At 64.4% G+C, this 115,343-nt stretch carries 100 protein-coding genes and 1 riboswitch (1 of these 101 running past the window's edge); of the genes, 53 read left to right on the top strand and 47 right to left on the bottom strand.

The genetic code is table 11. The features are described from left to right. From VGN72_15665 to VGN72_15675, 3 genes are all read left to right on the top strand, one after another. Positions 1-137, top strand: a 137-nt coding sequence (locus VGN72_15665) for an IS481 family transposase (GenBank protein HEV7300803.1), incomplete at its 5' end; no start/stop codon positions are given. A 286-nt stretch (positions 138-423) separates the two neighbouring features. After that, complete coding sequence (locus tag VGN72_15670; protein HEV7300804.1) at positions 424-1,038, top strand: hypothetical protein; 615 nt, start codon at positions 424-426, stop codon at positions 1,036-1,038. A gap of 79 nt (positions 1,039-1,117) precedes the next feature. Continuing rightward, complete coding sequence (locus VGN72_15675; GenBank protein ID HEV7300805.1) at positions 1,118-1,471, top strand: DUF971 domain-containing protein; 354 nt, start codon at positions 1,118-1,120, stop codon at positions 1,469-1,471. Between the two features lie 171 nt (positions 1,472-1,642). On the opposite strand, the gene radA is transcribed toward VGN72_15675, so the two are convergent. Together radA and VGN72_15685 are read right to left on the bottom strand one after the other, a co-directional pair. Next, positions 1,643-3,133 carry a DNA repair protein RadA gene (gene radA, locus VGN72_15680; protein ID HEV7300806.1) on the bottom strand — a complete coding sequence of 497 codons (1,491 nt, stop codon included), beginning with the start codon at positions 3,131-3,133 and terminating at the stop codon, positions 1,643-1,645. A gap of 162 nt (positions 3,134-3,295) precedes the next feature. Further along, positions 3,296-3,589 carry a hypothetical protein gene (locus VGN72_15685; GenBank protein HEV7300807.1) on the bottom strand — a complete coding sequence of 98 codons (294 nt, stop codon included), beginning with the start codon at positions 3,587-3,589 and terminating at the stop codon, positions 3,296-3,298. 962 nt (positions 3,590-4,551) lie between these two features. On the opposite strand from VGN72_15685, the gene VGN72_15690 reads away from it, so the two are divergent. After that, entirely contained in the window at positions 4,552-5,250 is a 699-nt protein-coding gene (locus VGN72_15690; protein ID HEV7300808.1) for a hypothetical protein, read from the top strand. Between the two features lie 471 nt (positions 5,251-5,721). Then, positions 5,722-6,510 carry an ABC transporter permease gene (locus VGN72_15695; protein ID HEV7300809.1) on the top strand — a complete coding sequence of 263 codons (789 nt, stop codon included), beginning with the start codon at positions 5,722-5,724 and terminating at the stop codon, positions 6,508-6,510. A gap of 134 nt (positions 6,511-6,644) precedes the next feature. Here the strand turns inward: VGN72_15695 and VGN72_15700 are convergent, their stop codons facing one another. Both VGN72_15700 and VGN72_15705 read right to left on the bottom strand, forming a co-directional pair. After that, positions 6,645-7,721, bottom strand: a complete 1,077-nt coding sequence (locus VGN72_15700) for a polysaccharide pyruvyl transferase family protein (protein ID HEV7300810.1) — start codon at positions 7,719-7,721, stop codon at positions 6,645-6,647. 6 nt (positions 7,722-7,727) lie between these two features. Beyond that, positions 7,728-9,056 (bottom strand): ABC transporter ATP-binding protein, encoded by a 1,329-nt coding sequence (locus VGN72_15705; protein HEV7300811.1) that lies wholly within the window; start codon positions 9,054-9,056, stop codon positions 7,728-7,730. 204 nt (positions 9,057-9,260) lie between these two features. Here VGN72_15705 and VGN72_15710 point away from each other — a divergent pair, with 204 nt between their 5' ends. The 9 genes from VGN72_15710 (at position 9,261) to VGN72_15750 (ending at position 20,314) form a co-directional block, all read left to right on the top strand. Then, positions 9,261-12,686, top strand: a complete 3,426-nt coding sequence (locus VGN72_15710) for a glycosyltransferase family 9 protein (protein HEV7300812.1) — start codon at positions 9,261-9,263, stop codon at positions 12,684-12,686. Positions 12,687-12,862: 176 nt separating this feature from the next. Then, positions 12,863-13,729, top strand: a complete 867-nt coding sequence (locus VGN72_15715; GenBank protein ID HEV7300813.1) for a glycosyltransferase family 2 protein — start codon at positions 12,863-12,865, stop codon at positions 13,727-13,729. A 781-nt stretch (positions 13,730-14,510) separates the two neighbouring features. Beyond that, on the top strand, positions 14,511-15,326 hold the full coding sequence (locus tag VGN72_15720; GenBank protein HEV7300814.1) for a glycosyltransferase family 2 protein: 816 nt from the start codon (positions 14,511-14,513) through the stop codon (positions 15,324-15,326). Next, a complete protein-coding gene (locus VGN72_15725; GenBank protein HEV7300815.1) occupies positions 15,247-15,657 on the top strand; it encodes a DUF2304 domain-containing protein in 411 nt (136 codons plus the stop codon). The genes VGN72_15720 and VGN72_15725 overlap by 80 nt, the downstream gene beginning before the upstream one ends. Before the next feature lie 325 nt (positions 15,658-15,982). Further along, entirely contained in the window at positions 15,983-16,729 is a 747-nt protein-coding gene (locus tag VGN72_15730; GenBank protein ID HEV7300816.1) for an ABC transporter ATP-binding protein, read from the top strand. 49 nt (positions 16,730-16,778) lie between these two features. After that, positions 16,779-18,335 (top strand): FtsX-like permease family protein, encoded by a 1,557-nt coding sequence (locus tag VGN72_15735; protein ID HEV7300817.1) that lies wholly within the window; start codon positions 16,779-16,781, stop codon positions 18,333-18,335. 156 nt (positions 18,336-18,491) lie between these two features. Further along, complete coding sequence (locus VGN72_15740; protein ID HEV7300818.1) at positions 18,492-19,247, top strand: DUF3299 domain-containing protein; 756 nt, start codon at positions 18,492-18,494, stop codon at positions 19,245-19,247. Positions 19,248-19,515: 268 nt separating this feature from the next. Further along, positions 19,516-20,043 (top strand): hypothetical protein, encoded by a 528-nt coding sequence (locus VGN72_15745; GenBank protein ID HEV7300819.1) that lies wholly within the window; start codon positions 19,516-19,518, stop codon positions 20,041-20,043. Between the two features lie 79 nt (positions 20,044-20,122). Then, complete coding sequence (locus VGN72_15750) at positions 20,123-20,314, top strand: hypothetical protein (protein ID HEV7300820.1); 192 nt, start codon at positions 20,123-20,125, stop codon at positions 20,312-20,314. Positions 20,315-20,358: 44 nt separating this feature from the next. Here the strand turns inward: VGN72_15750 and VGN72_15755 are convergent, their stop codons facing one another. From VGN72_15755 to VGN72_15770, 4 genes are all read right to left on the bottom strand, one after another. Next, the gene (locus VGN72_15755; GenBank protein ID HEV7300821.1) at positions 20,359-20,808 is read right to left on the bottom strand and encodes a Fur family transcriptional regulator; all 450 of its coding nucleotides are present in this window, start codon (positions 20,806-20,808) and stop codon (positions 20,359-20,361) included. A gap of 916 nt (positions 20,809-21,724) precedes the next feature. Next, positions 21,725-22,795, bottom strand: a complete 1,071-nt coding sequence (locus VGN72_15760) for a Gfo/Idh/MocA family oxidoreductase (GenBank protein ID HEV7300822.1) — start codon at positions 22,793-22,795, stop codon at positions 21,725-21,727. Between the two features lie 97 nt (positions 22,796-22,892). Then, positions 22,893-24,104 (bottom strand): tyrosine--tRNA ligase, encoded by a 1,212-nt coding sequence (gene tyrS / locus VGN72_15765; protein ID HEV7300823.1) that lies wholly within the window; start codon positions 24,102-24,104, stop codon positions 22,893-22,895. 119 nt (positions 24,105-24,223) lie between these two features. Next, a complete protein-coding gene (locus VGN72_15770; GenBank protein ID HEV7300824.1) occupies positions 24,224-25,237 on the bottom strand; it encodes a CPBP family intramembrane glutamic endopeptidase in 1,014 nt (337 codons plus the stop codon). A gap of 62 nt (positions 25,238-25,299) precedes the next feature. Here VGN72_15770 and trpC point away from each other — a divergent pair, with 62 nt between their 5' ends. Further along, a complete protein-coding gene (trpC, locus tag VGN72_15775) occupies positions 25,300-26,127 on the top strand; it encodes an indole-3-glycerol phosphate synthase TrpC (protein ID HEV7300825.1) in 828 nt (275 codons plus the stop codon). A gap of 364 nt (positions 26,128-26,491) precedes the next feature. Here trpC and VGN72_15780 read toward each other — a convergent pair whose 3' ends face one another. The 3 genes from VGN72_15780 to VGN72_15790 form a co-directional block, all read right to left on the bottom strand. Continuing rightward, on the bottom strand, positions 26,492-27,349 hold the full coding sequence (locus VGN72_15780; GenBank protein HEV7300826.1) for an all3515 family Zur-repressed PEP-CTERM protein: 858 nt from the start codon (positions 27,347-27,349) through the stop codon (positions 26,492-26,494). Between the two features lie 197 nt (positions 27,350-27,546). Then, complete coding sequence (locus VGN72_15785) at positions 27,547-28,230, bottom strand: PEP-CTERM sorting domain-containing protein (GenBank protein ID HEV7300827.1); 684 nt, start codon at positions 28,228-28,230, stop codon at positions 27,547-27,549. Between the two features lie 103 nt (positions 28,231-28,333). Beyond that, entirely contained in the window at positions 28,334-29,119 is a 786-nt protein-coding gene (locus VGN72_15790) for a prepilin-type N-terminal cleavage/methylation domain-containing protein (protein ID HEV7300828.1), read from the bottom strand. A 407-nt stretch (positions 29,120-29,526) separates the two neighbouring features. Here VGN72_15790 and VGN72_15795 point away from each other — a divergent pair, with 407 nt between their 5' ends. The 13 genes from VGN72_15795 to VGN72_15855 all read left to right on the top strand — a co-directional run bounded on the left by VGN72_15795 (position 29,527) and on the right by VGN72_15855 (position 41,638). Further along, positions 29,527-29,979, top strand: coding sequence for a hypothetical protein (locus VGN72_15795; protein ID HEV7300829.1), 453 nt, complete (start codon positions 29,527-29,529; stop codon positions 29,977-29,979). Positions 29,980-30,147: 168 nt separating this feature from the next. Then, complete coding sequence (locus tag VGN72_15800) at positions 30,148-30,816, top strand: hypothetical protein (GenBank protein HEV7300830.1); 669 nt, start codon at positions 30,148-30,150, stop codon at positions 30,814-30,816. A 128-nt stretch (positions 30,817-30,944) separates the two neighbouring features. Continuing rightward, entirely contained in the window at positions 30,945-31,571 is a 627-nt protein-coding gene (locus VGN72_15805; protein ID HEV7300831.1) for a GNAT family N-acetyltransferase, read from the top strand. Then, a complete protein-coding gene (locus tag VGN72_15810) occupies positions 31,471-31,902 on the top strand; it encodes a hypothetical protein (protein HEV7300832.1) in 432 nt (143 codons plus the stop codon). The genes VGN72_15805 and VGN72_15810 overlap by 101 nt, the downstream gene beginning before the upstream one ends. A gap of 275 nt (positions 31,903-32,177) precedes the next feature. Continuing rightward, positions 32,178-33,782 (top strand): hypothetical protein, encoded by a 1,605-nt coding sequence (locus VGN72_15815; GenBank protein HEV7300833.1) that lies wholly within the window; start codon positions 32,178-32,180, stop codon positions 33,780-33,782. 672 nt (positions 33,783-34,454) lie between these two features. Continuing rightward, positions 34,455-34,754 carry a hypothetical protein gene (locus VGN72_15820; protein ID HEV7300834.1) on the top strand — a complete coding sequence of 100 codons (300 nt, stop codon included), beginning with the start codon at positions 34,455-34,457 and terminating at the stop codon, positions 34,752-34,754. An 85-nt stretch (positions 34,755-34,839) separates the two neighbouring features. Beyond that, complete coding sequence (locus tag VGN72_15825; protein HEV7300835.1) at positions 34,840-35,874, top strand: sulfate ABC transporter substrate-binding protein; 1,035 nt, start codon at positions 34,840-34,842, stop codon at positions 35,872-35,874. Positions 35,875-35,992: 118 nt separating this feature from the next. Then, positions 35,993-37,075, top strand: coding sequence for a sulfate ABC transporter substrate-binding protein (locus tag VGN72_15830; protein HEV7300836.1), 1,083 nt, complete (start codon positions 35,993-35,995; stop codon positions 37,073-37,075). Between the two features lie 179 nt (positions 37,076-37,254). Continuing rightward, positions 37,255-38,139, top strand: a complete 885-nt coding sequence (locus VGN72_15835; protein ID HEV7300837.1) for a sulfate ABC transporter permease subunit CysT — start codon at positions 37,255-37,257, stop codon at positions 38,137-38,139. A 149-nt stretch (positions 38,140-38,288) separates the two neighbouring features. Further along, positions 38,289-39,302 carry an ABC transporter permease subunit gene (locus VGN72_15840; protein HEV7300838.1) on the top strand — a complete coding sequence of 338 codons (1,014 nt, stop codon included), beginning with the start codon at positions 38,289-38,291 and terminating at the stop codon, positions 39,300-39,302. Positions 39,303-39,412: 110 nt separating this feature from the next. After that, the gene (locus VGN72_15845; protein HEV7300839.1) at positions 39,413-40,483 is read left to right on the top strand and encodes a sulfate ABC transporter ATP-binding protein; all 1,071 of its coding nucleotides are present in this window, start codon (positions 39,413-39,415) and stop codon (positions 40,481-40,483) included. A 137-nt stretch (positions 40,484-40,620) separates the two neighbouring features. After that, a complete protein-coding gene (locus VGN72_15850) occupies positions 40,621-40,761 on the top strand; it encodes a hypothetical protein (GenBank protein HEV7300840.1) in 141 nt (46 codons plus the stop codon). A gap of 280 nt (positions 40,762-41,041) precedes the next feature. Then, a complete protein-coding gene (locus VGN72_15855) occupies positions 41,042-41,638 on the top strand; it encodes a class I SAM-dependent methyltransferase (protein HEV7300841.1) in 597 nt (198 codons plus the stop codon). Positions 41,639-41,679: 41 nt separating this feature from the next. On the opposite strand, the gene VGN72_15860 is transcribed toward VGN72_15855, so the two are convergent. The 5 genes from VGN72_15860 to VGN72_15880 form a co-directional block, all read right to left on the bottom strand. Further along, positions 41,680-43,008, bottom strand: coding sequence for a M48 family metalloprotease (locus VGN72_15860; GenBank protein HEV7300842.1), 1,329 nt, complete (start codon positions 43,006-43,008; stop codon positions 41,680-41,682). A gap of 258 nt (positions 43,009-43,266) precedes the next feature. Further along, a complete protein-coding gene (locus tag VGN72_15865) occupies positions 43,267-44,085 on the bottom strand; it encodes a hypothetical protein (protein HEV7300843.1) in 819 nt (272 codons plus the stop codon). Between the two features lie 528 nt (positions 44,086-44,613). Next, complete coding sequence (locus VGN72_15870; protein HEV7300844.1) at positions 44,614-45,255, bottom strand: hypothetical protein; 642 nt, start codon at positions 45,253-45,255, stop codon at positions 44,614-44,616. Positions 45,256-45,324: 69 nt separating this feature from the next. Continuing rightward, complete coding sequence (locus VGN72_15875) at positions 45,325-46,062, bottom strand: hypothetical protein (protein ID HEV7300845.1); 738 nt, start codon at positions 46,060-46,062, stop codon at positions 45,325-45,327. A 35-nt stretch (positions 46,063-46,097) separates the two neighbouring features. Continuing rightward, the gene (locus VGN72_15880; protein HEV7300846.1) at positions 46,098-46,583 is read right to left on the bottom strand and encodes a DUF2752 domain-containing protein; all 486 of its coding nucleotides are present in this window, start codon (positions 46,581-46,583) and stop codon (positions 46,098-46,100) included. Positions 46,584-47,275: 692 nt separating this feature from the next. On the opposite strand from VGN72_15880, the gene VGN72_15885 reads away from it, so the two are divergent. Then, complete coding sequence (locus VGN72_15885) at positions 47,276-48,781, top strand: glycosyltransferase (protein ID HEV7300847.1); 1,506 nt, start codon at positions 47,276-47,278, stop codon at positions 48,779-48,781. A 249-nt stretch (positions 48,782-49,030) separates the two neighbouring features. Here the strand turns inward: VGN72_15885 and VGN72_15890 are convergent, their stop codons facing one another. Further along, complete coding sequence (locus VGN72_15890; GenBank protein HEV7300848.1) at positions 49,031-49,510, bottom strand: TspO/MBR family protein; 480 nt, start codon at positions 49,508-49,510, stop codon at positions 49,031-49,033. A gap of 112 nt (positions 49,511-49,622) precedes the next feature. On the opposite strand from VGN72_15890, the gene VGN72_15895 reads away from it, so the two are divergent. From VGN72_15895 to VGN72_15910, 4 genes are all read left to right on the top strand, one after another. Beyond that, on the top strand, positions 49,623-50,462 hold the full coding sequence (locus VGN72_15895) for a glycoside hydrolase family 43 protein (GenBank protein HEV7300849.1): 840 nt from the start codon (positions 49,623-49,625) through the stop codon (positions 50,460-50,462). 286 nt (positions 50,463-50,748) lie between these two features. Then, positions 50,749-51,984: a DUF748 domain-containing protein gene (locus VGN72_15900; GenBank protein ID HEV7300850.1), complete on the top strand. Its 1,236-nt coding sequence runs from the start codon at positions 50,749-50,751 to the stop codon at positions 51,982-51,984. 6 nt (positions 51,985-51,990) lie between these two features. Continuing rightward, a complete protein-coding gene (locus VGN72_15905) occupies positions 51,991-52,611 on the top strand; it encodes a group 1 truncated hemoglobin (GenBank protein HEV7300851.1) in 621 nt (206 codons plus the stop codon). 297 nt (positions 52,612-52,908) lie between these two features. Then, complete coding sequence (locus VGN72_15910) at positions 52,909-54,144, top strand: hypothetical protein (protein ID HEV7300852.1); 1,236 nt, start codon at positions 52,909-52,911, stop codon at positions 54,142-54,144. Positions 54,145-54,343: 199 nt separating this feature from the next. Here the strand turns inward: VGN72_15910 and VGN72_15915 are convergent, their stop codons facing one another. Together VGN72_15915 and VGN72_15920 are read right to left on the bottom strand one after the other, a co-directional pair. Beyond that, on the bottom strand, positions 54,344-54,499 hold the full coding sequence (locus tag VGN72_15915) for a hypothetical protein (protein HEV7300853.1): 156 nt from the start codon (positions 54,497-54,499) through the stop codon (positions 54,344-54,346). A 65-nt stretch (positions 54,500-54,564) separates the two neighbouring features. Further along, positions 54,565-54,798, bottom strand: coding sequence for a hypothetical protein (locus VGN72_15920; GenBank protein ID HEV7300854.1), 234 nt, complete (start codon positions 54,796-54,798; stop codon positions 54,565-54,567). 492 nt (positions 54,799-55,290) lie between these two features. Between VGN72_15920 and VGN72_15925 the strand changes: the two genes are divergently transcribed. Together VGN72_15925 and VGN72_15930 are read left to right on the top strand one after the other, a co-directional pair. Beyond that, entirely contained in the window at positions 55,291-57,273 is a 1,983-nt protein-coding gene (locus VGN72_15925; GenBank protein ID HEV7300855.1) for a malectin domain-containing carbohydrate-binding protein, read from the top strand. A 345-nt stretch (positions 57,274-57,618) separates the two neighbouring features. Then, complete coding sequence (locus VGN72_15930; GenBank protein HEV7300856.1) at positions 57,619-58,974, top strand: UDP-glucose/GDP-mannose dehydrogenase family protein; 1,356 nt, start codon at positions 57,619-57,621, stop codon at positions 58,972-58,974. 215 nt (positions 58,975-59,189) lie between these two features. Here VGN72_15930 and VGN72_15935 read toward each other — a convergent pair whose 3' ends face one another. Then, positions 59,190-59,723, bottom strand: a complete 534-nt coding sequence (locus tag VGN72_15935) for a hypothetical protein (GenBank protein ID HEV7300857.1) — start codon at positions 59,721-59,723, stop codon at positions 59,190-59,192. A gap of 299 nt (positions 59,724-60,022) precedes the next feature. On the opposite strand from VGN72_15935, the gene VGN72_15940 reads away from it, so the two are divergent. After that, positions 60,023-60,187, top strand: coding sequence for a hypothetical protein (locus VGN72_15940; protein ID HEV7300858.1), 165 nt, complete (start codon positions 60,023-60,025; stop codon positions 60,185-60,187). 66 nt (positions 60,188-60,253) lie between these two features. Further along, the gene (locus tag VGN72_15945; protein ID HEV7300859.1) at positions 60,254-60,673 is read left to right on the top strand and encodes a hypothetical protein; all 420 of its coding nucleotides are present in this window, start codon (positions 60,254-60,256) and stop codon (positions 60,671-60,673) included. Between the two features lie 266 nt (positions 60,674-60,939). Here the strand turns inward: VGN72_15945 and lpdA are convergent, their stop codons facing one another. Next, positions 60,940-62,340 carry a dihydrolipoyl dehydrogenase gene (gene lpdA / locus VGN72_15950; protein ID HEV7300860.1) on the bottom strand — a complete coding sequence of 467 codons (1,401 nt, stop codon included), beginning with the start codon at positions 62,338-62,340 and terminating at the stop codon, positions 60,940-60,942. Positions 62,341-62,577: 237 nt separating this feature from the next. Then, positions 62,578-62,753, top strand: a riboswitch (cyclic di-AMP (ydaO/yuaA leader). 170 nt (positions 62,754-62,923) lie between these two features. Between lpdA and VGN72_15955 the strand changes: the two genes are divergently transcribed. Continuing rightward, positions 62,924-64,924 carry an amino acid permease gene (locus VGN72_15955; GenBank protein HEV7300861.1) on the top strand — a complete coding sequence of 667 codons (2,001 nt, stop codon included), beginning with the start codon at positions 62,924-62,926 and terminating at the stop codon, positions 64,922-64,924. Between the two features lie 325 nt (positions 64,925-65,249). Here the strand turns inward: VGN72_15955 and ruvB are convergent, their stop codons facing one another. Next, on the bottom strand, positions 65,250-66,296 hold the full coding sequence (ruvB, locus tag VGN72_15960; GenBank protein ID HEV7300862.1) for a Holliday junction branch migration DNA helicase RuvB: 1,047 nt from the start codon (positions 66,294-66,296) through the stop codon (positions 65,250-65,252). 760 nt (positions 66,297-67,056) lie between these two features. Then, complete coding sequence (gene moaA / locus VGN72_15965; GenBank protein ID HEV7300863.1) at positions 67,057-68,094, bottom strand: GTP 3',8-cyclase MoaA; 1,038 nt, start codon at positions 68,092-68,094, stop codon at positions 67,057-67,059. A 459-nt stretch (positions 68,095-68,553) separates the two neighbouring features. Between moaA and VGN72_15970 the strand changes: the two genes are divergently transcribed. Both VGN72_15970 and VGN72_15975 read left to right on the top strand, forming a co-directional pair. Continuing rightward, positions 68,554-70,452, top strand: a complete 1,899-nt coding sequence (locus VGN72_15970) for a hypothetical protein (protein HEV7300864.1) — start codon at positions 68,554-68,556, stop codon at positions 70,450-70,452. A 284-nt stretch (positions 70,453-70,736) separates the two neighbouring features. After that, positions 70,737-71,252, top strand: coding sequence for a crossover junction endodeoxyribonuclease RuvC (locus VGN72_15975; protein ID HEV7300865.1), 516 nt, complete (start codon positions 70,737-70,739; stop codon positions 71,250-71,252). 227 nt (positions 71,253-71,479) lie between these two features. On the opposite strand, the gene VGN72_15980 is transcribed toward VGN72_15975, so the two are convergent. Further along, a complete protein-coding gene (locus VGN72_15980; protein ID HEV7300866.1) occupies positions 71,480-72,352 on the bottom strand; it encodes an AraC family transcriptional regulator in 873 nt (290 codons plus the stop codon). A gap of 139 nt (positions 72,353-72,491) precedes the next feature. Here VGN72_15980 and VGN72_15985 point away from each other — a divergent pair, with 139 nt between their 5' ends. After that, on the top strand, positions 72,492-74,525 hold the full coding sequence (locus VGN72_15985; protein HEV7300867.1) for an aldo/keto reductase: 2,034 nt from the start codon (positions 72,492-72,494) through the stop codon (positions 74,523-74,525). A gap of 686 nt (positions 74,526-75,211) precedes the next feature. On the opposite strand, the gene VGN72_15990 is transcribed toward VGN72_15985, so the two are convergent. From VGN72_15990 to VGN72_16040, 11 genes are all read right to left on the bottom strand, one after another. Then, positions 75,212-75,805, bottom strand: a complete 594-nt coding sequence (locus VGN72_15990; protein HEV7300868.1) for a hypothetical protein — start codon at positions 75,803-75,805, stop codon at positions 75,212-75,214. A 178-nt stretch (positions 75,806-75,983) separates the two neighbouring features. Next, positions 75,984-76,811 (bottom strand): ATP-binding protein, encoded by an 828-nt coding sequence (locus VGN72_15995; protein ID HEV7300869.1) that lies wholly within the window; start codon positions 76,809-76,811, stop codon positions 75,984-75,986. Positions 76,812-76,970: 159 nt separating this feature from the next. Then, positions 76,971-77,744: a biotin--[acetyl-CoA-carboxylase] ligase gene (locus VGN72_16000; protein HEV7300870.1), complete on the bottom strand. Its 774-nt coding sequence runs from the start codon at positions 77,742-77,744 to the stop codon at positions 76,971-76,973. Positions 77,745-77,901: 157 nt separating this feature from the next. Continuing rightward, complete coding sequence (locus VGN72_16005; GenBank protein HEV7300871.1) at positions 77,902-78,300, bottom strand: hypothetical protein; 399 nt, start codon at positions 78,298-78,300, stop codon at positions 77,902-77,904. Positions 78,301-78,318: 18 nt separating this feature from the next. Further along, positions 78,319-79,689, bottom strand: coding sequence for an allophanate hydrolase (gene atzF / locus VGN72_16010; GenBank protein HEV7300872.1), 1,371 nt, complete (start codon positions 79,687-79,689; stop codon positions 78,319-78,321). Between the two features lie 185 nt (positions 79,690-79,874). Next, the gene (gene uca, locus VGN72_16015; GenBank protein HEV7300873.1) at positions 79,875-83,522 is read right to left on the bottom strand and encodes an urea carboxylase; all 3,648 of its coding nucleotides are present in this window, start codon (positions 83,520-83,522) and stop codon (positions 79,875-79,877) included. A 111-nt stretch (positions 83,523-83,633) separates the two neighbouring features. Beyond that, entirely contained in the window at positions 83,634-84,317 is a 684-nt protein-coding gene (locus VGN72_16020; GenBank protein ID HEV7300874.1) for an urea amidolyase associated protein UAAP2, read from the bottom strand. 134 nt (positions 84,318-84,451) lie between these two features. Beyond that, positions 84,452-85,282, bottom strand: coding sequence for an urea amidolyase associated protein UAAP1 (locus VGN72_16025; protein ID HEV7300875.1), 831 nt, complete (start codon positions 85,280-85,282; stop codon positions 84,452-84,454). A gap of 37 nt (positions 85,283-85,319) precedes the next feature. Next, a complete protein-coding gene (locus VGN72_16030) occupies positions 85,320-85,763 on the bottom strand; it encodes a ribbon-helix-helix protein, CopG family (protein HEV7300876.1) in 444 nt (147 codons plus the stop codon). A 161-nt stretch (positions 85,764-85,924) separates the two neighbouring features. Further along, the gene (locus VGN72_16035; protein HEV7300877.1) at positions 85,925-87,328 is read right to left on the bottom strand and encodes a hypothetical protein; all 1,404 of its coding nucleotides are present in this window, start codon (positions 87,326-87,328) and stop codon (positions 85,925-85,927) included. Between the two features lie 199 nt (positions 87,329-87,527). Then, complete coding sequence (locus tag VGN72_16040) at positions 87,528-88,268, bottom strand: creatininase family protein (GenBank protein ID HEV7300878.1); 741 nt, start codon at positions 88,266-88,268, stop codon at positions 87,528-87,530. Between the two features lie 479 nt (positions 88,269-88,747). On the opposite strand from VGN72_16040, the gene VGN72_16045 reads away from it, so the two are divergent. The 3 genes from VGN72_16045 to VGN72_16055 all read left to right on the top strand — a co-directional run bounded on the left by VGN72_16045 (position 88,748) and on the right by VGN72_16055 (position 91,911). Further along, positions 88,748-89,764 carry an ABC transporter substrate-binding protein gene (locus VGN72_16045; protein HEV7300879.1) on the top strand — a complete coding sequence of 339 codons (1,017 nt, stop codon included), beginning with the start codon at positions 88,748-88,750 and terminating at the stop codon, positions 89,762-89,764. Between the two features lie 103 nt (positions 89,765-89,867). Then, a complete protein-coding gene (locus tag VGN72_16050) occupies positions 89,868-91,028 on the top strand; it encodes an ABC transporter permease subunit (protein HEV7300880.1) in 1,161 nt (386 codons plus the stop codon). Beyond that, positions 91,012-91,911 carry an ABC transporter ATP-binding protein gene (locus VGN72_16055; protein HEV7300881.1) on the top strand — a complete coding sequence of 300 codons (900 nt, stop codon included), beginning with the start codon at positions 91,012-91,014 and terminating at the stop codon, positions 91,909-91,911. The genes VGN72_16050 and VGN72_16055 overlap by 17 nt, the downstream gene beginning before the upstream one ends. Before the next feature lie 114 nt (positions 91,912-92,025). On the opposite strand, the gene VGN72_16060 is transcribed toward VGN72_16055, so the two are convergent. From VGN72_16060 to VGN72_16085, 6 genes are all read right to left on the bottom strand, one after another. Then, entirely contained in the window at positions 92,026-93,363 is a 1,338-nt protein-coding gene (locus VGN72_16060) for a cellulase family glycosylhydrolase (GenBank protein ID HEV7300882.1), read from the bottom strand. Positions 93,364-93,418: 55 nt separating this feature from the next. After that, a complete protein-coding gene (locus VGN72_16065) occupies positions 93,419-94,378 on the bottom strand; it encodes a carbohydrate ABC transporter permease (protein HEV7300883.1) in 960 nt (319 codons plus the stop codon). A gap of 38 nt (positions 94,379-94,416) precedes the next feature. Beyond that, entirely contained in the window at positions 94,417-95,319 is a 903-nt protein-coding gene (locus VGN72_16070) for a sugar ABC transporter permease (protein HEV7300884.1), read from the bottom strand. Between the two features lie 20 nt (positions 95,320-95,339). Continuing rightward, on the bottom strand, positions 95,340-96,722 hold the full coding sequence (locus VGN72_16075; GenBank protein ID HEV7300885.1) for an extracellular solute-binding protein: 1,383 nt from the start codon (positions 96,720-96,722) through the stop codon (positions 95,340-95,342). Positions 96,723-96,815: 93 nt separating this feature from the next. After that, positions 96,816-97,568 carry a type II secretion system protein gene (locus VGN72_16080; GenBank protein HEV7300886.1) on the bottom strand — a complete coding sequence of 251 codons (753 nt, stop codon included), beginning with the start codon at positions 97,566-97,568 and terminating at the stop codon, positions 96,816-96,818. A gap of 102 nt (positions 97,569-97,670) precedes the next feature. Then, the gene (locus VGN72_16085) at positions 97,671-98,423 is read right to left on the bottom strand and encodes a PEP-CTERM sorting domain-containing protein (GenBank protein ID HEV7300887.1); all 753 of its coding nucleotides are present in this window, start codon (positions 98,421-98,423) and stop codon (positions 97,671-97,673) included. A 546-nt stretch (positions 98,424-98,969) separates the two neighbouring features. On the opposite strand from VGN72_16085, the gene VGN72_16090 reads away from it, so the two are divergent. From VGN72_16090 to VGN72_16100, 3 genes are all read left to right on the top strand, one after another. Beyond that, on the top strand, positions 98,970-100,157 hold the full coding sequence (locus tag VGN72_16090; protein HEV7300888.1) for a DNA-binding transcriptional regulator: 1,188 nt from the start codon (positions 98,970-98,972) through the stop codon (positions 100,155-100,157). 82 nt (positions 100,158-100,239) lie between these two features. Continuing rightward, positions 100,240-102,258: an alpha-galactosidase gene (locus VGN72_16095; protein HEV7300889.1), complete on the top strand. Its 2,019-nt coding sequence runs from the start codon at positions 100,240-100,242 to the stop codon at positions 102,256-102,258. Between the two features lie 111 nt (positions 102,259-102,369). Next, positions 102,370-104,061 (top strand): tetratricopeptide repeat protein, encoded by a 1,692-nt coding sequence (locus VGN72_16100; GenBank protein ID HEV7300890.1) that lies wholly within the window; start codon positions 102,370-102,372, stop codon positions 104,059-104,061. A 26-nt stretch (positions 104,062-104,087) separates the two neighbouring features. Here VGN72_16100 and VGN72_16105 read toward each other — a convergent pair whose 3' ends face one another. Continuing rightward, a complete protein-coding gene (locus tag VGN72_16105) occupies positions 104,088-105,530 on the bottom strand; it encodes a M48 family metallopeptidase (GenBank protein HEV7300891.1) in 1,443 nt (480 codons plus the stop codon). A 339-nt stretch (positions 105,531-105,869) separates the two neighbouring features. Between VGN72_16105 and VGN72_16110 the strand changes: the two genes are divergently transcribed. Continuing rightward, on the top strand, positions 105,870-106,325 hold the full coding sequence (locus VGN72_16110; GenBank protein ID HEV7300892.1) for a PilZ domain-containing protein: 456 nt from the start codon (positions 105,870-105,872) through the stop codon (positions 106,323-106,325). Positions 106,326-106,582: 257 nt separating this feature from the next. Here the strand turns inward: VGN72_16110 and VGN72_16115 are convergent, their stop codons facing one another. From VGN72_16115 to VGN72_16135, 5 genes are all read right to left on the bottom strand, one after another. Beyond that, a complete protein-coding gene (locus tag VGN72_16115) occupies positions 106,583-107,332 on the bottom strand; it encodes an alpha/beta hydrolase family protein (protein ID HEV7300893.1) in 750 nt (249 codons plus the stop codon). A 419-nt stretch (positions 107,333-107,751) separates the two neighbouring features. Then, complete coding sequence (locus tag VGN72_16120; GenBank protein ID HEV7300894.1) at positions 107,752-108,693, bottom strand: glycosyltransferase family A protein; 942 nt, start codon at positions 108,691-108,693, stop codon at positions 107,752-107,754. Positions 108,694-108,871: 178 nt separating this feature from the next. After that, positions 108,872-109,462 (bottom strand): MarR family transcriptional regulator, encoded by a 591-nt coding sequence (locus tag VGN72_16125; protein ID HEV7300895.1) that lies wholly within the window; start codon positions 109,460-109,462, stop codon positions 108,872-108,874. A 115-nt stretch (positions 109,463-109,577) separates the two neighbouring features. Beyond that, positions 109,578-110,525, bottom strand: a complete 948-nt coding sequence (locus VGN72_16130; protein HEV7300896.1) for an NAD(P)-dependent oxidoreductase — start codon at positions 110,523-110,525, stop codon at positions 109,578-109,580. A 28-nt stretch (positions 110,526-110,553) separates the two neighbouring features. Further along, a complete protein-coding gene (locus tag VGN72_16135) occupies positions 110,554-110,991 on the bottom strand; it encodes a hypothetical protein (GenBank protein HEV7300897.1) in 438 nt (145 codons plus the stop codon). A 233-nt stretch (positions 110,992-111,224) separates the two neighbouring features. Here VGN72_16135 and VGN72_16140 point away from each other — a divergent pair, with 233 nt between their 5' ends. The 5 genes from VGN72_16140 to VGN72_16160 form a co-directional block, all read left to right on the top strand. Beyond that, complete coding sequence (locus VGN72_16140; GenBank protein HEV7300898.1) at positions 111,225-111,788, top strand: hypothetical protein; 564 nt, start codon at positions 111,225-111,227, stop codon at positions 111,786-111,788. Between the two features lie 119 nt (positions 111,789-111,907). Next, positions 111,908-112,765: a class I SAM-dependent methyltransferase gene (locus VGN72_16145; GenBank protein HEV7300899.1), complete on the top strand. Its 858-nt coding sequence runs from the start codon at positions 111,908-111,910 to the stop codon at positions 112,763-112,765. A gap of 387 nt (positions 112,766-113,152) precedes the next feature. Then, positions 113,153-114,421 (top strand): phosphoribosylamine--glycine ligase, encoded by a 1,269-nt coding sequence (gene purD, locus VGN72_16150; GenBank protein HEV7300900.1) that lies wholly within the window; start codon positions 113,153-113,155, stop codon positions 114,419-114,421. Positions 114,422-114,441: 20 nt separating this feature from the next. Further along, a complete protein-coding gene (locus VGN72_16155; GenBank protein ID HEV7300901.1) occupies positions 114,442-114,807 on the top strand; it encodes a VOC family protein in 366 nt (121 codons plus the stop codon). Positions 114,808-114,823: 16 nt separating this feature from the next. Continuing rightward, a protein-coding gene (locus VGN72_16160; GenBank protein ID HEV7300902.1) for an RNA methyltransferase crosses the window boundary here: on the top strand, positions 114,824-115,343 show its 5' portion. The gene runs 290 nt beyond the window's last position; the window shows 520 of its 810 coding nt (coding positions 1-520); its start codon is at positions 114,824-114,826; its stop codon lies off the right edge, out of view.

A 115,343-nucleotide genomic window follows, 5' to 3' on the forward strand; every position in this document is an offset into this window, starting at 1 on the left:
CCGCATATAACTTCGCTAAGCGACTCAAAACCCTGCATGGCCTCACGCCCCACGAGTTCATCTGCAAGAAGTGGCTTGAAGACCCTAGCCAGTTCCATTCAGATCCGAACCAGCACATGCTGGGACTGTACACCTAACCTCATTTCAGGTCGCCCACTTGGCCCTATGAACGATTTGCACGAAACGTGGGGAACGAACACGTGATGCTCGGCGTCGCTCAATGGGTCCACCTGTTCGGGCTCTGCTCCGCCGCTCTTGCGATCGTGCCAAAAGGTTGGAGACGTTGGGTCGCGATGCTTGCCTTCGCCACCAATTGCATGGCCCTCATCCAACTGGGACGGCCGCTTCGATACTGGTGGGGTGAACTGGCACCGCGATGGTGAACGCCACTCTAGTGAGATCAAGTACTTCGACGGAGTCCTTATGCGGCATTCGACTGAGTCAGATGCGGCACCAACGGCCGACCCCATCCCCATGGCTTACGCCACGCCATCGGCCGGCGACCCGCGGCGGGTGGGCCGGTTGCGGTGGACGCTCTGGTTGCTCGTGGCGGGATGGGCGGCGTGCCTGGTGGGGATCTTGTCGCTCGTCACCATCGACGCTGAAACGGCGGTCGTCAGCGGACCGGCGCTCGTCCTCATCGGCATTGTCACCATCGTCTATGCCAGCCGCGCTGGGTTGCCGCTGGCGCGCGCCATCGGCATCGCGCACGTCGTGATCGTGACGTTTCTGACGTTAATGGTCTCCGTGAACAACTGGAGCCCCGGGCGGGCGCAGGACCCGCTTTTCGTGTTCGGTGGGTTCTACCTGCTGTTGATCACGCTGCCGACCCTGGCCGCAGCACTGAGCCTTCGAGCACAGCTGCGCGATATCGAGGCGTACGACTTCGGCTGGATGCTGGAGGGACGCCCCGTGGCGGTGTCGGGCATGCTGCTGGGCGGCATGATCATGATGATGGGTTTCTTCAGCGGCGTGGTGGGCGTCGGAATCGCCAGTGGCCTGATGTCGGCGGCGGGACGATCATCGCGGGTGGCCTGATCGCCTACGCCGTTGCCAGCCGACCGAGCTAGTTTTAAGAAGTCGTGCGACGCGACGCCGTCTCTCCTAAGATGTGTTGATGAGTTCCGCCCCCGCGATCACGCCTTTGAAGCTCGACCTGAAGAAGGACGAACGGCTGCACGTCGAATGGTCCGACGGGCGGGCGTGCGACTACACGCTGTCGTACCTGCGGACGATGTGCCCGTGTGCGCTCTGCAAGACCGTGCGCGAGGGGGCCAACCCGCACGATCTCATGCCGCAGCCGAAGAAGAAGACGTCGCTGACGATTCTGCCGGGGAATTTCTCGGAACCGTTGAAGGTGTTGTCGGCGGAACTGGTGGGGAATTACGCGCTGCAACTGGAATGGTCGGACGGCCACGGCAGTGGGATTTACTCGTTCGCGTACCTGCGAGAAATCTGCCCGCCCGAGTGAGTACATCCCGCTATCCTGAAAATGTCATCCCGAGCGGAGCGGTAGCGACTCGAGGGATCTCGAACGGCGGATGGCGTCAGCAGCGAATCGAGATCCCTCAGGTCGCTACCGCTCCCTTCGGGATGACAACCTGCGAGAATGCGACCGCTTTATTTCCCCCGAAAGCATTGCCTACATATTCCCCATCGCCTGCGACAGCCGCCGCACCTCGTGAAGCGCCATGCCGCCCAGCTTGGGGATGGTTTCGCCCATATGGGGGATGATGCCATGCCCCAGCCCCAGCCGGCTGGCCTCGCGCAATCTTGTCTCCAACTGCGGCACGCTGCGGATCTCGCCGCCCAAGCCCAATTCACCGATCGCCAGCGTGCCGGTGGCCAGCGGTTTGTTCATGTGGGCGGATGCGATGGCGAGCGCGATCGCCAAATCGGCGGCGGGCTCGGCGATCTTCACGCCGCCGGCGACGTTCACGAAGACATCGTCCGCCGCCAGGCGCATCTCGGCGCGTTTCTCTAAGACGGCGATAATCATCCCCACCCGGTCCGCCGACACGCCGCTCACCTTGCGCCTCGCCGCGCCGATCACGCTGCTGGCCGTCAGCGCCTGCACCTCCACCAGCAGCACCCGGCTGCCCTGCATGGCCGCGGTGATCACGCTGCCGCTGGGTTGGCCTTGCGGGCCGTAGTGTTCCAGGAAGAGATTGCCGGGGTCCAGCACCTCGCGCAATCCTTCGCCGGTCATTTCGAACAAGCCCACCTCGTGCGTGCTGCCGAAGCGGTTCTTCACGCAGCGGACGATGCGGTGCGCGTGGTAGCGGTCGCCTTCAAAGTAGACGACCGTGTCCACGATGTGCTCGACGATCTTCGGCCCCGCCAGCGTGCCCGCCTTGGTCACGTGGCCCACGAGCATGATCGCGATGCCGGTCGCCTTGGCTAAGTAAACCAGTTCCATGCAGCAATCGCGCAACTGTGTCACGCTGCCCGGGGCGGCCGGCAGGTCGGGCTTGTAGATCATCTGGATCGAATCGATCACCACGACGGCCGGCTGCACCTTGTGGATCTGCCCGATGATGCGCTCGAGGTTCGTCTCGGCCAATACGAGCAGGTTGGAATTGCCCGCCCCCAATCGCGAGCCGCGCAACTTCGTTTGGCGCGCCGATTCCTCGCTCGTCACGTACAACACACGCTTGCCTTGCGCAGCCCACTCCGGCGTTTCCCCGGGCAAGCCCGGGGCTATGTCGGGGCGACGCGCCTTCTTCCGATCATCTTTGGCGACCTTGTCTGATCCCTTGGCCAGTTGATGCGCCACCTGCAGCAACAACGTCGATTTTCCGATGCCCGGCTCGCCGCCCACCAGCACCGCCGACCCCGGCACCACGCCGCCCCCCAGCACGCGGTCGAACTCGCTAATGCCGCACGGCGTGCGCGGCGTGTCCGCATCATCAATCTCATCAATGGCCACCGCCTGCGCCCCGGCGAACGCATCGCCGCCGATCGCCGCCCCGCGACTGCCCAACGGCTGCCGGCTCGCCGCCCGCGGGTCGGCGGTGGGTTCCTTGTACTGCTCCAGCGTGTCCCACGCGTTGCAATCGGGACATTTCCCGAGCCATTTGGGATGAACGCTGCCGCAGGAATTGCACAGGAATTGAACGCGCGCTTTGGCCATAGGGGTATCGCTATTCTAGGCGATCTTGCCCGCCAAATCGCGTCGGTGAACAGGTGGTGCTTGTGGGATAACGGATCAACATTCACTGGCCGGGGCCGACGGCGAGCGTTCGAATCACAAGGACCGTCGCGGCCCCGGTCCAGTGCAGAGTGCAGTGTTTGGTTAGTCTGCCGCCGCGCGGCCGGACAACAACCGAGCGACGCTGGTGATCGCGAACAGCGAGGCGACCACCCAGCCAACCATGAGCAGCAAGTATAGCGGAGGCGTTAGCAAACGGAGCGCTCCCGGAACAGCCTCGCCATTGGTCAGCCATCTCCCATGCGAGTCGGCATAGCGGAGGCCATCCGCGAAGTAGCCGTCGGGCGGATGCATGAGGGTGATGGTCGCCATCTCGCAGAGCCGCACTGACACGAACAGGCCCAAGATCAGGCCGCCGAAGAACAAGACGCCTGTCATGCAACCGAGCCGTTCGTACCTTGCCCGCCACGCGGACCTGATCCGATTTCGAAGAGGTTTGGAGTTCTCATCCACGATCGCCCCGGCAGACTAACTAGTGATTAATCCGACCGGCGCCTCTCGCGAATCACGCTAATCTGCGCCGGGCGCACATTATCATCCGGCGGGTCGGATGGCCAGATCGTCGGTATCGCTGCTTGGGGGCGGCGGTTGGGGAATGGCGGGGCGCGGGGTGGGGGGACGATAGCCGGTGTGCGGCGCACATCAGCATGCCGGGTGCCACGGGCGGTACGCCGCCCGTGCGCTAGAGCGTGTTACGCACTTTCCAGCTCAGAAACTGGCTTGGGTGCCACGGTTTGGTACTCCAAGCCGTGCCGGTACGCGCAGACACGGCTTGGCGTACCAAACCGTGGCACCCAAGCGTCGTCACGCTTGCGTTACTGACCCCGAATGTGCCTAACACGCTCTAGGGTCTGGCAGAAACATCGGAGTGGTCAGATGTTTCGTCTGACCGGTCAGATGAGTCATTGGAGTGGTCCGAAGGAAAATCGGAGTGGTCCGATGAATCATCGGAGTGGCCCGAAGGAAAATCGGAGTGGTCCGATGGTTCATCGGAGTGGTCCGAAGGAAAATCGGAGTGGTCAGATGAATCGTCTGACCGGTCAGAAACAAAATCGGAGTGGTCAGATTTCGGGGTCAGACGGGTGCAGGATTTTGGCATGCGCCGGGGGAGGGTTGGATGGGGCGTTAAAGCGGGTTTTTATGGGGCGGGGGTGGGAGGGGGGCGAGGCGGGGGTGGATTTTGCGAGCGATTGCGGGGCGGCGTTAAAGTTGGCGCGGGAGTGGGGCGATAGTCTTAATACGGCGATGGCCGCGCGGGGCAATCGGCGGGGGGGGCGAACGGTTAGGGCACTTGAACGACGCGCGGGCCTGCGGGGCGGGCGGCGCGGGAGAGGATTGGGATGGGTAAGACGTACCTGCCAGTGAAGGATGCGGAGTTCCACACGTTCGCCGGCGGTCTGGTGGCGGCGGTGGCGGCCGATTATGCGGCGCTGGGCGTGCCGCAGGCGTTGGCCGACCGGATGGCGGCTGAATATGCGGCGTTCGACGAGCGCTACGCGCGGTCGAACAATCCGGAGACGCGCGGCCGTGCGACGATCGAGCGTCGGCGAATCGGCCGCGCCGTGCTGACGCGCACGATCCGAGAGGCCGTGGGCATGATTAAGGCGAACCCACCGGTCACAGCCAGTCAGCTTTACGATCTGGGTCTGAACGAGCGCGCCGATGCCGTCCGCCGCTCGGTGATGGCCCCCATCGATTCGGCGCCCGCGCTAACGGTGGCGGAGGTGGAAGGGCACCGCGTGACGGTGACGCTGGGCGACGTCGCATCGCCCAAGAAGCGGGCCAAGCCCGAATCGGCCGACGGCGCGGTCATCCTGATGCACATCGGACCAACGCCCCCGGCCGACCTGGGCGAGTGGCGCTTCGCCGCCCTCACCGGCCTGACGCAGGTCGACATCGACGTGCCCGCCTCGGCCGCGCCCGGCGCGATCGTCTGGCTGTCCGCCCAATGGTTCGACGGCCGCAAGCGTATGTCCGCCGCCTGCCACCCCATCTTCACCCACGTCCAACACGGCGGCTCGCTGCGCATCGCGGCGTGAGGCGGCGTTTCGTGGGGTGTGCTTCAGCACCTTGCGCATCAAACAGGCAGTCCGTTGAACGAAACGGCCTTCAAGACCGAAGAATGCGTAGCCCACGAATGAGCACGAACGAACACGAATGAGTGCCAAACCCATCGCATGCACCTTCCTACTTTTCGTGCTGATTCGTGCCTGTTCGTGGGCACGCTTTCCTGCTTGATGCGCAAGGTTCTTCTGCACGCATCTTGCGATTCGACCCGGAACAGGACGCGCGTTGAAGCACGCCCTACGCACCTGGCCCAGCGGGCGACGCCAATCGGAAGGCGGAAGGTGGCCGGGGGCGAATGAACAAGCCCCAATACCAAACAGATGACGGAGGCCCGAATCCCAACGGGAAGCGCCTGCTCTGCGTCTGCCTCAGTGCGCTCTGTGTCCTCTGTGGTTCGATCGCTTCTTTCCCCTGCCCTCATCCGCCTTTATCATCCATCCCACATGCTGCCTGCGCTCTGGACATATCAGCGGTTCATCTGGTCGCGAGCCATTGGCGATTTGCGGCATCGGTATGCGGGGACGGGGCTGGGAATCGTGTGGAACGTGGTGCATCCGCTGACGTTGATCGGGTTGTATTCGGTGATCTTCACGGGGCTGTACCGCAACACGCCGGTGCCGGGGTTGGATAGTCGGTTTGCGTATACGCTGTACTTGTGTGCGGGCTTTCTGCCGTGGCTGGCGTTCGCCGAGTGCGTGTCGCGGGGCAGCGGGGCGTTCATCGACAACGCGCCGTACCTGAAGAAGCTGCCGGTGCCGGAACAGGTGTTCGTCGCGCAGACGGCGGCGTCGGCGACGCTGGGGCTGGTGGTGAGTTTCTCGCTGTTGGTAATTCTGTCGCTACTGCTGGGACATCGGCCGATGTGGACGTGGCTGCTGTTGCCCGTGCCGTTGGTGGCGATGCAGATGCTGGGGTTTGGCATCGGGCTGCTCGCGGGGACGATCAACGTCTTCCTGCGCGACGTGGGGCAGCTGATTACGATTGGCCTGCAGGTGGCGATGTGGAGCCTGCCGATCGTTTACCTGATCGGCACGCTGCCCGCGTGGCTGCGGCCGGTGATGCTGTTCCATCCGCTCTACCCCGCGGTGGCGATCACGCGCGATTTGTTTCTGTACGGCCAACTGCCCGAGCCCTGGATGTGGGCAGCGCTGATCGGCTGGCCGGCGATCTTCATCGCGATCGCGGCAATGGCGTTCGGGCGACTGCGCGCGGAGATACGGGACGTGCTGTAGAAAGCGGGCCGTCGGGCCTATGAAATTCGGATAACCGCGGAGACGCGGAGAGCGCGGAGACAGAGGGAGAAAGCCAAAAAAGATTCTCTTCTCCTCCTGTCTCCGCGCTCTCCGCGTCTCCGCGGTTCATTCTTTCATTGTAAAGATGCGCAACGCGCGGACAGATCGTCAGCGACGCGGGTGATGAGGTCGGCGACGTTGGCGCGGGCGGTGGCGGCTAAGGCGGTGAGGCGCTGCCGTGGAACGGGGACTGCGGTCGGCAACGCCGACAGGATGCGGGCGGCGTCGGTGAAGTCGGGGACGCGGGCGGTCCGCAACTGGTTGGCGAGGGCGGCGACCTTGCCGGCGCGTTCGATCAGCACCGGTCGCGCGCCGGCCCAGGCGGCGATCACACCGCCGTGGTAACGGCTGGTGACGACTGCCTCGGGCACGCCCCACGACTGCACGAGGGCCGCAGCGGTGGGGGCGTTTTCGTAGTCCGGCAAGCGGATGTCGGTCGGGCGCGAGGCGGCGTCGATCATCGACAGAAGCTGTCGTTCCGATCCTTCCAGATCGCGCACTTCCTGTACCAGCCAGCGCACGGTTTGCTTCGATCGCGCGCAATCGATGAGTTGCGCGATCGCTGCGGGCTGAAATTGCTTCGCATCTTCGAAGTTCAGCACTAGCCCCAGCACACCGGTTTCCGGCGCGGGCCACTTCACATCGGCCAGGTAGGCGTGGGCCAGATCGGCGCCGGCGGTCAGGGTCTGGCGATCGTACACGTTGCCGAGCAGTTGGGCGGACCAGTCGTCGCGCGTCCAGATGTGCGTGGCGGCGGCGATGATCGTGCGGGCGGCGGGTGCGCGCAGGGCGGTCTCGTCGTCCACGCCGATGCCCACGTAGTACATCCGCCGGCCGTGTTGCTGGCAGGTGGCGATCTCACCGATCAAATGGTCGTAGAACCAACTGCCGACCGACACCTGGAACGGCGTGTCGCCGACGCCGATCCACGCATCGCAATCACGAATGGCGGCCTGGCGAATCTCGCGCGTGTAGTGCAGCCATTCGACCTGCGGGTAACGCAACTTCAGCGGGGCCAGTTCGAACGGCACCGAACAGGTCAGCTTCACCTCAAGGCCGCTCTGCGCGACGCCCGCTAGAAACCCAGCGAGCATGAGGTCGTCGCCGACGTTGCCCGCACCGTAAAAATGATGACCGATGTGAAGACGCATCCGAATTTATTCCAACGTAATGTCCAACGGCAGTTTCGCGATGCCGTAATAGCGAGGCGGCGTTTCGCCCGTCGGGTGGACGGCGATCGGGCCGAGGCCCTCGTGCTGGTCCTGAATCACGCCCACGTCTGGTGCTCCTGACATTTGGGTCGATTCGCTGCAACCGACGCTTAGCGTGTACTCGCCCGGCTGCACGTCGAGCGTGAGGCGGAACGTAATGATGCGCTCGTCGCCGGCGGACATCGGGGGCAACGGCACGCGCTGCTGTTTCGTGCCGGCGGCGAAGACGAGGTTGCCTAGGCGGTCGTAAAGATGAATGCCGCACGACGGCCGCTCGAACGGTTCGGCCGCGGTCAGCAGCACGCGCAGGACGATCGGGTCGCCCTGCGTGGCGATAAGGCCGGACTGGCCGTGCGCGTTCGCAAGGGTGGCGGCGATCAGGCGCAAGCGCCCCTCGCCGTGACGCGCGCGGGCGCAGGGCAGGATGTCGTTGTCGATCAGCCCCTGGCGAACGTCAGCGAGTAATATCGCGGCCGGCGCGGCGTCGGTTGCATCTGTGTTGGCAGGCCCGGGCGCACGCAGCGTTTGCCCGAGCAGCGAGTAGTACCGCGCCACCGCCTCGTCGGCCGGGCCGGTGAAGGCGGTTTGGCCGTGGCTGAGCACCATCGCGCGGTCGCAGAGGCGTTGGACGAGTTGCATGTCGTGCGAGACGAAGAGCATCGTCACGCCGTTGGACAGCATCTGTTCGATCCGCGCGACGCACTTTTGTTGGAAGAAGACGTCGCCGACGCTCAGGGCTTCGTCGACGATGAAGACGTCGGGTTCGAAACAGGCGAACATGCTGAACGCCAGCCGGACGAGCATGCCACTGCTGTACGTGCGCACCGGGCGATCGAAGAACGCGCCCAGTTCGGAGAATGCTTCAATCTCGCCGACCTTCTGCGTGCCGTAACCCGGCGGGAAACCGAGCAGTTCGGCCCCTTGCAGCACGTTCTGCCGGCCGGTCAGCTCGTGGTTCAGGCCCGTGCCCAGTTCTAGAAGGCTTAGCACCCGACCATGAATAGCGAACGTGCCGGCGTTGGCGTGCATGGCGCCGGAGAGGATCTTCAATAGCGTGGACTTGCCCGACCCGTTGTGACCCAGCACGCCGAAGCACTCGCCGCGGCGCACGCTGAACGACACGTCGCGTACGGCCCAAAAATCGCTATGTTTGCTGACCGCGCCCAGCGTCAGCCACTCGGCCGCCCGGTGCCATGGGTTGGCATAGAGCTTGAACCGCTTGCCAAGCCGCTCGGCGATGACGATGGGTTGATCTGTGGAACGCTCGTCGGTCACGCGGCGGGCATGTTACGAGAGAACGATCCAGATGACGAATGCGGAATGTCGTCTGGCCCCTCTCCCGCATGCGCCGGGAGAGGTTGGGTGAGGGTGATTCGAACTGCTGGCGGTTCTCGTGATTCGAAATCACCCTCACCCTAACCCTCTCCCGGCGTACCGGGAGAGGGGATAAGAGGAAGGTCCGCGGCTTTTGAACGAACAATGCGTCTCCTCATCTCCAACCCGGACACCCTCGGCGACCTCGTGTTGCGCCAGCCGTTGATCGCGGCGCTGACCGAGGCCGGGCACGAACTGATGCTGATCGTCCGGCCGAGCGTCGAGGCGATGGTACGGCAGATCGCGCCGGCGGCGCAGATCGTCACGCTGCCGGCCGAGCCGTACGCGCTGGACACTGAGGGGCCGTGGGAACCGTTTGAAGACCTCTTCGCTCGGGCCCGCACGTTTGCGCCGGCGGCGCTGGTGGTTGCGCCGTTTCGGTGGACGCTGTTCGAGGAACAACTGGCGGTCCGACTGCCCGAGGTGCCGCGCGTCGGCATGAGCGGCAACCTGTACCGCGGCGACCCGTACGCGGGGGTGCCGGCGCCGTCGACATTAACGTTCGACCAAATCGCCCACGTGACCGAGGACGACCGCGAGATCACCAAGAACGCCGCATTGGCAGCAACGCTGATAGGGCGGCCGATCGGACCGATCGACCCGGTCATCACCGTGCCGGCCGAGGGAATGGAAACCGCGCAGCAGTTGCTCGGCGAGGTGGGCTTCATTGCGGGGCAATACTGGACCGCCTGCCTCGGTGGCACCGCTCACGTCACGATCAAAACTTGGCCAACCGAGCGATGGGCTGCGGCGCTGTCGCATTGGGCACAGCGGTACGGGCGAAAGTTCCTGTTCATCGGCTTGCCAGAGGAACAACCGGCCGTCGATGCGGTGCGCGAGGCGATGGGCGAGCAGGCCAGCGCCACGGCGGTGATGATGCGGCCCGGCATTCCGCTGGCGGCGCTGCAGGGGCTGATCGGGTTGTCCAGCGGGTACGTCGGTCACGACACCGGCCCCATGCACCTGGCTGCGGCGCTGCGCAAGCCGGTGCTCGGCGTCTTCGGGCAGGGCACGTGGCCACGCTTCGTGCCGGCGGTCGATCCGAGCGTCGCGCTCTGCGTCGGCGTGCCGTGCGCGGGGTGCGGGTGGATCTGCACGTTCGACCAGTCGTACTGCATCAAGGCCGTGCCGGTCGAACGGGTGACTGGCGCAATTGACGACTTGGAAGCCGGCCGGGTGAATGGCCGCGAGATGCGGGTGGTCGAAATGCCCCCGGCGCTGCTGGCGCGGTTGACGCGCGAGTCGGCACAGGTCGCCGAGGCACGCCTGCGCGAGGCGGCGGAGGCGCGCAAGCAGTTGGCGATCGTTCAAGCACAACTGGCCGAGACGCAGCATCGCGAAGCGGCTGTTGCGCCAAGCGCAGACGCGGCGACCGAGGCGACATTGGAGCCAATGACGCAAACCGCGCCGCCGGCGGTGTCGGTGGCGGAGGGTAATACGGGGGGAGAGGAGACGGGCGGAGAGACAGGCAGGAATGCCTGTCCTACAGAAGAGGGGGCGGGGCAGGCACCTGCCGAGATTGCGACGGTTGCCGAGATTGCGTCGCCCGCGGTGCCCGCGATCGATCCGGCGGCGCTGGCAGATCTCATTGCGCAGCAGGCCGCGCCGCTGCGCGAGCAGGTGGCGGCGCTCGAAACTCGGCTGCGGGCGATGCAGGAGGAACTCGACAAGCGTGCCGCGTTGGGCGTTTCGCCGCCACCGCCATTGCCACCAACACCACCCCAGCCCCGGCGACCGTTGCGGGCGGTGATGATCGATTTGGCGATCGGCCGACAGCACCTGCCGCCACCGCCGCACAAGGCGTTCATTCCCGTGTCGGTCGTCGTGCCGGCCACGGGCGATCTGGAAGCGGTGCGGGCCAGCGTGATGTCGGCGCTCGATCAGGAATACCCCAACCGCGAGGTGCTCGTCGTCGACGATTTGCGGTCAGCCGACGTCAGCGCGTTCGTCGAAAGCCTTGGCGACCGCGTGCGATCGCTCAAGTCGCGCGACGGGTCGATGTTCCAGCTGATCGAGCAGGGCTTCGAACAGTCGTACGGGCAGGTGCTGGGCTTCCTGCGCCCCGGCGTCACCTACAGCGCCGGCACCCTCCTGACGGCGGCGGAGTTGTTCCGCGATAACCGCGGCGCCAACGCGGCCTATTTCGAAACCATCTCGGCCGACGGCGCTTGGCGATTTAGCGCCGGGCCGGGTCGGCAAATCGATCTGGTCGATTTGCTGGACGCTGAGCCACTCGTCTACGAAAGCATCTTCTGGCGCCGCGGCGCGTATCAAATGCTGAACGGCCTGAACACGGGTCGTGGCGCTGCAGCCGACTGGGATTTGACGGCCCGGGCAACGCGCATGTTTGGCCTCTTCCGTGGCGACGGCTCGGCGGCGATCGTGCCCCTCGGTGGCATTGCGCCCGATCCTGCACGCGCGACCGATCTGGCAGGCGCGCGGCAGATCTTCAACGATCGTTTCGGCGCCGTCGGCCGGGCCCGCTGCGATGTCATCCATCGCGTGAACGCGGTGGGCAACAAGGTCGATGCACAAGTGGGCCCAGGCCGCCTCACGTTCCCGCCACCAGCCGGGCCACTATCGCCTGTGCCGCTCAGCGACGGCGGCGCGGCGGTGCCGGTATGCCCGCTGACCAAGCGGCCGGCGGACCGGTTGCTGTTCAGTGACTTCTCGCGCGACCGCGTGCGCACCTTCTACCTCGCCACCGCCAGCCGGCTCGTGCTGTCGCAGGACACCGCCAGCGGCGCGGCTTCGGCCGATGCTCAGCCATCGCTGTACACCGGCCATGCGATCAAAGGGCGCTGGTTGATCGATAAGAAGCCACCGGTCCATGCTGGGCCGCTGATCACGACACCGCAACCCGTTCAGACGCTTGCGATGGCAAGCGATGCGCACGCGGCGGTGCAGTCGGCGCGCAGCTTGATCGATCTGTCGTGCGGCGATGGCGCCGTGCTGACGGCGTTCGGTCGCGACAAGGGCCGCACCAGCCTTGGGCTGACGACCGACGCCGCGCACGCCGCCGCCGCCCGCGCCGCCGGTCACGAGGTGATCGAGGCGGACGCGTTCGATGCGCCCTTTGTGGTGCCCGATGGCGGTACGTTCGACGTCGTCTTCGTCGGGCGGGCGCTGAACCAAACCACCGACCCGCTTGCCTTGCTGCGGCGGGCGAAGAACCTGCTAAATCCTGGGGGCGTCATCCTGTTGACGGCCGACAACCTCAACTCGCTCCTGATCGAGCTGTTCGGCCCCACCTGGGCCGGCTGGGACGGCAACCGGTCGCTCGTCACGCCCGCGTCGCTCAAACGCCTCGCGACGGCGGCCAGTTTGCGGGTGTTGATGATGCGCTCGCAAACGCCTGCCGTCCGGGCGGCGCAGTCGCTGGTGCGCAACCGAACCGGACTCACGCCACCGACGGACGAGATTGGCACAGACGATCTGGCGATCGGCCAGCGCATCGCCGGTTGGGCCAAGTTGCTCTACGACCGCCGCGGACGCGGCGACGTGATTCACGCGGTGCTGGGCAGTGTTTGAATGGGGCAGCGGAATGCCAGGGACTTTTAGTTCGTCATCCTGAGGTACGCCGAAGGATCTCTTTCGCCCCACGTGTGAATACGGGGGGAGATCCTTCGGGGTACCTCAGGATGACGCGGTGTGTGTACGGGATAGATGGCTGCACCACAGCCGATGTTGGATCGTCAGAAGGGTCTATGAACCTCCCGAAAATCTCCATCGTCACCCCCAGCTATAACCAGGGGCCGTACATCGGTTGGACCGCGCGCAGCGTCTTTCTACAGCGGTACCCGAACCTCGAGTACGTGATGATGGATGGTGGCAGCAAGGACAACACGATGGAGGAACTGCAACCGTATGCCGACCGGTTCGCCCACATCAGCTCCGAGCGCGACAAGGGCCAGGCCGACGCGATCGCCCGCGGGTTCCTGAAGACCAGCGGCGAGATCATGGCGTACCTGAACTCCGACGACATGCTCTCGCCCGGCACGCTTCACTGGGTGGCCAAGTACTTCGCCGACCATCCGGACGTGGACGCCGTCTACAGCCATCGCTGCACGGTCGACAGTAACAACAAGGTGATCTGGTATTGGATTCTGCCCGAGCACGACAACTACAAGATGATGCGCTGGGACCTCATCCCCCAGGAGACCTGCTTCTGGCGCCGGCGGATCTACGACAAGGTGGGCAACGTCGACCCGTCGTACCGGTTTGCGATGGATTACGATTTGTTTGCCCGCATCATGCGCGACGGCAAGATGGTGCGCGCCAACCGCTTCCTCGGCGTCTTCCGCGAGCACGAGGTCAGCAAGACGTCGACGCAGATGACGACGGTGGGGGCCGAAGAGGTCAGGCGGGTGCAGAATAAGTATGGCCTGACGTTCAAGAAGTGGGACTGGCTGCGCAGCGCCCGGTTCTACAACAGCGTGATCCGTAATGGTTGTAAGTTTGCCAATGCGCGGATTCAGCTGCCGGGGAACCTACCGGGCGTGGGGTACGACTACGACGAGGTGTGGGGCGGATTACTGGGAGACGGGCGGTTGGCACCACGGGTGGCGGGGTGATGGAAATTGCAAATCCCAAGCCCCAATGACCAACAAATGACCAAATCCCAATGACCAATGAAGAGGGAAAACCTGGGTGATCGGCCCGCCTTCGATCTGGAGGAGCGTACTCCTGCCTGTGTTCTTCTTCGCTCATCGTAAACCGAACCGGTCCGCAGGCGCACCAGCGGACCCTACAAGGCTGATCCTCTCTTGCGGTGGGAGTGGTGCCGGATGGCTGCGACGCCGTGGGGTAGGCGAGGCGCTCGCGATGCCGTCGGCGAGGTGCGGGCGCGGCGCGGGCGGCGAGCGGGATGGGTGTTGGGGACAGAGATGGGACGCGCGAGGGCGTTTTTGCGGGTGCGAAGGGGCCTTGTGGGGCAAAGCGGGGCGGGAGTGGCCCCGCTGGCGCGGGAGGGGGGCGGCGATCCGCTGCGTTCGGCGGGGTCGCGTCATCCGGAGAGGTTGCAAAAGAACGCTGCCGCGTCCGCTCCGACCGTGGCATGGGCGTCTCGCCCATGCTGGTGGTAAGGCCAAAAAACCAGATTGATTGCAGCGGCTCGGTCGGCGCAGCATCAACTAAACAAATTTCTCATTCCAATCCACACGCATGGGCGAGACGCCCATGCCACGGGAAGAGCGGGCCCGTCCGTCTGAAAAAGCAACCGCTCAGGAGGACGAGCACGCGGATGAATTGCCAGCCGTATTGTGGGTCATTCGTGGGGCGGCGGGGCATGGGATTGGGGGATCGGCCCCGCCGTCATTCGTATTCCCTCTCCTTCCCGCTAGAATGGGCCTTTCCATGCCCGCTGTTGCGTCCTCATCTTCCCCGCGTTGCCTGATCATCGTTCCGGCGTTTAACGAGTCGCGATCGGTGGGGAAGCTGGTGGCACGGCTCAGCCGGTGGTTGCCGGGATATGACGTGCTGGTGGTGGACGACGGGTCGACCGACGACACCGCCGTCCAGGTGCCGGATTGTGCGACGGTCATCAGCATGCCGTTCAACCTCGGCATTGGTGGGGCGATGCAGGCGGGGTACCGGTACGCGGCGTTGCACGGGTACGACATCGCGATCCAGTGCGACGGCGACGGGCAGCATCGGCCGTTGGAGGTGCTGCGGCTGGTCGATCACATGACGACAACAGGGTCGGACCTCGTGCTCGGCAGTCGGTTTTTAGAGAACGTGAAGTACCGGCAGTCGATCATGCGCATGACCGGCAGCTTCGTACTGGGGTTTTTGATCCGCGTGCTGACCGGCATGCGCATCACCGATTGCACGAGCGGCTTCCGGGCGGTGAACCGCGAGGTGATTGAGGCGTTTGCCCATTGGTATCCGGAGGATTACCCCGAGCCGGAGGTCATCCTGCTGTTGAAGCGGGCGGGGTTCCGCATTTCCGAGGTGCCGGTGCGCATGCGGCAGCGCCGAAGCGGGGCCAGCAGCATCGGCATGCTGGCGGGGATGTTTTACGTGTTGAAGGTCTTCGTCTGCGTCGTGCTCGACCTCGTGCGCGACCCGTGGCCGCGCAGGAAGGTGCCCGATGTGGATCCGCAGCGTGTTTCTGGTGGTGTTGGGCTTCGGCCTGCTCATTCTCGCCCTGCGCCGCCTTCGCCAGTTTAAGCTGCGCGAGCGCTACGCGCTGCTGTTCATGCTGATGGGCCTGCCGTTCATCGGCCTGGCCTTCTGGCAGGACGGCGTCGGTTGGATGGCCGAGCGGTTGCAGATGCAATACAACACGCTCGCGCTGATCTGCGTGGCGGTCTTCCTGTTCCTGGCGGTGTTCGAACTGCTGACGATCGTGTCGATGCAGGACCGCAAGATCACCACGCTGGCGCAGATGGTCGGTATCCTCATGGAACGGCAGAACTTAAACGAGCGGGCCGTGCGGGATGATCCGGAGAACCGCGCAGGGACGCCTCGTGTCGAGCAGAGGAACGAGGGACCGAACTAAGTTTGGCCCCTCTCCGGTACTCATGGGAGAGTCTGGGTGGGGGTGATTCCGAACCTAATGTCGACGCACGGAGAAGAAGACCGCCCACAAATGAACACGAAGGCACACGAATAGGAGCAATCTCGGCTTTCCCCATTCGTGTTCCTTCGTGCCAATTCGTGGTCCATCTGCAGTTCGAAATGCACCCCCACCTAGCCTCCCCCGGAGTACCGGGAGAGGGACCAGAGACAGATCGGGCCTGTTCCCGATCGCAAAACGACATGCAACTTTGTTGCGTCTTGCGCGTGCCATCGTTTAAGGTAGGGCGCAACGGGAAGGACTGCGCGTGTCGATAGAACTCCACAACCTGAAGAAGAGTTACCGTTCCCCGGAGGGTGGCGCGGTGCCGGTGATCGACGTGCCGGCGTTCGCGGCGGGCGATGGGGAGCAGATCGCGCTCGTCGGGTCCAGCGGGTCGGGGAAGACGACGCTGCTGAACCTAATTGCCGGTATTTTGTCGCCCGATAGCGGACAAATCCTGTATTCCATTGACGGCCGGCAGACCGACCTCGCCGCCATCGGTGAACCGGCACGCGACGCGTTCCGCGGGCGCAACGTCGGGTTTATCTTTCAGACGCATCACCTGCTGCCCGGCTTCACGGCTTTAGAAAACGTGCTGCTCGGCATGAGCTTCACCGGTCGGTCCGCCGACGCCAACTGGGCGAAGCATCTCCTGAACGAGGTCGGCCTGAGCGATCGATTGAACTATCACCCGGAAAAACTTTCCGTCGGCCAACAGCAGCGCGTCGCGATCGCGCGGGCGCTGGCCAACCGGCCCAAGCTGGTCTTGGCAGACGAACCGACCGGCTCGCTCGACGCCGTCAGTGCGCAGCAGGCGCTCGACCTCATCCGCAAGCTGTCGCGCGAGGTCAGCGCGACCCTGCTGCTGGTCAGCCACGACGCCCAGATCACCGGCCAGTTCGAGCGCGTCGTGGATTTGTTTGAACTGAACCGAGCGGCCAAGAAGGTGGAATTGCGGAGTGCGGATCTCGGCGTGCGGATTGAAAGACCGCAGCCCGAAGCCGCGACCTGACTTCCCGTGTTCTCCATTCCGCAATCGGCAATCCGAACTCCGCAATCCCATGAACCTCTTCCAGATCATCCTCAAGAACATGCGTCAGCGGGCGCTGGGCACGTGGCTGACGTTGCTGTCGGTCACGCTCGGCGTGGCGCTGGCGATCGCGGTGCTCATCGTCTACCGCGAGGGCAAGTCGCTCTTCGGGCAGACCGAGTTCGGGTACGACGTCATCATCGGTGTGAACCGCGGCTCGCCAATGCAGCTGGTCATGAACACGGTCTACCACATCGACCAGAGCCCCGGGAACATCCCGTACAGCATGTACGAGATGCTGGTGACCGACAACCAGTACCGCCGCAACGTGAAGATCGCGGTGCCGATCGCGGTGGGGGACAGCTACCTGAACCACCGCATCGTCGCCACGCTGCCGAAGATGTTCGGCTTCGAGAACGACGGTAAGACCCCGCTGCCCGCCGACAGCATCATCCGGTACTCTGGCGACAAAGCGTACGAGTTCGAGACCGGCGGCAGCTTTCACGCCGACAAGTTCGAGGCCGTCATTGGCGCCGATGTGCCGCAGATGAGCGGGCTCGACATGGGCGGCACGTTCCAGATGACGCACGGCGTCCCCGAGCCCAACGCAGAGCCCGACGTACACGACGAGACCTGGAAGGTCGTCGGCCGGCTGAAGAAGACCGGCACTGCGATCGACCGCGTGATCTTCATCCCGCTCATCACGTTCTACTGCGTGCCCGACCACGAGGAGGGCCTTAGCGCCCAGGCGATGATCCGGGCCGGCATCGACCCCACGAAACTGCCCGAGGAACTGCAGCCGAAGCCCGACACGCACGCGCACGACCACGGGCCCGCGACCCAAGGCGACGCGGCCGACGACCATGACGATCACGCCGTGACCGACGACCACGATGATCATGCCGTGACCGATGATCACGACGACCATGCCGAGGCCGGCCATGGTCATGGGCACAACCACGACCATCACGACCACGTCTACCACATCAACGACGACGGCACGGTCGAACTGCACATGCCCAAGGACCAGTGGGCGCTCTCGGCCGTTCTCGTGAAGGCGCGCGGCGGGGACAGCAGCGCGTTTCGCGCCAACGAATTAATGTACATGTTCCGCGTGCGCAACGAGGCGCTGGCGGTGAACCCGGCCCAGGTGATGCGAGAGTTTTTTGACACGTTCTTACGCAGCAGCACGCTGGTGCTGCTGCTGGTGAGCGCGCTGGTGACGATCGTCGCCGCGGTGGGCATTCTGGTGAGCATCTACAACTCGGTGGCCGCCCGACGGCGGGAGATCGCCATCCTGCGGGCGCTGGGCGCTACGCGCGCTAAAGTTTTGTCGATCATCTGCTTAGAGGCGGGCCTGATCGGCTTGGTCGGGGGCCTGTTGGGGCTGGTGCTGGGTCATGCGGTGGCGGCGGTGGGGTCGGGATACATGAAGGCGTTTTTGGGTCAAAGCATCCGATGGACGACGATCGACGAGCGTGAACTGCTATACTTGGTTGGCGTAGTTGTTTTGGCCACCCTCGCCGGCCTCGTTCCCGCCGCCGCCGCGTATAAAACGCCGGTGGCGACGAACTTGGTGCCGAGCTGATTTCTGGTCCCTCTCCCATGTACTCATGGGAGAGGCTAGGTGAGGGTGATTTCGAACTGCTGACGGTTCTCGGTAGAACGAAGTCACCCTCACCTAGCCTCTCCCGGCGTACCGGGAGAGGGACCGGAGCGCGATCTACTGAATGTGAGTTAACTCATGGTACGTCACCTCCTGATCTTCACCCTCGCCCTTGCCCCGACCGTGGCATTCGGGCAGACCACACAACCGGCCGCCGCCGACGCACCGGCCGCTGCCGCCGCCGCGCCACTACCGGCCGATTACGAGCTGCGCACGATGCAGGCGTTCGCCAACAGCGAGTGGCGTAAGTCGCTGACGATGCTGAAGAAGCTCGAGGCATCGCTGGCCGACAAGCCCGACAAGCTCAAGCAGATCCAGGAGTACATCCGCGTCGCCGAGCGCAACATCGCCGACCCCAAGGCCGCCGCCGCGTTCGACCCGAAGTCGATGCTGGTCAATCCGAACGACCCACCGACCGATCCGGACAAGCGCAAGAAGCACGTCGCGCCCACCGGCGACGCGGTGCTGCCGCTGACGATCAAGGAACTGGGCAACTTCCAGTACGACGCCGACAAGGGTGGCAACGTCCCGGCCGACGTGAAGGCGCTCAACGGCGTGAAGGTGCGGCTCAGCGGATACATGATCCCGCTCGACCAGGCCAGCCGCATCACCAATTTCGCGCTCGTGCCCGATCTGCTCTCCTGCTGCTTCGGCGCGCCGCCGTCACTGCAGCACATGGTCGTGGTTCACGTGCCGCAGGATAAGGGCCTGAACTACTACCCCGACGAGATCGTCTGTGAAGGCACGCTCGTCGTTGAAGAGAAGAAGGACGATGAGTTCATCGTCAGCCTGTTCGAGCTGAACGTGACGAGCGTGAAGCCAGCGGTCCGGTGATGGGAATCAGAACAGAGATCCTCGCCGCTCGTTATCCTGAGACGGTGTCAAAGAACGACGCCGCGTCCGCTCCGACCGTGGCATGGGCGTCTCGCCCATGCGTGCGGAGTGGAATGGAAAATTGGATTTATGACCAACAGCGCCGGCCATGCAGGCAGGCATAAATGAGATTGACTGGCCCCATCGCGAGCATGGGCGAGACGCCCATGCCACGGTGAAGGCAGTCACGATCGGATTGTCGCCTGCAATCCATAATGTCGAGGAAGCTATGACATCCACAAACCAAACCAACGTCCCGTTGTCCGAGCGGATCAACTTTCGGCTGCTGGCGTTCTCGATCATCGCGATCGTGCTGGTCGGCACGCCGATCTACTGGTACGTCGACGAGGTCGTCAGTGGCGGCATCAAGGTGCGCGGCGACGTGACCGAGGTGAACCTGAAGGCCATGAGCACCTTCCCGTTCGACCAGGTCAAAGGCACCATCGAGGACGTCCCCGAACGCTGGCGCGCGCTGGACGGCAAGAAGGTCGAACTGGTCGGCGAGATGTACCTCGCCAACTCGGCCGGCGATGAGGTTCGCAAGTTCGACCTCGTCTACAGCATCGCCAAGTGCTGCTTCAGCGGCCCGCCGCAGATCCAGCACTTCGTGCAGGCCACCGGCCGCGACGGCAAGGCGCTACCGTACTACCAGGGCCTGGTGAAGGTCACCGGCACGCTGCACGTAAACGTGAAGCGAGGACCGGAACGCGTGGAAACCGTCTACCAGATGGTGGTGGATTCGATTCAACAGGGGTAGTGGGGGAACGTCAGTACCGTGCGCGTGCAATGCGAATGGATCGGTCGTTCTGAGAGGGTGTCAACGAACATCGTCGCGGATGTCTTCCCGTGGCATGGGCGTCTCGCCCATGCGTGTGGACTGGAACTGGAAGCTCTATTTGTTGGCTGCTGCGCCGACCGAGCCGCTGCAACCAATCGTGTCGTTCGGCCTCACGGCACGCATGGGCGAGACGCCCATGCCACGGCCGGAGCGGCCGCGGTCTTCAACACCTATCAAGGATGACGATTAGCGGCAGGGCGGCAGCACGCTGCCAACTGTTGCGCGCCGCCTATGTCACTCGGCGTCGTCGGCCTTGCTGCACTTGGGGCAGGAGCCGTGGAGCGTGACTTCGGGGTAGGTGATGCGGTAGTCGGATTCCACCTTCATCGACTGGACGAAGTTGGTCGGGATCTGGGCCGCGTCGAGGCATTCGACCTCGCCGCAGTCGTCGCAGACGAAGTGGGGGTGGCTGTGGTTGGCCGCGTGCTGGCGGGTCGCGGCGTCGCCGATCGCGTAGCGCCACGAGCGATCCTCGCCGCGCACGCGGTGGATGATCTTCTTGTCGACAAACGTGTTCAGCGTGCGGTAGACCGTCACGCGGTCGATGTGGCTCGACAGCTTGCCAATGATCTCGGCGGCGTCCAGCGGATGCTTCCCACCCGCCAACACGTCCAGCACGCCCAGTCGGACCGGGGTTCGGCGCAAGTCGTGGGCCTTCAGAATGACTTCGGCAGGGCTGGGCATGTCCCCATATCGTAGTAGCGCAGGCCGTGCGAGGAAAGCGGCGGGGGAAAGTGGGAAGTGGAAAGCGAATGCTGGCCAGGCACGCTCGCCGGCCAAATAGACTTGTCGTCCTGCCGGGGCGCTTACGAAGTAAGACGACGTCGCTCCGGTCCCTCTCCCGGTACGCCGGGAGAGGTTAGGTGAGGGTGATTTCGAACGGCGAAGTGTCCACGAATGGGCACGAATCAACACGAATGGGAAGAGGCAAGATTGGGCATTTACCTACTTGACGCACTCCTGAGCAAGCGATTGTCTCTCCGGTCCCCTCTCCCGGCATTCCGGGGGAGGGTTAGGCACCGTCTGACGTATCGCGCGTGGGCGAGAAGCTTGTCATCCCGACCCTAGAGGTAGCGACCCGACCCATCTCCCCACGGGCGTGAATCGCTCGTCATTCGAGATCCCTCAGGTCGCTACCGCTCCCATCGGGATGACAACCACGCAGATGGGCACTCACTTTGATTCGTCAGACAGTGCCTAGGGTGGGGCATAGCGTGGACGCGTCTAAACCGACCCCCTCTCTAGCCCTCCCCCGCGAGTACACGGGAGAGGGGACCAGAGCAGTGAATCAAGTATGTTGTCGCCCCAGATTGCTTCGCTCTTATTCGTGTTCCTTCGTGCCCATTCGTGGGCACTCCGCCGTTCGAAGTCACCCTCACCTAATGCGCTGGCAAAAGCCATGTCATCCCGATGGGGGCCTTGGCGACCCGAGGGATCTCGAACCACGGACGGCTCTCAGCCTTGGGAGATCCCTCAGGTCGCTACCGCTCCCTTCAGGATGACATTGGGTTCTTTTCCGCTAGCCTTTAGGCTCCCATCGGGGTGACAACCACGCAGATGAGCACTCGCGTTGATCCGTCAGACAGGGCCGCGCCTGCAATTACTTCACCTCGACCGGCTGGCCGTTCTTCTTGGCCGACTCGTACATGGCCAGGATGATCGCGACGGCCTTGCGGGCCTCGGGGCCGTTGGTGTCGGCTTCCTGGCCGGCTTCCCAGCGTTCCAGGATGTGCACGATGTTGTGGCCGTGCATGTCCAGCGGCACGTCGGTCGCGCTGGAGCCACCGGCGGTGCTGGTGGCCTTGCCGGCGCCCGGACCGAGGCGCTCGCGCAGGGCCTCGTCCTCGGGCGTCTCGTTGCGGAACTTGTAGCGGACGAGGCTGTTTTCACTGACCGCGTGACCGTCGCCGCCGCCCACTTCCAGGCGCACGGCGCCACCGGGGTACATCGCCGTGCTGCCGACGATCGTGCCGAACGCGCCGTTCTGAAACTGCAGCGAGCAGCTGAGCGTGTCCTCGACCTCGATCTCCGGGTGAATGCGGCTGCTGGCGTAGGCGCTGACCTGCTTCACCGGGCCGACGACCCATTGAATGAGGTCGACCGCGTGCACCGACTGGTTCATGATCGCGCCACCGCCGTCCAGCTTCCACGTGCCGCGCCAGCCGCCCTCGCGGTAGTACTGGTCGGACCGGTACCACGGCGTCATCGAACCGGCCCAGGCGATGGTGCCAAACCGACCGGCGTCGGCGGCATCCTTCAGCGCGCGGTTGGCGCCGTTCCAGCGGTTCTGGAAGATGCCCGCCAGCTTCACGCCCTTCTTGCTGGCCGCGGCGATGATCTTGTCGATGCGCTCGAGGCTGATCTCCATCGGCTTCTCGACGATCACATGCTTGCCCGCCTCGATCGCCATGATGGCCGGGTCCATGTGGTTGCCGCTGGGCGTGCAGACGTGGACGACCTCCAACTCAGGGTGCTTGGCAAGCATTTCGGCCTCGTCGGCGTAGACCTTCACGCCGGTGATCTTGTGCTTGTCGAGCGACGCCTGCGCCTTGGCCGTATCCTGATCGCACACCGCCACGAGCTGGGTGTTGGGGATCTGGTTGATCAACCGGACGTGCCAATCGCCGACCACGCCCACACCGACCACTGCGTTCCGCCACATCTTTGCCATCGAAAGTGCTCCTGAAGGGTGAGAAGAATGAGCGGGAAAGGGTAAGGGCATCGGCTGGGCAGTACAAGGCTGGACGAGCGCGCCCCGATCCTGTCGCCTACACCCGCACCCGCGCGAACCGTCGGCCGAGCTTCACGACGGTTGGCTCGGCGGTGATCGTGAATTCCTTCTGCGGGTCGGTGACCTTCTCGCCGTTGATGCTGACGGCGCCCTCCTTCACCTTGCGGGTGCCCTCGCCGTTGCTGGTGGCCAGTTTGGCCAGCACGAGCAGCGGGCCGATCTTGTGCGGGCCGGCGGGCACGGTGAACTCGGGCATCTCGTCGGGGACTTCCTTCTTCACAAACTGCTGGATGAACTCGGCTTCCGCAGTCGCCGCGGCTTGGTCGTCGTGCAGCCAGGCGATGATGTGCTTGGCCAGCCGCACTTTTGCGTCGCGCGGCTTGGTGGCGATCTGCTGGCGGATCTCGTCGAGCGGCAGTGTGGTCAGCAGTTGGTAGTAGCTTTCCATCAGGCTGTCGGGCAGGCTCATGATCTTGCCGAACATGCCGTTGGGGCCGCTCGGTGGGTCGGTCAGGCCGATGTAGTTGCCGAGCGACTTGCTCATCTTCTTCGTGCCGTCGAGACCGACCAAGAGCGGCGTGACGATGACGATCTGACCCGCCAGCGCGTCGTCGGGCTGTTCCTCCTGCTGAAACTCCCGGCCGACCATGTTGTTGAACAGCTGGTCGCTGCCGCCCATCTCCACGTCGGCTTCGATCGCCACGCTGTCCCAGCCTTGCAGCAAAGGGTAGAGGATCTCGTGCAGCCGCACGTCGGTTCCCTCGGCGTAGCGCTTGGCGAAGTCCTCGCGCGTCAGCACCTGCGCGACGGTCTTTCGGCTGGCGAGCTTAATGATGTCGACCAGCCCCATCTTGCCGAGCCACTCGCTGTTGAAGCGAATCTCCAGATGCTCGGGATCGGTGCGCAGGACCTTGTCGATCTGCGCAACGTACGTCTTAGCGTTGCTGTCGATCTCGTCACCGCTCAATGGCGGGCGCGTCTTGTTGCGGCCACTGGGATCGCCGACGCGGGCGGTGTAGTCACCGATGATGATGACGGCCTTGTGGCCCCAGTCCTGGAATTGCCGCACGATGCCCAAGGGCACGGCGTGACCGAGGTGAACGTCCGGCGCGGTGGGGTCCATGCCGAGCTTGATGCGCAGGGGCTTGCCGGTCTGCTTCGATCGTTCGAGCTTCTTGCGCAAGTCGGCTTCGGGCAGGATGCGTTCGGCGCGTCGGGCGAGGATGGCGAGTTGGTCGTCGGTGGTCATGGTATCGCGATGGAGGATAGAGGATACGCCATAGCAAGCAAAGCGAGCCTGATGCGTGTGATCATTTAGCCCCGGGCTTGCCCGGGGCCTTCGTCAATGCCCCCGGGGCAAGCCCGGGGCTATGTGGGCACGCTCACGTAGATCGCGGTCGACACCGCGTTGAACATCGCGTGCATGAGGATGCAGACCCACAGGTTGCCCGTGCGCTCATACGCGTACCCGAACGCGACGGCCAGCAGGAAGATCGGCGGCGCCGTCCACGCCGCGTGGACGAGCGCGAACAGCAACGCCGTCGTCAAAATGGCCGCCCAACGCGGCCAGGCCCGCGCGACCGGGCCGGGCTGGGCATAGGGGATGGTTGTGAAGTTGGGATCAGCCTCACCAACCGGAAAGCCACCACGCGGGGCAAGCGCGGGCGTGGGGGTAGCCTCGGGGACTTCACTCCGCCTGCTCAACCGATCGAAGAACGCCGCTAAGATCGTCTGCAGGTGGGCGCGGAACAGCAGTTCTTCAAACACTGGCGCGACGACGACTGCGCCGAGCAGCAATCCCCATCGCGCCCAGCCGCCGGTCGCGGTCTTCAGTTGCAGTAACACATCGTGCGCCTCGGGATGTTCATAGCCGACGAGTTGGTAGATGAGCGTCGCGAAACTGCCGATCGCGAAGACGAACGGCAGCACGATCGCGATGCCCGCAAAAGCTGGCCACGTGCTGTCGAGAAAATGCCGCAGGCCATAGCCCAATCGCGTCACCAGCCCACGGCCCAGCAGGAAGTTGCCGCCGACCAGAACAAGCGCGCCCACCACGCCCGGCAGCGTCATCAGCAGTGCCGTCTCGCCCGGCGACAGCAGGGACAACAGGTCGCCTTGCCGTTGTTCGGGCGTGAGCGTTCCAGCCTTGTAGCTGAAGATCGCCCACTGCAGGCCGAGCCATGCGACCAGGGCCACACCGAGCGTGATGAACATCCCACCCAGATCGCCGCGCGATTCCCAGCGTTCGGGTCCGACGACGCTGCGCCGGCGAAATACGCCACCCCAATGCGCCAGGGGCAGGCCGATCAGCAGCAGAACGATCGCGAACGCGGCCACGTCTTGCACGGCGGGTGCTTCGGCGACGGAAACGACGATTGACATGCCTACCATCCGTTATACATTGACCCGCTCGCGCCCCGGTTGGGGGGCGGCCGATTGTAGCGATGTCCGACGCCAAGCCCACCATCCTCGACGAGATCATCGCCACCAAGCGACAGGAGGTCGCCGAGCGCAAGGTGCGCGTGCCCGTCGAATCGCTCAAGGAGACCATCCAAACCCTCGGCCGCCCGCGCAACTTCTTCCACGCCATCACGAAGACGCCCGTCGGCAAGCCCGTGAACCTGATCGCCGAAGTGAAGAAGGCCAGCCCCAGCGCCGGCGTGATCCGTGAGAACTTCGACCCCGTCGATATCGCCAAGCAGTACCGCGACGCCGGCGCCGATGCGCTGTCGGTCTTAACCGACGAGAAGTACTTCCAGGGCCACCTCGATTACATTCACGCGATCCGCGACGCGGTGAAGCTGCCGGTGCTGCGGAAGGATTTCATCGTCGACCCTTACCAGGTCTACGAGAGCCGCGCCGCCGGCGCCGACGCGATTTTGCTGATCGCCGAGTGCCTGAGCGCCAGCGAACTGGTCGATTTGCAGATCCTGGCGACCGAGTTGCACCTGACCGTGCTGATCGAGGTGCACGACGTCGACAACCTGATGCGCGTGCTCGACCGCGTGATCGGCTTCCCCCACAAGAGCTACAGCCTGCTGGGCATCAACAACCGCGACCTCCGCACCTTCAAGACCGACCTCGGCACGACGCTGCGCATGACCGATTTGATCGAGGACCGCAGCGTCCTGGTCAGCGAGAGCGGCATCTACGCCTACGCCGACGTGAAGAAGCTCGCCGAGGCGGGTGTGCGCGGCATCCTGGTGGGTGAGAGCCTGATGCGCTCGGCCGACATCGGCGCAAAGGTCCGCGAACTGTTCGGGCAGGCGTAGACACTTCGCAACGTCTATCAGTTTGATCGCTCTTGGCGTTCCGTGGCATGGGCGCCAGAGCCCATGCGTGCAATAGGGCCAGGCGATCAGATAAGTTTCAGCAGCTTTGGCCGGCGCGTACCGAGCTAATCAGATTCCTCGTTCCAATCCATACGCATGGGCTCTGGCGCCCATGCCACGGTCCAACGCCGGCGCTGCCACGAATTTCGTGCCATCTGAGCGAAGACGAGAACGACGGTTTGGAGCACAGCGCGAAGCGTACGTTCGCGCTGTAGTCTGCTTCTCTTAAGCGAAGAACGCCGGACGGGTCGCTCAAGCGAACCGTCCGGCGTGTCTATCCTTCCTTACGTTTTGCTGGCGCAAACTACCCTTGCGTCCCCCCAACGCGCCGGCGTCGCTTGAGCGCGGCAAGGCCGCACGCGCCCAGCAGGCCGAGCGCCCCCGGTTCCGGCACCGCGGCGACCTGGAAGTCCATGAAGAATCGGCCGGAGTCGCCGAACGTACCCGATCCGTCGGTCAATCGGAACTCGGCCGAGTAGGTGCTGCCGGGCGCAGCCGAATCGTCGACCCAGAACGTGGGCAGCACTTGGAAGAACTCGTCTCCGTCGCCAAGGTGGACGTCGCTGCCGGCCGTCAGGGCGTTCATGTTGCCGCCGATCGCGATGCTCAGACCGGGCGTCGCGGAGATGAGCTCCAGGTGAATGTCGGCCCCGTCCAGCGAATCGTTCCAGCGACCGCTGGAACTGTTGAAGAGCACATTGCCCTCAACGCCCTCATTCACGAGCGAGTGAGCGTTGCGGAACTCGAGGTTGCCGTACTCCACGTCCTGCAGCTGGGCGCTGGGCAGCCCGCTGCGGAACGTGCCGCCCCAGGTCGATCCCGTGCCGGACTGAAGCGAGATCGGGGGCATGTTCTGGTACGTCTCGGGCAGGCGATTGTTGGTGCTCGTGTCGTTCAGGGTCGGCGAGCCGGCGGGGCCGGTGTAGTTGTAGGTGCCGATCGAGTGATAGTGATTGCCGTGCGCCAGCAGCAACGTGAGGCGGTTGTGGTTGGGGTTGTCCGGGTAGGCGACGGCCGGCACCGTGCCGGCCTCGTTGAACGGCGCGCTGCGCCCGTCCAAGCCGATGTAGTACGTGGCGATGTCGGCCTGAACGTCGGCCGGACCGATTAAACCGACCAACGCGAGCGCCACGGCACCGGCGGTGTTTGCAATGCGATTCACGAGAACTCCTCTGCCGCTTATCATGCGGCTGCAGTTGTGACCCGCGGCCCATCGGTGTTAGCGCACCGGTGGGCCGCACTGTTGAACATTCGATGCGAGACAAGCTAATTACATATGCAGCTGCATATGCAATTAGCGGAGCGATGAAAAAGCCCGTCAGCTGCGAGATGACGGGCCTCCCACCGCTTAGAGAACCTTTACACCGACGCGCGGCGCCGGCGCAACGCCATCAGGCCACCGAGCGCCAGCAGCCCGGCGGTCGCGGGCTCGGGGACCGCGGCGATCGTCGCGTCGACCGCGGCTTCGTGGTTGAACTCCGAGTCGCCGTAGTTCAGGACGATCCAGAACGGCAGCGAGTCGTCGACGCCGCTTTGCGTGGTCGAGAGGCCCAGTTCGATGCGGTACACCCCTATGTCAGGCGTGGCCGAGCCCGGCGCTTCCAGGCTGAACGTGAAGTGTTCGTGCCAGCTGCCGGCGCCGTTGGTGTTCACGGTCAGCGTGTTGCCACCGCCGGCCGTGTTGATGGCGTCGGGCAGCACGGACACGTTACCGTTGTAGATCTGCAAGCCCTCAGCGACCGAGCCGAGCGAACCGGGGCTAACGAAGGTGGAGGTCGCCGAGTCCCAGGCATCCAGGCCGCTCAGCAGGGTGAGCGTCACCGGGGTGTTGGGGGCGAACGTGCCATCTTCGGAGTCGAAGCCGGGGCTGCTGGTCGATGCCGTTACGGTGCTGAGCTCGCCCTCGAAGACGCGGGCGCCGTGCGTGACGATGGCGTTGTCCTCGATTTCCAGTTCAATGTCGCCGCCATGAACGTGTTGGGCATAAGCCGCTGAGCTTGAAAGGCCCATTGCGATGATGGAAGAAGCGATGAAGCGTTGCATGTACTCTCTCCTGTTGTCGTGAACTACCTGCTCGCCACGTCGGCCCCGCGACCTTCGCAGGGGCCATTACAGGCGTGGCGATTTAAATGACGCCCCGTGCCGCTCATCGCGCCACGTTCGGGTCAAACTTGTTCTGTGCCCGCGATACGAAAACGTCGCGGAATCGCATTCGCTCGGCGTGTCCGTCGAGGAACGCGTAGTTGGCCGCTGCGTCCCAGGTGGCGCGCTTGCCGCCGTGCATGTGGGTGGCCATCTGGTCGGCGGCGTTGTGGAGCGTGACGAGCGGGTTGCCGGGCGGCACCCACCAGTCTTCCACGTGCGGGTGATCGCTGCCGGCGTACTCGCCGACGATCGGCATCTCGATGAAGTGCACGACCGCCGACGACTGCCGCACCTGGGTGATTCTGCGGTAGGGCCCAGCCGGGTAGTTCACGCCGGTCGGGCAGAGTTCGACATCTAAGAAGTTGTTGATGCCGTAGCTGGTCCGCCGCCAGCGCGGGTCGGCGAGCGTGGACGGCGGGACGGGCGTGGCACCTTCCCAGTGCGGGCTGTCGTCGCTCGGGCAACGCAGCAGCAGCGGGGCGGCGTAGTACTTCTGCAGCGTGTAGAACCAGGCGCCCTGCTCATCGTGCACGGTCGAACCATGCCCGAAGCCGGCCTGGATGATCGCGCCCTTGTTGTCGTTCACGTAGATGGCGTGGGCCATCGCCATGTTGCGCATGTTGGCCAAGCACTTGGTGGCGCTGGCCTGCTGGCGCGCCTTGCCAAGCGCGGGCATCAACAGGCCTAGCAGCAGCGCGATGATGCCGATGACCACAAGCAACTCGACAAGGGTGAAGGCGCGCTGCCCTCTACTTGCACTCGTGATGTACATGCAACATGATGGCATGTGTGCGAGTGTAGCAAGTCATCCTTGGGCGTCAAGTTCATTTGCAACAGAGTTGCGTTTAGGGCTGCTTCGCAGTTCAGTAACGTGTGGAGCAGATGTTCTCTGGTGTGGATGAGAGATCGCGATACACCCGTCCCACGCCGCGGCGTAACGCGCGAATCTTAAGGGCGACAGCATGCGAAACGCGCGGAATCCGCAGCTTGCGCCACGGCGTCGAAGCACCATTCAATAGAGATTCCAACGCTCTGGTTTGACTAAATTGCATGTAAGGTATTTGTTAGGGTTTTTTCTTGCCTCGCGCAGCGGATTCAGCTATTCTAGTGCAGGTGAGAGGATTTGGAGCCGTGGCACCGGTTTCTGATCCTTATCCGATGTTTGTTGAATGGTGAACAACAGAAGGAGCGGTCATGCCGATTCACGAGAGCCGCGTGATGGAGCGGGTGGACGGGGTGACGCCGCGGGCGTTGGACGGGGAGCCGACGGTCATCCTCAAGCGGGCGCGGTTGCTCGAGCGCGACGATCGCCTGCTGGTCGAGCTGGCGCTGCAGGGGCGGTTGTCCCGGCGGAAACTAGGGGAGGTCTTCCACGTTCCGGCCGGTACGGTCACCCGGCGGCTACAGCGCATCGCGGCGCGGTTGTACGACCCGTTGGTCGTCGATTTGCTCGACGACACCTGCCCGATCGCGCCCGAATATCGGCAGATCGGGGTCGAGCACTTCCTGCAACGGCTGAGCATTGCCACGATCGCGGGCAAGCACTGCATGCGCCTTGCCGACGTTCGGGCCGCGATCCACTTCATCCGCGGTTGGCACCGCGGCATTCGCGCCCAGCGCGAGTGGACCCGCGTCGGTCGGCGGTAACCGTCCGGCCGGCGTCATCGCCGTCGGCGAGCATTCCTACTGCCGTGGGACGATGGGGGGAAAGCTGGCCAAGGCCTGCGTCCTTCGACCCCGCTTGCGGGTCGGTGTGAGCGTTCCCTCCGCTCGCACCTTCGCAACGAACTTCCTTCGAATATCAGGAGTCTGACCATGTCTTCTCAAGCGAATGACGCCGGCGTCGCATTGCCGTCGATCGGCCAACTCCGCCCGGCGCCGCCGAGCGCGATGGCGCAACAGGTGGCGCGTTGGTTCGACTTAGACACGACCGCGGATGTCGCGGCGTCCAGGGCGCGCGACGTGGAGGTGCCGTTGCCCAAGGTGGGCGAGTTGATGCTGGTCACCGGTCCCAGTGGCGCGGGAAAAACTTCGCTCCTGCGTCGACTGCGCGCGCGTCACGCCGCGGCGCAAGCCTTCGTCGATCTGGCAGACATCGCGTGGCGCGACGGCCTGGTCATCGACCAGTTCGGCGACGACATCGAGGCGGCGCTGATGCTGCTGGCGCGCTTCGGCCTTGGTGAGGCCCACACTTACCTGCAGCCGCCGAACACGCTCAGTGATGGCCAGCGATGGCGCCTGCGCCTGGCGCGGGCGGTGCACGATGCGCCGCCGAAGTCCATCCTGATCGCCGACGAATTCGCGGCGATCCTGGATCGCGTGACGGCGCACGTCGTCGCGCGGGCGTTGCGCCGGGCGATCGATGCGTCGCCTCGTCTTGGCGCGATCGTCGCGACGAGCCATGACGACCTGGGTGGTGCGCTCGTGCCCGACCTGGTCGTGCGGTGCGACTTCAACTCGATCACGTGGACGCGCCGGACGTGACGCACTTGCGCGCCACATAGCCCCGGGCTTGCCCGGGGGCATCTACGAAGAACCCGGGCAAGCCCGGGGCTATGGGGTCGCGCTCACGCACACCTCCGTTCACGAATCCAAAACCATTGGAGGTACCCATGATTCCGATCATGCCGACTTTCCTGCCCGGGCGGTTCCGCATCGTGGCGGGCACGCGTGCGGACTACCTGGCGCTTCGGTGTTTTCACTACCGTCAGCATGACCCGCGGACCTGGGCCGCCATCTGGGCCATTCGTTACGCCGCCCGCGATGCGCCGATCGCCGACGAGCGCGCGATCGCGGTGGGGGTGCTGTCCTGGCCCACCGCGGTCAATGGCGGGCGCGATCGCGCGTTCCGCCTGACCGGCCTGCGCTACGGGCAGAAGATCGCGTTCGCCAACGCGAACGTGCGGACGATCAGCCGGGTGATCGTGCACCCGCAGTTCCGCTCGCTGGGGCTGGCATCGGCGCTCGTGCGGTGGCTGTGCACGCACTGCCCCACGCGCTACGTCGAGGCGTCGGCGCAGATGGGCCGGGCGCACCCGTTGTTTGTCGCCGGTGGAATGACGCGCATCACCGGCACGCCGGCCGACAAGCCGGTGTACTACCTGTTCGACCGTGAACGACCTTCGGAGGGACCGAACCATGCACAAGCGAAACCTGAAGATGGAGCAGTTGATCGCCGAGATGAACCACTCGACGAAGCCGATCGCCGAACTGCTGGCGGAGATGGAAATGCCGCCTGAGCAGTTCCAGGCGTGGCTGGCGTCGCCGGTCGGCCGCAAGGCGATGCGGCGGCTGCGGCGCACGCTGGCGACGTTCCGCGAGATCGACCTGGCCCGCGGTGGCGCGGGTGGCGCCCAGCGCCTGCTGGCCGCGGTGGGTGGTAAGAAAACCATGTCCGCCCAGGCCCGCGCCGTCGCCGTCGCGCTGGTCAACCTCGCCCGCACCCGCCGGCAGTCGGCTAAACCCGTCGCGGGTGGCGCGAGCACGGCGGCCGGCATATCGGTCGATGCGGGATTGCTCGATGAGCTGCGCGACGCGCAGGCGTCCGGTGATGCAGACCCCGTCGACTAGCCAGACGGCTGTTCCCTCTCCCTCCGGGAGAGGGCAGGGGTGAGGGCCCGACACTGCAGACAGGCCAGCCTGGGCTAGACGCATCATCCATCGCTTGCGGCTTCGCAGACCGACACGCTCTGGTCTGCGAAACCGCAAGAGATGGATTGAGTTGGTCCGCAAGTGCGTCGCTCCCCGCATGACGTGCCCTCACCCTAACCCTCTCCCGGAGGGAGAGGGGACCAGACTGCGTCCCGCGCTTACTTCGCTTCAACACCCATTCCAACGAGGCCCCCATGCCCACCAAGACCAAACAAGCGATCCTCGCCGACCTGCTGCTCGCGCCGTGCACGACGCCCGCGGCGTTGCACCTGTGGGTGCGGGTGTTCCTGCAGATGAACGTGCCGACGACGCCGGTCTGCCCGCACCACGACGCGCCGTTCGAGTACCTGAAGCACGCCTACTTTGAACCCGCCAAGGACGTCGTCGTCTGGGCGCCGCGGGGCGGCGGGAAGACGCGCCTCGGCGCGGCCGCGACGCTGCTCGATCTGCTGCACAAGCCGGGCGTGGCGGTGCGCATCCTGGGTGGCAGCGTCGAGCAGAGCCTGAAGATGTGGGAACACCTGCTGCCCGACCTTGAACGCGTCGCCGGCGGCATGTTGCTGGGCAAGACGCGCCTGCGCCGCATTGGCCTGTCCAACGGGTCGGCGGCGGCGGTGCTCACGCAGTCGCAGCGGGCCGTGCGCGGGCTGCGCGTGCAGAAGCTGCGCTGCGATGAAGTTGAACTGTTCGACCCGGCCGTGTGGGAGGCGGCGCAGCTTGTCACGCGATCGATGAACGTGCTACCAGACGGGCAACGACGCCGGCGCATTCGTCGCGCGCAGCATCAACAAGTAGGCAACGCAGCGAATCCGGCAAGCCCTTCAGAGATCGGCGCACGCGAGATCGGCGGTGTGGTCGAGGCGCTGTCGACCTTGCACGCCCCCTATGGGTTGATGAACCGCGTGGTCGAATCGGCCCAGGCGTCGGGCACGCGGGTGATTCGCTGGTGCGTGCTGGACGTGCTGGAGCGCTGCCCACCATCGCGCCCGTGCGGCACGTGTCCGCTGTGGGACGAGTGCCAGGGCGTCGCGAAGACCAAGTGCAACGGGTTCATGCGCATCGACGATGCGATCGCGATGAAGCGGCGGGTCAGCACCGAAACGTGGCAGGCCGAGATGCTCTGTCGTCGACCAAGCGTGAAGGGGTGCGTGTTCCCATCGTTTGACCCGAGCGTGCATGTTCGCGAAGCGGGTCCGTTGCCTGTGGTCAGTGGTGCGGTGTTGTCGGATACAGCGCATTCCGGCCGGTCTGTCGCCACGGACAACGGACGACGGACCACAGACATTCGCTTGGCAATCGACTTCGGCTACGCCAACCCGTTCGTCTGCCTCTGGATCGCGACGCACGATTGCGTGACGCACGTGGTGGACGAGTACGTGCAGACCCAGCGGACGGTGGACGAGCACGTGGCGCATCTGGCCTCGCGGCCGTGGCCGGTGGGGCGGGGGACGCTCGTCGCGTGCGACCCCGCGGGTAACGGGCGCAGCGAGCAGACGGGCCGCTCGTCGGTCGACGCGCTGCGGGCCGCGGGGTACGTCGTGCGCTCGCGGCCGAGCCGGATCGTGGATGGACTGGAACTCGTGCGTGCCGCGCTACGGCCGGCCAGCGGGGCGGCAGCACTGTTCATCCACCCGCGATGCACGCGGTTGATCAAAGCGATGCGCTCCTACCACTACCCACCGTGCGGCGGTGAACTGCCCGTGAAGGACGGCGAGCACGATCACCTGATCGACGCGCTGCGGTATCACTTCGTGAACGCCAGCGTATGCCAGACGGTGGTGGAGCGACGGCGGTATTGAGTGCCCACTGGACGACGGATGAACGCCAAGACGCCGTGACGCGTGCCGGTTCCTCTGCCGGTACGCCGGGCGCGTTACGCCGGGCGCGGCTGGGTGAGGGTGATGGGAATGCCGAATGCCGGATGCGGGAAGTCAAAGGGCTCGCGACGATTCCGCCGTTGGCCGCGTTCGGGACTAGTTGTCATCCCGAGGGGAGCGGTAGCGACCCGAGGGATCTCCCAAGGCCGAAAACCGTCCGTCGTTCGAGATCCCTCAGGTCGCCTGAGGCTCCCTTCGGGATGACAAGTGCGCACGAGGCGACAGAGTTCGGTCCGCCAGCCTTTGGGTTCCGCTCGGGATGACATCTCGAAAAGGTCGGCCGCCACATCTGATCGGCGAGACAATGTCTACCCTTCCCGGCCAACTCGGCGACTCAACCCAACTCCAGCACCTACTCCGTCCCACCAAACGCCTATAATGCCTATAGGAATTGAGTAAAATCCCTTGACACGCTTCTGCCCCCGCGTTAGAACCTGCGCACCATGTGGTTCCGAATGTCTCGTACCTGTCTGTCCTGCACCGAGCCGCGAATGCCGCGGTGTTGTCGCCGCTAAGGAAACCGCGGCGGTGGATGTGCAACGGGCAGCAGACAGTTAGCCGGCGAACGACGCTGGTGACATTCGGGAGACAACCATGTGGAACGAACACGCCAATGGCGACAGTGCCGTCGCCGATCATGACCTGCAGACCGACGCGCAGTTGTTGGGTGGCCTGCGCGACGCGTACCACGGGCAGGGGTATCAACAGGGTTACATCCGCGGTTCGCGCGACGCGTCGGCGATGCTGGTGCTGGCGGTCGAGGAGTTCATCCGCGCCCGCGCGCTGGACACCGCCGAGCGCGCGATGCTGCGCCAGTTTCACCGGTACACCGAACGGCATCTCGATGCGCTCTCCCCGGCATTCACGGATGTCGAGGGTGGGCTGGGGATTTGATGGGTAGAGGTTTCGGGACGATGCGGGAACGCATGCCGCTTAAGCGGCTAGTCCGGTGCGGTAGGGTTGGATCGGGAGGTTGGCGATGAAGAATGTTCTGATAGTGGCGGCAATCGTGGCGGCGCTGGCGGTCGTGGTGTATTCGATGGTGGTGCCCGCGAGCCCCGCGCGCGGGGCGGACATCGAACTGTTGAACGTCAGCTACGATCCCACGCGCGAGCTGTACGCCGAGTACAACAAGGCATTCGCGTCCCACTACAAGGCCATCACCGGTGACAACGTCACGATCAGCCAATCGCATGGCGGCAGTGGAAAGCAGGCGCGGGCGATCATCGATGGGCTGCAGGCCGACGTTGCGACGCTGGCGCTGGCGTACGACGTGAACGCGCTGCACGAAAGGGGCGGTCTGATTCCCGCCGACTGGCAATCGCGCCTGCCGGGCAATAGCTCGCCGTACACCAGCACGATCGTGTTCCTGGTGCGGGCGGGCAACCCCAAGGGCATCAGGGATTGGTCAGACCTGATTAAGCCCGGCGTGGCGGTCGTTACGCCCAACCCGAAAACGTCCGGCGGCGCCCGCTGGAACTACCTGGCGGCGTGGGGGTACGCGCTGCACCAGAACGGTGGCGAAGAGGCCAAGGCGCTGCAGTTCGTAACCCAGCTGTTCCAGAACGTGAAGGTGATGGACGTGGGCGCCCGCGGGGCGACCACTACGTTTGTCGGGCGAGGCGTGGGCGACGTGCTGATTGCGTGGGAGAGCGAAGCGATGGCGACCCTGCAGGGGCGCAACGTGGGGCAGTTCGAGATCGTCACCCCGAGCGAGAGCATTCTAGCCGAGCCACCGGTGACGGTGGTGGACAAGAACGTCGACGTCCGCGGCACGCGGGCGGCGGCCGAGGCGTACGTGCAGCACCTGTTCAGCTACGAGGCGCAGCGGATCGTCGCCAGGCACTTTTACCGCCCGCGCAACGACAAGGTTGCTGCGGAGGTGGGCGTGAAGTTTCCGAAGCTAAAGCTGTTCAGCGTCACCGATCTCGACCCGACCGGCTGGACCGGGTTGCAGAAGCAGCACTTCGACGATGGCGGAGCGTTCGACGGGATCGTCAAGCAGATGAAGTAAGGGAAGGTTCGCAAGCGAATGCCACGCGGTTAGGGCGGGTTCGGACGGCGCAATTGGACGTGCGTTCAGAATTGCGAAGAATGTACGGCTCGGCAGCAGGGACGAAACGAGGAGCAGAATGATGATCGTGAAACAGTTAAGCGTGTTGGCGTTGTCCGCAATTCTGGCAGCCACCGGTTGCAAGAAGGTCGAGGAAGTCGGAACGGGCACGGCGGGCGGCGGCGGGGCGACGGCGGCGACGGCGAAGGACGTCGAGTTGATCAACGCGTCGTACGACCCCACGCGCGAGATGTACGTCGCGTTCAACCCGATCTTCCAGAAGCACTGGAAGGAGACGACCGGGCAAAACGTGACGGTGACCATGTCGCACGGCCCCAGCGGCAAGCAGGCGCGCGATATCGCCGCCGGCAAGGAGGCGGACATCGCCGCGCTGAGCGTCGACTTCGACATCGACGAGATCGCCAAGGTTGGCCTGATCCCGACCGACTGGCGCAGCCGGCTGCCGAACGACGCCGTGCCGTACAGCAGCGCGGTGGTCTTCCTCGTGCGCAAGGGCAACCCGAAGAACATCAAGGACTGGGACGATCTGGCCCGACCGGAAGTGACCGCCCTGGCGCCCGACCCCAAGACGGGTGGCGGCGCGCGGTGGATCTACCTGGCCACCTGGGCCCACGCGTTGCGCAAGGCCGAGGCCGCCGGGCAGACGGGTGAGGCTGCGGTGCAGGCGGCGCGCGAGTTCACGAAGAAGGTCTACGACGACGCGATCACCGACCCCGCGATGCGCGGCAGCACGACGCGCTTCATCCAACAGCAGACCGGTGACGTGCTGTTCGGCTGGGAAAACGAGATCCTGCAGGTCGTGAACGACCCCAAGAGCGGCGGCGCGTTCGAGATCGTGGTGCCGAGCGACAGCATCGTGATCGAGGTACCGATCAGCATCGTCGATAAGGTGACCGAAAAGCGCGGCACGACCGAGGCCGCAAAGGGCTACGTCGACTTCCTCTTCAGCGACCCCGGCCAGGAGATCGCCGCCAAGTTTTACAATCGCCCCTCCAGCACCGCGGTGCTGGAGAAATACAAGGACCAGTTCCCGCCACTGAAGTTGTATCGGTTTAAGGAGCACTTTAAGGATTGGCCGACGGTGATGAAGGCGCATTTTGAGCAGGGCGGGGAACTCGATCAGATGCGGCGGAGCAAGTAAGCCGCGGGTCCTGCTAGCCATTGTCATCCCGAGCGGAGCCTAAGGCGACGGGAGGGATCTCCCAGTGGCCAGCGGTCCAGGCAGTTCGAGATCCCTCAGGTCGCCAAGGCTCCCATCGGGACGACACGTCGCGCGACCGCGGCAAACGATAGACTCATCACGCGACAGACCTCCGCCTCATGGCCTCACGCAAAGTCATCCCCGGCTTCGGCCTCTCGCTCGGTTACACGGTGCTGTACCTCAGCATCATCGTGTTGCTGCCGCTGTCGGCGTTGTTCGTGAAGACGGCGACGATGGGGTGGGGGCAGTTCTGGGAGCTCATCACCAGCGATGAGGTAATGGAGGCCTACCGCTTCAGCTTCGGCGCGAGTCTGCTGGCGGCGTTCATCAACATCTTCATTGGGCTGCTGATCGCGTGGGTGCTGGCGCGGTACGCGTTTCCGGGCAAACGATTTGTGGACGCAGTGATCGATCTGCCGTTCGCGCTGCCGACGGCGGTGGCGGGGATTGCGCTGACGGCTCTGTATTCGGAACGCGGGTGGATCGGCAGCCAATGGGCGAAGACCGGCTGGCAATATCCGTGGCCAACGTGGGCCGGGTTTAGCGACGGGCTGTGGCCGATCGGGCTCGAGTGGCACGCGCGCATCGCGCTGGCGCCGCTGGGCGTGGTGATCGCGCTGATGTTCGTCGGCCTACCGTTCATCGTGCGGACGATTCAGCCGGTGCTGGAAGATCTGAGCAAGGACGTCGAAGAGGCCGCCGCGAGTCTGGGGGCGGGGCGGTTGCAGACGTTCTGGCGGGTGATTTTGCCGGCGACATACCCGGCGATTGTGACCGGGTTTGCGCTGTCGTTCGCCCGCGCGCTCGGCGAGTACGGCAGCGTGATCTTCATCACCGGCAACATGCCGGGCGTGGCGATCGCGCCGCAGCTGATCATCGAGAAGCTCGAGCAGTACAACTATGCCGGCGCGACGGCGATCGCGGTGGTGCTGCTGATCGTGTCGTTTGGAATGCTGCTGGTGATCAACATCGTGCAACGTTTTACTGCGGAACGGGTGGGGTAGATTTTTTCCGGTCCCTCTCCCGGTACGCCGGGAGAGGCTAGGTGAGGGTGATTTCGAACTGCTGACGGTTCTCGAATGAAACGAATCACCCTCACCCTCACCCTAACCCTCTCCCGGCGTACCGGGAGAGGGGATAAGAGCAACGGTTTATGAGTCACGCGCCCGCAAAAGTAGCCTACAACTTCCCTCCTGCACCGCCGTCGGCAGTCACGGAGTCGCCGACGGTGAAGTGGGTGTTGATCTCGCTGACGTTGCTGGTGATCAGCCTGTTTCTCCTGCTGCCATTGATCGTGGTGTTCTACGAGGCGCTCGATCTGAACGTCGCGTTTGAGCGAGCGTTCGCAAAACCGCAGACATTACGCGCCAAGATCGTCGAAGCTCTGTTCAATGCCGATTGGAAACAATGGTGGGAGCACGTGTCCACGCCCGAGACGTGGGAGGCGATCAAGCTCACGCTCTTCACCGCCGCCATTGCGGTGCCGTTGAACACGCTGTTCGGGCTGGCGGCGGCGTGGCTGGTGACGAAGTTCGAGTTCCGCGGCAAGAGCGTGCTGCTGACGCTGATCGACTTGCCGTTCAGCGTATCGCCGGTGGTGGCGGGGCTGACGTTCGTATTGCTGTTCGGCGCTCAGGGCACGTTCGCGAACTGGTTGGCCCACCCGAACCTATCCTTATCGTTGACCCCGTGGCGATGGACATCAATCGACCATGCTTGGACATTCTGGCAAGGTGATCAAATCCGCATCATCTTTGCATTGCCCGGCATCGTGCTGGCGACGATCTTCATCACGTTCCCGTTCGTCGCGCGAGAGTTGATCCCGCTCATGCAGAGCCAGGGCACCGACGAGGAACAGGCCGCCCGCGTGCTGGGGGCCGGCGGATGGCAGACGTTCTTCCGCGTCACGCTGCCCAACATCAAGTGGGGCCTGCTGTACGGCGTCATTTTGTGCAACGCCCGCGCCATGGGCGAGTTCGGCGCGGTCTACGTCGTCAGCGGCAACTATTCCGGCCAGATCACGCTGCCGCTGCACGTGGAACGCGTTTACTATGCCAGCTTCGTCAGCGTGGTGCCGGCCTTCGCCGTCGCGTCGCTGCTGGCGGCGCTGGCGGTGGTCACGCTGATTGTGAAGACGTTCGTCGAGTGGAAGTTTCGCGAAGAGTGAGGGGAATTGCCGATTGCCGATTTCCGATTGCCGAATGAAAAGACGGGAGGCGGGATCGGAAAGCATCGCATCCAATCGGCAATTGGCATTTGGCAATTGGCATTGAAACCATGAGCATCGAAGTACGCAACATCACCAAGTCGTTCGGCTCGTTCAAGGCGTTGGACGACGTCAGCCTTAGCGTTGCCAGTGGCGAGCTCGTGGCGCTGCTGGGGCCGTCGGGCAGTGGCAAGACGACGCTGCTGCGGATCATCGCCGGGCTAGAGACGGCCGACGCGGGCAGCGGGCAGGTGCTGTTTGCCGATGAGGACGTCACGCATCGCGAGGTGGGGGCCCGGCGGGTGGGGTTCGTGTTTCAGCACTACGCGCTATTCCGCCACATGACGGTGATGGAAAACGTCGCGTTCGGCATGCGCGTCCTGCCGTGGCGCAAGCGGCCATCGCGGTCGGCCATTAAAGCGAAGGTGATGGAACTGCTGTCGCTCGTGCAGCTCGAACAGCTCGCCAAGCGATACCCGTCGCAACTGTCGGGCGGCCAGCGGCAGCGCGTGGCGCTGGCACGGGCGCTGGCGGTCGAGCCGCGCGTGCTGCTGTTGGATGAACCCTTCGGCGCGCTCGACGCGAAGGTCCGCCGCGAGCTACGCAAGTGGCTGCGCAAGCTGCATGACGAAACGCACATCACGACGGTCTTCGTCACGCACGACCAGGAGGAAGCGCTGGAGGTCGCCGACCGCGTCTGCGTGATGAGCAACGGCAAGATCGAGCAGATCGGCACGCCCGAAGAGGTCTACGAGCACCCGGCCACGCCGTTCGTCTACAACTTCCTGGGCAACGTGAATTTGTTCCACGGCCGGGTGGAAGACGGACAGTTCGCTGCCCCGGGGCAGGACGGCGACGCGCGCGGCGGCGCGTCGACCACCGCGGCGCCACTGACCTACGTCCGGCCGCACGACGTGGAGATTCTGCGCCACGCCAACGGCAGCACGTTCCCCGCCCGCATTGACCACATCAGCTTCGCCGGCCCGGTGGTGAACGTCACCCTTCGCCGCAACGATGACGGCGCCACGATCGAGGCGGCGCTCACGCGTGATCGGTACAAGGAACTCTCGCTTCGCCAGGACGATGCCGTGCACGTTCGATTCAAACACGCCGTGACGTTCGAGAACGATTACTCGATCTGATGACTCTTCTCCTCACGTAGCTTGCGCGGCCCGCCCATGGCGTCGGTACGCCGGCGCTATCCGTGGCACGAGCCTCCGGCCCGCGAAGCTATTCATAGGAAGGATCGCTTAAGGGGCCGCGCAAGATCCACGCGGTGATGGGTCGCGGCCTGCCGCGTGAGCAGGTGCCGTCGGTCAGCAGCTTCGGGCGGATCCTGCGCCGCAACGATTGCATCAGCCCACGCGCCTCTAAAGCCGCTGAGCGCTACCAGCGCTTCGAGCACCCCAACGACCTGTAGCAGATGGACTTCAAGGGCGACGTCGCGCTGGCTGCCGGCGGGCGACGACGGCGTGTGGCGCGTCCACTTCGGCCGGTTCCCGATCCCCCTCCTGGACGAACGCGACGGCAGCGTGAGAATGGTCAGACCGTGACAAGGCCAGTGTCACCCATGTCCCGGGTCCGCACACGCAGCCGACACGGCTTGGAGTACCAAACCGTGGCACCCAGAGGACAAGCCGCTACAGGAATGGGTCGGTTGCTCTAGTTGGCCGGGGGATGATCTCAACAAGAAGCTCTCGATGAACCCCACTGAAGTTGGCCAAAGTTACGACGCTATAACCGACCGCTGGTCATCGCCGGCGCATCCGTTGACTGGTGTGGCGGCGCACGATCGGGCGGTGCGGTTTGTGAAGGGGCGCGGGGCGGCGCTGGATGCGGGGTGCGGGTGTAACGGGCGGTTGATCGACTACCTGCTGTCGCAGGGGTTCTCGGTGGAGGGCGTGGACGTGTCGGAGCGTATGGTTGCGCTGGCCCGCCAGCGCAACCCGGCGGCGACGATCTATCATGCCGATATCTGCCGATGGAGTCTGCCGCGGACGTACGATTTGATCAGCGGGTGGGACAGCATCTGGCACGTCCCGCTCGCCGAGCAGGCGGCGCTGCTGGAAAAGCTGTGCGCGGGCCTGAACCCTGGCGGCGTCCTGATCTTCACCCTCGGTGGCACCGACGCGCCGGGCGAGGTGCATGATGCCCACATGGGCGTGCCGATGTACACGGCCACGCTGGGGATTCCGCAGACGCTGGACCTGCTGGCGCGGTGCGGCTGCGTGTGCCGGCATCTGGAATACGACCAGTTCCCCGAACTGCACGTGTACGTGATTGCGCAGAAGGCGTAACGGCCGCTGGACGGTGGTATCGTGCGGCGGCGCCGCCCGCCTCAAGCCCCAACGCCTGCCGCCGTCTGGCGGACGTGGGGCGCGGTGGTGGGGAAGAGGTGTTCGGCCTTCAGGTTTTGGCCGAGCACGGAGCGGTAGAAGTCGACCGTCGCCAGCTTGCACAAGTCGTCGAACTCCTTGAACAGCACGGCGGTGGGGGCGTCCAGCTTCATGACGCCGCGCAGCTTGGCCTTGCGTAGCGCGGCGATGCGCTTGAACAGGGGCGGGTGCGTGTCGAACCAACTGGTGTCGGCGGACAGGATCTGCGCCTCGATGCCCGACTTTACCTTGGCCGGCAGATCGCGGCGGACGAGGTCGGTCAGCTGCACGAGGTCGTCGGGCAGGGTGCGGCGTTGCCACTGGGCGTGGGCGTGGTCGATCGCGATCGAGTTGGAGAGGTCGACGTAGGGAACCAGTTCCAGCGCGGCGCCCATCGCGTCGCTGCCGACGATGCGGGCGGCCTTGTGGTCGGCGTCGAACTCGGCCTGGCGCGACAGGTGCATGCTGAGCCCGTGGCTGAGCAGCGCCATACCCTTCAGAATCAGCCGCGTGAGGCCCATCGACAACTTACACAGCAGCGCGATCAGCCCGATCGTCCAGTGCGAGTCGCCGTCGGCGAACGAGTCGACGGCGTCGTCGAGGCCGTTGCGCTGGTAGGCGAGGCGGGTGAACCACGCGTTGATGTGGTGCACGACGTACGACAGCCGCATGAACCCGCCCTGCGCGAAGTGGCCGAACTCGTGGGCGAGCACGCCGGTGAACTGGCGCAGGTCCATCGCGGTGGCCAATGGCATGCCGATCGTCAGCACGAGGCGCCGGCGGAAGATGCCGAGCAGGCCGTTGTCGATGTGGGCCGACGCGTTGGCGCTGGCGATCACGTCGATGCGCGACGGCCGCGGGGTGTTCATCGCATCGCACAGGCGGTCGACGTAGGCGTACAACAGCGGTTGCTCGCGACGGTCGACCCAGTACGGCCGCGGTCCGTTCTTGCTCGATCGCCATAACAGCGGCAGCGTCATGAACACCACCAGCACCGCGCCGGCGATGATCGGCGCAACGTACGCAATCGCGATGAGGATGATCGCCCGGCCGCGCACGCCCTGGAACATGGCGCCCGCGTGCGTGGCGTACCAGACGACGCCCGCGACGGCGGCGGCGATCATCGCGAGGTAGACGAGCGGCAGCAGCACCATCACGCCCGCGACGAGCACGATGCCCACGCGGTACGCCAGCGACCACCGCCGCGGTTCGAGTTGCCCGTCGAACGCGGTGGCAAGGTCCGCACCGGTCACCGGCCGATTGCGCGGCACGGCGGGCTTCATCTGTGTCATTGGAAAGGCCCCTGTTTGTGGCGTTGATCCTGTACCGCTTCCCCAGCGGTTGTCGAACAGGATACCCGCCACGTTGCGGGCCACCAAATTGGGCGACGACATCCGTGAACCAGCCCTCTGCAGACGCGTCTCACTCTGGTCCCCTCTCCCGGTACTCCGGGGGAGGGTTAGGGAGGAGGCCAACTACCTTGTATTGCGGTTGAAGACCCCCTCCCTAGCCCTCCCCCGCGAGTACGCGGTAGAGGGGACCCGCGTGCGTCAGTCACCCTCCACGACCGGTAGCGCGGCCGTGCGGTGATGGCCGCTGGAGGCCTCGATCTGCCGGCGGGCGGTGGCGACGATCTCGCCGGCGTCGGCGGTGTCCTTAAGCAAGGCGACGACACCCTGGCTGCCGCGCGCCTTGTGCAACGCGGCGGCGGTGGCCTCGGACAGTTCCGTCAACGTCAGTTCCAAGTCCGTCATGCGGTCGCGCAGGTTGGTCGGCGAGCCGGTGAGGCCCTTGTGACGGCGATAGGTCTCCACGTCCATGCCGAAGGTGCGGTTCATCAGCTCGTTGGTCAGCGCGCGGAAGTGCTCGCTGTCGGTGGCGCCGCGGCGGGCCCACTCGCTGGTGAGGTCTTGCCGGGCGCGCACGGCCCGCAGGCGCTGGTTGACCCACGGGCGGTCGAAACCGCGGCGTTCGTACAACTGCCGAGACCTGGCCGCGGGGCGGTCCGGGTCGCGAGTGGCCTGCAGGCGTTCGACACCGGCGGTCGCCAGCCATCGCTTGATCGGCTCGGCCCGGCGCGACCGCACCGCCTGTACCACGCGCAGCACGCCGGGCAGATCGAGGAAGTCGGCATGGCGGACGGAGCCGTCGGTGTTTGTCGCTTCGAACGTGCGCGCCAGGCCCGCGAGCGACGCATCGCTGCGCTTCAGCTCGGCCCACGCCGCGGCGGGATCGGGCAGGTCTACGTCGCTCAACGCCGTCAGTAAATCGGTGGCGGCGTAATAGGTGATACGCCGCTGGCGCGTGCGGTCGATCCGCGTGTCGTTCAGCAGATTAGCCAGAATGGATGAGTCTGTCGTTTGGCGCATAATCGTATGGCTGTTAAAGAGTTAGCCATAGAATTATACGCTGGAACGGGTGAAAAGATCGTGTGAAAGCTACCTTGGAGGGTTTTTCAAGAACAATGCCGCGTCCGCTCCGACCGTAGCATGGGCGTCCCGCCCATGGAGCCGCGGTACCCCGCGGTGTCGGGCCGTACTCGGCCCGAGTTAAAGAGCGCAAGCGGTCTGCTCTTCCATTGGTGCTGGCAACCCCTTCGCTGGCGCGATTGCTGATTCGGATGGCGTACCATCCGACGCGTCGGCGTACCGACGCCATGGGCGAGCCGCCCATGCTACGGTGAAGACCGGCCCCAACGGTGTTCGTAAACGCCCTCTCAGGATGACGAGGTCTTGAGCTAGAGCGTGTTATGCACTTTCCAGATCAGAAGCTGGCTTGGGTGCCACGGTTTGGTACTCCAAGCCGTGTCTGCGTGTACCGGCACGGCTTGGAGTACCAAACCGTGGCACCCAGCGTCGCACGCCTGCGTTACTGACCCCGAAAGTGCCTAACACGCTCTAGTTAATCCCCTCGGCGGCCCGGTGGTTGTAGAGCAGTTTGGCTACCTGATCGGCCAAGCTCTGGATCATCTGCTGGTTCAGCGCGGTCTCGTTGGTTTTCTGGTCGACGCGGACGAAGGGGGTTTGCAGGGAGACGGGATAGCCGTCGACCGTGTCGGTGGGCCAGCGGGTTTCGCCGGTGGTGGTGTCGACGATCTTCAACCGGCCGCTCGCGCTGGCGCGGGCCATGATGCCGTCGCTGCTGAGGCCCATCTGCTGCAGGTTCAGGTAGAGCACCTGCTTGGCCCCCGTGGCCCGGCCGATCTGCGGGATCGACATCGACCGATAGCCGGCCGGGTTGGTGTCGCGCAGCAGGTCGAGCGCGTCGGCGTCCACCAGCGGGGCGACCTGGTGGGCGGTCAGCTCCTGTCGAAGTTGGGCCGTCAGTTGCTGGGCGCCGATGTGGTTGACGCTGGGGTTGTCGAAGTTCTCGATTAGCACCAGCATCGGCTCGGCCTTCGGCTGGTACTTAGCGTAGATCATCGGTGGTGGCATCAACCGCTGCGACGCGAGCGCCGCGACGTTGCAACCGGCCGCCAGGGGCAGCAGCGCCAGGGAACCAAGCAGGCAGAGGATCACGCGGGGCGCGAACTGGGGCATGGCAATCGTTCCTCTGTTGGCGTGAGGTTCTTCACTCCGCACTCGACAATCATCACTCAGCACTTCCCACTAGTCTTCCGGCGCCGCGTGTTCGATGAACCGGTTAACGATTTCCTGCGCAAAGGTGCTGACGGTGCCGCTGTAGGTTTTGCCGTCGCCCAGATCGGGCACACCTTCGCGTTGGGCCTTGCGGGGGAAGTCGACGCGGACGTCGTTTTCCTCGTAGGCGACCTTCGCGGTGCCGTCGGGGGCCACCTCGACGACGCGGAGCGTGCCAACCATCGACCCGCGGTACAGCTCGACGGCCGAGTCGGAGCGGGTTTGGAACGACTCGATCTCCACGTAAATCAACCGCGACACACCGAGCCGCGGGGCGACCTCGGTGATCGGCATGCCTTCGGTCTCGGGGTGCTCGCGCTGAAAGCGCACGACGCTGGCGGGGATGTAGGGAAACTTGGCGCCGGTGAGTTCCTTTGCGACTTTCTGCGGCTTGCCCTTGGCGTCCTTGGGGGTTGCCAGGCGGTTGTGAACGCCGGTGGCGACGTCGAGGCTGATGCCGGGCCAATCGATGCGCACCCCGCGGTCGGTCCAAACCATGATCGCGACCGACTGGTCCTGCAAACCGGTGTACTTCGGTTTGATCGGCGGCTTTGGCATCGCGTTGGCCAGCACCGCGAGCGGGCCACACCCCGCCAGCGACAGCATCGCGGCCGATGGCAGGACGAGCGACGCCAGCACGAGCAGCCGCCCAGGCAGTTGGCGGGCAGCGTGGGGGCGACGGTGGCGCGGGCGGTGGGTTGGCTTCATTTCATCCTTCATCCTTCGACCCTCATGCTTGCGAATCATCCCCACCCGTCGATGCCGCGCAGGTGGATGAAGATCTTCCACGCCCAACCCCCGATCGCCAGGGCGAACAGGCCCAGCACGACCGGCACGCCCGGCAGCGCGCGAAGCACGCGGTACGCCGGCCGACCACTGATCGCGACGTACGCCCCGCCCCAAACCGCCAGCGACGCGAGGATCGCCAGTGCAAATCCCATCGGCTGTACGTAGGCGCTGGCAACAGCGTTCCCACGAACGAAGTGGGCGAAGCTGGTCGTCATACCGCAACTGGGGCAGGGCAAGTCGGTGCGGGCCAGGAAGCCGCAGTTCTGCATGCCCAAGCGCATGTGCGTCCCCATGCCGTTCGCCGCCGGCGGCACCTGGGTCGCCGTGATCAGGACCGCCAGCGCCGCCAGCGCGATGGCCAGCGCGATCAGGCGCGCCATCAGCGACGCCCGCGCAGGGACCGTCAGGCGGAGGTAGAGGTTGGGAACGAGGGTCGACACTAGAAAATATCAGGGCAACCGGGGCGTTGGTGAACACCGTCATGCTAATGGGCAAACGGGCTTATCGCAAAACGTGCTCGCCCATTTTTTGCGCGATGTTAACACGCTGCGGCGGAAGTTGTGTTATTCAGCAACAGGGCTGAACGTTACCCTAATCCTGCGTTCCCCCGCACGAAATCCGGCCGATCGATTCCATGCCGCATTTCCCGCTGAACGCTGATGTTGAAGGCGGTCCCGATTTTGCGGTTGGCAAGGCGCGTGCGTCGTAATTTTGAGCGAGGATCGGCTAAGGATTTTCGCCACATAAACAAGCAGGCCGTGGTGTGGTATTGACATTCGACGCGCAGAAGCATAATTCTGGTCATCGCCGGTGGCGCGGTCGGACTATGGCAGTCCGTCACGTCCGTCGATCGAGACATGGGTGCGTCACTCCCCACGACCGGTGGTTCTCACAGCTATTTTTTGGCCCGGTTCCCGGATCGACGGCTTCGCGTTGCCGCTAGCCGCTCGATCATTTATTTGGCGATTCCGATCGTTCGGCACGTTCGCGGGGCCCGCGCTGGCGGGGCGTGTGGGAGGCCGGGGCTGGCTTTTCGGAAAACGGGCATTGACGGTTTTCGGGTTCGGAATGTATTGGGACGGTCCCGCTCGCGCCGGTGAGTGGGGCACCCCTTAGAAAGAGCGGTTTCACGATGCGCGTGTTCATGTTGGGCTGGGAATTTCCACCGTTCATCAGCGGTGGACTGGGGACCGCGTGCTACGGCCTGACCAAGGCGATGAGCGCGCTGGGGACCGACATTCTCTTCGTCTTGCCGCGCCCCGTCAGCACGCCGTTCTCGTCGCACCTCACGCTCGTCAGCCCCAGCCCCGAGGCCGTCGCCACCGCGTCGGCCGGTGGGCGTTCGTCGTCGTCACCGGGTGTCGGGACATCGCCGGTAGTGACCGAGTTTCGGATGGACGAGTTCGAGCACGTCACGTTCCGCACGGTCGACGCGCAGATGGTCGACCCGTACACGCGACCGGAAGATTACGACGTGCAGATCAAGACGATCCGCGAGGAGCGCACGCGCATCACCGACGCCACGCCGATCGACCCGATCCTGACCCCCCCGGTGGGAGCCCGCGCCGTAGCCGCAGTCGCTTCGTCCCACCCGGCCCCAAGCGCCTCGGCGCCGCAACAGAACCGCGAGCCCGGCCTGAAGGTGGATGGGCCGATCAAGAGCTTTTTAGGCAATGGCAGCCCCGGCGCGCACTACGCCGGCGACCTGTTCAGCGAAATCCAGCGGTACGCGATGCTAGCGACCGACATCGCGCGCACCGAGCATGCCAACGTCGTGCATGCCCACGACTGGATGACCTTCCCCGCCGGCATGGCCGTCGCCGCCCAGAAGGGGCTGCCGCTGGTGGTGCACGTGCACAGCACCGAGTTCGATCGCTCCGGCGTGCACGTCGACACGCGCATCTACGACATCGAACGTCGCGGCATGCACGCGGCCATGAAGGTGATCGCGGTCAGCCATTTGACCAAGAACATCATCGTGCAGCAGTACGGCATCGACCCGTCGAAGGTCGAGGTGGTCTACAACGCCATCGAGTCCAACGGCGCGCTGAGCGATTTTGATGAAGAGAAGTACAAGATCCACAAGGACGAGAAGGTCGTCCTGTTCCTGGGCCGCATCACGATGCAGAAAGGCCCGGAATACTTCATCGCCGCCGCCAAGAAGGTGCTGGAGGTGATGGACAACGTGAAGTTCGTGATGGCCGGCTCCGGCGACATGATCCGCCGCACGATCGAGATGGCCGCCGCCATGGGCATTGGTCACAAGGTGCTGTTCACCGGCTTCCTGCGTGGCGGCGACGTGGACAAGGTCTTCAAGATGGCCGACCTCTACGTCATGCCCAGCGTCTCCGAACCCTTCGGCATCGCGCCGCTGGAGGCGATGAGCAACGACGTTCCGGTGATCATCAGCAAGCAGTCGGGCGTTTCCGAAGTGCTCACGCACGCGCTGAAGGTCGATTTCTGGGACGTGAACGAGATGGCCAACAAGATCATCGCTGTGTTGCGCCACCCGCCCCTGGCCAGCACGCTGCGCCAGCACGGCAGCTTCGAGGTAAAGGCCATGAGCTGGACCGACGCCGCCAAGGGCTGCGTCGACGTCTACGAGATGGCGACCGGCGGGATGACGGCGCGGGTATAACCAAAAGGCGTTCGCGTCTCCCGCAACTTTCGGAAGCATGCCGGCCCCTCTTCTGTAGGACAGGCATTCCTGCCTGTCTCTCCCCCCGGTATTCTTCTCCCCCCGTATTCTTGTCCCCTCTACCACGTACTTGCCCCTCAGTGCTAGGGAGGGCGCCCGAGCGCGGACACCTTCAAGATCGCACCATGCGACCCCCGCCCTAACCCTCCCCCGGAGTACCGGGAGAGGGAACCAGAGGCACGCGCACGCCTACCTGTTCAACCAGTAGAGCGCGGCGTTCAGCACCGTCGCAAAGCTGGCCCACAGCAGATAGGGCACCATCAACGCGCCCGCGGCCCGCGACAGGCGGAAGAACAGCACGATCGTCACGATGATCATCCCCAGCAGTGGCACGATGACGATCAGGCCCGCCAACGGCGATCGCAGGCCAAAGAAGGCGGGGGACCAGAGGGCGTTCAGGGCCAACTGGATCGCGAACGCGATCGTCGCGCCGCGCACGCCGGGCGTTGACCCGCCGCGGCGCAGCACGAGGAAGAGCGCAACGCCCATCATCGCGTACAGCAGCGTCCACACCGGCCCGAACAGCCAAGCGGGCGGGTTGAACCACGGTTTGTTCAGCGTCGGGTACCACTCGCGCACGCTCGACATCGTCGCGACACCGCTGGCGATGCCCATGAGTTCACAGCCGGCGATGCAGGCGAGCAACAGCAGCCAATCACGCAATTTCATGCGCCGAATCGTAGCAGAAATGGGCAAGGAACTCGGACCGGCGGCGGTCCAACGGACGCGGTGGGGCGATCATCGCGATTCGAGCGGCAGCGGATAGAATCGCCGCCCAACCATGACGCATGTCTCCTTCACCGCTGTTCTCGTCCTTTTGGCCATGCTGACCACGACCACCGCTGTCGCCGCCGAGCGGGCGTTCCTGTTCGCGACGTTCAAGGGCGAGGCATCGCCGATGACCGAGCAGGTCTACTTTGCCACCAGCCGGGATGGCCGGCAGTGGACGGCGCTGAACGGTGGCGAGCCGGTGCTCGTGAGCGACCTGGGGGAAAAAGGCGTGCGCGACCCGTTCCTCATAAGGTCGAAGGACGGCCGCAAGACGTACATCATTGCGACCGACCTCTCCATGGCGCGCGACGGCGACTGGACGCGCGCGGTGCGGGCCAGCAGCAAGTCGATCGTGATCTGGGAGTCGACCGACCTAGTGAATTGGTCGGACGCGCGGCTGGTGAAGGTGGCGCCGGACGACGCCGGCTGCACGTGGGCGCCCGAGGCCATCTACGACGAGGCGCACGACGACTACCTCGTCTTCTGGGCATCCACGACGGCCGGCGACGACTTTGCGAAGCATCGCATCTGGGCGAGCCGCACGAAGGATTTCCAGACGTTCAGCGAGGCGTTCATCTACATCGACAGGCCGCAACAGGTAATTGACACGCACATCGTGCGCGACGGCGGTCGGTATTACCGCACATCGAAGGACGAGAAGAACAAAACGATGATCTACGAGGTCGCCGACCAGCTGATGGGCCCGTGGCAGGACGTGCCCGGTAACACGCTTGCTGCGGTGCGCGGGCACGAGGGACCGCAGTCGTTTCTACTGGAGCCCGCCGCCGACGGTAAGCCGGCGACGTGGTGCATGCTGCTGGACTACCACAGCCGAGGCGCCGGTTACTAGGCGTACCTCACGCGCGATCTGGCCAAGGGGCAGTTCGAGCCTGCGACTGGTTTCACGTTCCCGTTCATCTTCCGGCACGGATCGGTTCTGTCAGTCACCGCCGACGAACTGGATCGGCTGACGAAGGCGTACGGAGCGGCCGAGGCTGGGAAGCAGTAGCTGCCGGCGTTAGACGTTCCCGTTTCTCCACTGCCCGGGCAAGGTTCCACGGCACTGCTGCGGGCGTTTTGGACGTGGTCCGATCGCAAGGTGCACCGCTATAGTGCGCGGTGTGGCCGTGGCGGAATTGAACACTGCACCTGCGACTGACGAAAAGGCCGGTGGCGATGCGCCACGGGCCGAGCCGGAGCACGTGAAAAAGCGCCGCACGCGCCGCCAGACGTTGCTGGGCCTGCTTGGCATCGTGATCGTGCTGCTCATCGTTGCGCGGCTGCTGTTGCCGAGCGGTGTGCGGTGGTACGTGAACCGCGTGCTCGATCAGGACCCGATCTACAAGGGCCGCATCGGCGACATCAAGATCGCGCTATGGCGTGGCGCCTACTCCATCAACGACATCCGCATGAACCAGGTGATCGGCAGCGTGCCCGCGCCGCTCTTCTCGGCCAAGCGGCTCGACCTGGCGTTGGAATGGCGCGCGCTGCTGGAGGGGAAGGTGGCGGGGAAGGTGTCGGTCTACGAACCGGAGATCACCTTCGTCGACTCCGAAGACCCCGCCAGCGACCAGACCGGTGCCGGTGGGCCATGGCTGCAAATCTTGAGTGAGCTGTTCCCGTTCGACATCAACAGCGCCACCGTCGTCAACGGCACCGTGAACTTCCGCGCGACCGACACCGACCCGCCCGTCGACGTGCAGCTGACCGAGCTGAACGTGCAGGTGGACAACCTCACCAACGTCCACGACGAGGTCCGCCGACTCGTCTCCACCGTCACCGCGACCGGGCTGGCGATGGGGCACGCGAAGATCGACTTCCAGACGGAGTTTGACCCGTTCTCGTACAACCCGACGTTCAAGATGGGTCTGAAGATGCTCGGGCTGGACGTCACTAAGACCAACGACCTCGCCAAGGCGTACGGGCAGTTCGACTTCGAACACGGCTGGTTCGACCTCGTCGTCGAGATCGACGCCAAGGAAGGCCAGCTCGAGGGGTACGTGAAGCCGCTGTTCCGCAATTTGAAGATTTTCACGCTGAAAGAGGTCGGCGAGAAGGACATCTTCGCGCTGTTTTGGGAAGCGATGCTCGGGACGGTGTCGGAGGTGATCGAGAACCAGCCGCGCGACCAGCTGGCGACGTTCATCCCCGTCAGCGGCAATTTCAGCGGGCCGGACACCGACCTGCTCGCCACTTTACTGAACGTGCTGCGCAACGCGTTCATCCGCGCCTACCTGCCGCGGCTGGAGGGCCAGACGCCGGCGGGGCAGGGCATGCAGTTCGGGCGCGGGTCGCCGGAAGACCCCCTGGCGCCCGCCCCCGGCGGGGCCGGCGCGGCCCGCGGCGCGGATGACGCGAAGGCGAACGAATAGGAACTTATGAACATGACGACCCGATGGACATCAATCGTGACGATCGCGCTGCTGAGCGCAGCAACGCTTCAGGGCTGCGCCAGCCAGGAGAAGGAAGACGACAGCTTCCACACCTCCGGCAGCCGTGAGGCCGACCAGCGCGCCGAACAGCGCATCACCAAAGATCAGCAGCTGAAGGGCGGCGAGGAGGGCGCGCTCAGCGAAGAGGCCAAGACGCTCTATGGGCGCCTTGGCGGTGAAGAGGGCGTGACGCGCATCGTCGATGACTTCATCGACCGCGCGCTGGCCGACCCGCGCGTCAACTGGGCGCGCAAGGGCGTCACGCGCGGCGGGCTGCTGGGCATCGGCGACAAGTCCGTCGAGTGGGAGGCCTCGCCGCAGAACGTTGCGACATTGAAACGCCACATGGCGCAGTTCGTCGGCCTGGCCACCGGTGGGCCGGCGGTGTACGAGGGGAAGGACATCAGGGCCAGTCACGCCGGCATGAAGATCACCAATGCCGAGTTTGACGCAACGATCGGCGATCTGAAGGCCACCCTCGATGCACTGCAGGTGCCCGCGGACGAACAGAAGGAACTGCTCTCGATCATCGAAAGCACGCGACCACAGATCGCGGAAGAGCGGTAGGGCACTCCACTTTCACCCGAAGCGTTCCCCGTTTAGCCGCGGGCTTGCCCGCGTTCGACGAACGAATCGATCGCGGGCAAGCCCGCGGCTAAAACGAGAAGACTCATCCTTTGATCGAACGGTATATCCTGCGCAGGTTATCGGATAATCGTTGCGTTGGTCGTTGCGCGCAGACATGAAGGACCGAAAAGGGGAATTTAGCATCTACTAGGCGGAATTAGCTTAAAATCTGCGAAAGTTGCCCATCCGCAAAATCGGCTACGCGTCCTATGTTGGCACGTGATGGGTGGCGGTCGTTTGCTCAACTTCAACAAGGCGGCGCACTGCCGGCGATTCATGTTGCTGGCGTTGTCGCTGTTCACCGCGGCGCCGATCGCCAGCGCGCACGAGATGGACGCCTTCAGCACGCCTGCGGTGCGAACGGGGGAAGCCGAGCCGCAGTTCGTCGACCTCGGGCCGATGCTGGACGCGTGGATGTACCGCGTGCTGGAGACGGCCGTCGCGAAGGTGAACGAACCGCTGCGACCACTGGTGGAGGCCGGCAACGATCCGGCGCGACTGGCGATGCTGCAACGGCCGGACGAGGTGGTGAAGTCCGTTACCGCTGCGCTGCCGCGATCGATTGAGTTGATCAATTCGATCGAGCGAACGGTCGCCTCGAAGCGACTGCAGGCGCGGTTCCCGGGGCAGATCGTGGCGTTTCGAGCCGGTGGGCCAGGCGTCTACCGCAGCGCGTTTCCGTGGCCGGACCTGCGCAGCATCACGCACAACGTGCTCAGCTCGACGATGCTGGTCCACGGCGTCTACATCGGCGCCGATAAGGTTGGGCACTTCACCGACGTGGGCGTCGGCTACTACTGGACTTATAAAAAGGCCCTGCGCGAGGGCGCGACCGAGATGGGCGCGATTCAGCTTGCCGTCGCCAGCGGCACGGACGGCATGTTCTCGGAAGGGGGCCTGCTCGGCCTGGCCGCCACGGGGGCCTACAGCAACGCCGACCTTGCGGCCAACTTCGCGGGAATGTTGTTCTACGTAAACCTGACCGAAGCGATCGAGGTGAACGGCCAGCGCCACAAACCGCTGATGGTGCGCGATGGACCGTACTGGCGGCTCGCCGATCACGTGCGGCCCGGCACGCCACTGTTGCGGCCGTTCGTTACCGATCATTGGGATGAGGCGCTGAACCCCAACCTGCTCGACCGAGCCCTGCGGCCCGCGATCTTGCGCGCGGTGCAGGCGCGGGCCGAGGGCATCCTGCGCCGCTATGCCGATGAGGACGGAGAGCCGCGATCGTACACGTACTTCGCCCGGCGGCAGTACGAGCTGAGCAGCTACTTCGGCATCGACTACGGCCACGAGGGTGGTCCCGCGGAGCTGATCGGCATGGCTGAGGCCGCGCTCGCCGTAGAGCCGGGGCCGGCGATCGTGGAGATGGCGCCGCCGCCGCAGGAGGCGGCGGTAGTTGAAGTCACTAAGCGCGCGGATCGCGTGAAATCGAAGCCGACACGCATCGCATCCCATCGCCTGCGGTAACGTACGCCGTGGCATCGGCGTCTCGCCCATGCGTGTTTGGTGCCGGAAGATTTTCTTAGCGGGGATCTGTCTGGTCAGCGCGGTCCACCACTAAAAGCATCGCTCGTACTATCCACGGGCATGGGCCAGACGCCATTGCCACGTGGAGAGCGGCCTTGTCGTGCACTTGTTTTTCCCGCCAACGCCTTAGCGGTCGTCTTTAACGTAAGTTGCTCGTCTGCTTGCCCGTGGCGGCTTTGTTGGCGGGGGTGGAGGGGACGTCGGGGCGGGTCTTTCCCTTGCTAGGACCGGCGCTGTTCTGCTTCTGACGGCTGTCCTCTTCGCTCACTCGGTTGCGTAGCTTCTTCTTGGCCATGGCGTGCTCCTTTTGATTTGTTTATCCGTTCGTCCATCCACCCAATCCGTCGGCGCGGAGGGGAACTAGTGCTTGTCCTGCCCCGGTTGCGCACCGGCGTTGTCGGCGTCCTTGCCGAAGATGCGCTTGCGGTCTTCCGTCACGTCGCCGCGCGTCACGGCGTCACCGGCGCGCATCACGGTCTCGGCGTCCGGGATGCCGGCCCCGGCACCACCGCCGCTGTCGACGTCGTTCGACCCACCGCCACCAGCGCCGATCTGGCCGAGGTTCTCGTCGATGCGTTCGCGTTGTTCCGCCATGTTGTCCTCCATCTCGTGCAAAGATGACCCGGCGCCAGCGACCGACGCGCCGCAATGGCAACCGCGGGCGCTCGCGACGCGAACGCGTGGGTCATGGGGTGCTGCAGATGCAAACCGCGGTCCGCCGGAGGGCCCGGTAACATGCCATTTTTGACTCCCGCGAAGGGATGGGTCGTTATCCGGACCCACTGCACGCTAGATTTTCACGAATTTAGTCAGCCGGCGCACGGCCGATGGCCCGCGCCGACCGATGACAGAGAGGTGCAGGCCGACACATCTGTTCGGTTGCCATGGTCTGCATTGGTGCGTTTTCGATACCGCTGTGGTTTTGGAACGCCGTGGTATGATTGACCGCGTCACCCGGGGATGACGGGCTTCAATACGAACGGGAACTAGAGACTTCTCAAGCGAAAGCACGCTGCGTGCGCGATGCGGTCACCTGCGTCAGGTGGACCGTGGCGGGCGGCGTGCGGGTCTTGAAAGGGAACGAACGTGGGCGATCAATGGTCCGAAGCGCTGGAACGGCGCACGCTGCTCTCGGTGGCGTTTCAGTTTGATTACTCGCTCGACAGCGCCGGCTTCTTCACCGACGCCGCGCGCCGCGGCGCGCTGGAAGCCGCCGCCAAGTCGATCACGTCGCGCTTGTCCGACTCCTTGACCGGCATCACGCCGACCGGCAGCAACGCGTGGTTGCTGGCCGGCTACCACCCGGAAACGGGGGGCGTCTACCAGATCGACAACGTCACCGTGCCGGTCGACCGGATCATCGTCTACGTCGGCTCGCGCGACCTGCCCGGCACCACGCTGGCGGTCAGTGGTCCCAACGGGTGGTCGGCCACCGGGGACCCTGCCTGGTACGACACCGTCCATAAGCGCGGGCAGGACGACCCGTCGACCGATTTCGCGCCGGCCAGTGGCACGATCGCGTTCGACAACGGCACCAACTGGTTCTTCGGTGAGACGACGGTCGGCCTGACGACCGACCAGTTCGACTTCTACTCCGTGGCCGCCCACGAACTCGGTCACGTGCTGGGCGTTGCAGCCAGCGATGCCTGGTGGAACCAAACCGCCGAGCGCACGTTCAACGGCCCGAAATCGGTGGCGGCGTACGGGGCGCCCGTGCCGCTGGACGACGAACGGTCACATTGGGAGAACGGCCTGCTCTTCAAGGGCAACGAAACATCGCTCGACCCGACCATCGCCACCGGCCGACGCAAGGAATACACCGGGCTCGACTTCGCGGGGCTCGACGATATCGGTTGGAGCGTCACCGAAGCGCCGCCCGCGCCACAGCCGCAACCGACCGTCGGTTCCATCGCGAGCGTGTCGCTTATCGACGCGAAGACCGACAAGGTCGTCGCGACGCTTGCCGACCAGCAGACGATCAGCCAGGCGACGTTCCCCGGCGGGCTCACGCTGCGCGCCGACACGACGGGCCGCATCGGCAGCGTTCTGTTCGCGGTCGACGGCAAGGTGGTGCGCGTCGAGGGTTACGCGCCCTACACGATCGCTGGTGACGCCGGGACCGACTTTTACGCGTGGGACGTGGCCCCGGGCACCCACACCCTCACCGTTGCCCCATTCGCGGGTCCCAACGCTACGGGCGAGGCGGGCGCCGTGCGGACGATCACGTTCACGATCAACCCACCGCCCGCGTCGACCGGCATCTCCGCGACGCAGCGCATCAACGCCACGAGCAAGCCGATCACGGTCGCCGACGGTCGGATCTTCACTGCGGCCGAGGGGTTCATCGGTGGCACGGAATCGACCGGCGCCGCCGACTACGCCGACACGATCGACGATGCGCTCTTCTACACGCGCCGTTACGGCCGCGACTTCGCGTTCAACCGCGCGGTGCCCAACGGCAACTACACGGTCCAGCTGTACTTCGTCGATCCGGTCTACTCCGCCAAGGGCGGTCGCGTCTTCGACGTGCTGGCCGAGGGCGTCACGGCGCTGGCGAACTTCGACATCGTGGCGGCCGGTGGGGCGAAGCGCGGCATCGTGGTGAACGTGCCGGTGACCGTGGTCGACGGGCAACTGTCGCTGCGCTTCCTGGCCAAGCGCGACAACGCGATCATCAGCGCGATCGGCATCGCGCCGCGCATCGAGGCCGAGTCCGCGACCCGCGTGGGGGCGCAACCGAGCACTCAGTGGGCCGGCTATACCGGCGCAGGCTACGTCGATTACGGCGCTGCCAAGGGTGAATACCTGGAGTTCAACGCGACCAGCGCGTCGGCTGGCAAGTATCGGCTGGTCATCCGCTACGCCAACGGCGGCACGAGCGATCGGCCGTTGGAACTGCGCGTCAACGGCACCGTCGTCACACCAACGCTGTCGTTCAAGTCGACCGGCGGCTGGTCGACCTGGGCCACGACCGAGATCATCGTCGACCTGCTGGCCGGTGACAACGCGATCCGCCTGACCAGCATCGGCGCCAGTGGGGCGAACGTCGACTCGCTTCTGGTCGCCTGATCAACTGCACTTGTTTCATGCAACTGGAGCGACTCAACTTCAGAGCGACTGCCGGCCTCATCTATAGAACGGGTAGCTAGCCCTTGGTAACGGCTGCAGTGTCGAGTCAATACAACAGTTGTACATACATTTTATGAAGGTCTCATAACCACTGTTGACACAAGGCTCTACCGGCACGGACGGAAAATATTGAATCTTCCTCCTCGTTGGCCACGATAAGTGTCTGGAACTGCAACTGAAAACGTGCGGTTTGTCGCGCAGCGTGAAAATAATTCGTGTATAGTCTCGCTGACACGCCAGCGCTCAGTGGGTGAGACTGTTGCTTAGTCGATTAAGGAAAATCATATGGACGTAACGATCATTGGCTGCGGCTACGTGGGCCTCGTGACCGGTGTTTGCCTCGCAAGCATTGGCCACAACGTACGTGGGGTCGAAAAGGACAAGCGGAAGCTCAAGGCGCTTCAGGACGGGCACTGCCCGATCTTCGAGCCCGGCCTGCAGGAGCTGATGCAGGAGAACTACGCCAGCGGGCAAATCCAGTTCACCGACAACGTGAAGGAAGCGGTGAAGGACGCCGAGGTGGTGTTCCTGTGCGTCGGTACCCCACCGAAGGATGACGGCACGGTCGACATGTCGTTCCTGGAAGGGGCCGGCAAGGAGGTCTGCGACGCGCTGGCCGAGCACAACAACGAGTACTTGGTCACGATCATCGTCAAGAGCACGGTGCCGGCCGGTACGAACCGCAAGCTGTACAACTTCCTCAAGAGCCAGACGAAGGCGTACGTCTCGGTCGTCAGCAACCCCGAGTTCCTGAAGGAAGGCACCGCCGTTCAGGACTGCCTGAACCCCGACCGCATCGTGGTGGGCGGCGAGAGCCCCGAGTCGTTCCGCATGATGCGCCGGTTGTACGACCCGCTCATCAAGCGTGAAGAGAACTTCATGACGATGAACTGGGAGTCGGCCGAGCTGACCAAGTACGCCGCCAACAGCATGCTCGCCGCCCGCATCTCGTTCATGAACGAGCTGACGGTGCTGTGTGAGTTCTACGGCGCCGACGTGGAAGACATCCGCAAGGGCATCGGTTCGGACAGCCGCATTGGGCCGGCGTTCCTGCGTGCCGGCTGTGGCTACGGCGGCAGCTGCTTCCCGAAGGACGTCGCCGCGATGGAACACATTGCCAAGTCGGCCGGTCACGAGTCGCTGTTCGTGCACGCGATTCAGACGGTCAACAAGAACCAGAAGAAGCGCTTCGCCGAGAAGATCGTGCAGAAGCTGGGTCGCCCGATCGAGGGCGCCACGATCGCGGTGTGGGGTCTGGCCTTCAAGGCCGACACCGACGACATTCGTGAGTCGGCCAGCATCGACGTGATCGAGTACCTGCTCGAGAAGGGCGCCCACGTGCGAGCGCATGACTACAAGGGCATGGAGCACATGAAGGAGCTGTTCAAGGGGACCGAGGTCGAGTGGTCGCAGGACCCCGTGACGGCCGCCGCCGGCGCCGACGCCGTCGCGCTGCTGACCGATTGGCCGCAGTACACCACGCTGCCGTTCCGCAAGATCGCGGCGACCATGAACCAGCCGATCATCTTCGACGGCCGCAACTGCCTCAACCGCGAAGTGATGCGCGAGACCGGCTTCCAGTACTACCCCATGGGCCGTCCCGCCGTCGAGAACGCGCTTCGGTTGAAGAACCGGGTGTAAGTTCGACGACGCATACGTAAACGAGAAAGCCCTGCGACCTAGGTCGCAGGGCTTTTTTTGCGTCACGTTGTGGATGGCACGCCAACGAAAAACGTCATCCTGCAGCGCCTGAAACACCTTAGCCTTCCGGGGCTGTGCCGGGACGGGCTGAGGCGCATCAGGCGTCGCAGAATGACGATGTTGGAGTCAAACGTCCGACGTGAGATCAGCCTGGATTACAGGCGGATACCGATGCCGAGCGTGTAGAGCAGCTGACCATCACCGTCGAAGATCTCATCGAGCTCTTCGTCTTCGTCGAAGAAGTACTGGTACTCGACGCGACCGAAGACGAACACGTCGTTGGTCTCACCGAGGTAGAACTTCACGCCCGCTTCCGGGCCGGCAGCAAAGGTGTCGCTGACGGTGTCGCCGTAGACGTAACCGAAGTTGACACCGATGAACGGGGCGAATCGACCCAGGTTCAACTGGTAGTCGAGGAACCCGCGCGTCGAGGCGTTGACGTTCGTGCCCGCGCCGACATCGCTGTAGCCGACCGTCTGACGAACGCCGAGCTCGAAAGAGGGCCCAAGGAAGATGCCGAGGCTCGCCTCACCGTTAAACGAACCGGTCTCGACGTCGTTGTCGCTCGAACCGTTACCGGCCAGCGTGAACTCCAAGCCACCGTCGCGCGTGTTGTCGGCGGCCATGGCAGGTGCCGTGGCCAACGCCAACGGAAGCGCCAGTGCGGGTAAGAAGCGTGCGTAACGCATGTGTTCTCCTTCGCCTCGTAGGCGATAATACGTGTTAACAGCGGATGACACCGACCGTTCGGGTATCCGCCTACCGAGCACACCTACATCATGGGGGAACTGAGCCCAATTTGACGACGTGCAAAATTTGAAGCTTGTGTGGAATGTTACGCTTGGGTTGTAAGTGTCTTACATCCATGCGTTTGCGTTTCAGTAAATTCGCACGCAATCGCCGTTTATGCGGATTCTGCCGTTTGAGCGGGGGCGAATGAATGATCAGATAGCGTAGATGGGGCTGTTTCCACATATGCCCGGGGCGATTGCCCGGCCTGCTGGCAGTGGTTGGCTGCTCAGGCGAGCCGTGGCAGAGCAAATCCGCCAAGGTGTTTCTGCGCGACGCCGAGGCGAAAAAATCGGCCAACCCGATCGTCGCGATGGCGCAGCTGCGCGCTGTCACAGCAGGCTATGGTGTTGGAAATTGCTGACGCCGTGCGCGCCGGTGACGTGCCGCGGGCGCAGTTCTGGAGCGCCCGGCTGAACAAGCCGAAGGGGTGTTGCTGCTGCAAGCGCTACCGAAAGGATCAGAACAACAGGATGAGGCGGCCCGCGAGGAGATCGAGTGGCAGACGAGCCGGGCACGGCAGTTGATGGACGAGGCGATGCGTTACGCGCGTCAAACCGAAACGCCACTGCCCGGCCGCACGGTCGAGCGGTCCAACGAGGCCCCGACGCTCGCCGACCCGCCCGCGGCCCTGCGCGAGGTGGCGGGCATCCCGGCCGGCTCGTGGCCTAACTGGATGGGCAACTGGCTCGGCTTCTACAACACGTGGGAAAGCGTGATGGCCCAGGTGCTGACCGCACTGGTGGTCTTGGGCACCTGGCGCGTCGCCCGCTGGAACGCCAAGCGCACCAGCGAACAAAAGCGCCGCGAACGCGCCATTGCTACCTCCGCCACGCCAAGCATGGCCTAGGCCACGAACAACTGTTCAACCACGAAGGCACGAAAGTACGAAGCGATTCCAGACAGTCTGGAATCGCTTCGTGTCTTTGTGCCTTCGTGGTGAAACTGAACTCGTTTAGAGCGTGTTATGCACTTTGGGGGTCAGTAACGCAGGCGTGACGACGCTGGGTGCCACGGTTTGGTACTCCAAGCCGTGTCTGCGTGTACCGGCACGGCTTGGCGTACCAAACCGTGGCACCCAAGCCAGTTTCTGAGCTGGAAAGTGCATAACACGCTCTAGATATGGATCGCCTGCTTCTCCACGTTCATCGCGGCTTCCTTGAAGGCCTCGGCAAGGGTGGGGTGGGCGTGGACGCTGCGGGCGATGTCTTCGACGCTGCTGGCGAACTCGATCGCGACGGCGGCCTCGGCGATCATGTCGCTGGCGCGGGGGGCTAGGATGTGCACGCCCAGCAGGCGGTCGGTCTTGGCGTCGCCGATGACCTTCACGAAGCCGTCCGTCTGGCCCATCGCGCGGGCGCGGCCGTTGGCCATGAAGGGGAACTTGCCGACCTTGATGTCGAAGCCCTTGGCCTTGGCGTCGTCCTCACCGTAACCCACGCTGGCCAGTTCGGGGTTGGTGTAGATGACGTTGGGCACGGCGTTGTAGTTGACGTGGCCCGCCTTGCCGGCCATCAGTTCGACGGCGGCGTAGCCTTCCTCTTCGGCCTTGTGGGCGAGCATCATCCCGCCGATCACGTCACCAATCGCGTAGACTCCCGGCACCTTCGTCTGGTAGTGCGCGTCGACCTGCACGAAGCCGCGCTTGTCGATCTCCACGCCGAGTTCCGTCAAGCCCAGCCCCTGCGTGTAGGGCTTGCGGCCGACCGCCACCAGGACGACGTCGGCCTCTTCCACGCCTTTCTCGTCGCCGCTGGCCCAGTCGACCTTTACCTTCCCGTTGGCGATGGTCGCCGTCTGGGCGCCGGTCTTGAACTTGAACTTGAAGCCCTGCTTTTCCAGCAATTTCTGCAGGGCGGTCGTCATCTCCTTATCCATGTTGGGCGCGATGCGGTCGAGGAACTCGACCACCTGCACCTGCGAGCCCAGCCGGGCCCAGACGCTGCCCAGTTCAAGGCCGATGACACCCGCGCCGATGATCAGCAGCTTTTCGGGAATCTTCGGCAGGTTGATCGCGTGATCGGAGCTAACGACGTGCTTGCCGTCGTACTTGAAGGCCGGCAGCTCGATCGGGGCGCTACCGGTGGCGATCAGCACGCGCTTGGTCGACAGCGTCTTATCACCATCGCTGGCGGTCACCACCACGCTGTTCGCGCTGGCGATGCGGGCGGTGCCCTTCACGTGGGCGATCTTGTTCTTCTTCATCAGGTAGGCGATGCCGTTGGCGTTGGCGCTGACAACGCCGTCCTTGCGCTTCAGCAATGCGGGCAAGTCGATGTCGATCGAACCGACCTTTAAGCCGTGCTTGGCGAAGTCGTGCTTGGCCTGATGGTAGAACTCGCTGGAGTCCAGGAGCGCCTTGGTCGGAATGCAGCCCCAGTTGGAACAGGTGCCACCGAGGGCCGGCTCCTTTTCAACAATGGCGACGCTCATTCCCAGTTGGGCCGCCCGAATGGCAGCGACGTAACCCCCGGGACCGGCACCGATAACGACGAGATCGTAGTTGTTTTCGCTCAAGGCAATCCTTTGGTTTTACCAGCCTCTTGGCTCGCGCGGGATTATAGGGGATGACGGGCGCGGGATCGATACGGCCATCAACTGCTCACTGAAGCAACCAAGCCGTTGGCTTCGCGCCTGGCGCAGGATTCGGAGAGGTTAAGTCTTGCAAGTGCATGTGGTTGTGCGGAGGGCAGGCGCGGGCTCGTTGACCCGTCGGGCGCGCAGGTCTACGCTATTGGCCATGTAGCCGCCGAGACCGAGGGCCTGCCAAGGGCCAGCGGTGCGGGGAACCCAAGGGTGCAGGGACGGGCCGGCAGACGTGTGGTCTGCGGGTCAGGTCTGTACCGGGGGCGAAGGGACTCACAAAAGTTCCAGGGCACTTTCAAGCCCCAGCCCGTCAGCTAACCCCGTAGGCATGTGAAAGGGCGCAGCACGCCGCGCGCCACGTGATGACCTTCTTGAATGACGATCGGGCCCACGCCTGACTGCTTACTTTGCCGCTGAGGCGGCAAGGCCGGTGGTAGGGTAGCGCACGTCTGTCTTTTGGTGGTCGGTCACGGAACGCGCGGTTCCTGCCTTCGTTCGACTGGATCAGGCAAAAATGGAAACGTCTTCGGACAACGGGCGTGAAAAACCGCTCGCGCTGGCCTTGCTGTCGAGTACCCGTCCGCGAACCTTAAGCTGGAAGCAGGCCGCGGGGCTGCTGTTTGGCGATTGGGGCACCAGCCGCCTGTACGTATTGGGGCTGGCTTTTCTCTTCGCGGGTCGAAGCAGTTTTTGGCTCATCCTGTCGATGAGCCTGTTGATCCTGGCGGTGGGCTGGGCCTACAGCCAGATCTGCCGGATCTACCCCGACGGTGGCGGTGTGTACAGCGCCGCCAAGCGGCGCAGCCGCACGCTGGCGGTGGTGGGGGCGCTGCTGCTGTTCGCCGACTACACGATTACCGCCAGCCTGAGCGCGCTGGAGGCGTTCCACTACTTCGGCCTGCCCCTTCAGAAGCACGCGATGGTCCAGCAGGCCGTCGCCGCCACGACCAATCCCGGCATCGCCGCACCCGACATGCCCGCGGGCTCGCCGGCAACCGTGGTCGATGCTGGCGATGCGATCGTGCTGAACCACAAGGCCGCGGCGGCCGAGCACGAGCAGTTGTTCGCCTGGGACTCGCCCGGCCTGTGGGCGATTGTCGCCATCGGTGCGCTGGGCCTGTTTAACCTGCTGGGCCCGAAACACTCCTCCGCGTTCGCGATCGCCGCGGCGCTGGGGATGATACTCATCACAATGCTGATCGTGTTCGGGTCGATCCCGCACGTCGACTGGGGGCAACTGGAGATCGGCCACCTGAACCACGACTTCGGCTCGACGTGGGTCGCGTTTGTCTCGATCGTGCTGGCGCTGTCGGGCGTGGAAGCGATCGCCAACCTCACTGGCGTGATGAAGAAACCCGTCGGCGCAACAGCGAGCAAGGCGGTGTGGATCGTCGCGATCGAGGTGGCGCTGTTCAACGTGCTGCTGGCGCTGGTGATGCTCTCGATCTTCCCGCTCGACCGCGAGGCGCACAAGAACGACATGCTCGCCTACATCGCCAAGGTGCGCGTCGGTGAGTGGGCCGAGTGGTGCGTGCGCATCGTGGGTGGCGTGCTGCTGCTGAGCGCGACGAACACGGCCATTAACGGGCTGATGAGCGTCGTCTACGTCGTCAGCCGTGATGGTGAGTTGCCGGCATTCTTTCAAAAGACCAACCGCTACGGAACCCCTTGGATCGCCGCTGCCCTGGCGATGGGCACGCCGGCGTTCGTGCTGTTGTTGGTACACGATCTGGAAAGCCTCGTGGCCCTTTACGCGATCGGCGTGGTGGGCGCCGTTGCGATCGACGTGTCGCTTTGCGCGATCCACCCGCGCCTGCGCTCGCCTTGGCGCAAGGTGCCGATGGCCACGCTCGGCGTGTTGCTGGTGGCGATCTGGATCACGCTGGCGTTCACCAAGCTGCACGCGCTGGCGTTCGTGGGCATCGTGATGGCGATCGGCCTGACCGCCCGCTACGCGACCAAGCAATTGCAGAAGCGCCGCGGGCCCAAGCTCAGTCTGCTGCGCCAGGCGATCGCTGAGCAGGTGACGAGCGAGGCGATGGGCAAACCGAAGATTTTGCTGGGCACGTACGGCAGCGACCTGCTGGCCTCCGTTGCGCTGCGCGAGGCGCAGTCGCGCAACGCGACACTTGTGGTCTGCTTCGTACGGCAGGTCGCGCTGTCGTACGGTTACGACGACGGTACGAAACTGACGATCGACACCGATCTGGCGGCGCTGCGCACTTTCAGCCGGTTCCTGGAGATGGGCCACGACGCCGGCGTGACGGTGCTGCCCGTCTACGAAAGCGGCCAAGACGCCGCCGAACTGATCGCCGAGACGGCAGCGCTGTACGGCTGCGAGGAAGTGCTGATCGGCACGAGCCGTCAGGGTGCGCTCTATCACCTGATCAAGGGCACGTTCCAACGACGGCTCGAAGCGCTGCTGCCGGGTGAGGTGAAGGTGAAAGTCGTGGTGCCCGACGAACCGCCGACCGGTTCACCACCGATGGCCCAACCGGCGCATGTGCCGGCGTAATCATTTGGAAATACGTCGTCTGACGACCATCGTCATCCTGAGAAGGTGATAGAGAACGCGGTGGCGGCTGCCTTCCCGTGGCATGGGCGTCTCGCCCATGCTCGTGGTAGGGCCGGAAGACATAATTGATTGCAGCGGTTTGGTCGGCGCAACAGCCAACCAATGAGATCTCTCATTCCAGTCCACACGCATGGGCGAGACGCCCATGCCACGGTCGGATCAGACGCGGCATCATTCATCAAGTGCAACGAACTCGATCCGGCCCCTCTCCTGGCGTACCGGGAGAGGGGACCAGACTTGAAAAACACGCTTTCATCAACGGCTATCACTTGCCGCCACTGCCGGCGTCGAACAGGTCCATGTCTTTTGGTGGCCGCCATTTCAGGTTCAAATGTTCGTACGCCTGCTTGGTCGCCCGGCGGCCCTGGCGGGTGCGGGTGACGAAGCCGGTCTGCAGCAGGTAGGGCTCGATCACGTCGACGAGCGTCTCGGTCTCCTCTCCCATGCTGGCGCCGATCGCCTCGATGCCGGCGGGGCCGCCTTCGTACACCTCGATCAGCGTTCGCAGGAACTGGCGATCCTGCTCGTCCAATCCCCTGGCGTCGATCCCTTCCAGTTCCAGTGCCGCCTTCGTAACTGGCAGGGTGGGTCGGCCATCGGCCTCGACCGCGGCGAAGTCGCGCACGCGGCGGAGCAGGCGGTTGGCGATGCGCGGCGTGCCGCGGCTGCGATGGGCCAGTTCCCAAAGTGCATCGTCCGGCGCGCCCATCTTCAACTGCACCGCGTTGGCCTTCAGAATCTCGTGGAGCGCCTCGGGCGTGTAGAACTCGATGTGGTTCACGATGCCGAACCGGCTGCGCATCGGGCCGCTGAGCAAGCCGATGCGCGTCGTCGCGCCGATCAAGGTGAAGCGCGGGATGGGCATGGTGATCGTGCGCGCGTGCATGCCGGCGTCGATCGTCACGTCGACCTTGTAGTCCTCCATGGCCGGGTAGAGGTACTCCTCGACGATCGCGGGCAGGCGGTGGACCTCGTCGATGAAGAGCACGTCGCCCTGCTGCAATTTGGTGAGGATGCCGACGAGGTCGGCGCCCTTGGTGAGCGCCGGGCCGTTGGTGACGTGAACCTGCGCGGCCATCTCGTTGGCCACCACGTGCGCGAGCGTCGTCTTGCCGAGCCCCGGCGGGCCGTGCAGCAGGACGTGCTCGACCGGTTCGTTTCGCCCCTTGGCGGCATCGACGGCGATCTTCAACTTTCGGATGAGCGTCGGCTGCCCGACGTACTGCGCGAACAGCTGTGGCCGCAGCGCGTAGTTGAACGTGTTCTCTTCCGGGCTCTGGTTTTCGCCCGATACGATTCGCTCGCGTGCCATGGAGATCGTTTTAGCAGGTGTGAGGAGGGTCATAAAGAAACCGGTGTGGAAAAGGCAACTTGCCCGCTTGACGCGCGCTTGCCCGCGTTCGATTTGATCGGCAATGACGCGCAAACAAGCCCGCGCCCAAACGAGAAAAGAACAGACATGCCCACGAGCGAAGGAACGTACGTCGGTCGGCGAAACAGAAACATCACCCACGCGCACGCGGGATCCTCACGAAACATGGCCACCGGCGTTCCTTCGCTCGTGGGCATGAATACCGAACTGATTCCTAACATTATAGCCGTCCGCCCGCGGCGCGTCGAGCAGAAAAGGGCATGAACATACTTGATGCATGGGTTTCCGGTCCCCTCTCCCGCGTACTCGCGGGGGAGGGCTAGGGAGGGGGCTGCGCGTACGATCAGGAACGGGTTGACGCTCCCGCCCCCACCCTAGGCACTGTCTGACGGATCGCGCGTGGGCGAGAAGCTTGTCATCCCGACCCTAGCGGTAGCGACCCGACCCATCTTCCACGGGCGCGAACCGCTCGTCATTCGAGATCCCTCAGGTCGCCTTAGGCTCCCTTCGGGATGACAACCACCCAGATAGGCACTCATTTTGATCCGCCAGACAGTGCCTAACCCTCTTCCGGAGTACCGGGAGAGGGGACCGGCGGGACGCGTGGGCGCGGTATGCAGCGGTCGGATTTCTGTAATGAAGGCATTGCGCGAATGAGACGCAAATTCCCTGTTCACGGACGACGAACGTCGCCGACGGCCTATCCGCCGATGCGGCTCATTTGTTGGTTGCCGCGGGCGCTGTGGACGTCGGGTTTGAGGCGAACGCAGTCGGTCATCGCGGTCGCGATGCGTTGGTGGCGGGCGGTGGGGGTAAGGTCGCCGGAACGTAGGACGCCGCGCACGTCGACCTCGCCACCTTCGAACAGGCACGATCGCAGCACGCCGGTCGCGGTCAGGCGCAACCGATTGCAGGTGCCGCAGAACGGGGCGGACATCGCGCTGATAAAGCCAATCCGGCCGCGGGCGCCGTGCAATGCGAGGCGATAGGGGACCGCCGGGCCGACGCCCGCTTCGCTGTCTCGGTCGATCGCGACCAGCGGTCCGAGTTCCGCCTCGATCACTTGGCGCATCTGCGTTTCCGAGACGAAGACGTCCCCGCGATCCTGCGCGCCGCAGCCACCGGCGGGGCCCAACTCCTCGGCGTCCACCGCCATGCTGCGGTCGCTCGTTTGCAGCACGGCAGCGTCGCCTAGGGGCATGTATTCGATGAAGCGAACGGTCAAATTGCGGTCGAGCGACAGGCGGGCGAAGTCGGGCAGTTCGTCGTCGTTCACGCCGCGCATGACGACGCAGTTGATCTTCGTTGCGAGGAAGCCACCCTCAATCGTGCGGTCGAGCCCACGCAGCACCGCAGACAGGTCGCCGGTGCGGGTGATCTGCTGGAAGCGGTCTGCCCGCAGCGAGTCGAGGCTGATCGTGATGCGGTCCAGCCCGGCCGACCGCAGTGGCTGAGCCAGGTCGAAGAGGCGCTGTCCGTTGGTGGTCAGTGAAAGGTCGTCGATGCCATCGATTTGCCGCAGCTTGGCAACCAGATCGACCAATCCGTGCCGTACGGTTGGCTCGCCACCGGTCAGCTTAAATCGGCGGATGCCATGCACCTCGATCGCCGCCCGCACGACGTCGGCGATCTCCTCGAAGGTCAGCACATCGTCCTTCGGCAGCCACGCCACCCCCTCGGCCGGCATGCAGTAGGTACAGCGGTAGTTGCAGCGATCGGTGATGCTGATCCGCAACATCCGAACCGCGCCAATCGATCGCGGACCGGTATCAAACCCGGCTGGCGAAGCGGTAACGAGATTCGGCAAGACGGCGAGCTGCACGGTGGGATTATAGCGACCAGCTTGCGGGAGGTGGCGAAATCTCAGGAACACGATGGGGAGCTGCGTGCTAACTGGCATCCCAAGCGGAGCCTAAGGCGACTGGAGGGATCTCGAGTGGCTGGGAATCGCAAGGCGGGTCGAGATCCCTCAGGTCGGCCAGCCTCCCATTGGGATGACACTTGGCCTATTGCGGCGACCTCTATGGGGTTAAGCGGTACGTGGCCCGTCTTATAACCCACCTTGTCCACGCATTCGGCCTCCTCCCTAACCTTTGTCCGTTTGACCGGTCCATACACTTGGGTACGATTCGCATTTCCCAGAGCCGCGTCGCAGGCGCGCGGGGGACGTGAAGAAACAAATCGAAGAGGAGTCCATATGAAGGTCCAAGTCGTCCGCCGCGCTACCGCATTGTCCGCGGCCATTTTGCTGGCTTTGTCGGGGGTCGCCGGCGCACAGGTGCTTGAACAGTTCCCTGAAGGCGCCATGGGTGGCATGCGCATCAGCAACCTCGGTAAGGTCAGCACGAAGGCCGCCGACCTCGCCAAGAAGCTCGGCGTCGACCAGATGTCGCCCGAGGCGGCCGACCCAATGAAGGCGCTGGAGGCCAAGTTCGGCATCAAGGAAGGCCTCAACGAAGACGGTGACTTCGGCGTGGCGTTCCTCGATCCCACGACGCTCGGCGAAGGCGCCGAGCCGATCATCATGCTCGTGCCGGTCACCGATTATCAGGCCTTCCTCGGCAACTTCCCCGACGCCAAGACGACCGGTGAGGTCAGCGAAGTCACCTCGCCCGAGGGCGAGACGTCGTTCGTGAAGTCGTGGGGCGGCAAGTACGCCGCCATCAGCCCCAACAAGGCGGCCCTGCAACTGAAGCCGGCGCCGATGAAGATCAACGGCCAGCTGGCGACCAAGGAGCTGAACGAGAAGGACATGGTCTTCTTCGGCAACATGGAGGCCATCCGCGCTAAGGCGCTGCCCATGATCCAGCAGAACCGCGAGAAGTGGATCGCCGAGATGGAGAAGGACATCCTCTCGCAGGGGCCCGCAATGGCCGACCCCGACGCCGACCCGAACGATCCCGCCGCCGTCGACGAGAACGCGGCCAAGCAGACCGAGATGGCCAAGAAGTTCATGCCCGTCATCAAGGCTGCGGCCAACCAGGGCATCAACGTCATGGAAGGGTTCCTGCGCGACGCGCAGAGCGCGACCTACAGCCTGAACCTGACCGACGCCGGCATCAACGGCACGCTCGCCGCCGAGTTCACGCCCGGCTCGTACGCCGGCAAGATGCTGTCCAACATCAAGGGCACCAACGACTCGTTGCTGAGCGGGCTGCCCGCCGGCAAGTACCTGTTCTTCGGTGGCTCGTCGCTCGATCCGAAGTCGGTCATGCCGGCCGTCAACGACCTGCTCGACCCGGTCCTGAAGGAACTGAACGCCGTCAACGACGATCAGGCCAAGCCGATCATCCAGGTGCTGGAGTCGGCCAAGCGCATGATGGCCGCCACCACCAGCCAGACGTTCGGCCTGGTGGCGCCGGCGGGGCAGTTCATGCAGGAAGCGATCCTTCAGTCGATCACGATCACGCGCGGCGACGTCGCGACGATCGACGCGGCCCAGAAGGAGCTGCTCGAGGCGCAGCAGAAGGTGATGACCCTTGCCCAGGGTCAGGACGCCGCCGGCACCAACACCGTCTTCACGCCCGCCGCGCGGCAGGTGGACGGCGTGACGTTCGACCAGTTCAAGACCGAGATCACCGCCGACCCGGACAGCCCCGACGCCGCCCAGGCTCAGCGCATGCTCGGCATCCTGTACGGCCCCGAGGGCATGACCGGCCTCACCGGCAAGTTGGACGACAAGCAACTGCTGACCGTCGCCGGCCTGTCGCCTGCGGCGCTGAGCAACGTGATCAAGTCGGCCAAGGCCAACGAGGACGTGGTCGGCAAGACGCAGTCCCTGCAGACCGCCAAGGCGCAGCTGCCCGAGCAGCGCATCGCCACGATGTACATCCCGGTCGACGTGATCCTCGGCACCGGCCTGAACTACGCCCAGCAGTTCGGCATGCCGATGAACGTGCAGCTGGCCGAGAACCTGCCGCCGGTTGGCATGACGCTCGCCGCCGACGGGTCGGCCATCCGCATGGACGGCCACGTGCCCACGCCGCTCGTGCAGAGCGTGGTCAGCGCCGTCATGCAGCTCTACATGGGCATGGGCGCCGGTGGCCAGGGTGGCGGAATGGCTCCCGCTCCGCAGCCGGGCGATGACGGCATGTAACGCCGCGTCTACCGCTTATTACTGATCACACCAAGGGCCGCCCCGCAACGGGCGGCCCTTGTTCGTTGGTGCCTCCGGTCCCTCTCCCGGTACTCCGGGAGAGGTTAGGTGAGGGTGCATTTCCAACGGTTTACGACCTTGTAAGAACCAATCACCCTCACCTAACCTCTCCCATGAGTACATGGGAGAGGGACCGGAGAATCGCATCCCCGAAAGCTTCGGAGTGCCCGGTCTCTCCTCGCCTTCAATCTCCCCGCCAAACCTTCTATGATCACCGACCACCCATGCGTGTCCTCGGCATCGATCCTGGCCTGCAGCTCACCGGTTACGGCGTGATCGAGTCGCACCCGTTTCGCCCGCGGTTGATCGATGGTGGCGTCATCCGGCTGGCCGCCAAAACGCCGATTGCCTCTCGATTGGTCGAGCTGGAACGGGCGCTGGAGGAGATCGTCGTCGAACACCGCCCCGAGCGCGTGGCGGTCGAGATGCTCTACGCGCACTACAACCACCCGCGAACCGCGATCCTCATGGCCCACGCGCGCGGCGTGATTTTGCTGGTCGCCGCCCGCCATGGGCTAAGCATCGATGAGCTGCCCGCCAACCGCGTCAAGCAAGCCGTCAGCGGCCACGGCCACGCCAGCAAGCACCAGATGCAACGGGCGATTCAGTCCATCTTCTCGCTGAAGGACCCACCCGAACCCCCTGACGTCGCCGACGCTTTGGCGATCGCGATCTGCAGCGGTATGAGTTTGCCGATGGATACCGCGTCGTCGCGACCCTTGCCGCTGCCCGCGGAGTAGGTGACACACTCCCTCGCAAATCCCTTCCTCTTCGTCTGGTCCCCTCTCCCGGTACTCCGGGGGAGGGCTAGGGAGGGGGCTTGACCGCGGACCCATCGGAGTAGGGCCCCCTCCCTAACCCTCCCCCGCGAGTACGCGGGAGAGGGGACCGGAGCAACGGGTCAAAGTCGTTGCCGCCTTCCTGGAGAGAGGAAGAGTATGGCGTAGCTCATCTCGTTTCGCGTCCCTCATACCGTCCGCCGAAACATCTCCGGGCTCACGCCCACCACCTGCTTGAACTGCTTGCTGAACGTGAACGGGTCGGCATACCCCAACTGATACGCGACCTCTTTGTTGCTTAGCCGATCCTGCGCGATCAGCACGCGGGCGCGGTCGATGCGCCGGCGGATGCGGTACTCGCCGGGCGAGATGCCGGTGCGCTGGCGGAAGATCTTGCGGAACCGCTCGTAGCTTAGCCCGTGGCTGGCGGCGAGCGTGGCGGTGTCGAGGCGCTTGTCGAGGTCGCGCGACAACGCGGCGCTCGCCGACTCGATCAGCGTCGCGTGCGGGTGCGGCGCGTCTCGGCGGCGGTCGGCGTCGTGGGCGTAGGCGAGCAACTCGTGAGCGCGGGCCAGCGTTTGCGCGACGGCGACGTCCGACCCGTGCGACAGGTCGTGTACGATGCGCTCGAACTTGTCGATCAGCTCCAGGTCTAACCCCGGCCGCAGCAGCAGGCGCGACAGGTCGATCGTTCCCAATCGCGCCAGTTCATCGCAGAACCGGCCGTCGAGGGTGATCCAGCACTCGGCCCATTGGCCATCGGGGTCCTGTTCAACCCCGGCAGGGCGGTTGGCGGGCATCTGCAGGAAGCAACCGGCCTCCACGCGCCTGGTGACACCGTCGCCATCGGTGAACGTGCCCGTGCCGCGCAGCACGTAGACCGCGACGTAGTCGCGCATCACGCGGTCGCGGTACGAATTGGCGGCCATTGGCTTGCGCATGAACGCGCAACCGCGCACGCCGCCATGTCCGGTCGCGAACGTGCGGTAGACGACCTCGTCCCGCAGCACGTGCTGCGGGATGCGGTTGTCGACCGGCGATATTCGGACGGATCGCTTCATATCAGGCCCGCGTGGATCTCGATGACCAAATATGACATGCACGCGACCATTTATCCAATGGAAAGTGCCGACGGGTACGCTAGCGTTAGTTCAGCGGAAAACCATTCCTGACACACGCAACCACCCACGAGGAACGCAGATGAGCACGACGAACAAGGTCAACTGGGGCATTCTCACGACGGGCGCGATCGCGTCCTGCTTCGCGCGCAACCTGGCCGCCAGCCAGACCGGTCGGCTGTTGGCGGTGTCGTCGCGCGACAAGGCCAAGGCCGACAAGTTCGCCGCCGAATTCAAAGCTGAGCGCAGCTACGGCAGCTACGAGGAGCTGCTGGCCGACACGGACGTGCAGGCCGTCTACATCTCCACGCCGCACCCGCTGCACACGGAGTGGGCCATCAAGGCGATGGAGGCCAAGAAGCACGTGCTGGTCGAGAAGCCCGTCGCGCTCAACACCGCCCAAGCGATGGCGATGCTGGAATCGGCGACGGTCAACGACGTGCTGCTGATGGAGGCGTTCATGTATCGCTGCCACCCGCAGACCGCCAAGCTGGTGGAGCTGATCAAGAACAAGGAGATCGGCGACGTGCGGATGATCCGCGCCTCGTTCGGCTGGCACGGCGGGTTCAACGCCGAAAGCCGCATCTACAGCAACGAGCTGGCCGGTGGCGGCATTATGGACGTCGGTTGTTATACGACATCGATGGCCCGCCTGATCGCCGGCGCGACGGCCGGTAAGGACTTTGCCGATCCCGTGCAGGTGACTGGCGCGGCGCATCTGGGCGAGACGGGCGTCGACGAGTGGGCGATCGCCTCGATGAAGTTCCCCGGCGACGTGCTGGCGCAACTGTCGACCAGCGTCAGCATGGACCAGGAGGCCGCCGTCACGATCTACGGAAGCGCCGGCAAGATCTCGCTGCCCAACCCGTGGGTCGCCAACCGCGAGAAGGCGCAGGCCGGCAAGATCATCATGCAGAAGAAGGGGCAGCCCGCGCAGGAGATCGACGTGCCCGCTGACGTAACGAGCTTCACGCTTGAGGCGGACGTCTTCGGTCGCGCGCTGCTGGCCGGTGAAAAGCAGGCCCCGGCGCCCGCGATGACCTGGGCCGATACGATGGGCAACATTCGCGCGATCGACCGCTGGCGCGACGCGGTTGGCCTGACCTACAAGATGGAAAAGCCCGAGGGCTACCCGAAGACGACCATCGCCAACCGCCCATTGGCCCGCGGCAAGGGCAACATGAAGTACGGCCGGATTGCCGGCATCGACAAGGAGGTGTCGCGCCTGGTGATGGGCTGCGACAATCAGCAGAACCTCTCGCACGCCGCCATCATGTTCGACGACTGGTTCGCCCGTGGTGGCAACACGTTCGACACGAGCTTTATCTACGGCGGTGGCAAGCAGGAACAACTTCTCGGCCAATGGATGGAACTGCGCGGCGTGCGCGACCAGTGCGTCACGATCGTAAAAGGCCTGCACACGCCCGACTGCTATCCCGCGCGGCTCGAGCACGAACTGCCCAAGAGCCTGGAGCGCCTGCGCACGCCCTACACCGACCTGTACGTCATGCACCGCGACAACCCGAAGGTGCCGGTCGGCGAGTTCGTGTCGGTGATCAACGACCACATCAAGGCAGGTCGCGTGAAGGCGTGGGGGGGCAGCAACTGGACGCCGGCGCGATTTGAGGAAGCCGTCAGCTACGCCAAACAGCACGGCCTGCAGGCGCCGGTGGCGGTCAGCAATAACTTCAGCCTGGCCCGCATGATCAAGCCGATCTGGGCCGGCTGCATCGCCAGCAGCGAACTCGAGACGCAGAAGTGGCACGCCGCCCACAAGGCCGACGTCGTCCTGCTGCCCTGGAGCAGCCAGGCGCGTGGGTTCTTCCTGCCGGGCGTGGCATCGCCGGAGCAGCGCGACAACAAGGAGGTCGTCGAGACCTGGTACAGCGACGACAACTTCGAGCGCCAGCGGCGCGCCTTCGCGCTGGCCGAGAAGCGGGGCGTGACGCCGATCAACATCGCGCTGGCCTACGTGCTCTGCCAGCCGTTCCCCACGTTCCCACTGATCGGCCCCCGCCAGCTCAGCGAGACCCGCACAAGCCTGCCCGCGCTGGACATCCAGCTAAGCCAGGGCGAGTTGAAGTGGCTCGATTTGCAAGCCGACCAGCCGGCGTAAGCTTTTGGCTCACAATGCACGCGAACCCCAAGACCTCCGCGACAACCAACGTCGCGGAGGTCTTGTCGTTTCCACGTCCCAATCTTCTGTAGGACAGGGATTCCTGCCTGTCTCTCCCTCGTCTTCCTCTCCCCCCGTATTCTCTCTGCCTCCCTTCTGTGGCACAGGCATTCCTGCCTGTGTCTCTTCTGTCTTTGTTCTCCTGGTGGGGCGGACATTCTCGTCTGCCACGCGGCAGAGCCGCGATCAAATGCAGGGAACCACGAAGGCGCGAAGACGCGAAGCCGGACACGACGAATTCCGAAGAGCGTTGCGCCAATACGATCGCTTCTGCGCAGCGCCAGCGTAGAGATGGATAGTGTGTTCTTTGACAAGTCGATGGCTGTACGCGGGACTGAGTTGGTCCCGGTCTCACCCAGCCGATGGTGCAAAATGGTGCACAATGGTGCACAAGTTCGCGTTTTCGCTTGCCCAAACCGCCGCCAGGGCGTTGGTTCCGGTTTTCTTCGCGTTTCCTTCGTGCCTCGTGTTTCGTGCATTTGGTAGACAGAAGCGCAACGCAAGTGAGACAGACAAGGAATGTGCGTCCCAATGGGAAGGCAGAGTACGGGGGGAGAAGCAAAACGGGGGGAGAGACAGACAGGAATGCCTGTCCTACGAAAAGAGCGAAGCCGCTGGAGGGCCCGTTAGATGCTCTGGCGCATCGCGGTCATGGCTTGGCGCCACTTGCGGGTGGTGGCGGGGGTTTCGTAGGTCAGCACGTCGCCGAGCGTGACGTAGTCGCGGCTTTCCAGCGCGCCGCGGATCGAGCGCAATTGGTCACCAAACTCGACCATAAGCGACGAGATCGACTGACCGGCGGCGGTGATGTCGTCCAGCTTCAGGCGCAGCAGTTGCGCGGTCTTGTCGACCGATTCCTGCGCCGCTTGCCACGTGGTGAAACAGCCGCTTAATTTCTGCATTGCGCCGGCGGGCTGGTTCTTCTGCAACAGCGCCACGGCCTCACTGCTGAGCCGGTCCGCCTCGGCCATCTGCTGTTCGACCTCGTTCAGCGCCTCGGTCGCGATCTCGCGCGGGTCGGCGGTCTCGATGAACAGCGTGTGCGCGTCCAGCCGTGAACGCGTCAGGCTGGGGAAGTCGTCGTAGTTGGGCTCGTGCCCGTCGATCAGCAGGTTCACCACCAACCGGTTGTCGCGCTTCAGGTGCGACAGCAACTGCCCGACCGTCTCCAGCCCAAAAATCTCAGTCTTCATCGCGGCGTGATCTACGGTTACCGGCATGGGGACTTCCTTCTGTTAACGACCTGTTCCAACTTTATCGGACCTTTGGCTGGCAAAGCTTTAATGGAAGGGGAGAACCGTGGGCGGTGGAGAGTGGGCAGTGGGCGGTGGGCAGGATGACGACCATCGCGTGTTGTGGATGTCGAATTGACGTGCGGCCGACAGCTGCGCCACTTCGCTATGCTGCGGATCGAATGGGGGGCGTGGCGAGCGCGGGCAGGTAGATGTTGAACGTCGTGCCTTTGCCGACCGTGCTTTCGACTTCAATCCGGCCGCGGTGGTGTTCGACGATCTCCTTGCAGATCGCCAGGCCCAACCCCGTGCCCTTGGCCTCGCCCTTGCGCGCGGTGCCCTTGGTGGTGAAGAACGGTTGGAAGATCTTCGGCAGCAGTTTCTCCGGAATGCCCGGGCCGGTGTCGATCACCTGTAATTTCAGTTCGTTCGTGTCGTCGATATGGGTAGCCCGCACCGAGAGCGATCCGCCGCGACCGAGCATGGCTTGGCGGGCGTTGATCAGGAGGTTCAGCAGCACCTGTTGCAGTTGGACGGGGTCGCCGGGGACGACGAGGTCGGGCTGCACCTGCACGCGAAGGGCGATGCCATCCTTCTGCGGGTCGCGGGCCAAAACCATCAGGGTTTCCTCGACGAGCTGCTGCACCGGCACCTGACCGAAGGTCGATTCACCGCGGGCCAGGCCCAGCATGCTGTTGCAGATCTTGCCGGCTTTTTCGGAACTGGCAAAGGATTTGGCCAAGGCCTTGCGGATCAGGTCCATGTCCGGCTTATCGGAATTGGCCGACGAAAGGGCGAACTGCGAGTAGCTGACGATGGGGGTGAGCAGGTTGTTGAACTCGTGCGCGATGACGGCCGCGATCGTGCCGATCGTGGCGAGGCGCTGGCTCTCGGTGAGCTGCTCCTGAAGCATGTCCAACTGCGCCTGCAGGTTCGACAATTGCTCGAGTAGCGAAACGTCGAGGGCCGCGGGCTGGGGACTAAGTTCACTCACCGTACGGCTGCTATCGGTCCGCAGTGGGGGGCTTCTTCACCACGCCACTATGGGAAATCGGCAATATCCGCTTATGGGACGCCGATCGGGCAAGTACTGCGCGGTCTCGGGTCCGATCAGCCGTACGGATCGCTCAAGTAGCCTGTTTGTCCCGAAGCATTAGTACCGTGGATCGATGTCGATGCCGGTGACGCCGACCAGCGTTTCCCGCCGCCCGTCGGCGTGCGTGATGCGGAGGTAACCCTCCGCCGTCACCCCATCCACGCGTGCCGGTGTCTGCGTACCGTGTCGCCGGAGGGTGATCGTGCGGCCGGGCATGCGGCTCATCTCCATCCATACCGCCGGGAGGTCGGCAGACGACCGCTCTAGCGCATCGATCGCTTTGACGAGCGAAGCGAAGAAGCCCGGGATGGCGACGTCGCCACCCGTCTGCTGTCGCACCGACGTCGCAATGTTCGCGAGCGGCCCGTCGAACTGCGACTGGCGAAGATTGAGGCCGATGCCCATCACCCAAGCGCGGCCTGTGGGGGTGTCGCACGATTCGATCAGGATGCCCGCGATCTTGCGTGTCTGCTCGCTGGTGCCGACGAGAACGTCGTTCGGCCACTTCAGGTGCGCTGCGATGCCATGATCACTCCGCAGCACCGTCGCCAGCGCCACCGCGGGCAACAGCGATAGCGCCGGCGTGCGCAGCGGTTCGAGAAAGACGATCGACATCCAAAGGCCGACCGGTTCTGCCGAGTCCCACGGTTTGCCATCACTGCCACGGCCCGCGGTTTGCGCGCCGGCGATGAAGATGTCACCATCACCGGCGGTGCCTGCCTTCGCAGCGAGTGCAGCGCGGGTGTTCGTCGAATCCGTCTTGTCGTAATAGGTTACCAGCCGATCGATGCCGAGGGTGCGCAGGGCGGTGTGGAACGTCCGCTGAATCATCTTCAAGCCTAAAGTACACAACGCAGCGCATCGATTGATTGGAGGCATGACGCCTGCGTCGCGGTTGGCGCAGCCGCATCGCCGTACCATGGGCGGCCCGCCCATGCCTTTGCTTCCCAAAAAGGTCACGGGCGGGCCGCCTGTGGTACGGCCGTCGTCATCGCTGCGCGACGTAAGCACGCCAGCCGCCCAAGTGGGTGATCTCCGTCGCGCCCCGCATCGCCCGCGGTTCACAGACGAAGCCTTTCACCGTCGTGCCGTCCTCCAGTTCCGCGGTCCCGATCGCCAGCGGCGCGGGCACCTCGGCGACGAACGCGCCGAAGGCCTCGGTCGACAGCGACCACACCTCCACCTCGATCGCGGCGCCGTCTTCGCCAGTGGTGCCCACGTGGACCAACCCAGGTTTGGGCGGTGTGGTGTTGGCCAGCGCGTACAGCTTGTAACGCGGCGCGGTGCGCGTTGCGCGCACGAGCCGTCCACCGCGACTGGTGAGCTGATGGTTTAACGGCATGCCGCTGAGGTGCGCGCCAACGACGGCCAACTGGATCTCGTTCATCAGTGCCTTTCGTAATGTTCACGTTGCGCCGGCGAGCGTGCGATATCGCAGCGCCAGCGTACAGAGTGGTTCCTCGTGCCACGCCGGCGCGACGAACGTGATGCCGAACGGCAACCCGTTCGGCCGGAACCCCGCGGGCACGGCCAGCGCGCTCAGGTCGAGCAGGTTCACGAAGTTCGTGTAGTAGCCGAGGTTCGCGTTCAGCGAGATCGGGTCGGCCAGCAGTTCGTCCACGCGGTAGATCGTGCCGGTGGTGGGCAGCGCGAGGATGTCGACCTCGTCCCACACCGGCTCCGTCTGCCGGCGCAGCGCCGCCAGCTGATAGGTGGCTTCGAACGCGTCGGCAGCGGAGAACTTGCTAGCGCCCTCGATGATCGTGCGCACGACCCTGTGCGTAGCATCGGGATGTTCACTGATGAACTTGCCCACCGCGGCGTAACGCTCGGCGACGAATGCGCCGCCGTAGAGCAGGCGGGCGGTGGCGTCGAAGGGCTCGTAGTCGATCGTCACGCGTTGTCCGCCGATGCGCTGCAACTGTTCGAGCGAGGCGACGTACAGGTCGCGCGCCGCGGTGTCGCCGAAGAACTTCAGCTGGTCCTCCCGCGGCACACCGAACCGGAACGTCTCACCGTACGCGGCCAGTGATGCCGGTGCCGCCGGTGCCGCGCGCGAGAACGCGTCTTCCGCATCGAAGCCCTGCGCCACCGCGAGCACGGCCGCGGCATCGGGCACGCGGCCGGCGAAGATCGAGACGCAGTCGAGCGACCGGCACGCCGGCACTACACCGCGGGTGCTGAGCCGACCCTTCGTGGGCTTCAGGCCGATCAGACTGTTGAACGCCGCCGGCACGCGACCGGAGCCGGCGGTGTCGGTGCCGAGGGCGAAGCTCACGAGCCCGCCCGCCACCGCGACGGCCGAGCCACTACTGGAACCACCGGAGACGTAGTCGCTGTTGAACACGCACCGCGGCGCGCCGTGAGGCGAGCGCGTGCCGACCAGGCCGGTCGCGAACTGGTCGAGGTTCGTCTTGCCGACGAAGATCGCGCCCGCGTCCAACAGCCGACGCACCACCGTCGCGTCTTCCGTCGGCGTGTACGCGAACGCCGGGCAGGCGGCCGTCGTGGGCATGCCCGCGACGTCGATGTTGTCCTTCACAGCGAACGGGATGCCATAGAGCGCGCGAGCCGGCGAGGGGCCGAGGCGCTCGAGTTCATCCGCCCGCGTAGCCAGCGCGTCATCGGTCGCGCGGCTGATCCAGACGTGCTCGTGCCGCGACGACGCAAGGCGCGATAGCACCGCCGCCACAACGTCGCGCGGCCGCACATCACCGCGCGTCAGCTGCTCGCGAAGCGTCGTGATCGAGTCGAGAGATAGAACGTCGTTCTGCATGATTCATCGGGCCGTTGGCCGGTTCGCCTTTCAACTAGCATGGGCGTCTCGTCCATGACATTGGTAAGGCCAAGAGATTCTGTTTGTGGCCGGGCCTTGGCGTCGGCGCTGTCTGCCAGAAATTGCGATGCGAGTTCTCTTTACGGTCATGGGCGAGACGCCCATGCTACGTGCGGAGCAGCAACTTACTTCCCCTTCACCACGCACAGCGTCGTCCCCGGCATCACCATCTGTCCCGGCTTGCACGTGACGCGCAACACCACCCCGTCGCATGGCGAGACGACGGTCGTCTCCATCTTCATGGCTTCCAAGATCACTAACGTGTCGCCCGCCTTCACCTGCTGGCCTTCGCTGGCGACCACCTTCCACACGTTCGCAACCATGGGCGACTCGGCCGCCTCGGCGCCGGCCGGAATGTCGATCGCTTCGGCGACCGGGGCGGCGGTGGTGGAGGCCTCTGCCGACGCAGCGGCCTTGAACTCGCCGGCGGCTTCCCATCGCTGCCGCTCGGCGCCGAAAGCCGCCTGCTGCGTGGCACGGAAACCGGCGATGCTGTCGGCGTTGGCCTTGGTGAACGCGTGGTAATCGCGCAGGCGGAAGGTCGTTTCTTCCACCTTCAACTTGAACCGGCCCAGCACGAAGTCATCGCGAATCCTCAGCAGTTCATCTGCGGTCACCGGGTAAAACTTCACTTGGTCGAAGAATCTCAGCAGCCACGGTTTGCCACCGGTGAAGTCGGCGGTCTGCCGCCAGCGGTTGAACTGCTGCACGGTTCGACCGACGAACTGGTAGCCACCGGGGCCTTCCATGCCGTAGATGCAGAGGTACGCGCCACCGATGCCCACGCTGTTCTCGGCCGTCCACGTGCGGGCGGGGTTGTACTTCGTCGTCACCAACCGGTGCCGCGGGTCGACCGGTGTGGCCACCGGCGCCCCGAGGTAGACGTCGCCGAGCGCCAGTACGAGATAGCTGGCGTCGAAGACGATCTTGTAGACGTCGTCGATGCTGCTCAGGCCGTTTACCCGGCGGATGAACTCGAGGTTGCTGGGGCACCAAGGCGCATCCGGCCGAACCGACTGCATGTACTTCTCGATCGCCAGCCGTGTCGCGGGGTCGTCCCACGACAGCGGCAGATGCACGATGCGCGACGGCACCGCCATGTCCTCGATCGACGGCAGTTGTTCTTCGGCGGCCATCAGCGTGTCGAGCAGCGTTCGTTGCGGCAGCACGCGGCTGTCGAAGTGAACCTGCAGCGAGCGAATGCCGGGGACAAGGTCGATCACGCCGGCCTGCGGGTGGTCGGCGAACCACTGCATGAGCGCGTGGACGCGGAAGCGCAAATCGAAGTCGAGCACCATCGGGCCGTACTCGACGAGGACGTTCTGATCGCCGTTGCGACGGTAGGTGACCATGGGGCGGTCGGCGACGGGGTGCGCGGTGTGGAGGAGCGGACTTTGCGGCGGCTGCGTGGCATGGGTTTCTAACCCATGAGCTTGTGCCGAAGACACGGGTTGGAAACCCGTGCCACGTTGTGAAATCGCTGCGTCCTGCGCGCGTTCCATCTCGTTCGCCTGCGTGTCGCGCAGCGAGACGAACTTCACGCGATCGCCTGGCCGCAGTTGGCCCATCTTCCAGAGTTCCGCCTGCACGATGGTTACGGGGCAGACAAACCCACCGCAGCTTGGACCATCGGGGCCCAGGATGATCGGCATGTCGCCGGTGAAGTCGACGGCGCCGATCGAATAGGCGGTGTCGTGGATGTTGGACGGGTGCAGGCCGGCGTCGCCACCGTCCGGCCGGGCCCACTGCGGCTTGGGGCCGATCAGGCGCACGCCGGTGCGGGCGCTGTTGTAGTGCACCTGCCAGGCCGTGGCGTAGAGCATCTCGATGTCGGCGGGCAGGAAGAAGTCGGGCGCGGCGTGCGGGCCGTCGAGAACGCCGATCTGCCAGTCGTTGGTCAGTGGCGGGATGAGGTCGGCGGCCAGGCCCTCATACAGCGGAGCGTCAAGTGTCGCTTCGTCCGGTTCCGCCAGGTGCAGCACGTCACCGGTGCGCAGCGTGCGCCCACCATGGCCACCGAAGAGGCCGAGCGTGAAGGTCGATCTGCTGCCGAGGTAGTCGGGCACGTCGATGCCGCCGCGCACGAGCAGATAGGTGCGGCAACCGGCGCCTTGGATCGCGCCTAACTTCAGCGTTGCGCCCGCGGGCACGTCGAACGCGCACCAGTAGGGCACGGATTGGCCATCCATCGTCGCGGTCATCGGCGCGCCGGCCAGGCAGATGGTCGACTTGCGGTTGAACTTCAGCGTAGGGCCGGTAATCGTCAGTTCCAGCCCGGCGACGCCCTCGGTGTTGCCGACTATGCGGTTGCCCAGGCGGAACGACAGGTGGTCCATCGGCCCGTTCGGTGGGATGCCAACGTCCCAGTAGCCCAGCCGGCCGGGGTAGTCCTGCACGGTGGAGAAATTGCCGGCCGCCAGCACGTCGATGCTGGGGTCGTAGTAGTTGAAGCCGGCCAGCGTCTTCGTGATCACCTTGCCGGCACGGAAGACGTCGGACGCGATGAAGTCGCGCAGGTAGAAGAGGTTCGTCTCGATCCCTTCCAGCCGCGTGCGCGACAGCGCTGCCGACATCTTCTCGATCGCGGTGTCGCGCGTGTCGGCGTGTACGATCAGCTTCGCCACCAGCGGGTCGTAGTGCGGCGAGACCTCGCTGCCCGTCTGAACCCAGGTGTCCACGCGCGCATCGGTTGGAAACGTGACTTCGGTTAGCAGGCCAGCAGACGGCTGAAAATTCTTGGCCGGGTCCTCGGCGTACAGGCGCACCTCGATCGAGTGGCCACGGCTCGTCGACTGAAGCGAGTGAAGCGGCGGCAGGTCGCCTGCGGCCAGGCGCACCATCCATCCGACGAGGTCGACGTTATGCACCGCCTCGGTCACGGGGTGTTCAACCTGAAGGCGCGTGTTCACCTCCAGGAAGTAGAACTGCTGCGTGATCGCGTCCAGCACGAATTCCACCGTGCCCGCAGATCGGTAAGCGACCGCCTTGGCCAGTCGAACGGCGGTCTCCTGAAGCTCACGGCGCGTGCTCTCACTGAGGTGCGGGGCGGGCGTCTCCTCGATCACCTTCTGGTTGCGGCGCTGGGCGGAGCAATCGCGCTCGCCGAGCGCGATCACGTCGCCTCGGCCGTCGCCGAAGATCTGCACTTCGACATGGCGGGCTTGGGCGATGAACTTTTCCAGGTACATGCCCGCCTGGCCGAAGTGCGACTCGCTTAACCTGCGCACGCTTTCAAACGCCTGGCCGAGCTGGGCGGCGTCGCTACAGACGCGCATGCCGATGCCGCCACCACCGGCGGTGCTTTTCAGGATCACCGGATAGCCGATTCGCTCCGCGGCGGCCGCGGCGGTGTCGACGTCGCTTAGCAGATCGGTACCCGGCAACAGCGAGACGTTGTTGGACTTGGCCAATTCGCGGGCCGTGTGCTTCAGGCCAAAGGCGCGCATGTTGTCGCCCGTGGGCCCGATGAACACGATGCCGGCTGCGGCGCAGGCGTCGGCAAAGCCGGCGTTCTCGCTCAGTAGGCCGTAGCCGGGGTGAATCGCTTCTGCCCCCGTATCTAGCGCGGCCTGGATGATGCGCTCGGCCTTCAGGTAGCTCTGATCGACCGCCGCGGGACCGATCAGCACGGCCTCGTCGGCTAGATCAACATGCTGCGACGCGTGATCCGCCTCGGAGTAGACGGCCACCGACTTCACGCCCAGCCGCTTCAGCGTGCGGATGATCCGGCAGGCGATTTCCCCGCGATTGGCGATGAGGACTTTCTTGAACATATGTTGATCCGAACGCGGCGCCTTCTCCGGTCCCTCTCCCATGTACGCATCGGAGAGGCTAGGTGAGAGTGATTTGTGCTTTGGAGAGCCGTCAGCACTTCGAAATCACCCTCACCTAGCCTCTCCCGGAGTACCGGGAGAGGGACCGGAGAACGCTTCTCCATCTCCCGCAATCACCACCCGCACCGCCGTCGGGTTGAACGCGTTGCACGGGTTGTTGATCTGCGGGCAGTTGCTGATGACCACCAGTACGTCCTTGGCCGCCACTAGGTCGACGTACTTGCCGGGCGCGCTGATGCCGTCGACGATGCCGAGGCTGCCGTCGGGCTCGACGGGCACGTTCATGAACCAGTTGATATTGCTGGTCATGTCGCGCTTGCCCAGGTCGTGCCACGCCGCGGCGTTCAGGAAGTTGTCGACGCAGGCGTGCTGGTGTTTCGTGTGGTGGCCGTAGCGCAGCGTGTTCGATTCCGGCGAGCAGGCGCCGCCGATCGTGTCGTGGTACTGGACGTTCGTGCCGGCGATCGTCATCAGCAGGTCGCCGTCGTTGCTGAGCAGTTGCGTGCCGGTGACGAGGAAAATATTGCGTTGGGTCGCCATGGTGTCCGGGGCGCTGTAGCGCTCGTCGTGATCGGCGGCGTTATAGATCAGGCAATCGACGGCTTGGTTGCCCTCGACATCGATGAGGCGCAGTGTCTGGCCCGCCTTCACCACGTGCGCCCACGGTGCGCGGGCGGGGATGATCTGGTCGTAGACGATGGTGCCATTAAGCGGCTGCGATTCGATTGCGATCATCGGGTCCTTTCCGGTTCCTCTCCCGGTATTCCGGGAGAGGCTAGGTGGGGGTGCTTTCGAACTGCTGACGGTTCTGGTAACTCGAAATCACCCTTACCCTAACCCTCTCCCGGAGTACCGGGAGAGGGGATCAGTCACATCAGGAAATAGTCGTCCACGTTCAGGAACGCCCGCTGCGCTTCGGGGGAAGCGTTGCGGATCGGGTCATCGGCGCCCGCCGGTTCACTACGGTAGGCAGTGATGCGCAGCGGCGTGCAGGTGTATTGCGGGCGCGGGTCGAGCACATGGGGGGTGTTGGCGAACACCACCAGCACGTTCATGTCGGCCCGCAGTTCGACGACGTCGCCGGGCTTGGATGACTTTTCGTTGAACGTCATCGCGCCGGATTTCTCGATGCGCACGTTCTTGAAGAAGTTCACGTTCGGCATCACGTCGCGCTTGCCCAGTCCGTGCTTGGCCAGCGCGATCAGGAACCGCTCGCGGGCGTTGGGGTGGGGCGTGTAGTTAGCGCCGGTGCCGTACTTGGCGGCGTTCGTCTTGGGGTTGCTGGCACCGCAGAACGTGTCGTGTTGGCCGCAGGTGTCATGCAGGATGCTCATCAGCGAACGGCCCATGTCGCTCAGCAGCAGCTTGCCTTGGCCCAGGTAGCCGTTCCACTGCACCTTGATCGTGTCGGCGACATTCAGACGCTCGAGCGGGCGGTCGGCGTTGTAGATTAGGAAGTTGCAGCAGGCATCGCCGCCGACGTTCGTCAACCGCAGCCGCGATCCGCGTTTCAGCACGCGCGATGCGTAACCCCCGCCGGCGATCGTCTCTTCCCACAGCACGTCCTGCGGCCGCAAGCCGGGCGGCAGGTCTGTCGCGTTCGACGCGGGCAAGATCGGCATGTCGTCGGTGACGGTGCCCGCCTGCGCCCGGGCATGCTCGCGGGCCTTCAGCGGTGTTGCGGTGGACGATTCGGGCACGGCTGTCTCTCCTGATCAATCGGTTTCGCCATTTCATCTACTCGTGCAACGGCGGCACGAGCGTGCGCGTCATCGACATGCGCACCTGCTCGACGCCCTTCAATGCCCGCGTCTCGTCGGCCAGGCGGCTGAGGCGGTGGCCGGGGCCTTGCACCAGCAGGACTTCCAGGCTGTGTTCCCGTTCGAGGAAGACGTGCTGGGAGCTGATGATCTCTTTGATGTATCGCCGTTGGATTTGCGCCATGCGCTGGCGCAGGGTGCCGCGGCGCTGGGCGTTGTAGACGAGCGTCATCGTACCGGCGACGACGCGTTCGGGGTCGGCCGCCAGTTCATCCTCCACCAGCGCGCCGCGGATCAGCTCGGCCAATATCTGCGACCGGCTAGGCAACCGCCGGCGCGTGACGAGCGAATCGAGCTGTTCCAGCAGCTCGCCGGGCAGCGAGATGCTGAAGCGGGAGATGGGGGCAGAGGTTGCGGACACGGGTGACGCCTTTGTCGGTGGTGTTAACAATGTAGGATTCGGTAACACTGGGGTCAAGGAGATTTTCTGTCGTCATTCGTAGGGGCAGGCCTCCGTGCCTGCCCTCTTCCTTTCCCAGGACGACGAGGGCAGGCACGGAGGCCTGCCCCTACGAATGATTCTCAAACGTACGTCAGCATCTCCTCCCGCTCGTCATCGCTTACGCGGTAGAACCCCCGCGACCATTCCTTGTGTTTTTGCTCGGCGTAGATCTGTTGGAACGATTCGCCGAACGTCTCGGTGACGAGCGGGTCTTCCTCGAACGCGCGAACGGCGTCCAGCAGCGTCGCGGGCAACCGCTTCACGCGACGCTTGTCGGCGGCGGTCTTGGATAGCGTGTAGAGGTTGTCGTTCAGCGGCTCGCCAGGGTCCAGATTCTCGCGAATGCCTTCCAAGCCCGCGGCGAGGCTCAGCGCGGCGGCGAGGTAGGGGTTGACGCTCATGTCGACGGCGCGGTTCTCCACGCATGGCCGGCTCATCGGCAGGCGCAGCATCGCGCTGCGGTTGTTCTTGCCGTAGCAGCGCAGCACGGGGGCCCAGCTCATTTCGGGCAAATCGCCTTGGGCGATCAGTCCCTTGTAGCTGTTGTACGTGGGGCAGCAGACGGCCGTCAGCGCCGGGGCGTGCTTAAGCAGGCCGGCGACGAAGGCCAGTGCCACACGCGAGCAATTCAGTCCGTATTTCTCGGCTAGCGGGTCGGCCTTGTCGCCCGCTGAGAACACGTTGTTGCTGGTCGCCACGTCGGCCAGGCTCATGTTGAAGTGCGCGCCGCTGCGGTAGTCGTTGGCGAAGGGTTTGGGCATGAACGTCGCGATCGCGCCAACCGAGGCGGCCACCTCCTTGGCCATCAGGCGCAGGAAGATCAACCGGTCGGACATCGTCATCGCGTCGGCATAATGGAAGTCGAACTCGAACTGCCCACGGCCACATTCTTGGTCGAAGCTGTGGACGCCCCAGCCGAGTTGTTCAATGTAGCGGCACATGGGGTCGAGAAACGGCATGCTCATCAGTGTCTGCCGTACGTCGTAGCACGCGTTCGGCTGTTTGAAGAGCACCGGCGCCAACGGCACGTACTTGCCCTGCTCGTCCTTCCGCAGCACGTAAAACTCGGGCTCGATGCCGAGATTGAGCGTGTAGCCCATGGCCCTGGCCTGCTTCAGCACGTTGCCGAGGATGACGCGCGCCGCGCCGCCGTAGGGCTTGCCGTGGTGAACGAGGTCGGCGCTGAACCAGGCGTAGCGGGTGTCCCACGGGCAGATCGTGCAGGTGTCGAGGTCCGGAACCGTCTGGCATTCGTCTTCCTGCGGGCCGACGAGGCCCATGCCTTCACTGGCGCCCACGGTGTACAACTCGCCGCCCTCGCACATCTCTTCGAACCTGGCCAGCGGGACGACCTTGGCTTTCGGAATGCCGTGGACGTCGACGTAGGCGGCGAAGCAGTATTGCACGCCCTTGGCATGCAGGTCGCGTTTCATCTGGGCGACGCGGGAAGGTTCGGTGTGGGTCATCAGCTCGTCACGGTCCATGGGAACATCCTGTTGCTGAGCGTTTGCAAGTTTCGATCGTCGTCCCAAGCGGGTGGTTTGAGATCCGGTCCCTCTCCCATGTACTCATGGGAGAGGCTAGGTGAGGGTGACTTCGAACTGCTGACGATCCTCGTAAGAACAGAAGGCACCCTCACCTGGCCTCTCCCGGAATACCGGGAGAGGGACCGGAGCGACCTGGTCATCGCGACCACGACAGTGGTGCCGTTTCAGTGCGCGCCGCGTCAACGAGCGCTGCGAGCGCATCGCCCACTTCGAGGAACAATCGTTTTCCATCCTCGCTCGTCGCGAGGCTCGGTTTGCCGGTCAAGCCGTTCGTACTGGTCTGCGGCACGACGTACGTAAAGATCTTGCCCGCGGTGCGGTCGGGGTCGTCTTCGATGCGGTCCTGCCGCACGCTGCCGGGCGACAGGAACATCATCAAGGCGGTCTCGGCGCGGTTGGCGTGGAAGTCGGCGGCGTCGTCGCTGAACTGGTTCCACACCGCCGGCGTGATCTCGAACGTGTTCCGCAGGCCCAAACTGAAGCGCCCGGCGTGCTCGAAGCGGATGCGGTCAATAGCACAGCGGACGGCGGACGTGTTGCCCCAGTGGCTGTTGACGATCAGCAGCCGTTCGAAGCCCGTGCGGATCAAGAAGTCGGCAATCTCGCGGACGGTTAACATCAGCGTTTCGGGCATGAGCGAGAGCGTGCCGGGCCAACGGTCGGTGTGACCCAGCGAGCAGCCGTAGGTGATCGTCGGCAGCACCGGTACACCCGTCTTGGCCGACGCGTACATGCAGAACGCGCCGGCGAACACTGAATCGACGTTCAACGGCAAGTGCGGCCCGTGCTGCTCGGTGGCGCCGATCGGCAAGATAGCCATCCGCCCTCCGGCGTCGCGGTGCTGTTCCACCTCAGGCCAGCTCATTTCGTCCCACATGATCGCCGGGGCGCCCGCGAGCGATTCGACAAGCGATCGGATGTCATGGGGTGTTACGCGCTGCAAAGTTCCTCACACTTTCGAGACGAGTCGCCTTCAGCAAGGATCGTGCCGCTGCCGCGCGAGCGGCGTTGGTGAGGCCGTGGTGCGGGTTGAGCGTTATTGAGGGGCGATGGGGTTCATCCTTAACCGCTGCGCGATCGCGCAGCGGCGCGTTGTCTGCACAACGAATGCGCGCAATCGCGGCGCGAGCTGGAGAATGGAGACAAACCCTCAAGCGCGGCTGACGACTTAGAAACGCCGATTTTGACGCTCTCGGTGTTACCAACTTGCTTCGGCATCATACTTGCTCAGTGGCCGATAGCATGGCTGGCGCGGCCGTGTTGCGTGGGTTGCGGCTGCGCCAGAACGTGCTGCCGGGCCAGTGTTGGCCACGTGCGTTTTGAGGGTTCTCGCGTCTATTAGGAAGAGGAGCGTTCATGTCCCGTCTGTCCCGCATCGCCGGCAAGATCCGGTCGCTCGCGTTGGCGTTCTCGTTGGCCGTCCCGCTCGTCGCCGCCGCTCCCGCCGCGGCCGAGCCGTTGAAGATCGGGTACTCGGACTGGCCCGGTTGGGTGGCGTGGGAAGTGGCGATCCAGAAGGGCTTCTTCAAAGAGGCCGGCGTGGACGTCGAGTTCACCTGGTTCGAGTACGGCCCGAGCATGGAAGCCTTCGCCGCGGGCAAGATCGACGCCGTCACGATCACCAATGGTGATGCGCTCGTCACCGGCGCCGGTGGCAAGCCGTCGACCTTGGTGGTGCTGAACGATTACTCGAACGGCAACGACCGCGTGGTGGGCGGGCCGAACGTGAAATCGATCAAAGACCTGAAGGGGAAAAGCGTCGGCGTCGAATTAAACTTCGTCGGCCATCTGCTGCTGCTCAAGGGGCTGGAAGCCAACGGTCTGAGCGACACCGACGTGAAGCTCGTGAACTTCCCGACGAACGAGACGCCGCAAGCGCTGGCCTCGGGCGGCGTGGACGCGATCGTGGCGTGGTACCCGATTTCAGGTCAGGCGCTGCAGCAGGTCGCGGGGTCGACCGAACTGTTCACCAGCCGTGATGCGCCGGGTTTGATCTACGACGGCCTGTACGTCAGCCGCGAGAGTTTGGCGTCGAACCGAGATGCGTGGAAGAAGGTGGTGGGGGTGTGGTTCAAGACGGTCGATTTCATCAAGGACCCTGCGACCCGCGACGAGTCCGTGAAGATCATGGCCGCCCGCGTGAACGTGCCGGCCGAGGAGTACGCCAAGGGACTGGACGGCACCTTCCTGCTCGATCTGGCGGGCAACATGGAACGCTTCAAGGAAGGCGACGGTTTGGACAGCATCCACGGGTCGAACAAGACCGTGGACGCGTTCAACACGAAGTACGAGGTGTACAAGGAACCGCAGGACCTCAAGTCGTACGTCGACGATTCGCTCGTGAAGGAAGTGGCCGCGGAGATGAAGAAATAAGGCGCTGCTAATGATTTAAAGCGGCAGGGCCGGTTAACGCTGGCCTTGCCGCTTGTCGTGTGATAAGTCGATCGAAATCCTCCCCGATCTGCAGGTGTAACGCGTGAGGAATCGGACTCCCTGGTTTGGCATACGCAAGCCGCTCTCGCCGACGCAGGAACTGCTGCTGAAGGCGGCTGCGTTCCTGTTGCCGCTGGGTGTTTGGTGCCTGGTGAGCTACTGCCCATACGTGTGGCACCCGATGGTGCGGGTGGATAATGGCGGTGGGTCGACGTTTCTGCGCGAAGGCACGCTGATCGAGCGGCAAGCCTTCGCCGCAGAAAATGGCCGGTTGGAAGCCGCCGGTAAGGCGCGGGCGACCGGTAAACCGGCCAACCCGATCTTCCTGCCCGCCCCGCACGAAGTGGCTACCGCGCTCTACACCGCGTTCACCACTGAACCTGCCCGTCGCGGTGATCCTTGGCTTCACGAGAGCCTGGCACACTCCGTCACGATCATCTTCTGGGGCTTCGCATCGGCGGCCATCATCGGTGTGCCGATTGGCGTGCTGTGCGGCACGTTCAACTTCTTTGCGCGCATCACCGAACCGTTCGTCGACTTCATCCGCTACATGCCGGCCCCGGCGTTCGGGGCGCTGGCGGTGGCGGTGATGGGCATCAACGACGCGCCGAAGATCGCGATCATCTTCATCGGCACGTTCTTCCAGATGGTGCTCGTGGTCGCCAACACCACCCGCCTGCTCGACACCGCTTTACTGGAAGCGGCCCAGACGCTGGGCGCCAAGCCCAGGCGGCTGCTGACGCACGTGATCGTGCCGGGCATTCTGCCGAACCTGTACAACGACATGCGCATCCTGCTCGGCTGGGCCTGGACGTACCTGATCGTGGCGGAGCTGATCGGCGCCAGCTCGGGCATCAGCTACTTCATCAACCAGCAGGGGAAGTACCGCCATTACGACAACGTCTACGCCGGCATCGTGCTGATCGGGCTGATCGGCCTCGCGACCGACCAGATCATGGCGATCCTCTTGCCGCAGCTGTTCCCGTGGACGCCCGCGGGCGCGCGGGCCAAGCGGTGGGGCGTGGGTCGGTTGTTTGCCCGCACCGTGAATGCGCTCGGCTCGCCATGGGACGAACGCCTGCCCTGGCGCCACGCCCGGCAGAAGCGGGGCGTGGGCTTCTCCAACCTGCCCGCCAGCCGAACGGTGCCTGCGGAGATGACCTCGCGCGAGAAAGGTGCGGAACCCGATGTACGGATCGCTTGACCTCCCCAGCTACCTCGACTTGCCGCCGGCCGTCTACGACCGGTTCCAGCGCATTCGCCAGCGGCCGCAGGTGATGGAGGTGCGCGACCTGTCGCGCGTCTTCCACGGGCGCGGCGGGGCGGTGACGGCGCTGAACAAACTGAACTTCGACGTGCGCCGCCGCGAGTTCATCTGCGTGATCGGCCAAAGCGGGTGCGGCAAGAGCACGCTGATCCGCATCCTCGCCGGGCTCGATGAACCGACCAGTGGCGAGGTGTTGCTCGATGGCAAAGCTGTCCATGGTCCCGGGGCCGATCGTGGCATGGTCTTTCAGGGCTACACGCTTTTCCCGTGGCTTACGGTGAAGCGCAACGTGATGTTCGGCATGCTCGCCAAGGGCGTGCACCAGGCCAAAGCCGAGTCGGACGCCCGCACGTGGCTGAACATGGTGGGTTTGACGCAGTTCGCCGACTCGTATCCGCACCAGCTATCGGGCGGCATGAAACAGCGGGTCGCGATCGCGCGGGCGCTGGCAAACCAGCCGCGCATTTTGCTGATGGACGAGCCGTTCGGCGCGCTGGACGCGCAGACGCGCTCGCAAATGCAGCATTACCTCCAGCAGATCTGGAGCGCGGTGGACGTGACGATCCTGTTCATCACGCACGACTTGGACGAGGCGATCTACCTTGCCGACCGCATCATCGTGCTGGGCGCACGCCCGGGCCACGTGCGGGAGATCATCAACGTGCCGTTGCCCCGTCCGCGCACGCGCGAGCAGATGCTCGACCCGTACTTCCTGGCCACCAAGGCCCGGCTGGAAGAACTGATCCACCCGCCGGGCGAAAAGGACGCGGAAGAAATCGACTTCCCGCGGATGGTGCCGGTGGAGGATAGCATTCTGTAGACGCGTTCTGGGGAGAAGAAAACGCGAATTCGCGATGGCGCGAAGGAAGCCGCGAAGGTGACGTGTGAAACCGTGGCATGGGCGTCTCGCCCATGCCACGGTGAAGGCAGACGGCTACCTCTGCGTGAACTCGATCCAGTTGAGGGTTTGGCCCTGCTTCTCCAACTGTAACTGCAGGGTTTGCGAACCCTGGGGCAACTGGACGGTCGTCTCCACATCGCGCCAGCCGGAACCATCCGCGGTGACGTCGGCGAGCGATTCGCCGTTCTTGCCGATCGAGATCTTCCCCGTGGTGTCGCCGACGCGCAGGCGGACGCGGTAGTCGCCGGCCGTGGTCACGTGCACGTTGTAGTTGATTGTCGCGCCGGTGGCGGTGGTGGCCATTTCCAGAAAGCCGTCGGCGTCCGTGGTGGGCGCGATCTCCATCTTGTCCATCGTCACGTAGCGCTCGGCCTGCAATCGGCCGGGCAGGCGGTAGTAGAGGTCGGCATCGTGAACGGGCATGGCGACGTACGCCTCGCCCAACGCCGTCAGTTCACCAGAGCCCTTTCGGAACAGGCTGATGCTCTGGTTGTCGCCGACACGCTCCTTGAACCACGCGTACGCCTCGACGTGCTGCGATCGCTCCAGCAGGTCCGTCGACTGCACCAGGTACGTTAGCGCCGCAGCGGAGTTCGGCGTCGACCATTGGGCGTACTCGGTGATCCACATCGGGCGTTTGAACTCGTCGTGCATCATGCCGATCGCCCATCGCATCTCGCCCAGATGGCCGTAGCTGTGGAACGCGGTCGCCTCGACGTCGACCTTGCCCATGTGGTGCAGGAACGCCTTCAGGAACGGCACCATGAAGGTGTAGGTGACGTCCTTTTTTTCGATCGGGTCGAACGCCTTGATGCTGTCGCCCGTGGACGACCCGAGCGCCATGTGCGGCCCGATGGTGCGCAGCTTGTGCTGGTCGGCGACCGCCTTGATGCGTTTGTACGCGTCGGCGGATTCCTTCGGGGTGATGAAGGCCTGGCCCTTCAGGTTCGGCTCGTTCAGCGCCAGCACGGCCCGCGGCTTATGACCCGCAGCGAGGTAGCTCTTCAACCCCCCGAGCCGCTCGGCGTCGCCGCCCCACACCATTGGCACGAACTCGACGTTCACGCCCTGCGGCGGCAGGTCGCTGGGCGAGTAGTGCCAGTTGTACCACCACGACACGCCCGGCGCGATCTCGCGGAAATCGTCGGCCGACAGCTGATTAGCGCACAAGCCGCGCTTGTGGCTCTGCACCGTCGCCTCGCAATCGACGATCCGCTCGGCGGACGCCTTTTGCGCATCCTGAGCGATCGCCGGCGTGGCGACGATCATCGCCAGCAGCAGCATCGCGGCGCTACGGCGCGATCGGCGGGCGACCGTCGCAATGGTGGGGCTGGTGATGGGCGCAGTTTCCTCGGTCGTGCAATTTCGCATTCTGGTGGTCCTTCTGGTGTTGTGTGACAGACGCGTTGGTGAAAGTTCTGGCGACTTAACCCTTCATGCCGGTGGTCGCGATGCCCTCGATGAACGTACGCTGGGCGACGAAGAACAGGATCAGCACCGGCAGCACGACCAGCACGCTGGCGGCCATCAGCTGGTGCCACGGGGTGCCGCCGTGCTGGCTTTGGAAGTTCTGCAAGCCCAGGGCGAGCGTGAACTGCTCGGGGCGTTGCAGGTAGATCAACGGGCCAAGGAAATCGTTCCAGATGCCCATGAATGCAAACAGCGCCACGACGCTCAGCGCCGGCTTCGCCAGCGGTAGAATAATGCGGAAGAAGATGCCCGCCTCGCTGCAGCCATCGATGCGGGCGGCTTCGGACAGCTCATCCGGAATCGTGATGAAAAACTGCCGCAGCAGGAAGATGTTGAACGCCGACCCGAACCACGCCGGCAGCCAGAGCGGCTTGAACGTGCCCAGCCACGGTTCACCGGTCACGTCGCCGAACCACTTGAACAGGCTGAAGATCGAGACCATGGTGACGGGGAACGGCACCATCATGGTGGCCAGCATGATCGCGAACATCACGCCGCGCCCGCGGAACTTGATCTTGGCAAAGCCATAGGCCACCACCGCGCTCGACAGCGTCGTGCCGATCACCGCCAGCGTTGCGATGATGACGGTGTTGCGCGTCCAGAGCAGGAAGTTGGCCTTGGGGTTGGTCAGCACGTCCGAGTAGTTGTTCCACTGGAACGGGCGTGGGATGAAGGTCGGCGGGAACGCCATCGCGTCCTCCAGCGTCTTCAGGCTGGTCGCCAGCATCCACAGGAACGGCACGATCGCGCCGGTGCAGATGACGATAAGCACCAGGTGCACCAACGGCCGGCCGAACACCAGGCGCCGGCCGCGCTTGGATTTAGCCGACGCGGCGTACGCCGTCAGCGCCACGCCTTCCTGCAACGGCGGCGTACCGATCGTCGTCTCGGGTTTGCTGGTGGGAATAGTGCTCATTGCTCGTATCACCCTATACAGCGCATTCGGCTGTTCGTTTACTTCCCTTGGTAATGTACCCAGTGCTTGCTCGTCCAAGCGGCGATGGCGGTCAGGATCAACACGATCAACAACTGCACCCAGGCCAGCGCGCTGGCGTAGCCCATCTTCAGGTCTCTGAACGCGCTGTCGTACAGGTACATGGTGTAGAAGTAGGTCGACCGTGCCGGGCCGCCACCGGTCATGATGTACGGCGTGCCGAAGACCTGCAGCGTGCCGATGATCGCCATCACCAGGTTAAAGAAGATCACCGGACTGATGCTCGGCAGCGTCACGTGCCACACCTGCCGGAATGAATTCGCCCCGTCCAACTCGGCCGCCTCGTACAGTTCGCGAGGCACGTCCTGCAGGCCGGCGAGGTAGATGATGACCGTGTTGCCAATGCCCCAGAAGCTCATCAGCACCAGCGCGGGCATCGCCCAGGTGATATCGCTGAGCCAGCCGGGTGGGTTGTCAACGCCAACCGCACGCAGCGCGACGTTGATCAGCCCCAGTTTCGCGTTGAACAGCCAGAGCCACAGCATCGCCGACGCCACCGCTGGCACCAGCGAGGGCAGGAAGATGATCGTGCGGTAGATGAACTGCCCGCGGATCTTCGTGTTCAGCAGGATCGCCACGCCCAGCGCGATCACCATGCCCAGCGGCAGCGCCAGGGCCGCGTAGATGAACGTGTTGCGCAGCACCTGCCAGAAAATGGGGTCGTTCCACAGCTCGCGATAGTTGGCCAGCCCGATGAACGTTGGCTTCTGCAGCATGGGGTAGTCGCAGAAGCTGTAGTACAGCGACAGCGCCACCGGCACCGCGGTGAACGCGACGAAGCCGATGATCCATGGGGAAACGAAGGCCAAACCCTTCAGCAGGTTCTTAGACTCTACGGAGCGTGCTCGGGACAGGCTGGGCATAGCTTGGGCTCGCGAAATGGCTAGTTGGACGCTGTGACGTCACCCGCATCACGGCGTTGTTGTTGCCGCTGCATGAACTGGTCGTACTTGGCCTGCAGTGTGGCCTGCACCTCTTTCAGGCCTTCCTCCGGCGTGGTCTGAAGCAGCGCCAGCCGTTGGACGAAGTTGTTCAGTTCAGCGCCAACCTCGGGCAGGATCGGCACCGGTGGCGACGTGTGCGCGTTCGGGCTGGCTGCGAGTCGCTCGAACAGGCGGATGTGCGGGTTGCGGTGCGTCGTCATGAACGTTTCGCTGACGTTGGCCAGCGGCGACGTCTTGCAGTGCAGGTTGCAGAGCTTCTCCATCACGTCCTGCCGGTTCACGTAGGCGATAAATTCGAACGCCTCGTTCTTGTGCCTGGCCCCGCGCGGGATCACCAGCACGTCGGCGGTGCAATAGGTAACGTCGTCCAGCCCCGGCACGGCGGCGGGGAACGGCGCCGCGGCCCACTGGCCGTCCATCGACGGCTTGAGGTTGTGAATGAAGTTGGCCATGAACGTTCCCTGTTTCACCATGGCCACGGTGCCGGCGACGAACGGGTTCTGCGGTGAATCGAACCCGCCGAAGCCGGTGCGGAATTCGGTCATCGCATCTTTGCCGAGCTTCTTGGAATAGCTTTGCACCCACTCGTACGACCTGATGACGGCCGGGTCGGTGAACGTAAATCGCTTGTTGCGCTCGTCCCACCAGTTGCCGCCGAACCACAGGCAGGTGTAGTCGAGGTACCAGCCCGGTTCCAGCGGCAGGTAACCCGTGCGGATGATGTTCCCGCGAGCGTCGACCTCATCCAGGGCGCTAGCGTAGGCGTCCAGTTCGCTTAGAGTGCGCGGGGCTCGATCCGGATCGAGCCCCGCGGCGCGAAGGGCGTCCGCCCGCTTGGCGAACAGATCCTTGTTGTAGTGCAGCGCGACGTTGTAGGGCGTGCTGACCAGCGCGTAGAGCTTGCCGTCGTACTTGCACCCTTCCCAGAAGACCGGTTTGTACGTCGCAGCCGTGATGCCGTGGGCGGCCGCAAGTTCGTCCAACGGTTCAAGCGCGTCCATCGCGGCGAACTGGGGGACGTTGGGCGTCCAGAGCCCGGCGATGTCCGGTGGCACCCCCGCCGCGGTGGCAATCAGCGTCTTCTGGTTCACGCTGCTGGTCGACAGGTAGCGGACGAAGATGCCCTTGTCCCGGCCGACCGTGTCGTTGAACGCGTCGACGATCTGCCGCATCTGCGACTCTTCGTTGCCGGTCCACTTTTCCCAATAATCGACCACGACGCGATCGTCCGGCACGCTGGCGTTGCCGCGTGGGCCCACGAGCATCAGCAGCGCAGCGCACAGGACCAACAGGAGAATGACGCCCGACTTGATGATTCTCAACGTTGCGGCCTCACGCGAACCGAGTGATCGAATTGCAACTGGCCGCTAAAGCGGCCAGTCCGGCGAAAGGGTGCCGAAGTGTCGTACGGAAGGTTACCACTTCGTGATGAAGTTTGCCTTCGTCAAACCACCTTTTCGGAACGATTCCACGTGCCCGTCGACGAACGCCGCTGCGACGGCCGTGTTGCGATTGTGGCGATAGCGAAGCCCCGATGGCCCCGCGTACTCCGGACCATCCTTGTCGGCAGCAACGACGTAGACCGGGTCGCTCAGCTTATGCCCGTTGGCTTCGAACCACGTCCGGTCGTTGAACGAATTGATATCGTTGTCGTCCTTGTATTGGAAGCTGGCTCCGAAATTGTCGGTGTTGACCCAACTGCCCCAAGAGAAGTTCTCTCGTCCGTCACCCAGTAAGAGAGCACGAGAAGGATGCCGTATCTGCGACATCTTCCGCCCTTCCCCTGGGAAATTTAACCAAGGCATCGCATTATTATTGAATGCGAAGGTGATCGGGTTCTTCTGGGTTACAAACGTCAAATTCTCATTACGGTTCGGGCACGTCCAGATCTTCGTTCCGTTAGAACCGTCGCCACGGCTGAGGAAGTACGAAGTCAGTTCGAGGTCGATAAACTCAGTCTTCGGCATCCACCCGCGCTGGTCGGCGACGTACATCTGGATCGCCAACGCGATCTGGCGCTGGTTGCTGAGGCACGCGACCGTGTTGCCTGCCTCACGCGCTTTGCCCAGCGAGGGCAAGAGGATCGAGATCAGCACCGCGATGATTCCGATGACGACCAGCAGTTCAACTAAGGTGAACGCGCGGCCACAGTGGGGGCGCGTAAGCATGGGGTATGTCCTCCGTACCGCGATGACGTTCAGGGCGAATTGTCGAGAAGGCGATGGACGGCGCGTTAACGCCGTCCATCGCAGAAGCGTTCGGCGTAAGGGTTACACCGCGCGGCGACGACGGGTCAGGCCGGTCAGGGCCGCCAGGCCCACGATGGCAAGGCTGGCCGGCTCGGGGACGGCCGTCGCGCTGGTCGTCAGCGTCAACAGTGGCTTTTCGAAACCGCGACCCGCGTTTGCCGTGAGCAGTTCGTAGGCGTTGTTACCGCCCGGGATCGGGTCGAGCGTGTAGTTGACGCGGAGGAACGCGTACTGCCCGGCGTTGGCGCCACCGGCGTAAGCGCTGTTCAGGTACGCGACCAACCCAGCATCGCCTGCCTCGTTGGTGTTCACGAACCCTTCGGTGTCGCTCACGCGGATCGGAGTGGCAGCGGTGAGGAACGATTGTTGAACCAGCACGGCGTCGGTCGTGTCCAGCGTGCCTTGGTAGTAATCGCCGGGGAGCACGGTTGGATCGGTGCGCACGCCCAAGCCGTACAGATCCGCATCGGCGGGGGTGCCCACGAGGCTGTACAATTGCGTGCGCAAGTTCGCCGCGGTGATCACCTCGCCGACCGGCAGGGTCGGCAGCAGGAACGGCATCACGTAAGCACCGCCACCCGGCGCGAAGAACTCGCCAATGCGCGCCGCGAAGTTACCCACGTCGTTCGCCTCTGGCGCACCGACCGTGCCGAGGTTCCGCGTGTCGACCCGAGTGTCAGCCGCGTTTGGGGTGATGTCGATCACCGCCGCGCCTGCATTCGTAGCAACCACCGACCCGGCCACCACGCTCACCAATCCGATTAGACAGTTCATACGCATCTGCTCTGCTCCCGTTTCCTGAAAATTGCCCGGCCGACCGTATGGGGGTCACTTCCGGTGTCGCAATGTTTTGTGCGGGCATGCCCGTTCGGTTCACACGCGTGAGCTCGCTTCGGACATGACGAAAGGCCCCTGACGGCCCGCATTCGACTGACGTGCTGAATCGAACTGACCAATTCACCATGTTGTCATCGCTGAGTTGCGTCGGCGATACATTGGCGGAACAGTTCAATTCGGAACGTATGTAATCTACCGCTCTTCCGAGAGTGATGCGTTCCGTTTCACGCAGAAACATTTCACGATTTGCGTCAGGTTTAAGGCAGGTATTCCCGTTTCTTGCCAATCGGTATGGCATTGCCCCGTCAAGTAGGCTGATGGTTTAAACAGGGACGTGGGAATGCCGGTGTCCGTTGTTGTAGAGGGTTTTCCAATCATCGACCTAATTACCGATTTGCGGCTATGATCGCCTTGCCGATCGCGACAGTGCCGACTGTGCCGGTACGGTCGTTTCAAGTCGCATGAGTCCGCTCGAGGGCGAACATGGCAAAGACAGTCGAACCGAAGCAGATTGGGCTGTTCCTCCCACCCACGCTGGGTTACTTCGGTGACGTCGTGCTTGGCATTCAGGAATACGCGCGTTCCGTTGGCAATTGGGTGGTCGAGGTTTGCCCGACCATCGACATCGCGCGGGCGACGTGCGAGAGCTGGGTGCCCGACGGCGTGCTGGTGAGCGGCATGGACGGCGACTGGCGCGCGTTCCTGCCGAACCTGAACACGAACATCGTGCAGATCGGCGGTCACGCCATCGAGGGCGTCGCGCGCGTCAGCACCGACAACTTTGCGATCGGGCGGACCGCGGCCGAGCACTTCCTGGAGCGGGGGCTCAGGCGGTTCGCGTTCTGCGGTTACGACCAGACCGACTGGTCGGATGAACGAGAGGCGGGCTTTGGTCAGGTGCTGTCGGCCCGCGGGCTGGAGTACATCCCGTTCCGAGGCAAGTTGGGCGAGATATTCGCTGGCGCCGTGACGGGTTCACTGGCCGCGTGGGTGCGGTCGCTCCCCAAGCCGTGCGCGATCTTCGCCTGTCACGACCGCGCCGCGATGCTGCTGGCCAACGCCTGTGCGTACCTGAAGGTCCACGTGCCCGAGGAGGTCGCGATCCTGGGCGTGGATAACGACCAGTTGGAATGCGGCTTTGCGTGGCCGCCTATTTCCAGCATTCTGGGATCGGCCCGGCGGGTGGGGTTTGAGGGGGCGGTGTTGCTGGACGAATTGATGCGGGGCGCGACGAAGCCCGAGCAATCGTTCTTCGTTCCCCCCGCGGGCGTGGCGGTGCGGCAATCGACCGACGTGTTGGCGACCGACGACGCCGACCTGCGCGCGGCGTTGAGGTTCATTCGTGAGCACGCGACCGATGCGATCGACGTGCCGGAGGTCGTGAACGCCGTGCTTATTTCCAGGCGGAAGCTCGAGCGCAAGTTCCGCGACATCCTGAACCGCACACCGCACGAGGAAATCCTGCGCGCCCGCACCGCCCACGCAAAGATGTTGCTGCTGAGCACGCGGTTGAGCGTGCTGGAGATCGGCCTGCAGTGCGGCTTCCCGAGCGCGTCGAAATTCTCGACGGTCTTCACGCGCGAGGTCGGCGTGGGCCCGAAGCTGTTCCGTCGCCTCTATAGCACCCGCAGCGCCGCCGACCCGGCCGACCATCGCGGGACGGTGATGTGAGGGGGCGGCGGCGAAATTCTCCTCGACGCGTTTCTCTCGGACAGTTTTGACCCACTGTCGCCGCTCGCCATAATCCCGGTCTATGACCGACCGATCGACCGCAGCCACCGCCACCGGACCCGAGGATTGTTACGCCCACATCGAGGACGCTGATGTGCTCGTTGTGGGCAACGGGCTCGTCGAACGGGCCTGGCAAGTGCGGCAAGGCGTGCTGACGGCGGTTCGACTGCTGGACAAAACCACGGGCCATCAATGGGCCATCGCGACGGTGCCCGTGGGCATACCGGCTCCGGCGGCCGCGAAGATCACGACATTTGAGACGGTCATCGTCGCCAATCATCCGGTAAGCCGGCCATCGCTGCGTGTGCGATTCGGCGCAGGTGACGGGACGACCTACCACGTCGAGATCTTCCCCAGCTCCGCGGGCGTAGCCGTATCTACCACCGGTGGAAGCGTACGGGCGGCAGCGCGATCGGCGGGCAAGGCCGACGTGGCAGCGCCCAGCGGTGTGGAGGTCGACGCGCCGGCCGTGGCTGACCAGCAGCGCGATCCGCGGGCGGCCGACACGGTCGAACAACTGAAGCTCGACGCGCTGCACCTGCGGTTCACGCACGTCACGCTCGTCGACCAAACCGACGTGCACGACAACCTCGCCATCGATCGCCAATGGTTGCTGCACCCCAGCAAGCATGCGATTGAACTTCAGGGCAACCTGGCCTTCTTCGAGGGCACGCTCCATGGTCACGGGCTGATCCTGCTGCGCCTGGCGCCGCTGCCCCACGCGCGGCCGGTGCGCGCGGACGTCGATCTCACCGTGAAGGGCGGCCTGATCACCGTGCTGGGTCGCGGTGGCGATGGGGAAGGTGGTGGTTACCCGAGCGTCATCATTCCCTATAGCGGTGGCCGGGCCGGTCGCATCGCGGCGCTGCAACGCTACCAGCGGCAGGTGCGCCCGTACGTGGCGGGGCGCGATGCGCGGTTCCTGTCCAACACGTGGGGCGACCGCTCGCGCGACGCGCGCATCCGTGAAGACTTCATGCACGCCGAGATTATTGCCGGCCAGCGGCTGGGCGCCGAGGTCATTCAGATCGACGACGGTTGGCAGCGCGGCCGCACGGCAAACTCGGCCGAGAAGGGGGGCGTGTGGAACGGCTTCTGGGCCAGCGATGCGCGGTTCTGGGACGCTCACCCCGAGCGCCTGCCCAACGGGCTGGCGCCGCTGGTGGACGCCGCGCGCGATCGCGGGATGAAGTTTGGCCTTTGGTTTGCCCCCGACTCGTCCGACGACTTCGCCAACTGGGAGCGCGACGCCGATCAGATCCTGTCGCTCTACCGCGAGCAGGGCATCGAATACGTGAAGATCGACGGCGTGAAGATGCACACGACGACCGGCGAGCGCAATCTCCGGCGGTTCTACGACAAGGTGTTGGCCGGCTCGAATGGGCAGGTCGTCTTCGACCACGACGTGACCGCCGAGGTTCGGCCGAGCTACTTTGGCGTGATCGACATCGGCACGATCTTCGTCGAAAACCGCTATACCGATTGGCGCGGCTATTGGCCGCACCACACGTTGCGCAACCTGTGGCAGTTGGCGCAACACGTCGACCCCGCACGACTGCGCATGGAGTTCCTGAACAACGCACGCCACGCCGCCAACTACACCGGCGACCCCCTCGCCCCGGCCTGCTACGCGCCAGATTACCTGTTCGCCACCGTCATGTTCGCCAGCCCATTGGGTTGGTTCGAGATGTCGAACCTGCCCGAGAGCTACTTCGAGAAGGTCGCACCGCTCGTCGCCATCTGGATGCAACATCGCGACGCGATCTTTAGCGGCACGATCATCCCCATCGGCGCCGCACCCGACGGCACCCAATGGACCGGCTTCGTCTCCCGTCCACAGGATGGCGGGCCCGGCGGCTACGCGCTGCTGTTCCGCGAACTGACGACGCGCGACACGTTCGAATTGGACTTGTCGGAACTCGGCATGCGAACGGAAAGCTCGGTTCGCTTGGCCGGTGCGGGAGACATCTCAAGGACGAGCGGCGGCACGATTCGCGTGTCGATCCCCGCCAGCCTGCAGTACGTGTTCATCCAGTTGTAGCAGCTTAGTCCATTGCACGCCGAGCGCCTTCGCGCGAAGCGAGGAGCGCACGCCGCCTCGAGCCGGGTACGTCGATTTGATTGCGCCTTCGTCAGCCAACAGAATGTCGATATGCGTAAGCCGGCACGTGTGAGCAACCCACCGAGCGAGTCGCCGTCGACCCCGGTAAGCGCGATCGACGAAAGCACGACGGCCGCGCGGCCGGGATGGTTGTTGCCGGCGGTGCTCGCGTTGGTCGTGATCGCGTTCGGCCGGATCGTGTTCAACGAGTTCGCCGGCTTCGACGACCCTGCCACGATCTACGGCAACGAACGCCTGAACCCGCCAACGCTGACGGGCCTGGTGTGGCACTGGGCGCACCCGCACCTGAACATCTACATCCCGCTCACGTTCACGCTGTGGAGCACGCTGGCGTCGGTGGCGTACCTGTCGACGCCGGACGAGCAGGGGATCTACCTCAACCCGTTCGTCTTTCATGCCGCTAGCCTGCTGGTGCACGTGGCGAACACGGGTCTGGTCTTTCATCTGCTGCGACGCATCATCGGTGGTCGCGCCATCGGCGCGGCGGTGGGGGCGTTGCTGTTCGGCTTGCACCCGCTGCAGGTGGAGTCGGTCGCGTGGACGTCTGGAATGAAGGACGTGCTGTACACGTTCTTCTCGTTGCTGGCGCTTCTGGGTTACGTCGACCACGCGAACGCCGACGGCGCCGCCAGTCGCCGTTCGTATTGGCTGGCGACCACGGGCCTTGTGTTGGGCATGCTGTCGAAGCCCACTGCGATGGTCGTGCCGATCTTGGCCGGCGCGATCGACCTGCTGCTGTTGCGCCGGTCGCTTCGGCAGGTGTGGGCATCGCTGTGGCCGTGGTTCCTGCTGTCGACGATCTGCGCGGTCGTGGCCCGGCTGGTGCAGCCGGCGTCGATGGTCCCGACGGCGCCGCTATGGGCCCGACCGTTCGTGGCGATGGACGCGATCGCGTTCTACCTGTGGAAGCTCGTTGCGCCCTGGGGTCTGGCGATCGACTACGGTCGCACGCCAATGCGCGCGATGGAATCAGGCTGGTTCTGGGTCGGCGTAAGCATAACGCTGACCGTCGCGCTGGCGGTGGTGCTGCTCGGTCGCCGGCGGCCGTGGTTGATCGCTGGCGCGATCATCGCGCTGGTGCCGATCCTACCCACAAGCGGTCTAGTGCCGTTCGAGTTCCAAGGCTATTCGACCGTTGCCGACCACTACGTTTACCTGCCGATGCTCGGGGTGGCCCTAGTGCTGGCCGCAATCGTTTCGCGTCACTCCAACCGTTTAGTGGTGGGGGTTTGCTCGGTCGGCGCAGTAGTGCTGGGGCTGCTGAGCTTCGTGCAGGCGGGAACCTGGAAGAACGAAGAGGCCGTGTGGAGGCGCACCGTGCAGGTGAACCCAAACAGTTGGACCGGCTATAAGAATCTGGCGGTCATCGCTCGTCAGCGGGGCGACCTGCAGACCGCCGAGGATCACCTGAATCGTTCGATCGCGGCTCATCCGCAGATCGTGGCGTCGCGTGCCGAACTGGCCATCCTGCTGACCTCGCAGCGGCGGCACAGCGAGGCGATCGAGCAATTGCAGACGATCCTGGAACTGGCGCGCACGGTGCCATACATGCGCAACATGCCGCTGGCCGGCACCTACGCGCAGATCGGCCTTAACCAGCTCGCGCTGAAGCAACCGGAAGCTGCGATTCTCGCGTTCGAACGTGCGCTAATAGAGCAACCGGGACATGCGGTGGCGCAAGAAGGGCTCGTTGATGCAAGGGTCGCGCTGGCCGTCCCGTGATGAAGCCGGCGAGGTGCAGGACTTCCTCAATTGCTGAGCGTCGTCGTCCACGCCAGCGTCGCGGCAGTTATCAGCAGGAGCACCAGCCCGACATGCAGCAGCCCGATCTGTCGGTCGAACCGGTGCGTGCGGTCCGGCGACTCGGCCAGCGATTGCACGAACTGCATGCGGCTGGCGATGCTGCCGTGGATCCATTCCGGCCGGGCCAGGGGGATGTTGTTCACGACGGCGACGCGGCGCAACGCCGATGCGAACAAGGTCGCGCCGTACGGGCTGACGGTGTTCGGCGGCAGCACCGCCGTGGCCGGTTCGGCGCCGGCGATCGTGCGGGCGGCAAAGACGTCGGCCTGCCGCTCGAACCGCCGGCTAACGAACCCGAAGCTGATCCAGAACAGCGCCAGCCCCGCGAGCACCTGCGCCAACTGCAGCCATTCCGAGTTCCCCAGCCGGCCGACCAGCCAAGCGTTGGCCCATTCGCCGGGCCCCAGACTAAGCAGGGTGAAGATCGCGACCAGCCCCACGTACCACAGCATGTGGCGGTGCCGCACGTGTCCGATCTCGTGCGCGAAGACGGCTTCGATCTGCGCATCGCTCATCGTCTCCAGCAGCACGTCGGTCATCAGGATGTACCGCACGCGCGGGAACAAGCCCATGACGGCGGCGTTGCCCATCAGGCCGTTCGTCTGCCAGAGCAGGATGCCGCGAGCCTGCATTCCTGTGCGGTCGCACAGTCGCTGCAGCCGGTCGCGCAACGGACCATTAGGCAAGGGCTTCGTATCGAGCACGCGGCACAGCAGGATGGGCGCAAACGCGAAGACCGTCACCAATGCGATCACCGACGCGGCCGAGTCGACGCCTTCGGTGATGGGCAGACCGGGATCAACCATGCGGGCGATCACCACGACCACGTCGCGCAGCGCGATGACCAGCAGGATCGGCAAAATCACAAACAGCACCTGCAGCCGCACGTTCGCGGTCAGGTAGCGCAGGAAGCGGGGTGGCGCGTGGACGGGCAGGCCGGCTTCCAGTTGAAGCAGCATGTTCTGCTCGCGAATCGCCCGGTCGGCTGGGTACTGCGACCACCAGAGCCCGACCCACGCCAAAATCGCCGGCGCAATGCCGATCAGCACGTTCGGCAGCTTCACCGGCCATGCTGCGGGCACCACGCCGAGGCGTTCGTGGACCAGCCATCCCCAGCCCAGCCAGAAGACGCCCACGCCGAAGGCCAGGGGGACCATCATGCGGGCGAAGAGCATCATCTTGTGGAACCGCCGCAGGTTCAGGTGCGCGTCGAACAAACCGACGCTGCGCGCCAAAGCCCGGCTCCAAAGGCCCATCATGAGGATCAGAATGACGTAGAACCCAAAGAACCCTGCCAACCCCGTCCGCAGGTCGGCCGGCTGGTGCGGCGCAGTGGCGCCGGTGCCGCTGGCCATCCAGAGCACCACCACGAGCAGTAGGAAAAGCATCGACACGCGAGTTAAGCGTAGAAGCGCGTCCCATGCATGTCGAGCAAGGTCAGGGCGCGCCACCAGATTATCGAAAAGCGAGGTTAATCGGCGGACGCTTCGGGTCGAAAGTAGGGGGGATGGCTGAAACGCGACAGGAAGTTCGCGTTTGGCGGATCGACGAATTACTGAGCCGCTGGCGCGCATGAAATCGCTCGGATGAGCGATCAATGTCCTCCCGCGGTCCCATAACCCAATTTGCATCCCCAATTATCAAAACTACCCAAATTACCAAAGTGAATTGGCAAGTCGGTCGATACTCTGGGTGTACAGTTCACCAGTTTAACAGGAGTACCCACGATGACGACCCTGCACGAGATGACCGCGAAGTATCAAGCCGCCGTTGCCGCTCACAAGGAAGATGAGCGCCGCGAGTTTCGGCGGCATGATTTGGAACAACAGGGCATCGCGGTCGATCGTTACGACGGGTCGAAGCGGGGCGGCAAGACCTTCGGCCAACTGGTGGACCTGTCGGCCGGTGGGGCCCGCATCCGCACGACGGCGGCCAACGTGAAGCCCGACAGCCAGATCCGCGTCCGCCTCACGCTGCCCGACTACGCCGGCATCTGCCCGTTCGTGGACACGACGGGCGCCCAGGCTAAGCCGAAGAAGGAATGGGTCGGTTGGATGGCCGTCAGCCGCGTGCTGCCGGTGGACGGCAAGCAGGTCGACGTCGCCGGCCGCCTGATCGACATGGAAGAGATGGACCGCGGCATGCTCAAGCTTTACCTGAGCACGCAGCCCCTGGCGGCGTAAGCCGCTGGCCGGCCAGTCACAAAACAAACTTGAACGCGACGACGTTGGCAGTCGGTGGCCGGCGTCGTCGCTTTTTATGCGCCCCGATCGGACGTCTGCTCCGACCGTGGCATGGGCGTCTCGCCCATGCCTGTGGAACGAACGGGCATCCCAATTCGTGGCAGACAGCGCTGACCGAAGCGGCAACCCGCTAAATCCTATTCTGACCTCACCGCGATCATCGTCGAGACGCCCATGCGATGTGCGGCCCGCGAGCCTCACGCGTCGCGGCGAATGCCCATCGCGCTGCAATGGAACGCCACCGCTTCGCGGACGTGTTCGTTCCAGTAATCCCAGTTGTGGGCGCCGGGGAACTCGCGATACGTGTGTTGAACGCCAGCCTCCTTCAGGCCAGCGATGAACTTCACGTTGTCGGCGTACAGGAAATCATCGACGCCGCAATCAATCAATAACTGAGGCAAATTGCCCGCGGCGCTGGCGCGGCGGGCCAGGTGCAGCAAATCGTGGTTCGCTCCGGACGGCGTCGCGCCGAAGATGCGGTGGAACTCGGCATTGCCTTCGTCGAACCCTTTCGTGCCGGCCAGCACCGCGCCGGAATGACTGTTGGCGCTGACGAATCGGTCCGGGTAGGCCAGCGCCGTCCGCAGCGCGCCGTAGCCACCCATCGACAGGCCACCGATGCAGCGCTTGTCGCGCGACGCGATGGTAGGGAAGACGCGGTCGATTACGTCGACAAGTTCCTGGCCGATGTGCTGGCCGTACTTTGGACCCTGTTCATGGTCGGTGTAGAACCCGCGCCCGCCGTCGGGCATGACGACGATGAGCGGCAGGCCATCGATGTCCATCTCGATGCGCGTCCGGCGCAGCCACATCGTGCTGTCGTCGGACAGGCCGTGGAGCAGGTAGAACGTCGCGCACCGCTCCGGCCGATGCTCCGGCAGCAATACCTGCGTCTCGACCTGCTTCTGAAGCACCCGGCTGAACCAGCGGAAGTTGATGAGGGCCATGGGGAACCGAAATGAGGAATCGTGATCCGTTCGCGCGTCACGCGACGCGGTGACGTGGCAGTGTACTGATGATCGCGTTGATGCCCAATGATGGCAGTGGGGCGTCATCAATAGAGCGTTGGCGCTTTTCTGGCCCCCTCTCCCGCGTACTCGCGGGGGAGGGCTGGGGTGGCGGCTGCGAGCAGGGGGCACCTTACCGTAGCGTCTGGGTGCCACGGTTTGGTACTCCAAGCCGTGCCGTCGGGGAGACGCAGCCGACACCGCTTGGAGCACCAAACCGTGGCACCCAGAGGACAAGCCGCTACAGGAATAGGTCCGCCGCTCTAAATTCCAATCGCGACGCCAAGATGCTCCGCCCCCTCCCTAACCCTCCCCCGGAGTACCGGGAGAGGGGACCGGAACGGGCGACTCACCCGGTATCACCACTCATCGCTCGGCCTGCGCAGCACGAGCGCAGCCAGGCTGCGCCAGGCGCCCAGGTTCACTAGGCGGGCGCGGACGGCCCGCACGCCGGTGCTGATCGAGCGGCTTTTTTCGCCGGCGCGGTGCTCGCGCCAGCTGGCGGCGATCAGCATGCGCTGGATCTCCGACGCCGCCTTGCTCGGGGGTGATACCAGATCCTCGGGCGGCAGGGGTGGGCAGTTGCGCTGCACGTCATCGCCACCCGCAAGGCGCTGTTGCTGAAAGTGCCGCGCGGTGCGCTCGTAGAAGACGCGGGCGGCGTCGGATTGCTGGCTGGTGATCGAGGCGCTGTGCAGGCGGTAGACGTAGCACTGGCGCGGGTCGTACCACACGCGCGCGTGTTCGCCGAGCCGCAGTTGCAAATCGATGTCCTCGGCCGTTACGAAGTACGGGCGGAACCCGCCGATTTCCCGGTAGATGCTGGCGCGCACGAGGTACGTGCCCAGGTGCGTGCGGTTGCGCCCGGCGCGCAGCTCACCGGTGATCTCTTCAGCCGCGCCGCCGCACTCGAGGTCGACGACGCGCTGCCCTTTGCCGGTGATCGTCGAGTAACACCCGCAGATGGCGGCGTACTCGGGGTGGTCGCTCAGGAAGGTCGATTGCCAGGAGAGGCGGTCGTCGGTGTACAAATCGTCGGCATCGCAGCGGGCGATGAACTCACCGGTCGCGATCTCCAAGCCCCGGTTCAGCGCGACCGACACGCCGCCGCACGGACCGGCGATCATGCGCACGCGCGGGTCGCCAAGCTGGCGCACGATGTCGGCCGACCCATCGGTCGAACCGTCGTCGATCACGACCACTTCCAGATCGACGTTCTTCTGTGACAGGACCGACGCAAGCGCCGCGCGGACGTATCGCTGCGCATCGCGCATTGGCATGAGGACGCTGACTCGCTTCATGAGGTGTGCCCGACGAATCAAAGGTGAGCGGAGCGTGGAACTTCACTCGGCCGGCCGGTTCCCGGGGCTTGGGCAGAGGGTGCTTTAGTCTACCATCAAGCTGAGCGGCGTGTACATATTGGATGCAGCGACGTCAGGAATCGGACCAGCGCGCCCGCGCCGAACATTGCGAATGCCGTTAGATCGCCTTGCGGCCAGACGAAACTGGCGCGGCTTTGCCGTTCGAACCCCCCGTGCGGGATTCGGTGACCGTCGCGATGCGGTCGCTGATGCGGTACAGCAGGCCCGTGAGCAGTTGTTGTTCCTGTTGGCTCAGGCCGGACATCATCGAAGCGATGCGCTCGTAGTAACCGGGCATCGCACCATCGAGGAAGGTCTGCCCCTTGGTCGTCAACGAGACGGTCGCCTTGCGGCGGTCGTGGCGGTCGAGCGAGCGCTTGATCAGTCGATCGCGCTCCAGCCGGTCCAGCAGGCCGGTCATTGTGGCGCGGGTGACCCCGGCGCGGTCGGCCAGCACCGACGGGCTCAATGGTGTCTTGGGGTCGCGGTTTAAGATGGTCAGAACGGACATGCGGCCGGCGGTCATCTTGATTTGCGCCAGGTACGTGTCAAACGCCAACAGGCCGTCCGTGCTGACGCGGAACAGCATCAGCGCCGCTTCGACGGCGGAGGGTTCAATCTGCGGGTACCGCGCGGCCCGCAGGCGTAGTTCTTCGTATCGAGGCAGGTCGCGCAATGGAAAGATCGATCCGTTCTCTGGCGTGCTCATCTCGTCCCCACCCGTGGTTCGTAAGGTCGCCGTCAGGAATCTAGGGGTATTCCCCTCAACAAGATTTAATATAGAGAAATGCACGCCCTATACAATAGCTTTCAATCCCCCACATTTAGGGGGCGGGAAAGCGTGGCTTTTCCCCGCTTATGACCGCCAATACGTCGCGGACGACCCAGCTCATGTTCTCGATCGCTGTGTAGGTGCGGGCGGCTAAGTGGGGCGTCAGGAGGACGTTATCGAGGCCCAGTAGGGGGAAGCCGGCCTCGGGTGGCTCAGGATGGAAGACATCGATCGCAGCGCCCGCGAGCCGATTGCCGCGAATGGCATCGGCCAGAGCAGCGGCGTCTAGGACCTCGCCTCGACTGGTGTTGATGACGATGGCATCCGCCTTCATCATCGCCAGCTGAGCTTGCCCGACGAGGTTGTGGTTGCCCGGCAGCATCGTCACATGGATGGAGAGGATGTCGGCTTGGCGGTAGAGCGTCTCCTTGTCGACGGCGATCGCGGGGAAGTTTAAGCCGCTGATGTCCAGCAGATCGTTGTAGATCACCCGCATGCCGAACCCGTTGGCGGCGATCTGCCCCAGCCGGCGGCCAACCCGGCCCATCCCCAGAATACCCATCGTCAGCTCGTTCAACTGGCGCCCCCGCACCGTGTCGCGGACCCGCTTGAATTCCTTGGGCGAGTAGACGGCATCCTTGAAAAACGCCCATGGCCGCAGCAACTGCAACAGGTACCCAAAGACGAAATCACCCACCGCAAGCGTGTTCGCATCGGGCGTATAAACGACCTCGACGCCGTGGCGGCGGCAGGCGGCGACGTCGATGTTCTCGATGCCCACGCCACCTCGTCCCACCACGCGCAACCGCGGCGCCTTGGCCAGCATCGCCTCGTTCACCTTCGTGTACGTGCGGACGACCATTCCGTCGGCGCGGGCCAGTTGGGCGTCGAACGCCGGGTCGTTGTAAGCGACCTCAACCACCTCCGCGTGCTCGCGAAGCCAATCCAACGGTGTGCGGTCGGAACCTTCGGTGACGAGGATGACGGGGCGTGGGTTCATCGGCTGAAACTGAAAAAGGTGAGAAAACTTATTCGGTGGGGCCCGAACTCTCCGGCGGGGCGAACCGGCCCTTGAGCGTCATGCGAAACATGCGGTCGTTCTGTAGGTTCACGAGTTTGTCCAGCGCGTGTTCCTCGGACCGCGACGCTTTGACCTGATACACGCCGGGCTCCAGGAAGAAGCGGGCGGTGTAGCCGTTGTCGGCGTCGATCTCCTCTTTCACCATACCCACCTCGGTGCCGTCCGGGCGCACGCGCGCCACCTGCACGAGCACCCCCGCGGCCGCTGCATCGGCTTCAACCACGATCATGCTCGATGGCTCGGTCCAGTACAGCCATTGCACGTAGATCAGCGTCACCATCAGGAACGCGACCACGACCACGAACGTCACGATCGACGCGATCATGAACGACCGCGCACGGGACTCCGGCGACGGGTGGGACGCAGTTGGGCTGGGTTCAGTCACGTTGGTTGAGATTCCTGCAAAGCCCGCGCGATCAGCAAGTACTTATTTTGTCGGTCCAGTGGACGGATTGCAATGAACCTCCTTTTCGCCGCCGGAACGCAGCTCCGCGCTTTTTCCGGTACCCGATAAGCAAAAAACGCGGAACCGCGTTCCGGCGGCGAAGAAGGTGTAGAGCGAAACCAGTTCCGGAACCGCGGTGTGAACCTGCCAGGTATGGCCCAATGGAACGCTACTTGCAACGGATTAGCTCGTTTAACCTGAGGAGCAATGTACATGGCACAAAACACCCCCCCAATACCCCCGGCCGCGACCAAGGCAAGGTCGGCAGCGACCCTGACGCGGCCAAGAAGGTCGGTGGCAAGCTGGATTTCGGCAACGCGGTGCACCGCGACGTGGTACGCGAAAATGAAGATGACCCGATCGATCGCCCCGCGGGCAGTGCTCCGGGTGCCGGCATGGACCCCGGCCGGCGAACCGTGGGCGTGGGCTCATCGGGCGCTGGTGGTGACGGCTCGAGCAGTGGTGGCGATATCGATACCGACTTCGTCGGCGTCGCCGGTGGGGCGGGTCTGGCCCAGTCACCCACCGACCACGTCACAAAGGGCCCCGCCTCCACCGACGGCACCAGCGACGAATTCGCCGGTGGCGAGCACGCCAAGGGCGACAACGCGCTGCCCCGCGGACAGATTGGCGGAGACCCGATGAAGGTCCGCGGCTCCACCAATTCACCGCCCGACGCTTACACCGGGCGTGCGGGGGCGGATGAGAACACGTACGACGAGCAGGATACGAAGTAGCTGTCGTGGTCGTTGCCGTCCCGCAGGCATTGAAAAATTATCGGACCCGCGCGATTACGGTCGATGACCGTAGCGTGCGGGTCCGCCTTCGTTTGAGGGCTCCGCGCATCAGGAGCCTTATGACGACGATCACCGAAACGCCTGCCGCCGCCGCCGCTGACAGCGAACAACTCGTCTCCGCGTGGGACGAGGTTGCCCAAGAACTGACCGCAATTCCGTTGTTGCTGGAGCGCGCGCGTTACGCCGCCACGATCCGCCCGATCCTGCACCTGCCCAAGGCCGCCGAGATTCTGGAGGCCGGCTGCGGCGCGGGGCGCATCCTGCGCACGCTGGACCGCATGGGATACGGGAACCTGACCGGCCTTGAGATCAGCCAGGCCCGGTTGAACTACATTGCCCAGGCCGGCCCGCGCAACGCGAAGCTCGTCTGCAGCAGCGAGGTGCCGTTCGCAGCGAACACGTTCGACGCCGTCCTGACCGCTGCCGCGATCGAGCACGTGACCGACCCGAGGCAGTGGCTGAAGGAACTGGCGCGCGTCACCCGCCCGGGGGGCGTGATCTCGATCACGACCGACACCTACATGTGGAAGTGGCTGCAGTCGTTGGGCCTTTACCAGACGGTTCAACCGCTTGACGGCGCGATCTGGCCGTACAAGCTGGCCTTCTGGGGCCGCCAGGCGGGCCTGCGCTTGCGCGCGTGCGGCGGATTCGTGAACGTCGACCGACAGCGCTGGTACTTCCTGCGGCAGATGAAGCGCCTCGTCTCCGCCCGTCGCTGGTACCGCAAGTGGAAGGGGGGCTATGCCCGCGTCGACCCGTGGGGCCATGTGCCCGCGGTCGACGAAGCCTCGATCGTGGATGCGACCCACGACTTCCCCATGAGCGCCGACGTCGACCTTCAGGCCTGCGTCTGGGCTTATGAATGCTACTACTGGTTCGAAAAGCCCGCGATGGGCGCGATGCGCCTGGCGGCGTAGGGGGGAGTTGGAAATCCCAAGCCCCAATGCCAAGCAAATGACCAAGTCCCAAGTTCCAAAGCCGAAGCGCCGCGGCTTGCCGCGTACTATCATCCGAAGCGGAGTGGTAACGACTCGAGCGATCTCGTTAGACGGGCACGCGTCAGCCACTGGGAGATCCCTCAGGTCGGCAAGCTTCCCATCGGGATGACATTTGACGCGGGCGGACATTCCTACCATCCCTGGTAATCCTCGCATCTTTGGGATTTAACGTTTGGGATTTTGTTTGGCATTGGGGCTTGGGATTTCTTATTTGAAGTTCGGCATTCGTCCAAACGCGTTCCCATCCTTCCCCCCCGCGTCTTCCGCCGGTATCCTGCGCCGCGCAATTTCGCGAGAGGGTGCTGAATGAAGGTGTTGCTCGTTGGTAACGGTGGCCGGGAACATGCGATCGCGTGGAAACTCGCCGATTCACCGCACGTGACGGCGTTGTACGCGGCCCCGGGCAACCCGGGCACTGCGCAGGTCGCCGACAACGTCGATCTGGCCGTCACCGACTCTGCGGGCATCCGCAAGTTTGTGAAGAACACGGGGATCGACCTCGTCATCATCGGCCCCGAAGATCCACTGGCCGGCGGGCTGACCGACCTGCTGGTGGCTGACGGCGTGAAGGTGTTCGGCCCGACGAAGGACGGCGCCCGCATCGAGGCCGACAAGTGGTTTGCCAAGGAGCTGATGCGCCAGCAGTCGATCCCGACCGCTGAAGCGCGCAGCTTCACGAACCCCGACGCCGCGGTGGAATACGTGACCGTGCGCGACTCGCCGGTCGTCATCAAGGCGGCAGGACTGGCCAAGGGCAAAGGTGTCACGGTCTGCTACCGCACCGCCGACGCAATCGACGCGATCGACCAGATCATGCGCAAGAAGGTGCACGGCGACGCCGGCAGCCGCGTGGTGATTGAAGAAATGCTGCAGGGGCCGGAGGTGTCGATCCTGGCCCTCGTCGACAAGCGCAACATTTACGTGCTGGAGACCAGCCAGGACCACAAGCCCGTGGACGATGGGGACACCGGTCCAATGACCGGCGGCATGGGCGCCTATTCCCCGACGCCAGTCATCACGCCCGCAATGCTCGCGCAGATCGAGCGCGACGTGCTGGTGCCCGCGGTCGACGGCCTCGTGCGCGACGGCATCGAGTACAAGGGCGTCCTCTACGCCGGCCTGATGCTGACCGCCGCCGGCCCGAAGGTGCTGGAATTCAACTGCCGCTTCGGCGATCCGGAAACGCAGCCGTTGATGATGCGCCTGAAGTCCGACGCCTTCGAAGTGATGATGGCCGTCGCCGAGGGGCGTTTGGACGAGATCACGCTGGAATGGGACCCGCGCCCTGCGATGGCGGTCGTCGCCACCAGCAAGGGCTACCCGGGCAAGTACCCCAGCGGCCTGCCGATCACCGGCATCGAAAAGGCCGACGCGCTGCCCGACGTAAAGGTCTTCCAGGCCGGCACGAAATCCGAAGGCGGCAAGATCGTCACTGATGGCGGCCGCGTGTTGGCCGTCACGGCGCTCGGCAACACCATCGCCGACGCGCAGAAGCGGGCCTATCAGGCGATGGAGCTGATCCATTTTGAAGGCATGCACTTCCGCCGGGACATTGGGCGGCAGGCACTGCGGTAGCCACGTCGAAAGGCTCGTTTATGATCCTTGGCCTACGCACAGCGATCTATCCCGTCGCCGACCTGGCAGCAGCGAAGGCTTGGTACGGCCAGGTGCTGAACGCCAAGCCCTACTTCGACGAGCCGTTCTACGTGGGCTTTTCGTCGGGCGGGTTCGAGCTTGGCCTGTTGCCGAGCGAAGAGGCTGGCATCGGTGGGGTGCAAGCCTACTGGGCCGCTGTCAGCGTCGCCGACGAGTTCGCCCGTTTGGTCTCGCTGGGCGCCACGGTCCATGAGCCGCCGCGTGACGTCGGGGCCGGCATAAAGGTCGCGTCGGTCATCGACCCGTTCGGCAACCGGTTCTCGATCATCGAGAACCCGCACTTCAGCATCGAAGCCGTGCGATGAACGGCGGGCGGATATCGTGCCAACCGTACAAAGCATCGACTCCTCGGATGACCCCCGCGTCCTGCCATTTCGGCTGTTGAAGGAACGCGACCTCGCGCGTGAACATGGTCTTTTTATCGCCGAGGGTGAAAACCTTCTAAAACGGTTGATCGACAGCCCGCTGACCGTCGACCGCGTTCTCCTATCCGATCGGCGGGTTGAGGAGATGGCACCGATCGTGCCGGCGGGGGTGCCGGTGTACGTCGCGACCGACGCGATGCTGCGCGACGTGATCGGCTACAAGTTCCACAGTGGCGTGATCGCCGCGGGCGTGCGGCCGGCGGTGCGGTCGATCGATGAAGTGGTGCCGCGCGATCGCGCGGTGCTCACGCTCGTCGTGCTGCCGGAAATCGCCAACGCGGAAAATCTAGGGTCCCTCTTTCGCATCGCTGCGGGGTTCGGGGCGGATGCGGTGATCCTCGGCGAACGCTCGGCGGACCCGTTCTGGCGGCAGTGCGTGCGCGTGTCGATGGGGAACGTGTTCAGGATGCCATTGG

The sequence above is a fragment of the Tepidisphaeraceae bacterium genome (assembly GCA_035998445.1).
In the GTDB taxonomy this organism is placed as follows: Bacteria; Planctomycetota; Phycisphaerae; order Tepidisphaerales; family Tepidisphaeraceae; genus DASYHQ01.

Excerpts from the sequence above, each read along its gene's own strand:
- VGN72_15855 (HEV7300841.1), top strand. The coding sequence starts at position 41,042 with ATGAACCCCACTGAAGTTGGCCAAAGTTACGACGCTATAACCGACCGC.
- VGN72_16035 (HEV7300877.1), bottom strand. The coding sequence starts at position 87,328 with ATGGACCGTGACGAGCTGATGACCCACACCGAACCTTCCCGCGTCGCC.
- VGN72_16020 (HEV7300874.1), bottom strand. The coding sequence starts at position 84,317 with ATGATCGCAATCGAATCGCAGCCGCTTAATGGCACCATCGTCTACGAC.
- VGN72_15720 (HEV7300814.1), top strand. The coding sequence starts at position 14,511 with ATGCCCGCTGTTGCGTCCTCATCTTCCCCGCGTTGCCTGATCATCGTT.
- VGN72_15865 (HEV7300843.1), bottom strand. The coding sequence starts at position 44,085 with ATGCGCCAAACGACAGACTCATCCATTCTGGCTAATCTGCTGAACGAC.
- VGN72_15870 (HEV7300844.1), bottom strand. The coding sequence starts at position 45,255 with ATGCCCCAGTTCGCGCCCCGCGTGATCCTCTGCCTGCTTGGTTCCCTG.
- VGN72_16070 (HEV7300884.1), bottom strand. The coding sequence starts at position 95,319 with ATGCCCAGCCTGTCCCGAGCACGCTCCGTAGAGTCTAAGAACCTGCTG.
- VGN72_15785 (HEV7300827.1), bottom strand. The coding sequence starts at position 28,230 with ATGCAACGCTTCATCGCTTCTTCCATCATCGCAATGGGCCTTTCAAGC.
- VGN72_16000 (HEV7300870.1), bottom strand. The coding sequence starts at position 77,744 with ATGATTCAGCGGACGTTCCACACCGCCCTGCGCACCCTCGGCATCGAT.
- VGN72_15930 (HEV7300856.1), top strand. The coding sequence starts at position 57,619 with ATGGACGTAACGATCATTGGCTGCGGCTACGTGGGCCTCGTGACCGGT.
- VGN72_15810 (HEV7300832.1), top strand. The coding sequence starts at position 31,471 with ATGCACAAGCGAAACCTGAAGATGGAGCAGTTGATCGCCGAGATGAAC.
- VGN72_15970 (HEV7300864.1), top strand. The coding sequence starts at position 68,554 with ATGAAGGTCCAAGTCGTCCGCCGCGCTACCGCATTGTCCGCGGCCATT.
- VGN72_16045 (HEV7300879.1), top strand. The coding sequence starts at position 88,748 with ATGTCCCGTCTGTCCCGCATCGCCGGCAAGATCCGGTCGCTCGCGTTG.
- VGN72_15700 (HEV7300810.1), bottom strand. The coding sequence starts at position 7,721 with ATGCGTCTTCACATCGGTCATCATTTTTACGGTGCGGGCAACGTCGGC.
- VGN72_16155 (HEV7300901.1), top strand. The coding sequence starts at position 114,442 with ATGATCCTTGGCCTACGCACAGCGATCTATCCCGTCGCCGACCTGGCA.
- VGN72_15710 (HEV7300812.1), top strand. The coding sequence starts at position 9,261 with ATGCGTCTCCTCATCTCCAACCCGGACACCCTCGGCGACCTCGTGTTG.
- VGN72_16110 (HEV7300892.1), top strand. The coding sequence starts at position 105,870 with ATGACGACCCTGCACGAGATGACCGCGAAGTATCAAGCCGCCGTTGCC.
- VGN72_15845 (HEV7300839.1), top strand. The coding sequence starts at position 39,413 with ATGAGCATCGAAGTACGCAACATCACCAAGTCGTTCGGCTCGTTCAAG.
- ruvB (HEV7300862.1), bottom strand. The coding sequence starts at position 66,296 with ATGGCACGCGAGCGAATCGTATCGGGCGAAAACCAGAGCCCGGAAGAG.
- VGN72_16005 (HEV7300871.1), bottom strand. The coding sequence starts at position 78,300 with ATGAACGAGATCCAGTTGGCCGTCGTTGGCGCGCACCTCAGCGGCATG.
- VGN72_16130 (HEV7300896.1), bottom strand. The coding sequence starts at position 110,525 with ATGAACCCACGCCCCGTCATCCTCGTCACCGAAGGTTCCGACCGCACA.
- moaA (HEV7300863.1), bottom strand. The coding sequence starts at position 68,094 with ATGTTGCGGATCAGCATCACCGATCGCTGCAACTACCGCTGTACCTAC.
- VGN72_15795 (HEV7300829.1), top strand. The coding sequence starts at position 29,527 with ATGCCGATTCACGAGAGCCGCGTGATGGAGCGGGTGGACGGGGTGACG.
- VGN72_15815 (HEV7300833.1), top strand. The coding sequence starts at position 32,178 with ATGCCCACCAAGACCAAACAAGCGATCCTCGCCGACCTGCTGCTCGCG.
- VGN72_15690 (HEV7300808.1), top strand. The coding sequence starts at position 4,552 with ATGGGTAAGACGTACCTGCCAGTGAAGGATGCGGAGTTCCACACGTTC.
- VGN72_15770 (HEV7300824.1), bottom strand. The coding sequence starts at position 25,237 with ATGTCAATCGTCGTTTCCGTCGCCGAAGCACCCGCCGTGCAAGACGTG.
- VGN72_15685 (HEV7300807.1), bottom strand. The coding sequence starts at position 3,589 with ATGACAGGCGTCTTGTTCTTCGGCGGCCTGATCTTGGGCCTGTTCGTG.
- VGN72_16060 (HEV7300882.1), bottom strand. The coding sequence starts at position 93,363 with ATGCGAAATTGCACGACCGAGGAAACTGCGCCCATCACCAGCCCCACC.
- uca (HEV7300873.1), bottom strand. The coding sequence starts at position 83,522 with ATGTTCAAGAAAGTCCTCATCGCCAATCGCGGGGAAATCGCCTGCCGG.
- VGN72_15920 (HEV7300854.1), bottom strand. The coding sequence starts at position 54,798 with ATGGCGGAACAACGCGAACGCATCGACGAGAACCTCGGCCAGATCGGC.
- radA (HEV7300806.1), bottom strand. The coding sequence starts at position 3,133 with ATGGCCAAAGCGCGCGTTCAATTCCTGTGCAATTCCTGCGGCAGCGTT.
- purD (HEV7300900.1), top strand. The coding sequence starts at position 113,153 with ATGAAGGTGTTGCTCGTTGGTAACGGTGGCCGGGAACATGCGATCGCG.
- VGN72_15935 (HEV7300857.1), bottom strand. The coding sequence starts at position 59,723 with ATGCGTTACGCACGCTTCTTACCCGCACTGGCGCTTCCGTTGGCGTTG.
- VGN72_16100 (HEV7300890.1), top strand. The coding sequence starts at position 102,370 with ATGCGTAAGCCGGCACGTGTGAGCAACCCACCGAGCGAGTCGCCGTCG.
- VGN72_15825 (HEV7300835.1), top strand. The coding sequence starts at position 34,840 with ATGAAGAATGTTCTGATAGTGGCGGCAATCGTGGCGGCGCTGGCGGTC.
- VGN72_15980 (HEV7300866.1), bottom strand. The coding sequence starts at position 72,352 with ATGAAGCGATCCGTCCGAATATCGCCGGTCGACAACCGCATCCCGCAG.
- VGN72_15800 (HEV7300830.1), top strand. The coding sequence starts at position 30,148 with ATGTCTTCTCAAGCGAATGACGCCGGCGTCGCATTGCCGTCGATCGGC.
- VGN72_16145 (HEV7300899.1), top strand. The coding sequence starts at position 111,908 with ATGACGACGATCACCGAAACGCCTGCCGCCGCCGCCGCTGACAGCGAA.
- VGN72_15830 (HEV7300836.1), top strand. The coding sequence starts at position 35,993 with ATGATGATCGTGAAACAGTTAAGCGTGTTGGCGTTGTCCGCAATTCTG.
- VGN72_15675 (HEV7300805.1), top strand. The coding sequence starts at position 1,118 with ATGAGTTCCGCCCCCGCGATCACGCCTTTGAAGCTCGACCTGAAGAAG.
- VGN72_15905 (HEV7300851.1), top strand. The coding sequence starts at position 51,991 with ATGAACATGACGACCCGATGGACATCAATCGTGACGATCGCGCTGCTG.
- VGN72_15745 (HEV7300819.1), top strand. The coding sequence starts at position 19,516 with ATGACATCCACAAACCAAACCAACGTCCCGTTGTCCGAGCGGATCAAC.
- VGN72_16040 (HEV7300878.1), bottom strand. The coding sequence starts at position 88,268 with ATGTGGGACGAAATGAGCTGGCCTGAGGTGGAACAGCACCGCGACGCC.
- VGN72_15715 (HEV7300813.1), top strand. The coding sequence starts at position 12,863 with ATGAACCTCCCGAAAATCTCCATCGTCACCCCCAGCTATAACCAGGGG.
- VGN72_15850 (HEV7300840.1), top strand. The coding sequence starts at position 40,621 with ATGGGTCGCGGCCTGCCGCGTGAGCAGGTGCCGTCGGTCAGCAGCTTC.
- VGN72_15860 (HEV7300842.1), bottom strand. The coding sequence starts at position 43,008 with ATGACACAGATGAAGCCCGCCGTGCCGCGCAATCGGCCGGTGACCGGT.
- VGN72_15955 (HEV7300861.1), top strand. The coding sequence starts at position 62,924 with ATGGAAACGTCTTCGGACAACGGGCGTGAAAAACCGCTCGCGCTGGCC.
- VGN72_15820 (HEV7300834.1), top strand. The coding sequence starts at position 34,455 with ATGTGGAACGAACACGCCAATGGCGACAGTGCCGTCGCCGATCATGAC.
- tyrS (HEV7300823.1), bottom strand. The coding sequence starts at position 24,104 with ATGACCACCGACGACCAACTCGCCATCCTCGCCCGACGCGCCGAACGC.
- VGN72_15670 (HEV7300804.1), top strand. The coding sequence starts at position 424 with ATGCGGCATTCGACTGAGTCAGATGCGGCACCAACGGCCGACCCCATC.
- VGN72_16095 (HEV7300889.1), top strand. The coding sequence starts at position 100,240 with ATGACCGACCGATCGACCGCAGCCACCGCCACCGGACCCGAGGATTGT.
- VGN72_15890 (HEV7300848.1), bottom strand. The coding sequence starts at position 49,510 with ATGAAATTGCGTGATTGGCTGCTGTTGCTCGCCTGCATCGCCGGCTGT.
- VGN72_15840 (HEV7300838.1), top strand. The coding sequence starts at position 38,289 with ATGAGTCACGCGCCCGCAAAAGTAGCCTACAACTTCCCTCCTGCACCG.
- atzF (HEV7300872.1), bottom strand. The coding sequence starts at position 79,689 with ATGCAGAACGACGTTCTATCTCTCGACTCGATCACGACGCTTCGCGAG.
- VGN72_15750 (HEV7300820.1), top strand. The coding sequence starts at position 20,123 with ATGTCTTCCCGTGGCATGGGCGTCTCGCCCATGCGTGTGGACTGGAAC.
- VGN72_15985 (HEV7300867.1), top strand. The coding sequence starts at position 72,492 with ATGAGCACGACGAACAAGGTCAACTGGGGCATTCTCACGACGGGCGCG.
- VGN72_16090 (HEV7300888.1), top strand. The coding sequence starts at position 98,970 with ATGGCAAAGACAGTCGAACCGAAGCAGATTGGGCTGTTCCTCCCACCC.
- VGN72_15755 (HEV7300821.1), bottom strand. The coding sequence starts at position 20,808 with ATGCCCAGCCCTGCCGAAGTCATTCTGAAGGCCCACGACTTGCGCCGA.
- VGN72_15725 (HEV7300815.1), top strand. The coding sequence starts at position 15,247 with ATGTGGATCCGCAGCGTGTTTCTGGTGGTGTTGGGCTTCGGCCTGCTC.
- VGN72_16105 (HEV7300891.1), bottom strand. The coding sequence starts at position 105,530 with ATGCTTTTCCTACTGCTCGTGGTGGTGCTCTGGATGGCCAGCGGCACC.
- VGN72_16085 (HEV7300887.1), bottom strand. The coding sequence starts at position 98,423 with ATGAACTGTCTAATCGGATTGGTGAGCGTGGTGGCCGGGTCGGTGGTT.
- VGN72_15735 (HEV7300817.1), top strand. The coding sequence starts at position 16,779 with ATGAACCTCTTCCAGATCATCCTCAAGAACATGCGTCAGCGGGCGCTG.
- trpC (HEV7300825.1), top strand. The coding sequence starts at position 25,300 with ATGTCCGACGCCAAGCCCACCATCCTCGACGAGATCATCGCCACCAAG.
- VGN72_15805 (HEV7300831.1), top strand. The coding sequence starts at position 30,945 with ATGATTCCGATCATGCCGACTTTCCTGCCCGGGCGGTTCCGCATCGTG.
- VGN72_16115 (HEV7300893.1), bottom strand. The coding sequence starts at position 107,332 with ATGGCCCTCATCAACTTCCGCTGGTTCAGCCGGGTGCTTCAGAAGCAG.
- VGN72_15875 (HEV7300845.1), bottom strand. The coding sequence starts at position 46,062 with ATGAAGCCAACCCACCGCCCGCGCCACCGTCGCCCCCACGCTGCCCGC.
- VGN72_16120 (HEV7300894.1), bottom strand. The coding sequence starts at position 108,693 with ATGAAGCGAGTCAGCGTCCTCATGCCAATGCGCGATGCGCAGCGATAC.
- VGN72_15885 (HEV7300847.1), top strand. The coding sequence starts at position 47,276 with ATGCGCGTGTTCATGTTGGGCTGGGAATTTCCACCGTTCATCAGCGGT.
- VGN72_15790 (HEV7300828.1), bottom strand. The coding sequence starts at position 29,119 with ATGCCATCATGTTGCATGTACATCACGAGTGCAAGTAGAGGGCAGCGC.
- VGN72_15975 (HEV7300865.1), top strand. The coding sequence starts at position 70,737 with ATGCGTGTCCTCGGCATCGATCCTGGCCTGCAGCTCACCGGTTACGGC.
- VGN72_15915 (HEV7300853.1), bottom strand. The coding sequence starts at position 54,499 with ATGGCCAAGAAGAAGCTACGCAACCGAGTGAGCGAAGAGGACAGCCGT.
- VGN72_16055 (HEV7300881.1), top strand. The coding sequence starts at position 91,012 with ATGTACGGATCGCTTGACCTCCCCAGCTACCTCGACTTGCCGCCGGCC.
- VGN72_16125 (HEV7300895.1), bottom strand. The coding sequence starts at position 109,462 with ATGAGCACGCCAGAGAACGGATCGATCTTTCCATTGCGCGACCTGCCT.
- VGN72_15760 (HEV7300822.1), bottom strand. The coding sequence starts at position 22,795 with ATGGCAAAGATGTGGCGGAACGCAGTGGTCGGTGTGGGCGTGGTCGGC.
- VGN72_15835 (HEV7300837.1), top strand. The coding sequence starts at position 37,255 with ATGGCCTCACGCAAAGTCATCCCCGGCTTCGGCCTCTCGCTCGGTTAC.
- VGN72_15895 (HEV7300849.1), top strand. The coding sequence starts at position 49,623 with ATGACGCATGTCTCCTTCACCGCTGTTCTCGTCCTTTTGGCCATGCTG.
- VGN72_15990 (HEV7300868.1), bottom strand. The coding sequence starts at position 75,805 with ATGCCGGTAACCGTAGATCACGCCGCGATGAAGACTGAGATTTTTGGG.
- VGN72_15695 (HEV7300809.1), top strand. The coding sequence starts at position 5,722 with ATGCTGCCTGCGCTCTGGACATATCAGCGGTTCATCTGGTCGCGAGCC.
- VGN72_16080 (HEV7300886.1), bottom strand. The coding sequence starts at position 97,568 with ATGCTTACGCGCCCCCACTGTGGCCGCGCGTTCACCTTAGTTGAACTG.
- VGN72_16065 (HEV7300883.1), bottom strand. The coding sequence starts at position 94,378 with ATGAGCACTATTCCCACCAGCAAACCCGAGACGACGATCGGTACGCCG.
- VGN72_15740 (HEV7300818.1), top strand. The coding sequence starts at position 18,492 with ATGGTACGTCACCTCCTGATCTTCACCCTCGCCCTTGCCCCGACCGTG.